The organism is Roseateles sp. GW821-FHT09H10 (assembly GCF_059415865.1).
Map to the genome: position 1 here is coordinate 235161 of NZ_JBWKOB010000004.1, position 108011 is coordinate 343171.

General features: G+C 67.8%; 116 protein-coding genes, 2 tRNA genes, 1 pseudogene and 1 riboswitch (2 of these 120 cut by a window edge). Of the genes and pseudogenes, 52 read left to right on the forward strand and 67 right to left on the reverse strand.

What is annotated here, in order from left to right; all coding sequences use genetic code 11:
* The 3 genes in view from AC07OY_RS19600 to AC07OY_RS19610 are tightly spaced (at most 2 nt apart) and all read right to left on the reverse strand, a layout consistent with a single transcriptional unit that may run on beyond the window.
* A protein-coding gene (locus AC07OY_RS19600) for a class I SAM-dependent methyltransferase (RefSeq protein ID WP_495044295.1) crosses the window boundary here: on the reverse strand, nt 1-688 show its 5' portion. Its footprint begins 569 nt before the window's first position; 688 of the gene's 1257 nt are visible here — the first part of the coding sequence; it begins with the start codon at nt 686-688; the stop codon falls past the left edge of the window.
* Nucleotides 689-690: 2 nt separating this feature from the next.
* Nucleotides 691-1458 carry a DUF1365 domain-containing protein gene (locus tag AC07OY_RS19605; protein ID WP_495044296.1) on the reverse strand — a complete coding sequence of 256 codons (768 nt, stop codon included), beginning with the start codon at nt 1456-1458 and terminating at the stop codon, nt 691-693.
* Nucleotides 1455-2774: an NAD(P)/FAD-dependent oxidoreductase gene (locus tag AC07OY_RS19610; protein WP_495044297.1), complete on the reverse strand. Its 1320-nt coding sequence runs from the start codon at nt 2772-2774 to the stop codon at nt 1455-1457. Before AC07OY_RS19610 ends, AC07OY_RS19605 begins: the two co-directional genes overlap by 4 nt.
* A gap of 122 nt (nt 2775-2896) precedes the next feature.
* Between AC07OY_RS19610 and AC07OY_RS19615 the strand changes: the two genes are divergently transcribed.
* The 4 genes from AC07OY_RS19615 (at nt 2897) to AC07OY_RS19630 (ending at nt 6763) form a co-directional block, all read left to right on the forward strand.
* On the forward strand, nt 2897-3508 hold the full coding sequence (locus AC07OY_RS19615; RefSeq protein ID WP_495044298.1) for a TetR/AcrR family transcriptional regulator: 612 nt from the start codon (nt 2897-2899) through the stop codon (nt 3506-3508).
* Between the two features lie 59 nt (nt 3509-3567).
* Complete coding sequence (locus AC07OY_RS19620) at nt 3568-4098, forward strand: DUF1439 domain-containing protein (RefSeq protein ID WP_495044299.1); 531 nt, start codon at nt 3568-3570, stop codon at nt 4096-4098.
* Nucleotides 4099-4221: 123 nt separating this feature from the next.
* Complete coding sequence (locus AC07OY_RS19625) at nt 4222-4620, forward strand: hypothetical protein (protein ID WP_495044300.1); 399 nt, start codon at nt 4222-4224, stop codon at nt 4618-4620.
* Between the two features lie 91 nt (nt 4621-4711).
* Nucleotides 4712-6763 carry a M13 family metallopeptidase gene (locus AC07OY_RS19630; protein WP_495044301.1) on the forward strand — a complete coding sequence of 684 codons (2052 nt, stop codon included), beginning with the start codon at nt 4712-4714 and terminating at the stop codon, nt 6761-6763.
* A gap of 212 nt (nt 6764-6975) precedes the next feature.
* On the opposite strand, the gene AC07OY_RS19635 is transcribed toward AC07OY_RS19630, so the two are convergent.
* The 3 genes from AC07OY_RS19635 to AC07OY_RS19645 all read right to left on the reverse strand — a co-directional run bounded on the left by AC07OY_RS19635 (nt 6976) and on the right by AC07OY_RS19645 (nt 8146).
* A complete protein-coding gene (locus tag AC07OY_RS19635) occupies nt 6976-7263 on the reverse strand; it encodes a hypothetical protein (protein ID WP_495044302.1) in 288 nt (95 codons plus the stop codon).
* Between the two features lie 118 nt (nt 7264-7381).
* Nucleotides 7382-7687, reverse strand: a complete 306-nt coding sequence (locus AC07OY_RS19640) for a hypothetical protein (protein WP_495044303.1) — start codon at nt 7685-7687, stop codon at nt 7382-7384.
* Between the two features lie 81 nt (nt 7688-7768).
* A complete protein-coding gene (locus AC07OY_RS19645) occupies nt 7769-8146 on the reverse strand; it encodes a DUF6896 domain-containing protein (protein ID WP_495044304.1) in 378 nt (125 codons plus the stop codon).
* A gap of 158 nt (nt 8147-8304) precedes the next feature.
* On the opposite strand from AC07OY_RS19645, the gene AC07OY_RS19650 reads away from it, so the two are divergent.
* A complete protein-coding gene (locus tag AC07OY_RS19650; protein WP_495044305.1) occupies nt 8305-9387 on the forward strand; it encodes an IS110 family RNA-guided transposase in 1083 nt (360 codons plus the stop codon).
* Between the two features lie 363 nt (nt 9388-9750).
* Here AC07OY_RS19650 and AC07OY_RS19655 read toward each other — a convergent pair whose 3' ends face one another.
* The 19 genes and pseudogenes from AC07OY_RS19655 to AC07OY_RS19745 form a co-directional block, all read right to left on the reverse strand.
* On the reverse strand, nt 9751-10125 hold the full coding sequence (locus tag AC07OY_RS19655) for a hypothetical protein (RefSeq protein WP_495044306.1): 375 nt from the start codon (nt 10123-10125) through the stop codon (nt 9751-9753).
* Nucleotides 10126-11023: 898 nt separating this feature from the next.
* Nucleotides 11024-11362, reverse strand: coding sequence for a hypothetical protein (locus AC07OY_RS19660; protein ID WP_495044307.1), 339 nt, complete (start codon nt 11360-11362; stop codon nt 11024-11026).
* A 501-nt stretch (nt 11363-11863) separates the two neighbouring features.
* Nucleotides 11864-12172, reverse strand: coding sequence for a DUF6980 family protein (locus AC07OY_RS19665; protein WP_495044308.1), 309 nt, complete (start codon nt 12170-12172; stop codon nt 11864-11866).
* Nucleotides 12173-12257: 85 nt separating this feature from the next.
* Nucleotides 12258-12494 carry a hypothetical protein gene (locus AC07OY_RS19670; RefSeq protein ID WP_495044309.1) on the reverse strand — a complete coding sequence of 79 codons (237 nt, stop codon included), beginning with the start codon at nt 12492-12494 and terminating at the stop codon, nt 12258-12260.
* A 558-nt stretch (nt 12495-13052) separates the two neighbouring features.
* Nucleotides 13053-13355 carry a hypothetical protein gene (locus AC07OY_RS19675; RefSeq protein WP_495044310.1) on the reverse strand — a complete coding sequence of 101 codons (303 nt, stop codon included), beginning with the start codon at nt 13353-13355 and terminating at the stop codon, nt 13053-13055.
* A gap of 25 nt (nt 13356-13380) precedes the next feature.
* Nucleotides 13381-13866 carry a DMP19 family protein gene (locus tag AC07OY_RS19680; protein WP_495044311.1) on the reverse strand — a complete coding sequence of 162 codons (486 nt, stop codon included), beginning with the start codon at nt 13864-13866 and terminating at the stop codon, nt 13381-13383.
* 72 nt (nt 13867-13938) lie between these two features.
* A complete protein-coding gene (locus AC07OY_RS19685; RefSeq protein ID WP_495044312.1) occupies nt 13939-14259 on the reverse strand; it encodes a hypothetical protein in 321 nt (106 codons plus the stop codon).
* Nucleotides 14260-14321: 62 nt separating this feature from the next.
* Entirely contained in the window at nt 14322-14714 is a 393-nt protein-coding gene (locus tag AC07OY_RS19690; RefSeq protein ID WP_495044313.1) for a hypothetical protein, read from the reverse strand.
* 62 nt (nt 14715-14776) lie between these two features.
* Complete coding sequence (locus AC07OY_RS19695) at nt 14777-15061, reverse strand: barstar family protein (RefSeq protein WP_495044314.1); 285 nt, start codon at nt 15059-15061, stop codon at nt 14777-14779.
* Nucleotides 15062-15079: 18 nt separating this feature from the next.
* Complete coding sequence (locus AC07OY_RS19700) at nt 15080-15430, reverse strand: hypothetical protein (protein WP_495044315.1); 351 nt, start codon at nt 15428-15430, stop codon at nt 15080-15082.
* 87 nt (nt 15431-15517) lie between these two features.
* Nucleotides 15518-15916: a hypothetical protein gene (locus AC07OY_RS19705; RefSeq protein ID WP_495044316.1), complete on the reverse strand. Its 399-nt coding sequence runs from the start codon at nt 15914-15916 to the stop codon at nt 15518-15520.
* A gap of 545 nt (nt 15917-16461) precedes the next feature.
* Nucleotides 16462-16770 (reverse strand): hypothetical protein, encoded by a 309-nt coding sequence (locus AC07OY_RS19710; RefSeq protein WP_495044317.1) that lies wholly within the window; start codon nt 16768-16770, stop codon nt 16462-16464.
* Nucleotides 16771-17417: 647 nt separating this feature from the next.
* A pseudogene (locus tag AC07OY_RS19715) lies at nt 17418-17534 on the reverse strand (type IV pilus assembly protein FimV); the annotation flags it as partial.
* A gap of 66 nt (nt 17535-17600) precedes the next feature.
* Nucleotides 17601-17909 carry a DUF6980 family protein gene (locus tag AC07OY_RS19720; RefSeq protein WP_495044318.1) on the reverse strand — a complete coding sequence of 103 codons (309 nt, stop codon included), beginning with the start codon at nt 17907-17909 and terminating at the stop codon, nt 17601-17603.
* A 67-nt stretch (nt 17910-17976) separates the two neighbouring features.
* The gene (locus AC07OY_RS19725) at nt 17977-18450 is read right to left on the reverse strand and encodes a hypothetical protein (protein WP_495044319.1); all 474 of its coding nucleotides are present in this window, start codon (nt 18448-18450) and stop codon (nt 17977-17979) included.
* A gap of 23 nt (nt 18451-18473) precedes the next feature.
* Nucleotides 18474-18788 carry a hypothetical protein gene (locus tag AC07OY_RS19730; protein ID WP_495044320.1) on the reverse strand — a complete coding sequence of 105 codons (315 nt, stop codon included), beginning with the start codon at nt 18786-18788 and terminating at the stop codon, nt 18474-18476.
* 515 nt (nt 18789-19303) lie between these two features.
* Nucleotides 19304-19660, reverse strand: coding sequence for a hypothetical protein (locus AC07OY_RS19735; RefSeq protein ID WP_495044321.1), 357 nt, complete (start codon nt 19658-19660; stop codon nt 19304-19306).
* Nucleotides 19661-19825: 165 nt separating this feature from the next.
* On the reverse strand, nt 19826-20110 hold the full coding sequence (locus AC07OY_RS19740) for a hypothetical protein (protein ID WP_495042070.1): 285 nt from the start codon (nt 20108-20110) through the stop codon (nt 19826-19828).
* Between the two features lie 757 nt (nt 20111-20867).
* Entirely contained in the window at nt 20868-21452 is a 585-nt protein-coding gene (locus tag AC07OY_RS19745) for a hypothetical protein (RefSeq protein ID WP_495044322.1), read from the reverse strand.
* 566 nt (nt 21453-22018) lie between these two features.
* Here AC07OY_RS19745 and AC07OY_RS19750 point away from each other — a divergent pair.
* Nucleotides 22019-23065, forward strand: a complete 1047-nt coding sequence (locus AC07OY_RS19750) for an integron integrase (RefSeq protein WP_495044568.1) — start codon at nt 22019-22021, stop codon at nt 23063-23065.
* 268 nt (nt 23066-23333) lie between these two features.
* Here AC07OY_RS19750 and AC07OY_RS19755 read toward each other — a convergent pair.
* Together AC07OY_RS19755 and hrcA are read right to left on the reverse strand one after the other, a co-directional pair.
* Nucleotides 23334-23410 (reverse strand) — tRNA-Ile (locus AC07OY_RS19755).
* Nucleotides 23411-23457: 47 nt separating this feature from the next.
* Entirely contained in the window at nt 23458-24465 is a 1008-nt protein-coding gene (gene hrcA / locus AC07OY_RS19760; RefSeq protein ID WP_119046847.1) for a heat-inducible transcriptional repressor HrcA, read from the reverse strand.
* A 67-nt stretch (nt 24466-24532) separates the two neighbouring features.
* Between hrcA and AC07OY_RS19765 the strand changes: the two genes are divergently transcribed.
* From AC07OY_RS19765 to ampC, 7 genes are all read left to right on the forward strand, one after another.
* Nucleotides 24533-25399, forward strand: a complete 867-nt coding sequence (locus AC07OY_RS19765; RefSeq protein WP_495044323.1) for an NAD kinase — start codon at nt 24533-24535, stop codon at nt 25397-25399.
* A complete protein-coding gene (recN, locus tag AC07OY_RS19770) occupies nt 25400-27091 on the forward strand; it encodes a DNA repair protein RecN (protein ID WP_495044324.1) in 1692 nt (563 codons plus the stop codon).
* Between the two features lie 73 nt (nt 27092-27164).
* Nucleotides 27165-28079 carry an RNase adapter RapZ gene (rapZ, locus tag AC07OY_RS19775; RefSeq protein ID WP_495044325.1) on the forward strand — a complete coding sequence of 305 codons (915 nt, stop codon included), beginning with the start codon at nt 27165-27167 and terminating at the stop codon, nt 28077-28079.
* Nucleotides 28080-28131: 52 nt separating this feature from the next.
* Nucleotides 28132-28518 (forward strand): BlaI/MecI/CopY family transcriptional regulator, encoded by a 387-nt coding sequence (locus AC07OY_RS19780; protein ID WP_495044326.1) that lies wholly within the window; start codon nt 28132-28134, stop codon nt 28516-28518.
* On the forward strand, nt 28515-30263 hold the full coding sequence (locus AC07OY_RS19785) for a M56 family metallopeptidase (protein ID WP_495044327.1): 1749 nt from the start codon (nt 28515-28517) through the stop codon (nt 30261-30263). The genes AC07OY_RS19780 and AC07OY_RS19785 overlap by 4 nt, the downstream gene beginning before the upstream one ends.
* Before the next feature lie 2 nt (nt 30264-30265).
* On the forward strand, nt 30266-31393 hold the full coding sequence (locus AC07OY_RS19790; protein ID WP_495044328.1) for an FAD-dependent oxidoreductase: 1128 nt from the start codon (nt 30266-30268) through the stop codon (nt 31391-31393).
* 9 nt (nt 31394-31402) lie between these two features.
* A complete protein-coding gene (gene ampC / locus AC07OY_RS19795) occupies nt 31403-32557 on the forward strand; it encodes a class C beta-lactamase (RefSeq protein ID WP_495044329.1) in 1155 nt (384 codons plus the stop codon).
* Nucleotides 32558-32582: 25 nt separating this feature from the next.
* Here ampC and AC07OY_RS19800 read toward each other — a convergent pair whose 3' ends face one another.
* The 5 genes from AC07OY_RS19800 to mutM all read right to left on the reverse strand — a co-directional run bounded on the left by AC07OY_RS19800 (nt 32583) and on the right by mutM (nt 37506).
* Complete coding sequence (locus AC07OY_RS19800; RefSeq protein WP_495044330.1) at nt 32583-34343, reverse strand: methyl-accepting chemotaxis protein; 1761 nt, start codon at nt 34341-34343, stop codon at nt 32583-32585.
* Between the two features lie 117 nt (nt 34344-34460).
* Nucleotides 34461-35297, reverse strand: coding sequence for a substrate-binding periplasmic protein (locus AC07OY_RS19805; protein WP_495044331.1), 837 nt, complete (start codon nt 35295-35297; stop codon nt 34461-34463).
* Nucleotides 35298-35361: 64 nt separating this feature from the next.
* Nucleotides 35362-35670, reverse strand: coding sequence for a hypothetical protein (locus AC07OY_RS19810; RefSeq protein ID WP_495044332.1), 309 nt, complete (start codon nt 35668-35670; stop codon nt 35362-35364).
* A gap of 4 nt (nt 35671-35674) precedes the next feature.
* Nucleotides 35675-36703, reverse strand: a complete 1029-nt coding sequence (mutY, locus tag AC07OY_RS19815) for an A/G-specific adenine glycosylase (protein WP_495044333.1) — start codon at nt 36701-36703, stop codon at nt 35675-35677.
* The gene (gene mutM / locus AC07OY_RS19820; RefSeq protein WP_495044334.1) at nt 36688-37506 is read right to left on the reverse strand and encodes a bifunctional DNA-formamidopyrimidine glycosylase/DNA-(apurinic or apyrimidinic site) lyase; all 819 of its coding nucleotides are present in this window, start codon (nt 37504-37506) and stop codon (nt 36688-36690) included. Before mutM ends, mutY begins: the two co-directional genes overlap by 16 nt.
* A gap of 41 nt (nt 37507-37547) precedes the next feature.
* Here mutM and AC07OY_RS19825 point away from each other — a divergent pair, with 41 nt between their 5' ends.
* The 6 genes from AC07OY_RS19825 to AC07OY_RS19850 all read left to right on the forward strand — a co-directional run bounded on the left by AC07OY_RS19825 (nt 37548) and on the right by AC07OY_RS19850 (nt 42541).
* Nucleotides 37548-39296 carry a tetratricopeptide repeat protein gene (locus AC07OY_RS19825; protein ID WP_495044335.1) on the forward strand — a complete coding sequence of 583 codons (1749 nt, stop codon included), beginning with the start codon at nt 37548-37550 and terminating at the stop codon, nt 39294-39296.
* Complete coding sequence (locus tag AC07OY_RS19830) at nt 39293-39805, forward strand: lipoprotein insertase outer membrane protein LolB (protein ID WP_495044336.1); 513 nt, start codon at nt 39293-39295, stop codon at nt 39803-39805. Before AC07OY_RS19825 ends, AC07OY_RS19830 begins: the two co-directional genes overlap by 4 nt.
* Nucleotides 39802-40704 (forward strand): 4-(cytidine 5'-diphospho)-2-C-methyl-D-erythritol kinase, encoded by a 903-nt coding sequence (ispE, locus tag AC07OY_RS19835; RefSeq protein WP_495044337.1) that lies wholly within the window; start codon nt 39802-39804, stop codon nt 40702-40704. Before AC07OY_RS19830 ends, ispE begins: the two co-directional genes overlap by 4 nt.
* A gap of 30 nt (nt 40705-40734) precedes the next feature.
* Nucleotides 40735-40811, forward strand: a tRNA-Gln gene (locus tag AC07OY_RS19840).
* Between the two features lie 62 nt (nt 40812-40873).
* Nucleotides 40874-41836, forward strand: coding sequence for a ribose-phosphate pyrophosphokinase (locus AC07OY_RS19845; protein WP_119046833.1), 963 nt, complete (start codon nt 40874-40876; stop codon nt 41834-41836).
* 78 nt (nt 41837-41914) lie between these two features.
* Nucleotides 41915-42541, forward strand: a complete 627-nt coding sequence (locus AC07OY_RS19850; RefSeq protein ID WP_495044338.1) for a 50S ribosomal protein L25/general stress protein Ctc — start codon at nt 41915-41917, stop codon at nt 42539-42541.
* A gap of 49 nt (nt 42542-42590) precedes the next feature.
* On the opposite strand, the gene AC07OY_RS19855 is transcribed toward AC07OY_RS19850, so the two are convergent.
* Genes AC07OY_RS19855 through AC07OY_RS19870 form a run of 4 tightly spaced genes read right to left on the reverse strand, consistent with a single transcriptional unit; the run spans nt 42591 to nt 51663 of the window.
* The gene (locus tag AC07OY_RS19855) at nt 42591-43997 is read right to left on the reverse strand and encodes an efflux transporter outer membrane subunit (RefSeq protein ID WP_495044339.1); all 1407 of its coding nucleotides are present in this window, start codon (nt 43995-43997) and stop codon (nt 42591-42593) included.
* A 4-nt stretch (nt 43998-44001) separates the two neighbouring features.
* Nucleotides 44002-47112, reverse strand: a complete 3111-nt coding sequence (locus AC07OY_RS19860; RefSeq protein WP_495044340.1) for a multidrug efflux RND transporter permease subunit — start codon at nt 47110-47112, stop codon at nt 44002-44004.
* Nucleotides 47109-50231 (reverse strand): MdtB/MuxB family multidrug efflux RND transporter permease subunit, encoded by a 3123-nt coding sequence (locus tag AC07OY_RS19865; protein ID WP_495044341.1) that lies wholly within the window; start codon nt 50229-50231, stop codon nt 47109-47111. Before AC07OY_RS19865 ends, AC07OY_RS19860 begins: the two co-directional genes overlap by 4 nt.
* A gap of 4 nt (nt 50232-50235) precedes the next feature.
* Nucleotides 50236-51663: an MdtA/MuxA family multidrug efflux RND transporter periplasmic adaptor subunit gene (locus AC07OY_RS19870; RefSeq protein WP_495044342.1), complete on the reverse strand. Its 1428-nt coding sequence runs from the start codon at nt 51661-51663 to the stop codon at nt 50236-50238.
* Nucleotides 51664-51745: 82 nt separating this feature from the next.
* Between AC07OY_RS19870 and pth the strand changes: the two genes are divergently transcribed.
* The 13 genes from pth to AC07OY_RS19935 all read left to right on the forward strand — a co-directional run bounded on the left by pth (nt 51746) and on the right by AC07OY_RS19935 (nt 63703).
* Complete coding sequence (pth, locus tag AC07OY_RS19875) at nt 51746-52378, forward strand: aminoacyl-tRNA hydrolase (protein WP_495044343.1); 633 nt, start codon at nt 51746-51748, stop codon at nt 52376-52378.
* Complete coding sequence (locus AC07OY_RS19880; protein ID WP_495044344.1) at nt 52375-52791, forward strand: hypothetical protein; 417 nt, start codon at nt 52375-52377, stop codon at nt 52789-52791. Before pth ends, AC07OY_RS19880 begins: the two co-directional genes overlap by 4 nt.
* A riboswitch (cobalamin riboswitch) is annotated at nt 52787-53019 on the forward strand. It overlaps the preceding gene by 5 nt.
* A 77-nt stretch (nt 53020-53096) precedes the next feature.
* Nucleotides 53097-54968 carry a TonB-dependent receptor plug domain-containing protein gene (locus AC07OY_RS19885; protein WP_495044345.1) on the forward strand — a complete coding sequence of 624 codons (1872 nt, stop codon included), beginning with the start codon at nt 53097-53099 and terminating at the stop codon, nt 54966-54968.
* Between the two features lie 8 nt (nt 54969-54976).
* Nucleotides 54977-55525, forward strand: coding sequence for a bifunctional adenosylcobinamide kinase/adenosylcobinamide-phosphate guanylyltransferase (cobU, locus tag AC07OY_RS19890; RefSeq protein ID WP_495044346.1), 549 nt, complete (start codon nt 54977-54979; stop codon nt 55523-55525).
* Nucleotides 55518-56375, forward strand: coding sequence for an ABC transporter substrate-binding protein (locus AC07OY_RS19895; protein WP_495044347.1), 858 nt, complete (start codon nt 55518-55520; stop codon nt 56373-56375). The genes cobU and AC07OY_RS19895 overlap by 8 nt, the downstream gene beginning before the upstream one ends.
* Nucleotides 56375-57355: a FecCD family ABC transporter permease gene (locus AC07OY_RS19900; protein WP_495044348.1), complete on the forward strand. Its 981-nt coding sequence runs from the start codon at nt 56375-56377 to the stop codon at nt 57353-57355. The genes AC07OY_RS19895 and AC07OY_RS19900 overlap by 1 nt, the downstream gene beginning before the upstream one ends.
* Nucleotides 57352-58110, forward strand: a complete 759-nt coding sequence (locus AC07OY_RS19905; protein WP_495044349.1) for an ABC transporter ATP-binding protein — start codon at nt 57352-57354, stop codon at nt 58108-58110. Before AC07OY_RS19900 ends, AC07OY_RS19905 begins: the two co-directional genes overlap by 4 nt.
* The gene (locus tag AC07OY_RS19910; RefSeq protein WP_495044350.1) at nt 58107-59471 is read left to right on the forward strand and encodes a cobyrinic acid a,c-diamide synthase CobB; all 1365 of its coding nucleotides are present in this window, start codon (nt 58107-58109) and stop codon (nt 59469-59471) included. The genes AC07OY_RS19905 and AC07OY_RS19910 overlap by 4 nt, the downstream gene beginning before the upstream one ends.
* A 6-nt stretch (nt 59472-59477) precedes the next feature.
* Nucleotides 59478-60047 carry a cob(I)yrinic acid a,c-diamide adenosyltransferase gene (cobO, locus tag AC07OY_RS19915; protein ID WP_495044351.1) on the forward strand — a complete coding sequence of 190 codons (570 nt, stop codon included), beginning with the start codon at nt 59478-59480 and terminating at the stop codon, nt 60045-60047.
* On the forward strand, nt 60044-60379 hold the full coding sequence (locus AC07OY_RS19920) for a DUF1636 family protein (protein ID WP_495044352.1): 336 nt from the start codon (nt 60044-60046) through the stop codon (nt 60377-60379). Before cobO ends, AC07OY_RS19920 begins: the two co-directional genes overlap by 4 nt.
* Complete coding sequence (gene cbiB, locus AC07OY_RS19925; protein ID WP_495044353.1) at nt 60376-61290, forward strand: adenosylcobinamide-phosphate synthase CbiB; 915 nt, start codon at nt 60376-60378, stop codon at nt 61288-61290. Before AC07OY_RS19920 ends, cbiB begins: the two co-directional genes overlap by 4 nt.
* Complete coding sequence (locus AC07OY_RS19930) at nt 61287-62264, forward strand: aminotransferase class I/II-fold pyridoxal phosphate-dependent enzyme (RefSeq protein ID WP_495044354.1); 978 nt, start codon at nt 61287-61289, stop codon at nt 62262-62264. Before cbiB ends, AC07OY_RS19930 begins: the two co-directional genes overlap by 4 nt.
* Nucleotides 62261-63703, forward strand: a complete 1443-nt coding sequence (locus AC07OY_RS19935) for a cobyric acid synthase (protein ID WP_495044355.1) — start codon at nt 62261-62263, stop codon at nt 63701-63703. Before AC07OY_RS19930 ends, AC07OY_RS19935 begins: the two co-directional genes overlap by 4 nt.
* Here the strand turns inward: AC07OY_RS19935 and AC07OY_RS19940 are convergent.
* Nucleotides 63700-64563, reverse strand: a complete 864-nt coding sequence (locus AC07OY_RS19940) for an OmpA family protein (protein WP_495044356.1) — start codon at nt 64561-64563, stop codon at nt 63700-63702. The two genes, AC07OY_RS19935 and AC07OY_RS19940, sit on opposite strands and share 4 nt — an antisense overlap.
* Before the next feature lie 87 nt (nt 64564-64650).
* Here AC07OY_RS19940 and AC07OY_RS19945 point away from each other — a divergent pair, with 87 nt between their 5' ends.
* Nucleotides 64651-65652: a S1/P1 nuclease gene (locus AC07OY_RS19945; RefSeq protein ID WP_495044357.1), complete on the forward strand. Its 1002-nt coding sequence runs from the start codon at nt 64651-64653 to the stop codon at nt 65650-65652.
* On the opposite strand, the gene AC07OY_RS19950 is transcribed toward AC07OY_RS19945, so the two are convergent.
* The 6 genes from AC07OY_RS19950 to hisF all read right to left on the reverse strand — a co-directional run bounded on the left by AC07OY_RS19950 (nt 65649) and on the right by hisF (nt 70960).
* On the reverse strand, nt 65649-66983 hold the full coding sequence (locus AC07OY_RS19950) for a DUF1501 domain-containing protein (protein WP_495044358.1): 1335 nt from the start codon (nt 66981-66983) through the stop codon (nt 65649-65651). The genes AC07OY_RS19945 and AC07OY_RS19950 overlap by 4 nt on opposite strands.
* Complete coding sequence (locus AC07OY_RS19955) at nt 66980-68725, reverse strand: DUF1800 domain-containing protein (RefSeq protein WP_495044359.1); 1746 nt, start codon at nt 68723-68725, stop codon at nt 66980-66982. The genes AC07OY_RS19950 and AC07OY_RS19955 overlap by 4 nt, the downstream gene beginning before the upstream one ends.
* Before the next feature lie 98 nt (nt 68726-68823).
* Entirely contained in the window at nt 68824-69072 is a 249-nt protein-coding gene (locus AC07OY_RS19960; protein WP_495044360.1) for a YfhL family 4Fe-4S dicluster ferredoxin, read from the reverse strand.
* Between the two features lies 1 nt (nt 69073).
* On the reverse strand, nt 69074-69571 hold the full coding sequence (coaD, locus tag AC07OY_RS19965) for a pantetheine-phosphate adenylyltransferase (RefSeq protein ID WP_495044361.1): 498 nt from the start codon (nt 69569-69571) through the stop codon (nt 69074-69076).
* A gap of 78 nt (nt 69572-69649) precedes the next feature.
* Nucleotides 69650-70198, reverse strand: coding sequence for a 16S rRNA (guanine(966)-N(2))-methyltransferase RsmD (gene rsmD, locus AC07OY_RS19970; RefSeq protein WP_495044362.1), 549 nt, complete (start codon nt 70196-70198; stop codon nt 69650-69652).
* A complete protein-coding gene (hisF, locus tag AC07OY_RS19975; protein ID WP_495044363.1) occupies nt 70199-70960 on the reverse strand; it encodes an imidazole glycerol phosphate synthase subunit HisF in 762 nt (253 codons plus the stop codon).
* Nucleotides 70961-71071: 111 nt separating this feature from the next.
* Here hisF and AC07OY_RS19980 point away from each other — a divergent pair, with 111 nt between their 5' ends.
* Complete coding sequence (locus AC07OY_RS19980) at nt 71072-71656, forward strand: CHRD domain-containing protein (protein ID WP_495044364.1); 585 nt, start codon at nt 71072-71074, stop codon at nt 71654-71656.
* Between the two features lie 9 nt (nt 71657-71665).
* On the opposite strand, the gene hisA is transcribed toward AC07OY_RS19980, so the two are convergent.
* The 7 genes from hisA to AC07OY_RS20015 all read right to left on the reverse strand — a co-directional run bounded on the left by hisA (nt 71666) and on the right by AC07OY_RS20015 (nt 76450).
* Nucleotides 71666-72415, reverse strand: coding sequence for a 1-(5-phosphoribosyl)-5-[(5-phosphoribosylamino)methylideneamino]imidazole-4-carboxamide isomerase (gene hisA / locus AC07OY_RS19985; protein ID WP_493165269.1), 750 nt, complete (start codon nt 72413-72415; stop codon nt 71666-71668).
* Nucleotides 72416-72471: 56 nt separating this feature from the next.
* On the reverse strand, nt 72472-73107 hold the full coding sequence (gene hisH, locus AC07OY_RS19990) for an imidazole glycerol phosphate synthase subunit HisH (protein WP_495044365.1): 636 nt from the start codon (nt 73105-73107) through the stop codon (nt 72472-72474).
* 95 nt (nt 73108-73202) lie between these two features.
* A complete protein-coding gene (gene hisB, locus AC07OY_RS19995) occupies nt 73203-73799 on the reverse strand; it encodes an imidazoleglycerol-phosphate dehydratase HisB (RefSeq protein ID WP_495044366.1) in 597 nt (198 codons plus the stop codon).
* Complete coding sequence (gene hisC, locus AC07OY_RS20000; RefSeq protein ID WP_495044367.1) at nt 73796-74875, reverse strand: histidinol-phosphate transaminase; 1080 nt, start codon at nt 74873-74875, stop codon at nt 73796-73798. Before hisC ends, hisB begins: the two co-directional genes overlap by 4 nt.
* Nucleotides 74872-75312 (reverse strand): PIN domain-containing protein, encoded by a 441-nt coding sequence (locus tag AC07OY_RS20005; RefSeq protein WP_495044368.1) that lies wholly within the window; start codon nt 75310-75312, stop codon nt 74872-74874. Before AC07OY_RS20005 ends, hisC begins: the two co-directional genes overlap by 4 nt.
* On the reverse strand, nt 75309-75530 hold the full coding sequence (locus AC07OY_RS20010; RefSeq protein ID WP_495044369.1) for a CopG family transcriptional regulator: 222 nt from the start codon (nt 75528-75530) through the stop codon (nt 75309-75311). The genes AC07OY_RS20005 and AC07OY_RS20010 overlap by 4 nt, the downstream gene beginning before the upstream one ends.
* 68 nt (nt 75531-75598) lie before the next feature.
* The gene (locus tag AC07OY_RS20015) at nt 75599-76450 is read right to left on the reverse strand and encodes a substrate-binding periplasmic protein (RefSeq protein WP_495044370.1); all 852 of its coding nucleotides are present in this window, start codon (nt 76448-76450) and stop codon (nt 75599-75601) included.
* A gap of 91 nt (nt 76451-76541) precedes the next feature.
* Between AC07OY_RS20015 and AC07OY_RS20020 the strand changes: the two genes are divergently transcribed.
* Nucleotides 76542-77843 (forward strand): GNAT family N-acetyltransferase, encoded by a 1302-nt coding sequence (locus tag AC07OY_RS20020; RefSeq protein ID WP_495044371.1) that lies wholly within the window; start codon nt 76542-76544, stop codon nt 77841-77843.
* A gap of 228 nt (nt 77844-78071) precedes the next feature.
* On the opposite strand, the gene hisD is transcribed toward AC07OY_RS20020, so the two are convergent.
* From hisD to AC07OY_RS20035, 3 genes are read right to left on the reverse strand one after another with little or no spacing between them, the layout of a single operon-like run.
* Nucleotides 78072-79379, reverse strand: a complete 1308-nt coding sequence (gene hisD / locus AC07OY_RS20025; protein WP_495044372.1) for a histidinol dehydrogenase — start codon at nt 79377-79379, stop codon at nt 78072-78074.
* Complete coding sequence (hisG, locus tag AC07OY_RS20030; RefSeq protein WP_495044373.1) at nt 79376-80035, reverse strand: ATP phosphoribosyltransferase; 660 nt, start codon at nt 80033-80035, stop codon at nt 79376-79378. The genes hisD and hisG overlap by 4 nt, the downstream gene beginning before the upstream one ends.
* Complete coding sequence (locus AC07OY_RS20035; RefSeq protein ID WP_495044374.1) at nt 80032-80274, reverse strand: BolA family protein; 243 nt, start codon at nt 80272-80274, stop codon at nt 80032-80034. Before AC07OY_RS20035 ends, hisG begins: the two co-directional genes overlap by 4 nt.
* Before the next feature lie 123 nt (nt 80275-80397).
* On the opposite strand from AC07OY_RS20035, the gene AC07OY_RS20040 reads away from it, so the two are divergent.
* Nucleotides 80398-80949: a hypothetical protein gene (locus AC07OY_RS20040; protein ID WP_495044375.1), complete on the forward strand. Its 552-nt coding sequence runs from the start codon at nt 80398-80400 to the stop codon at nt 80947-80949.
* Here the strand turns inward: AC07OY_RS20040 and AC07OY_RS20045 are convergent.
* Entirely contained in the window at nt 80939-81703 is a 765-nt protein-coding gene (locus tag AC07OY_RS20045) for an ABC transporter permease (protein WP_495044376.1), read from the reverse strand. The genes AC07OY_RS20040 and AC07OY_RS20045 overlap by 11 nt on opposite strands.
* Before the next feature lie 65 nt (nt 81704-81768).
* Nucleotides 81769-82689 (reverse strand): ABC transporter ATP-binding protein, encoded by a 921-nt coding sequence (locus tag AC07OY_RS20050; RefSeq protein WP_495044377.1) that lies wholly within the window; start codon nt 82687-82689, stop codon nt 81769-81771.
* 61 nt (nt 82690-82750) lie between these two features.
* On the opposite strand from AC07OY_RS20050, the gene AC07OY_RS20055 reads away from it, so the two are divergent.
* The 7 genes from AC07OY_RS20055 to AC07OY_RS20085 all read left to right on the forward strand — a co-directional run bounded on the left by AC07OY_RS20055 (nt 82751) and on the right by AC07OY_RS20085 (nt 87591).
* The gene (locus AC07OY_RS20055; protein WP_495044378.1) at nt 82751-83410 is read left to right on the forward strand and encodes a TetR/AcrR family transcriptional regulator; all 660 of its coding nucleotides are present in this window, start codon (nt 82751-82753) and stop codon (nt 83408-83410) included.
* Nucleotides 83411-83423: 13 nt separating this feature from the next.
* Complete coding sequence (locus AC07OY_RS20060) at nt 83424-84197, forward strand: hypothetical protein (RefSeq protein ID WP_495044379.1); 774 nt, start codon at nt 83424-83426, stop codon at nt 84195-84197.
* Between the two features lie 126 nt (nt 84198-84323).
* Nucleotides 84324-84662, forward strand: coding sequence for a hypothetical protein (locus AC07OY_RS20065; RefSeq protein WP_495044380.1), 339 nt, complete (start codon nt 84324-84326; stop codon nt 84660-84662).
* A gap of 118 nt (nt 84663-84780) precedes the next feature.
* A complete protein-coding gene (locus tag AC07OY_RS20070; RefSeq protein WP_495044381.1) occupies nt 84781-85125 on the forward strand; it encodes a hypothetical protein in 345 nt (114 codons plus the stop codon).
* A 101-nt stretch (nt 85126-85226) separates the two neighbouring features.
* Nucleotides 85227-85580 (forward strand): hypothetical protein, encoded by a 354-nt coding sequence (locus tag AC07OY_RS20075; RefSeq protein ID WP_495044382.1) that lies wholly within the window; start codon nt 85227-85229, stop codon nt 85578-85580.
* Between the two features lie 191 nt (nt 85581-85771).
* Nucleotides 85772-86806, forward strand: coding sequence for an alpha/beta hydrolase (locus tag AC07OY_RS20080; protein WP_495044383.1), 1035 nt, complete (start codon nt 85772-85774; stop codon nt 86804-86806).
* A 146-nt stretch (nt 86807-86952) separates the two neighbouring features.
* Entirely contained in the window at nt 86953-87591 is a 639-nt protein-coding gene (locus AC07OY_RS20085) for a response regulator (protein ID WP_495044384.1), read from the forward strand.
* On the opposite strand, the gene AC07OY_RS20090 is transcribed toward AC07OY_RS20085, so the two are convergent.
* Nucleotides 87566-89407, reverse strand: a complete 1842-nt coding sequence (locus AC07OY_RS20090) for a sensor histidine kinase (protein WP_495044385.1) — start codon at nt 89405-89407, stop codon at nt 87566-87568. The genes AC07OY_RS20085 and AC07OY_RS20090 overlap by 26 nt on opposite strands.
* Nucleotides 89397-90815: a wax ester/triacylglycerol synthase family O-acyltransferase gene (locus tag AC07OY_RS20095; RefSeq protein WP_495044386.1), complete on the reverse strand. Its 1419-nt coding sequence runs from the start codon at nt 90813-90815 to the stop codon at nt 89397-89399. Before AC07OY_RS20095 ends, AC07OY_RS20090 begins: the two co-directional genes overlap by 11 nt.
* Before the next feature lie 118 nt (nt 90816-90933).
* Between AC07OY_RS20095 and AC07OY_RS20100 the strand changes: the two genes are divergently transcribed.
* Complete coding sequence (locus AC07OY_RS20100; RefSeq protein ID WP_119046790.1) at nt 90934-91185, forward strand: acyl-CoA-binding protein; 252 nt, start codon at nt 90934-90936, stop codon at nt 91183-91185.
* Between the two features lie 31 nt (nt 91186-91216).
* On the opposite strand, the gene AC07OY_RS20105 is transcribed toward AC07OY_RS20100, so the two are convergent.
* Nucleotides 91217-91543, reverse strand: a complete 327-nt coding sequence (locus tag AC07OY_RS20105) for a polyhydroxyalkanoic acid system family protein (RefSeq protein WP_495044387.1) — start codon at nt 91541-91543, stop codon at nt 91217-91219.
* A 132-nt stretch (nt 91544-91675) separates the two neighbouring features.
* On the opposite strand from AC07OY_RS20105, the gene AC07OY_RS20110 reads away from it, so the two are divergent.
* Genes AC07OY_RS20110 through AC07OY_RS20120 form a run of 3 tightly spaced genes read left to right on the forward strand, consistent with a single transcriptional unit; the run spans nt 91676 to nt 93752 of the window.
* Entirely contained in the window at nt 91676-92443 is a 768-nt protein-coding gene (locus AC07OY_RS20110) for a tetratricopeptide repeat protein (protein WP_495044388.1), read from the forward strand.
* The gene (locus AC07OY_RS20115; protein ID WP_495044389.1) at nt 92440-93408 is read left to right on the forward strand and encodes an aldo/keto reductase; all 969 of its coding nucleotides are present in this window, start codon (nt 92440-92442) and stop codon (nt 93406-93408) included. The genes AC07OY_RS20110 and AC07OY_RS20115 overlap by 4 nt, the downstream gene beginning before the upstream one ends.
* An 11-nt stretch (nt 93409-93419) precedes the next feature.
* Nucleotides 93420-93752: a hypothetical protein gene (locus AC07OY_RS20120; RefSeq protein ID WP_495044390.1), complete on the forward strand. Its 333-nt coding sequence runs from the start codon at nt 93420-93422 to the stop codon at nt 93750-93752.
* Between the two features lie 3 nt (nt 93753-93755).
* Here AC07OY_RS20120 and AC07OY_RS20125 read toward each other — a convergent pair whose 3' ends face one another.
* From AC07OY_RS20125 to AC07OY_RS20140, 4 genes are read right to left on the reverse strand one after another with little or no spacing between them, the layout of a single operon-like run.
* Nucleotides 93756-94301, reverse strand: coding sequence for a GNAT family N-acetyltransferase (locus AC07OY_RS20125; protein ID WP_495044391.1), 546 nt, complete (start codon nt 94299-94301; stop codon nt 93756-93758).
* Entirely contained in the window at nt 94267-95322 is a 1056-nt protein-coding gene (locus tag AC07OY_RS20130; RefSeq protein WP_495044392.1) for an aminopeptidase, read from the reverse strand. Before AC07OY_RS20130 ends, AC07OY_RS20125 begins: the two co-directional genes overlap by 35 nt.
* Nucleotides 95319-97316, reverse strand: coding sequence for a molybdopterin-containing oxidoreductase family protein (locus AC07OY_RS20135; RefSeq protein WP_495044393.1), 1998 nt, complete (start codon nt 97314-97316; stop codon nt 95319-95321). Before AC07OY_RS20135 ends, AC07OY_RS20130 begins: the two co-directional genes overlap by 4 nt.
* Nucleotides 97317-97365: 49 nt before the next feature.
* Entirely contained in the window at nt 97366-98097 is a 732-nt protein-coding gene (locus tag AC07OY_RS20140) for an SDR family oxidoreductase (protein ID WP_495044394.1), read from the reverse strand.
* Nucleotides 98098-98217: 120 nt separating this feature from the next.
* Between AC07OY_RS20140 and AC07OY_RS20145 the strand changes: the two genes are divergently transcribed.
* On the forward strand, nt 98218-99132 hold the full coding sequence (locus tag AC07OY_RS20145) for a LysR substrate-binding domain-containing protein (protein WP_495044395.1): 915 nt from the start codon (nt 98218-98220) through the stop codon (nt 99130-99132).
* Here AC07OY_RS20145 and AC07OY_RS20150 read toward each other — a convergent pair.
* Nucleotides 99123-100502 (reverse strand): sensor histidine kinase, encoded by a 1380-nt coding sequence (locus AC07OY_RS20150; RefSeq protein ID WP_495044396.1) that lies wholly within the window; start codon nt 100500-100502, stop codon nt 99123-99125. The two genes, AC07OY_RS20145 and AC07OY_RS20150, sit on opposite strands and share 10 nt — an antisense overlap.
* Nucleotides 100499-101158 (reverse strand): response regulator transcription factor, encoded by a 660-nt coding sequence (locus AC07OY_RS20155; RefSeq protein ID WP_495044397.1) that lies wholly within the window; start codon nt 101156-101158, stop codon nt 100499-100501. Before AC07OY_RS20155 ends, AC07OY_RS20150 begins: the two co-directional genes overlap by 4 nt.
* 77 nt (nt 101159-101235) lie before the next feature.
* Here AC07OY_RS20155 and AC07OY_RS20160 point away from each other — a divergent pair, with 77 nt between their 5' ends.
* From AC07OY_RS20160 to AC07OY_RS20170, 3 genes are all read left to right on the forward strand, one after another.
* Nucleotides 101236-102468: an ABC transporter substrate-binding protein gene (locus tag AC07OY_RS20160; RefSeq protein WP_495044398.1), complete on the forward strand. Its 1233-nt coding sequence runs from the start codon at nt 101236-101238 to the stop codon at nt 102466-102468.
* Nucleotides 102465-103526, forward strand: coding sequence for an ABC transporter ATP-binding protein (locus AC07OY_RS20165; protein ID WP_495044399.1), 1062 nt, complete (start codon nt 102465-102467; stop codon nt 103524-103526). The genes AC07OY_RS20160 and AC07OY_RS20165 overlap by 4 nt, the downstream gene beginning before the upstream one ends.
* A 103-nt stretch (nt 103527-103629) precedes the next feature.
* A complete protein-coding gene (locus AC07OY_RS20170) occupies nt 103630-104526 on the forward strand; it encodes a DUF4394 domain-containing protein (RefSeq protein ID WP_495044400.1) in 897 nt (298 codons plus the stop codon).
* On the opposite strand, the gene AC07OY_RS20175 is transcribed toward AC07OY_RS20170, so the two are convergent.
* Complete coding sequence (locus AC07OY_RS20175; RefSeq protein ID WP_495044401.1) at nt 104527-106065, reverse strand: hypothetical protein; 1539 nt, start codon at nt 106063-106065, stop codon at nt 104527-104529. It lies immediately after the preceding gene.
* Between the two features lie 166 nt (nt 106066-106231).
* Here AC07OY_RS20175 and AC07OY_RS20180 point away from each other — a divergent pair, with 166 nt between their 5' ends.
* On the forward strand, nt 106232-106879 hold the full coding sequence (locus tag AC07OY_RS20180; protein WP_495044402.1) for an energy transducer TonB: 648 nt from the start codon (nt 106232-106234) through the stop codon (nt 106877-106879).
* 5 nt (nt 106880-106884) lie between these two features.
* Here AC07OY_RS20180 and AC07OY_RS20185 read toward each other — a convergent pair whose 3' ends face one another.
* Nucleotides 106885-107433 (reverse strand): hypothetical protein, encoded by a 549-nt coding sequence (locus AC07OY_RS20185; RefSeq protein ID WP_495044403.1) that lies wholly within the window; start codon nt 107431-107433, stop codon nt 106885-106887.
* Between the two features lie 83 nt (nt 107434-107516).
* On the reverse strand, nt 107517-108011 hold the 3' portion of the coding sequence (locus AC07OY_RS20190; RefSeq protein WP_495044404.1) for a glycoside hydrolase family 16 protein. 438 nt of this gene lie beyond the right edge of the window; 495 of the gene's 933 nt are visible here — the last part of the coding sequence; its start codon lies beyond the right edge, outside the window; the stop codon is at nt 107517-107519.

The following is a 108011-nucleotide window of genomic DNA, read 5'->3' on the forward strand; positions in this document are numbered from 1 at the left end:
GCTCCGCGGACAGCGTGACGCCCGTCACCTCGGCACCGAACTCGCTGGCGGCCAGCTCGGCCAGGCCGCCCCAGCCGCAGCCAATCTCCAGCACGCGGGCGCCCGGCGCCACGCCGGCCTCGCGCAGCGCGCGGCGGAACTTGGCCGCCTGGGCCGCCACCAGGTCGGCGCCACGCGCGTCCTGCCCCTCGAACCAGGCGGCGCTGTAGCTCATGCCGGGGTCCAGCCAGAGGCGGTAGAAATCGTTGCCGAGGTCGTAATGGGCGTGGATGTTCTTGGCGCTGCCGGCGCGGGAATTGCGTCGCAGCAGATGGCGCAGCCGATAGGCCAGGCGGCCCCACCAGCGGCCATAGATCAGGCCTTCGATGTGCTCGCGGTTGGCCAGGCACAGGCGCAGCAGCTGGCTGAGGTCGGGGCTGTCCCAGTCGCCGTCAATGAAGCTTTCGGCGAAGCCGATGTCGCCGGACTTCAGCGTGCGCTCGAACAGGCCCCAGTCGTGCAGCTGCAGCGTGGCGCGCATCTCGCCGGCGATGGGCGCGCGAGCAGGGAAGCGCAGCATCGAGCCGTCGGGGCAGCGCAGCTCGAGCTGGCCGACGGGCAGGCGCTCCAGCAGGCGCAGCAGGCGGGTGGCGGGGGCTGGCAAGGAAGCCGGCCGCGTCGGGCTGGCAATGAAGGGTTGTGAGTTCATGCTCATCGGCTCACGAAACGTTGGGGTGCCTGGGGTTTGCTGAAGAAGGGCACGCGCTTGATCCACAGCCGCAGCGCCTGCCAGTGGATGCGCAGCACGACGCCCAGCGTCATGAAGGGCATGCCGAAGATCGCGCGCCGCACGCTGGCGGCCGTCAGCGCCACCAGCGCGCCGCCGAGGCTGGTCTGCAGCAGCGGGCCCTGGGCGTCATGCAGGTCCACCCGCGCCATCGAATGGGCGGGCAGGCCGTCCAGCGTCGTCAGCCGCTCGAAGCGGAAGCGGTACTCGCCGTCCACGCCGCAGAAGGGCGACACATGGAAGACCTTGCGCGCCGCGCTCTCGGCGCCCCAGGCCAGCTCGGGCCCGGCCAGCAGATAGGCATGGCGCTCGCCGAAGGTGTTGTTGACCTCGGCCAGCACGGCGGCCAGCGAGCCGTCGGCACGATGGGCGTACCAGAAGCTGACGGGCTTGAAGACATAGCCCAGCACGCGCGGGAAGGCCTGCAGCCAGACCTCGCCGTCGGCATCGTCAATGCCCTCGCTGGCCAGCAGCTGCTCGAACCAGGCCAGCGCATCGCTGCCGCCAGCGCCATGGTCGCTGTCGTGAAAGCTCAACCAGCCCCAGCGGTTGCGCTTCAGCGCCGGGCTGGGCTGCTCGCGCAGGCTGCGCAGCGGCAGCAGCAGGAAATAGCTGCCGTAGCGGAACTCATGCGCCACCGGCCGCAGGCGCCGGTGCCAGATGGTGCCGAAGCCCATCCAGGGGACGTTCATGCGGCGCTCCGCTCGGCTTCAGGCACCCGGGCGTCCAGGGCCTGCAGCACGCCGTCGGCCGCGGCGAAGCCGGCGCGCAGGCCGTCCTCATGGAAGCCATAGCCGCACCAGGCCCCGCAGAACCAGGTGCGCTGGCGCCCCTGCAGCTCGCCCACGCGGGCCTGGGCCTGCAGGGCGGCCAGATCGAAGATGGGATGGCTGTACTCGATGCGCTGATGCACCAGCTCGTCGCGGATGGGCCGCACCGGGTTCAGGGACACGACGACCGGCTGCTGCCAGGGCAGAGGCTGCAGGCGGTTGATCAGATAGTGCAGGCAGACCTGGGACTGCTCGGTGGCGGCGTGGGCCGCGCGCTCGTAGTTCCAGGCCGCCCAGGCGAGCTCGCGCTGCGGCAGCACCGCCGCATCGGTATGCAGCACCGCCACATTGGGCTGGTAGCGGATGGCGCCGAGCACGGCGCGCTCGTCATCGCTGGCGCCGCCGCCCAGCAGGGCCAGGGCCTGGTCGCTGTGGCAAGCCATCACGACGGCGTCGAAGGTCTCCCAGCCCTGGGCGGTCTGCAGCCTCACCTGGCGCCCCGTGCGCTGCAGGCCCAGCACCGGCGTATTCAGCCGCGCGTCCTGCAGCTGGGACACGATGCGCCGCACATAGTTGCGCGAGCCGCCCTTCACCGTCATCCACTGCGGCCGGTCGCTGACCTGGATCAGGCCGTGGTTGTGGCAAAAGCGCAGCAGCGTGCCGATGGGGAACTTCAGCATCTGGTCGGCCGGGCAGGACCAGATGCAGCCGATCATGGGCAGCAGATAGTGCTCGCGGAAACCGGCACCGAAGCCGTGCTGGTCCAGGAAGCCCTCGACCGAGCCTTGCAGGGCCAGGTCGGCATCGCTTTCGGCCAGCTGTGTGGCCAGGCGGTTGAAGCGCAGGATCTCCTTGAGCATGTGCCAGAAGCGCGGCTTCAGCAGGTTGCGCCTCTGGGCGAACACGCTGTTCAGCGAGCTGCCGCTCCACTCCAGGCCCGGGCGGCCGTCGGCCCGGGGCAGTTGCACGGAGAAGGACATGTCGGAGTCGGCCGTCGCCACGCCGAGGTCGGCGAAGAGCTGGATCAGCAGCGGATAGGTGCGGCGGTTGAACACCAGGAAGCCGGTGTCCACGCCATGCTCGACGCCGTCCAGGCAAAGGTCCACGGTGTTGGCATGGCCGCCGAAATGCCCGCCGGCCTCGAACAGGCTGACGCGGTGCTCGCCCGGCGCGGACGTGAGGCGCCAGGCGGCTGCCAAGCCTGAAATCCCCGATCCGATGACGGCAATGCGCTGCATGATGGCCTTTTCTGAACTGGTCAGAGCAAAACGTGAACTGATGAGTTCAAACAATAACTCATAAGTTCAAAATTTGCACCAAATAGTTTTTGCAGCGATCCGTGCGGTCTAGAATCCACCCCATGGGAGCCCGTCCGTCGATCCGAGACCAGATGCAGCGCGTGCGGCAGGACGCCATCGTGGGCGCCGTCAACCGCCTGCTGGCCACCAAGGGCTATGACGCGATGACGGTGGACGAGGTGGCCGCCGAGGCGGGCCTGGCCAAGGCCAGCCTGTACAAGTTCTTCACCTCCAAGGAAGAGCTGGCCGGCGCCGCCATGGTGGGCGCGCTGGACCGGGCGCTGGGCTTCGTCGACTCGCTGCGCGAGCGCTCCGACACCCCCGCCATCTCCCAGCTCAAGGCCGTCGCGCGCTGGGCCATGCAGACCCAGCTGGAAGGCGAGATGCCTTCCCTGCCCTCCCACAACTCCAACCTGAGTGCGTCGCTGCAGTCCAACGACGCCTACATGGACCGCCTGCTGGCGCTGAGCAACCGCCTCAGCATCTGGATCACCGAAGCCCAGACCGGGGGCCAGCTCAGTCCCGACCTGCCGCCGGAAGTCGTGCTCTACACGCTGTTCGCGCGCGCCTGCGACCCCGTCGTCGCCCTGCTGAAGGACTCAGGCCAGTACACGCACGAGCAGATCCTGGACTGGGTCACCTCCACCACCTTCGACGGGCTCGCGCTGAGATAACGGCCTGTTGCGATGACCAACGTCATCGCCGCGGCCGGCGCGGCACACTGGGCCTGACCATGAGCCTGCGCCCTGCCACCCTCGTCGCCGCCCTGGCCGCCTGTGCCACCGTCGGCTGCGCCTCGAGCACCCACCTCGACATCGAGCGGGCTGAACTGCAGGCCCGCATCGAGCCGCGCTTTCCCACTCACCATTGCCGCATCGTCATCGCATGCCTGGACCTGTCCAACCCCGTGGTTGTGCTGGCCGAGGGCGAGGACCGCATCGGCCTCAACCTCGACGCCAAGGTCAAGGCCGGCAACCGCGAGCGCACGGGGCGCGTCGGCTTCTCCGGCCTGCCGCGCTATGTGCCGGCCGAAGGCCAGCTCTTCCTGGACGACCTGCAGATCACGACGCTGGAGTTTGAAGGCCTGCCCGCGGAATACGCCGAGATCGTCAAGTGGCGCGGGCCTCAGGTCATCAAGTCACAGCTGCAGGCCCATCCCGTCTACACCATCGACACCCGCACGGCCAAGGGCACGCTGGCCAGGCTGGTGGTGCAGGACGTGAAGGTCGTCAACGGCAAGCTGAGGATCAGCTTCGTCCGCTAGCGCAGGAAACAGCGCGCAACTTGTCGCAATCGGCGGTTAGCAGGCGGCCCACTTGGGCCTGCCTCGAAGCATCGCGATACATCCGTCGGCTGGGTGTCACAGGGCGTGATGCAGACTGCCTCGATGACCCTGCACATCGATGACGCCCCGACCACGCTGACCACTGAACAAACCCTGACCGGCTGGCGCCGCGAGTTCTGCGTCGAGTTGCTGGGCGACGGCCAGGCGCGCGTGTTCCTGCGCGCCAAGGAGACGGCCTCGCTGAAGGCCACCGAACTCCAGCGCGGCGTGCTCTTCCACCGCCTGGGCACCACCTTCACCGACCTGACCGGCTGCGTCGCCGCGGCGCGTGAGCCGCTGGAGCGGCTCGCCAGCACGGCGGTCCGGCAGCAGCCGAGCAAGGAAAACCTGTTTGCGGCGGTGACGTATGACCGCAATGCGTGGGAAGGGGTGGTGACGGCGGTGGAGGGTTGGCAGCGGCGGGCGCCTGCTGGCGCGAACACGCAGCGCCTGCGGTCCTGAAGTCCTGCGGGCCGGGCAAACGTTTGGCACGTGGCGTCAGGGGGGACGTCTGCAAAAATGACCGGAATCGAAAGCCCCATCGAGGAAAGTCATGAAGTCGACCTGCATCAGTCTCCTGTTCATGGCTGCGTCGGGGCTGGCCGCGCCTGCGCTCGCGGCCGATACGCCAGCGCAGGCAGGCACGCCCTTGATCTCGGGGGTCGACGTCAAGTCCTTCGATCCGGCCGTGAGGCTGCAGGACGACTTCTACGCCTATATCAACGGCCGCTGGGCGCGCAGCACGCAGATCCCCGCCAGCAAGGCACGCTGGGGCACCTACGACGAGCTGCGCGAGACGGCAGCCTTGCAGGTGCGGGCGATCCTGGAGGACGTGCTGAAGAACCCGGGCTCCGCCGGCAGCGAGACCCGCAAGATCGCCGACCTGTACACCACCTTCATCGACGACAAGGCGCGCGACGCGCGCGGCTTTGCACCGCTGGTACCCGAGTTCGAGCGCATCGCGGCCGTCACCCGCCACCAGGACCTGGCCGCCTTGATGGCCGAGCTGGAACGCCAGGGCGTGACCGTGCCCTTCGGCGTCTTCGTCGGGCAGGATGCCCAGAACGCTGACCGCTACGTCGTCTACGCCTCCCAGTCCGGGCTGGGCCTGCCCGACCGCGACTATTACCTCAATGACACGGACAAGAAGCTGACGGCCGTGCGGCAGGCCTATGTGCAGCACATCGCCAAGCTCTTCACGATGCAGGGCGACGCGCAGGCCGAGCGCCACGCGGCCAATGTGCTGGCCCTGGAGACCCGGCTGGCGCAGCTGCAATGGACCCGCGTGGAGAGCCGCGACGCCCTGAAGACCTACAACCCCCGCAGCTTCGCGCAACTGGCCGAGGAGGCGCCGGGACTGGACTGGTCGGCCTACTTGCGGGCTGCAGGCATCGCGGGCAAGGCCGATTCGGTGGTGGTGCGCCAGCCCAGCTACTTCGCGGGCCTGGCGAAGCTGGTGGCCGAGGCGCCGCTGGAGCAGTGGCGCAGCTATTTCAAGTGGCAGGTGCTGGCGGCCTACGCGCCCTACCTCGCGCGCGCCGCGGCTGATGAGCGCTTCGCATTCACCGGCACAGTGCTGCGCGGCGTGCCCGAGAACGAACCGCCCTGGCGCCAGGCTCAGGTGTTCGTCGACTCCGTCATGGGCGAGGCGGTGGGCAAGCTCTACGTGGCCCGGCACTTCCCGCCCGAGAACAAGGCGCGGGTGCTGGCCATGGTGAACACTTTTCTCGCCACCTTCCGCGAAGGCATCGCTGAACTGGAGTGGATGAGCCCGGCCACGAAGAAGGAGGCACAGGCCAAGCTGGCGCTGTTCACGCCCAAGATCGGCTACCCCGATGTCTGGCGCGACTACACGGCCCTGACCACCAGCAGCACCGACCTGATCGCCAACGTGCGCGCCGGTCGCCGTCACGCCTTCGACCGCGGCATCGGCAAGCTGGGCAAGCCGGTGGACCGTGGCGAATGGGGCTTCACGCCGCAGACAGTCAACGCCAGCTACAGCCCGCTGCAGAACGCCATCACCTTTCCGGCAGCGCTGCTTCAGCCGCCCTTCTTCGACGTGAGGGCCGAAGACGCCATCAACTACGGCACCGTCGGCACCAGCATCGGCCACGAGATCAGCCATGGCTTCGACGACCAGGGCAGCCGCTACGACGGCCGTGGCAATCTGCGCAACTGGTGGACGGCGGAGGACCGCGCCGCCTTCACCGCACGCGCCAACGGCCTGGTGCAGCAGTACAGCGCCTTCAGTCCGGTGCCGGGCTACCACGTCAACGGCCAGTTCACGCTGGGCGAGAACATCGGCGACAACTCAGGCGTGACCATCGCCTACAAGGCCTACCGCAAGTCCCTGGGCGGCAAGCCCTCGCCCGTGATCGACGGCCTGACCGGCGAGCAGCGGCTGTACATCGGCTGGGCCGTCAAGTTCCGCACGCTGCAGCGCGAAGAGGCCGCCATCGTCCAGCTCAAGAGCGACCCGCATTCGCCCGGCGAATTCCGTGTCAAGGGCACGCTGGCCAACCAGGCCGGCTTCTACGAGGCCTTCGACATCAAGCTGGGCGACAAGATGTACCGGGCGCCGGAGCAGCGTGTGAAGCTGTGGTGAGCGCCGAGAAGTACGGAGGCTCGGAAGCGCGCATCAAGAAGCTCGCGCCTGCGGCCACCCTGAATCTCACTTGCGCATGACAAGCCAGAGCACGAGGCAGCCTTCCTTGCGAGGCTGGCTTCCACGATGGTTAACGCCGTAGTTGACCGGCGCTCACGAACCAGTAGTAGTGCATAGGCGGACGCGCTTGAGCGTCCGGGTCGAACACCCTGCTAGACCCCATCGCTCCCATCTTTCTTCGCTGAACCTCGCTTGAAGATGGCACGGCTAGCTGCTGCTCCGCCCACAAGAAGCGCACCGAGCCACGGGATCGCCATTGAAGCGACGCCAAATGCGAAACCAGAGTTCTCGTCCCCCGTCTGGTATCCCGCAAAGATGCCGGCAACAGCAATTCCGAAAATAACCAGGCAGACCCACGCCAACGTTCTTGGTCGGATGAAGAGGCCGAGTAACGCGCCGAAAGCGGGAACTCCGAGCCAGACGAGGAGCTTGATCTCCATGAGGTCTAACGTCGAAGTCGATCGGCGCGCACCGGCAGTACGCCGCACGGCGCAGGCTTGTCAAGGCGCCTTGCGGCGTACTGCCGGTGCGTGTCCGTGTCGAACGACCTGTTAGACGTCATGGCCAGCTCGACGTCCACGCAGTAGCGACGCCGTTGGGCAGTACGACGAGAAAGCCACTGAAGTCGGTGTTCGATGCGTGAATACGCCCTTGGAGCACATGCTGACTGATGAATGCAGCCGCGCTATGCGCCGGAAGATCCACATAGACGTCTTCGTCCTGGAGCACTTGGACGAAGACGTCACCAGTGCCTAGATTTGCGCGCAGCATCTCGGAAATGACGTCAGTCTTCGAGCCCACGCCGTCATGGACGTTGGTCCACGTGAAGTCCTCGGGTTCGACCCAAGGGAAGTTCTGGGACATGAGGTCGGACAACCGCTCCTGGTCCATGACGTCTAACGTGGAGGTGAGCGGACGCCGAAGGCGGTCCGCTCTAATGGCAGGTTATGCAGCATTGAGCGCCTCCTTGATCGAGGCGACTAGAAGCTCCTCGTTCTCGGCTAGCTCTCGATACATGTCGTAGTTCAGCGCGCCATCGTTCAGCTGCTTCTCAAAGAAGAGCTGCAGTCGCCAGACGTCCGGATCGGGTTTGTCGAAGTCGAAATCAATCCCTCCAGTAGCCGGCGTCTTGTAGACATCAACACCAATGCCGTGGGTACATACGGTCCAGTTGGTTCCTGGAATCGGTCGCCGGCCCCGCATGCCCAGGATGTCGTCGGGTTTCTCTAGTTGAAAGGCTCGGACGATCAACTGCTTCGCCCAGGCCATCTCGGCGTACCAAAGCGGAATGAGCTGGCGGATGAGGTCGACTCTTTCAGTCATGCTGCATAACGTTTGACATGAGAGGCTCGCCCCGGCTTGCCGGGGCGAGTCCTCTCGATGGAATACGAAGGGACTTCCCACCTTCTGGCCAACGGCGTCAAAGCGCCTAGATTGATGGTGCGAATCGTCAATCTGCAGCCATGTGAAAGGGGAAGCCCATGAACGAGATTACCCGAGTCGGGATCGATCTGGCCAAGCGCGTGATCCAGGTCCACGGTGTCGATGCCAACGGCCGCGTGGTTGTCGCCAAGGCGCTGCCCACCGACAAGTTCGCCGCCTGGTGCGTGCAACTGCCCGCCGGCTGTCTAGTCGCCATGGAGGCCTGCGGCGGCGCCCACCACTGGGCGCGCAAGCTGCGCGGCTTCGGCCTGGATGCACGACTCATCGCCGGCCACTTCGTCACGCCCTATCGCATGGCTGGCAAGGGCGGCAAGAACGACGCCAACGATGCGGCGGCCATCTGCGAGGCCGCCGGCCGCTCGCACATGCGCTTCGTGCCCGCGAAGACGTCCGCGCAGCAAGCGCTGCTGGCCATCCACCGGCTGCGCGAGGGCTACAAGGAAGACCGCACCGCCTGCATCAACCGCATCCGCGGCCTGCTCACCGAGTTCGGCATCGTCTTCGCGCAGAGTCCCGACGCACTGCGCCTGGGCCTGGCCGACGTGCTGGAAGACGCCAGCAACGAGCTGCCCGGCATCGCCCGCCTGGCGCTGCAGGAGGCGCGGCTGCACTGGGTCGAGCTGGAGTGTCACATCGCCAGCTGCGACGAGCGCATCACCGCGCATGTGCGCTCGGACGAGCAGGCCAAGAGGGCCGCCCAACTCAGTGGCATCGGCCCCGTGACCGCCCCGGCACTGGTGGCGACAGTGGGCGACTTCAAGCAGTTCAAGAACGGCGCGCAGTTCGGCTCGTGGCTGGGCCTGGTGCCCCGGCAGAACTCCAGCGGCGGCAAGACGCAACTCGGGCGCATCACCAAGCGCGGTGACGACTACCTGCGCACGCTGCTGATCCAGGGCGCCAAATCGGCCGTCATGACGGCCCACAAACGCAGCGACATGATCTCGCAGTGGCTGGTGCAATTGCTGACCCGCGTGGGCTGGCAAAAAGCCGTGGTGGCGCTGGCCAACAAGAACGCGCGCATCGTCTGGGCGCTGCTGGCCAAGGGGCGACAGTTCGACGCGAACTACGTGTCGGTCAAGCCTGGTGAGGTGCCGTCAACAGCGGCTGCGACGCCGGGCTGAGCCCTATCCACCAGCAACACCTTCTTCCCCAACGACATGCGTTCGAAGATGCATCACACAGGTCAGACCGGCAGCAGGCCAGCTCGACTAACCCTGTGCCGCGCCATGCATGGCGACGGCGGCGAATGAATGGAGCCCTGCTGAGCGGTTGGTATCTGGGCCCGCACCGACCACGAGTGCAACAAGGCCGCCTGTAGATGTGCAGTCTGTTCTCTGTGGCGCTGCATCGAACCCGAATCCGGTCTTGAAGGAAGAACAGAAAGGCCCGTATCGAAGCAACCAAAGCTAACGAGATTATTTAACGGGAAGTCCCTGTAGAAGGGTTAGGCGGCAAGTCTTCGCGCACCACGGCGCGTGTGATTTTCATTTGCCGCGCAATTGGAAGCTAGTGCGCAGCGCATCAACTTGACCTGTTTGAAGTTGGCTACACATGGCTATGGCCGCTTCTAGTGAAACGTTTTCTACGGACAGTGGCTGGGCAAGCTCGTCTCCAAAGTCTTGATCTGCCCACTGCTCGAGTGTTGCCGTTTTCGAACGGCCGATATACAGAACATACATTGGCCCCGAGTCGGTGCCATACCGAACGAATGCGGATGGATGTTCCTCATAGTCTGCTTGAGTCAAGCTTGGATGGTCTTCAACGTAGACCTCTGAGAGCGCAGACCTCAGCTCTTCAGCTGATGGCTCCCGAATATCTCCGCCGTAGCGTTTACTGAGGATGAACCACGGTTCCTCCACAGATGACTCCTTGCCGCCTAACGTCAAAGATCAGCGGTCGGCGAAGCCGTCCGCTGCAGCGAAGGGTTGGGCATCGCTGAGCATCATGCTGGTCCTAGGAGTCTTGCCAAGGCTCGCCTTGGATTGACGCACGCCGCTCGAGGACTGCTCGACCGGCCTCATGGACCGATTCGAACTCCAACTCTGTGACTGTAGGTTTGTGCGCCGGCGCGGCTGGCCCAACGTCGAACATTCCTCCTTCTTCATAGGGTTCTCCATACTCGGCGAAGTCGTATTCCTCGCACTCACGAACGGTGACTGCCGCTCGTTCACGGCTTTCACCGGGCAGAAAGAAGGAAAAGGAGACCCGCTTTCGCTTAATGAGCTCAATGGCGAGGCTGCTCACAGTGACGGTCATCGGCCCTCCATTGACTCGACGCTCAACGTTGGACTTGACCGGCGCGCGCGACGGGCGTGACCGGAGAGAGCGAACGCACCCGCGCGTCCGTGTCGAAGAACCTGTTATGCCGCATGGCCACTGCTGCCCGCTGCCCTTCTTTGCGCTCTCCAGTGGGCATACCCGCCGGGCAACCAGTTGCGACGACGTACCGGCCTAAGTAAGTCGTGAGCCTTTTCAACGAAGGCGTCGATTCCAAACCGGCGGACGTATGCGTGCACATATCGCTCTAACCGACGGGCCAGGATGCGCTTTGCAGCGCCAGATGTGTTTCTAACCCGGACGGAACAGCTACGGATGACACCACGGAATCTCTCCGGCTGCATGCGAGCCAGACAGCCTGGGTAGGGCTTTAGATGTCTCGGCACCACGCGGTACTTACGTTGCGGCATAACGTGCGAGCTCAGCGGACGGCGAAGCCGTCCGCTGCAGCGAAAGGTTGGGCAGCGCACACGGAGCGCGCTATGAACGCCACGTGCCCACCCCTGAATGGAGAACAACAAACGACCGTGGATGAACGAAAAACGCATAGTGCTTTCCGCCGCCAGCCATTGGCTCCGGCTTCCGCTCCGCGGTCCAGTAGCTCACCACAAGTACCGTTTCGACGTCCTGAAGAGCTGATTGAACTTCCGCCTTCTCCTGATCCGTCAGGCGCAATCGTTCAACGAATGTCTTGGCCTCCTCGAAAACATCACTGACGCAGTACGCCCAGGACTTTGCCTCCGCATGCAAGGGGTGAGTGGCCACCGCGGCCAGTGCGCGCTGCTCGACCTTTTCCGGTACGCCACTCGCGACGTTCATGGTGATGCCCAACGTAGACGTAACCGGCGACTTGCGGCAGGGAGGCGCGCAGCGCCGGGACGCCGCAAGGCGTCCGGGTTGACGGCCTTGTTATGTCTCATGCCACATAACCCCGCGCTTCTGCTCGGTCTTTGGATCGTGCAACCCCTGCTCGCCAATCTTCGTGTGCATGCGTTCGCCTACCCAGTACCGGTCTGCGCTGAGACCGCCGAACTTCTTGCGATAGAACTGGACGGCCTCGACACGCTTTCTACGGATTCGCGTCTTAATAGCGCCTCGCGATCGCTCCTCCCATTCGGAGAGTCCATGCATCAGGAGCCGCAATTCGGCGTTCAACAGGAACGGCCAGTATGCGCGACGCCGCTTTAGCGGGTTGTACACACCGACTCTGCTGGGGGCGCTACGGCGATAGGACTTGAATGGAGGCGTTCTCACCGCTGCTGCCCTGAGACATAACGTTCGCGCTCAGCGGGCGGCGAAGCCGTCCGCTGCAGCAAAGGGTTAAGCCGCACCATACCAAGCACCAGTACGAAATGCCTCAGGAATCTCCTGCGACCACGGATCATCGAAGCCACGGGCCGCCAACTCTTCAAACCACCGAGTGCGTAGGGAGTCGGGGAGCCTGGTTCCGCACCAAGGGCAGAAGTGGATTGCCATTGAGCTCGACCCGCCGTCGTGTAGGAACAGGCCGTACTCCCGAAATCTGTCTGAGTAGCTGATGAGCGCGTCAGGGCAGTCCTCCGGCTCGGGATGGACAGGGCAAGCGAACTCCGCTTGAGCTTGCATCGCATCGCAACAGTGCTTTGGCATGCGGCTTAACGTCGGCGCTCAGCGGGCGGCGAAGCCGTCCGCTGCAGCAACAAGTTGAAGCGAATGTGGCAGAGAGGCTTGCCCATCATGTTGCTGAGCCTTCGCTCAACTGCAGCCTAGCGTCGACACGGCCGGCCTTTGCCGCCGATACAGCCTCGCTCCAATCCTGATCAAGCGCCGGATCTGCAGCGGCGCCGTCCGGCAGGAGCGACATCGAACCGAGGATCGCGCCTAGTTCTTCGCAACCCAAGTCGTATTGCTTTGACAAAAACGCATACATGGCCAAGTAGGCCTCTGCGGAAGTGAGCGAGTCGTTGTCCATGCGCTTCAACGTGAAAGCTCAGCGGACGGCTTCGCCGCCCGCTGCAGCGACTGGTTAGGCCTCGCCCCGCAACGGGCCCGGTGCAAAACGTACCCCGCAGTGCGAGCAGTTCTTGGGGAACAGTGCGACCATGGAAGAGTACGCCGCCTCACTTGAACCGAAGCTGAAGGACTTTGCCTGTGGAGTGCTGCGGCATACAGGACACCGAAACCCAGCCATTCCCCAGATGACAAATGCTGTAATGGGAAACAGGGCGATACCGATGTACAAGCCATACGGTTCAAGAGTAATGATTCTGTCAAAGAGTACAACGCCGAAACAGTAGCCGACGGCTACCAGCATACCGACGAGAAGCCTGCGACGCGATTTCGTGTAGCGGGCGTACTCATCGAGGGTAAGCACATCACCGTGGCGGGCGTTCTCGTGAATCCTCTGTGTTCGCTTTAGTCTGCTTTGCATGGTATGCAGCGATTAGCTATGGGACGTACTGCTGAGGTTGACTGTGCGGCCTAACGTTGGCGCTCAGCGGGCGGCGGAGCCGTCCGCTGCAGCAATAGGTTAGAGCCCGGCTTGCGTAAGAACATGACGAAGCTCGTACTGGTTGCAACCTTGGTCAGGGATGGCGCCATCCGCGCCGAGCGCTGAGATTTCAAAGCCATCCTCCACATCTGCGAAATAGAGCAGGCCGTTGGGCAACTCAGCGACAACGAAGACGCTTTCAACTGCCCCTAGTCTGCGGATGGGAACCGCGTAGAACGGCACGCGATATCCGGCAAAGGCTGTTTGCTGCTCCGACGTGCACGCGCCCAACTGCTCGGACACGATCGCATCCAACTCGGTGATAGTGATTGGCTGCCACATGCTTGGTGGGCTCTAACGTGCGCGCTCAGCGGGCGGCGCAGCCGTCCGCTGGAGCGAAGGGTTGAACATCAACAGCAACTGCTTCAGAAAGCAGAGGTTCATAGTGACTCTCAAGCAGAGTCAGAAGCTCCGGCCGTTCAACGTAGTACGCAGCATCTTCTGCGGCGAAAGTTCGCTGAGCCGCCAGGATCGAATAGTCATGAAGTGATCGAACAGGCTCAACGGGATCGCGCCTCACTTGGCTCCAGCACTCCGGTAGCAGCTTTGCCCGACCGAGAGCACCGACTTGATGAAGGGCTTCGAGGGTCGCAGCAACGTCGCCAGTTCCGCAGTTGTGAAAGTACTGAAGATGTCCGCCATTCAGCACCTGCGCGTCATAGCTATACGCTAGCCAGAACGAACGAAACTCCGAGCGGTGCTGATCATCGGGATGCTCTGCGAGATAGAGCACGAGTGCCCACAGTCGCGCACTCGGATCAGCGTCCAGTTCTGCTCTATCGATGATTACCACTGGTTCCATGTGATGTTCAACGTGAAAGTGAGCGGACGCCGAAGGCGGTCCGCTCCAATGGCAGGTTGAAGCTCAACATTGCCTACCTCGCGCCGCCCACCAAATGGCGATAGGCAACGCGAGCGCGACAGCGATGAAGGCAAACGGTGCCCACATAACCGGCGTATCTCGGATGCCGATATACGAGCCAAGACCTGACGGGCTGGCGAACACCATCGCCAGCGAGAAAAAGGCCGAAGCGGCAACCAAGACCAAAGCGGCCGCGACTGTCCGGCTCACGCGGCGACCCGCGCTCTTGCGATGCAGAACGAGAAGAACCGTAATCGCAAGCACGCACGGCGGAAATAGAACCCAAGCGAGGATGAGCGCGAACTCCGAACTCGTCACAGCCATGCCTCCGTGAGCTTCAACGTGCAAGCTCAGCGGACAGCGAAGCCGTCCGCTGCATCGACAGGTTAGCCCTCGGGCTCATATTTGCTCCGGAGTTCCAAGTAAGCGCGCTTGCAATGTTCGAAGTATTCGAGCTCGTCGTCTTCGCGTTGCTTGGCGGCATGCCCCGATTCAATGGGGTCTGCCGAATTGGCTTCAAGCACCTCCACGACGATTCGATCGCCAACGCGGAGTTCGCGATGCCCTACCCAGCGCAAGTGCTCGTCGGGAACTCCCGCCGCGCGGGACGTCAGTCCGCCAACCAACAGATGAATGTCAGGCGGTTCGTCAGGTCGTCCTGAACGCGCGGAATCGCCGAGTTTTCCTGCGGCAGTAACGATCGCGTTTAGGACGCCGAGATCATCAGCCCCGCCAACAACGGGCGGCTCTTCGTTCACTTGAACGCGTAAAACGAGCATGTCTATCCGATGGCTAACGCGCAAGGTCAGCGGGCGGCGAAGCCGTCCGCTGCAGCGACAGGTTAGAAGGCTCCCTCAAAGCTGACCTCCACTGCGGTAGATCGGCTGGCGATATCGCGCAACACCTCAAGAAACGTCCCTCCACGCAACGCCTGGAGAGGAGAAGTATTGATGAACCGGAGCCGGCATTCGCCAGGCCAACCTGGGCCGCCGTTCAGCCCGTCCCAGAAGGCATCAAGGTTCCGGCCAAAGTAGCCAGCGCCTTCTGGCTCGGCGGTGCGAACGTACGCGGACCAGAAGTCAGCCTCCGACTGAACTGCGCCGCAATCAATGACGATGGATCGCATGCCTTCTAACGTGAAAGCTCAGCGGGCGGCGAAGCCGTCCGATGGAGCGAAAGGTTGGGCCGCATGGGCCGCGTATGGTCTGCGCCGCAAAGCACCAAGGCCCTGACGCGTGCGCTCAGACTCCGAGAGCCACCAGAATGAATCGTGCCCGAACATGACTTCATGTGCCCAGTAGGCCGGCGCCTCACGATAAAGCTCGTACTCGCCGGTGACGGAAGGCCAGTGCGACCAGGCTTGATTGATGCGGCCGACGCACTCGTCCCGCGTGATGCCAAAGCGGCGCATCAATTCTTCGACGATGTCACGCACATAAGCCAAGGACTCTTCGTCCGTAATGAGGCAGAAGTCCGATGGAGCAACGGGAATCATGTGCGGCTCAACGCCGTTTTCAGCGGCGCCGGGCCGCGGTGGTGGGTTGAGACGTACGACGTCCCCGGCGTCCGCTGCAACACATAGTTATGCCTGACCCTTCCACTTGCCGGATTGGAAGAGCTCGATCCACGGCGCGGTCCGTTGCGTGACACGCGGCGAGTTCAAGCTTGAACGGAGCGACTCGGCACGCGACCAGTGCCGCTCAAACTCTTGCGACGAAACTTCGATGGCCTCGCCCCAGTGCTGCACCCATTTGTGCCCGTAGCGGAAGTCGGCCAGGCAGCCGAAGCCGTCTTCCCAGTGCTCGCGATCGTACGCAACGGAATTGCCGTTGAGATAAACGTCGACTTGACGGAGAGCAAAGGAGTCTTCCGCGAACTCAATATAGCGAACGAACTTGCCCCAGCCGAAGGACTCCTTGAGCTCATGGGGCTCGAGTTCCGCAGAGCGAGTGAAGCGTGATGGGATTGGCCGGTCAGGCATAACGTAGACGTAACCGGCGACTTGCGGCAGGGAGGCGCGCAGCGCCGGGACGCCGCAAGGCGTCCGGGTTGACGGCCTTGTTATGTCTCATGCCACATAACCCCGCGCTTCTGCTCGGTCTTTGGATCGTGCAACCCCTGCTCGCCAATCTTCGTGTGCATGCGTTCGCCTACCCAGTACCGGTCTGCGCTGAGACCGCCGAACTTCTTGCGATAGAACTGGACGGCCTCGACACGCTTTCTACGGATTCGCGTCTTAATAGCGCCTCGCGATCGCTCCTCCCATTCGGAGAGTCCATGCATCAGGAGCCGCAATTCGGCGATCAACAGGAACGGCCAGTATGCGCGACGCCGCTTTAGCGGGTTGTACACACCGACTCTGCTGGGGGCGCTACGGCGATAGGACTTGAATGGAGGCGTTCTCACCGCTGCTGCTCTGAGACATAACGTTCGAGCTGAGCCGACCGCGGCGGCACGACGCGGAAGGCCGAGAATGAAATGACGGCCTGCAGCGGCATGCCGTCGCGGGTCGGATCGAGCGAAGGGTTAAGAGGCATTTTTGCCACGGTGCATAGCCTTGAGAGTAGAAGCCAGCTCTGCCAACGCCGTGCCTCCAAAGTTGCCATGAACAAGCGCCCGATCTATGACTTCATGAGCTTTTCCAAGTTTGACCAGTTCTGCGAAACGCATAACCGCAAATTCGTCTGCTGCCGCCTCGGCAATCTGGACACCAGACGCGTTGGGCTTGTCCCGATAGGCCTCCATTGACTGCCAGTTGTCGAGCCCAGTCTCGGACCACAGATGGAGACTCTCCCCGTCGGACCAGATGTACGTCGAGCCTTTGATGTACGCCATGACTTCCTTCAATGCCGCTTAACGTCAAAACTCAGCGGGCGGCGAAGCCGTCCGCTGCAGTGAAGGGTTCGCCATCACCGTGACGAAGGGGTGTGCGCGGGAAGACCAATGCGATGTGATCTGCATTTCTATGTGTCCCAGACCAACGATGGACCAAGTTTCTGCTCCGCCAACGCAACGGCTCCAAAGAGGCTGAGCGCGGCACCTCCGCCTACCCATTTAGGCTGGCCCACGGGCGTGCTAAAGAGCACGTAGAAGCACTCGACGCTTCTGTCTTCCGAGATATCTGGCGGATCCTCATGGTCACCGGTGCCGTACAGCGTGTGATGTCGAACGATGCGTACCTCGCAAGGCATGCTGTCGGCGTACAGCCATGAACCCGTCTTCGCCGGCGGAGCAATCTCAAGGCTAAGCATGTGACGGCGAACGTTTGCGCTCAGCGGGCGGCGAAGCCGTCCGCTGCAGCAATTGGTTAGGCATCATTCTCGCCACGTGCGCCTTGAGCGTGTGCATCTACGATCCAGCCAGACTCAGAAGGCGGCCATGCTCACCGCCACGACGACGACGAGCACAGCGATGACTGCAAGCGCGAGAACGAACTTGTTCTGGTGTGTGGTGCCCGCGGGGGAGGCGAGTTCCAACGAGCCCAGACGTTGGCGAATGTCATCTCGCTCTGGATACGCGCGCGCCGCTTCTCTGAGCAGCTCGATAGCCTGCGCCTTGCGACCATAGGCGATGAATACTTCTGCCTCTGCAATGGGATCCGGTGTAACCATGATGCGTAACGTTCGCGCTCAGCGGGCGGCGAAGCCGTCCGCTGCAGCAAAGGGTTAAGCCGCACCATACCAAGCACCAGTACGAAATGCCTCAGGAATCTCCTGCGACCACGGATCATCGAAGCCACGGGCCGCCAACTCTTCAAACCACCGAGTGCGTAGGGAGTCGGGGAGCCTGGTTCCGCACCAAGGGCAGAAGTGGATTGCCATTGAGCTCGACCCGCCGTCCTGTAGGAAGAGGCCGTACTCCCGAAATCTGTCTGAGTAGCTGATGAGCGCGTCAGGGCAGTCCTCCGGCTCGGGATGGACAGGGCAAGCGAACTCCGCTTGAGCTTGCATCGCATCGCAACAGTGCTTTGGCATGCGGCTTAACGTCAAAGATCAGCGGGCGGCGAAGCCGTCCGCTGCAGCGAAAGGTTGTACGGCGGCTTCACCAGAACCTCCACCAGGCTTTCTTGCCGGACACAGCGGTGCCTTGCGCTAGCGCCTGACTGCTGATGCTGTGCCACACGACGGCATCGAGAACTTGCGCGCGATCTAGGAGAACCGCGCCGACCTGCGCTGGATGAGGAACCGGAGCAAATACCTGCAACGGACCGCGCTCTGTGCCGCGCTCGCGCAGCGCCAGAACCAACTCGCTCCGAAGGTTTCGTTCCTGCCACGGCTGCGAATTCATGTTTGCGGCGAACTCCGATTGGGAGGCCGCCACCGTGCGGACCTCGCCAGAGAAAGCATCGAGCACCCACACCGATTCATCGGGCTTCGCGAAGAACGCGTCTCCGAACGCCGAGAGTCCAATCGGTCGGACCTTGCCGCCGATCTGCGGCCAGCAGCTAAAGATGCGCTCGAAATCGAGGCGCGGATCTTGGAGAAAGAGGTCGTCCCAGGTGAGCTTAGTTGCCATGCGCTGCCGTACAACGTGAAAGCTCAGCGGGCGGCGAAGCTGTCCGCTGGAGCGAAAGGTTGGGCAGCAGGCTGGTACCAGACCTCAGTACCCACAGGAACATCTGATTTTGAGAGCCCGCGGAAGACACAACCCCACCGCAACTCCTTGGGCGGCGGTGTTTGCGAAATCCACTGAACCGTAAGCGTTGCTTGCACGGCGGAACCGTTGGGCATGCGCAGCTGGACTTCCAGATTGGCTGGACCGCCGTAGTCCTGGGCGAGCGGGCCGGGCACAACCACGAGGCCGCCGAAGGCCGGGATTTCGAAAGTGTCCTCGACTCTCAAAAGTAGGTTCATATGCCTGCTGCTCAACGTTGAAGCTGAGCTGCGAGCGGCGGCCTGCCGACGCGAGTCGGCTCGAGCGACTGGTTAGGCAGCTGATGGCAGTGTGGTGTCATGCTCTCTCCCTAGCAAGGTGGACAAAAGCAGATCAATGGACCTAACGTTTTCCGACCGACCCATGCTCGCCTCAGCAAGAGCCAAGAACTGCATTGCATCTATGGCCGCAATTCCGAACTCTCGCACTATTGAATTCAACCAATCTGCCGCTAAGCCGAGCTCATTGTTCTGAATGAATTCGTCGACCTGCTTCAGATCTTGCGCACATGCGACGAGCGCCTCGGACGGCAACTGCTCCCGAGCGCTTAGAAGGTACGCCTCAGTTCGAACCCACTGTCGCCGAAGATCTTCGGTTGCCCTGTCGTCTAGAGGCCTAACGTTGAAGCTCAGCGGACGGCGAAGCCGTCCGCTGCAGCGACAGGTTAGGCCTCACCGCACTCAATGTCGACGATGGAGAAGGACTGAAACCCAACTCATAGATTTTTGAGGGCGAACCAAACCAGAGATCCCAGTCCCACCAGGAAGCCGCCAAACGTCGCAAGGCTCAGCAGTGCGCCGAAGATGACTTGAGCAGCACCCATCTTGCTCTCGGGTGGATCTTCCATTCGCAATAGCGACAGAAAGTGAATTGCCAGCGCGCCAGTGATCGAAGCGACAAACGCAACCAAGGAAACCGCGACGAGCTCTTTGGCAACTGGCTTCGAGAAAAGCTTCTCTAGGAACGTGACCATCAGAAGAATCGAACCGGTGCTCAGTGAAGCCAGGTGCTTCAAAAAATCGTGCTCGAGTTTGAAGGATTCCAAGTGAGTCTGAAACTGTCGGTCGTCCATTTTTAACTCCTCCGCGTAGCCATGCTGTCTGTCTGCGCGCGAAGTGCTGCGCTGACTCACAGGGGCAAATAATTGTTGTTGACTCGTAGTTGTGTGAGGCCTAACGTTGAAGTTCAGCGGGCGGCGTAGCTGTCCGCTGCAATGGCAGGTTAGGGCGCGGCATGCTCAACGAAGCCTTCGCCCAAAAGCTCGCTTGATCCGCCAGGACAGTAGACCCCAAACAGGCAGCGCCACTGCCGCGCAAGCGATGAGCGAGCCCACCATAACGAGCCCATAGCCAAGATCTTCTTCGATAGCGGCGACGGGGTTGCGCTGAATGTAGGCGTGATCCACCAATCCCAAAACTGCCAAAACCGCCACAAGAACAATCATGGCGGACAGCGTCAGGGACGCGAGCCACTGAACAATTGGTGAGGCAAGCGCGCGTCGCAGAGAACGGTCGTCGAACATCGCGCCCTAACGTGCAAGCTCAGCGGACGGCCAAGCCGTCCGCTGGAGCGAAGGGTTGGGCATCGCTGAGGTGAACATAACTGGCCTCACGTCTCAGGCCTTGGCACCCTTGCGCTTGGCGCGCTTTCTCGCTGAGCTGGCGGCCTTGATGATGTCCGCGCATTCTTCGGGGGATGGGACCTTCCGATCAGTTTCTATCGTGTGCCAGCCACCGCAGTTCGGAGTTGTGCACCCGCAAAAGGTGAAGCTGACAGGATGCGCAGTCAGGCCTTCTCGCCGTTGGATAGCATTTGTGCGCTCGCGACTCTTGATGATGTCTGCGATGGCTGATCGACCGAGGAATTGACGTGACATGCTTGACTCTATGCGATGGACAACTGCCTCGGACGTGATGCTCAACGTGAAAGGTCAGCGGGCGGCGAAGCCGTCCGCTGCAGCGACCGGTTATGCCGAGCGCCGTTTGTCGAAGCGCCGATGACCACGACACGGAGACGCGGCCGAAGTTGAAAGGCGCCGCAGGCTGAGGCGAGCAGGCTTGGTGGACTAGCCGGAAGCGCAATGCAGGCGGGAGCCCGAACCTGGGCGCTTGCAAAGCGTGACGCCGACACGCGCTCACCCGACTTCGCGAAACCCTCGGTCGCCAGCGAGACGAGGCCGCCGCGCAAGCCCGGTACAAAGCCTCTGATGGAGTTCGACCTAGCCTGCTGCATAACGTCGGCGCTCAGCGGGCGGCAAAGCCGTCCGCTGCAGCAACCGGTTAGCCATTGGGCCAACCTTTGCACCATTCGAGAAATGACAGGCGGGGACTGTCAGATCCCCGATACGGTCGAAGCCCCTCAAGATTTGCGCGATCGTCATGCCAGATGTTTCCCCTTTCCGGACCTGTGATGATTAGCCACTCCCTTATTGCGCATCCCAATTCGGAGATTGGAATCGCCCCGTCGAGCGGCCTGAAGTAGATCTTGTCGAACGAATCCCGCCGCGCCTCGTAGGCCTCAATCCACTCCGGATCATGGGCACGCTCTTCCTCGTACTCGGGGAAACTTCGCAGGTCGTTATACACATCAGTGAAAGGGAATGGTTTGGCAAGCTCACCAATGAACCCATCATTCTGAGACCAATGGGTTCCATCCCCCATTTCGCCAAGCCCGAACAGTTCACTACAGCCATTGCCTATCTTCGTTATGAAGGCACGGTATTCAGCTGGCAGTTCAATCCTATGAACATCTTCAAATGCCGAGACGTCGGCCTCGCTTACACAAGGTGCAAGCGGGCTTCCGATGAATCCGTCCAGCAACTTCTTCTGAATTGCTCGCAGTTCACTGTCATCGACGCTTTCCATGGCTAACGTCCAAGCTCAGCGGGCGGCGAAGCCGTCCGCTGAAGCGACGGGTTATGCCGAGCCCCGCCATTCGAAGGCACAGCGGTGGCGGCAGCCCGAAGCTGCCGAAGCTGACGCCCACCGCAGGATGAGGCGAGCAGGCCTGGTGGACTAGCCGGGAGCGCAATGCGGGCGGAATACCGAACCTCGGAGCTGGCAACGCGTGACACCGCAACGCGCTCATCCGGCTTCGCGGAACGCTCAGCTTCCGGCGCGACGAGGCCGCCGCGCAAGCCCGGCACAAAGCCACTAATGGAGTTCAACCTAACCTGCTGCATAACTAGGTTGTAGGGCGACTGTTTTGCTGCATAACACCGGCACCTGTCTGCATAACATCGGACACCTCTCTGGCCCGCAGGCCGCGCCATTGCTTGATTTCAAGCTGTTTGTCTGTTAATTTATACAGCATCAACAATGCCGGCAAGCCGGCATTCCATCAGTTGCGTCGCGGAGGTCATGGTCTAGGCCTCCATCCGCAGGCTCGCGACCTTCGGGGCGGATTGGAGGCAAGGATGCTGGGTTCGTCAATGGCGCCTGAGAGAGTGCCGCCACCAGTGCCAGCCGCCGACTTGCCTCCGTTGCAGTCCAAGCGGCTCCTGGATCAGCTGAGGGAGCGTATTCGCTTCCTGCACTACAGCCTCCGGACCGAGGACGCGTACGTGTACTGGTGCCGGGCGTACATCCGCTTCCACAGGCTGCAGCACCCGAAGGACCTCGGCGCAGATGCCGTCGAGGCGTTCTTGAGCTGGCTTGCTGACGAGCGCCGGGTGGCCTCTTCGACTCACCGCCAGGCGCTGTCAGCCTTGCTGTTCTTGTACGGCAAGGTGCTGGGTGTGAACCTGCCTTGGATGCAGGAGATTGGTCGGCCGCGTAGTCAGCGCCGAATTCCCGTCGTGCTCACGCGAGAGGAGCTGGGTCGTGTGTTTGCGCTCATGCAGGGCGAACATGCACTGTTGGCGCAGTTGCTCTATGGCACGGGGCTTCGCATCACTGAGGCGCTGCAGCTCAGAGTCAAAGACCTGGACTTCGCGCATCGCGCCCTCATCGTCCGGCAAGGCAAAGGCGGCAAGGATCGAGTGCTCATGCTGCCGGAGGCTCTGCAGAGCCAGCTCAAGATGCAGCTGCAGCGTTCACACGTTCTCTGGTCGGCCGACCAGACCGCCGGCAAGAGCGGCGTCGAGATGCCCGACGCGTTGGAGCGCAAGTACCCAAGGGCTGGTGCATCCTGGGCATGGTTCTGGGTGTTTCCGCAGGATCACCATTCTGTGGATCCGCGCTCGGGCGTCGTGCGCCGCCATCACCTATACGACCAGACCTTTCAGCGGGCATTCAAGCGAGCGGTCCAAGGCGCCGGGATCCACAAACCCGCGACGCCGCACACACTGAGGCATTCGTTCGCCACGCACCTGCTTCAGGATGGCTACGAAATCCGTACGGTGCAGGATCTTCTAGGACACGCCGACGTGGCCACCACCATGATCTACACGCATGTGCTGAAGGTTGGCGGTGGGGCTGTGCGCAGTCCCATGGACACCATGGCTGCCCGGTCAGCGGGGGTATCACTTGACGCCTAGAAGAACGGCCAGGAAGCAGTCATTCTGGACTGACCACCAGTAGCCTGTCGCCGAGGGACGGCGAACTTCCGCTTTGGGCACTTTGCTGACCCCGGGACGCCGCCGGCCAAGGACAGCAGACCGCCTGCAGCCGACATCTAGCCTGCGCTTGATTGGAGCGATGAAGGGACGGCGCAACTATGGATGCCTCCGCATTCACGGGTTGACAGTTCGTTGACACCGAATGCCAACAACAGACCAGCTTTCGCAGCTAACCTGTTGATTTTGTTGGTAGGCCGTATTGGACTTGAACCAATGACCAAAGGATTATGAGTCCTCTGCTCTGACCAACTGAGCTAACGGCCCCCGGGGAGGAGGCGCGGATTCTAGTCAGGGCCGAGGCGACGCCGCCCTCAGCGCTGCGACAGCGCCTGCCCCACCATCCGCGATGTGATGTCGACGATCTGGATCATGCGGTCGTAGGCCATGCGGGTCGGGCCGATGACGCCCAGGGTGCCCACCACCTGGCCATCCACTTCATAAGGTGCCGACACGATCGACAGCTCCTCATAGGGCACAACCTGGCTTTCGCCGCCGATGTAGATGCGCACGCCCTCGGCCCGGCTGGAGGTGTCGAGCAGGCGCATCAGCTGGGTCTTCTGCTCGAAGAGGTCGAAGAGGCGGCGCAGGCTGCCCATGTCGTGGCTGAAGTCCTGCACGGTCAGCAGGTTGCGCTCGCCGGAGACGACGACCCGCTCTTCCTGCTGCTGCATGGCCTCGCTGCCCACCTGCACGGCGGCGCTCATCAGGCCGGCGATCTCGCCGCGCAGCGCGTCCACTTCATGGCGCAAGCGCTCGCGCACGGCCTCCAGCGTCAGGCCGGCATAGCCGGCATTCAGCCGGTTGCTGGCCTCCTGCAATTCACCCTGGCTGAGGTCCTGGGCCGTGAAGACGACGCGGTTCTGCACGTCGCCGTCGGGCGCGACGAGGATGACGAGGACGCGGCGCTCGCCCAGGCGCAGGAATTCGATGTGGTGGAAGACGCTGGGCTTCTTGGGCGCCGTGACGACGCCGACAAAGCTGGACAGGTTGGACAGCATCTGCGCCGCGCTGGCGATGACGCGCTGGGGCTGGTCGGGCTGAAGCTGGGCCGTCTCGACACCGATCAGGCCAGGCTGGGCCGTCAGCATCGTGTCGACGAACAGGCGGTAGCCGCGCGCCGTCGGGATGCGGCCGGCGCTGGTGTGCGGGCTGGCGATGAGGCCGAGCTCTTCGAGGTCGGCCATGACGTTGCGGATGGTCGCGGGGCTGAGTTCCAGGCCCGAGGCTTTGGACAGCGTGCGCGACCCCACGGGCTGGCCGTCGGCGATATACCGTTCGACCAGGGTTTTCAGCAGGGATTTGGATCGCTCGTCGAGCATCCGTACATTCTATGAAACCCCCGTTTCCTCCCGGGAGAGGCGATACCCCTGTGGTGTAATTTGCCGCATGGCCGAGCGCTTCAGACATGTCGCCATCGTGGGCAAGCATCAGGCGCCAGGCATCAAGCCGGTGCTGGAAGAGATTGCCCAATTTTTGTGCAGCCAGGGGCTGGATGTCTCGCTGGAAGCAGACACCGCGCTCAACACCGGCCTGACCGACTACGAAGCGCTGTCCAACGACGAGCTCGGCCGGCAATGCGACCTGGCCGTCGTCATCGGCGGCGACGGCACCATGCTGGGCTTTGCGCGCGACATGGCCCGCCACGGCATTCCGCTGGTCGGCATCAACCAGGGGCGCCTCGGCTTCATCACCGACATCCCCATCGAGCGCTGGCGCGAATCGCTGGCGCCGGTGCTGGCGGGCGACTACGAGGTCGAGCCGCGGGCCATGCTGGAAGGCGCGGTCTGGCGCGACGGCGAGTCCATCTTCTCCGGCCTGGCGCTCAACGACGTGGTCGTCAGCCGCGGCGGCACTTCCGGCATGGTGGAGCTGAAGGTCAACGTCGGCGAGCAGTTCGTCGCCAATATGCGCGCCGACGGCCTGATCGTGGCCTCGCCCACCGGCTCCACGGCCTATGCGCTGTCGGCCGGCGGGCCCATCCTGCACCCCAGCATCGCCGGCTGGCTGATCGTGCCGATCGCGCCCCACACCCTGTCCAACCGGCCCATCGTGCTGCCCGACCTGGGCGAGGTGCGCATGGAGATCGTCGCCGGCCGCGACGCCTCGGTGAACTTCGACATGCAAAGCCTCGCCAGCCTGCTGCACGGCGACACCATCACCGTGCGGCGCAGCCAGCACCAAGTCCGCTTCCTGCACCCCAAGGGCTGGAGTTATTACGCGACCTTGCGTCGCAAACTGAGGTGGTACGTTTAGATGCTGCGGCACCTGAGCCTGAAAGACTTCGTCATCGTTCCCGCGCTGGAGCTCGACTTCGAGCCCGGCTTCGCCGTGCTGACCGGCGAGACCGGCGCCGGCAAGTCCATCCTCATCGACGCCTTGCAGCTGGCCCTAGGCGGCCGCGGGGACGCCGGCGTGGTGCGCGAGGGCGCGGCCAAGGCCGAGATCTGCGCCGAGTTCGACACGCCGGCGCATCTGCGCGCCTGGCTGGACGAGGCCGGCTACGACAACGAAGCGACGCTGCTGCTGCGCCGCGTCATCGACACGACCGGCAAGAGCCGCGCCTGGATCAACGGCGGCGCGGCCACGCTGACCCAGCTGCGCGAGCTGGCCGACCACCTGCTCGACATCCACGGCCAGCATGCCTGGCAAGGCCTGACCCGCCCGGCCTCCGTGCGCGAGCTGCTCGATGGCTTCGCGGGCCTGGACACCGCGCCGCTGGCCCGTGCCCACGCGGCCTGGAAGCAGGCGTCGGAAGCCTTGGCCAAGGCCCAGGGCCTGCAGGCCGAGGCCCAGCGCGAACGCGAGCGCCTGGCCTGGCAGATCGGCGAACTCGACGGCCTGGCGCCGGCCGAGGGCGAATGGACCGAGCTGAATGCCGAGCATGAGCGCCTGTCGCACGGCCAGTCGCTGATCGACGCGGCCAAGTCGGCCCTGGATGCACTGGACGAAGCCGAGCCCAGTGCCCAATCCCTCGCCGGCGGCGCGCTGGACCAGCTGGAACGCGTGCTCGACCACGACGCCCGCCTGCTGCCCGCCGTGCAGGCCCTGCGCGATGTGCAGGCCCAGCTGCAGGACGCCTGCCACACGCTGTCGGCTTATCTGCACAAGGCCGACCTCGACCCGGCCCGCCTGGCCGAGCTCGATGAGCGCGTGTCTGCCTGGATGACGCTGTCGCGACGCTACCGCCGCCAGCCTCAGGAGCTGCCGGCCCTGCTCGCCCAGTGGCGCGCCGAGTTGGCCGCGCTCGACGCTGCCAGCGACCCGGCCCAGCTCGAGGCTGCCCTGGCCGCGGCGCGCAAGGCCTTCGACAGCGAGGCCCAGGCCGCCAGCCGGGCCCGCAAGAAGGCCGCGCCCCAGCTCGCGTCCGCCGTCACGGCGGCCATGCAGCAGCTCGGCATGGCCGGTGGCCAGTTCGATATCGCGCTGCAGCCGGCCGACGGTCCGCAGAGCTTCGGCCTCGAATCCGCCGAGTTCCTCGTCGCCGGCCACGCCGGCAGCACGCCGCGGCCGCTGGCCAAGGTGGCCTCGGGCGGCGAGCTGTCGCGCATCGCGCTGGCCATCGCCGTGACCACCAGCCAGGCCGCTACCGGCAACGCCCCCGGCACGTTGATCTTTGACGAGATCGACGTCGGCATCGGCGGCGCCGTGGCCGAGACGGTAGGCCGCCTGATGAAGCAGCTCGGCCATGCGGCCGACGGGCAGCGCCAGGTGCTGGCCGTCACCCACCTGCCCCAGGTCGCCGCCTGCGCCGACCGCCATCTCGTCGTCGCCAAGGCCCTGCAGGACGGCAGCACGGTCAGCTCCGTCAGCCCCGTGGCCGGCGAAGCCCGCGTCGCCGAAGTCGCCCGCATGCTGGGCGGCGAGCGCCTGTCGTCCACCAGCCTCGCGCATGCGCAGGAGATGCTGGACGCCTCCACGGCCAAACCGAAGAAGGCCAGGTCATGAGCGCAGCGCCGGGCAGCCCCAAGCAAGCTCGCTCCCGCTTGGCGGGACAAGCCGCAGGCCGAAGGGTGCATCAATGAACATGGACACCGACCCGCATGGCGACGTGGTGCTGCTGACCGGCATGTCCGGCGGCGGCAAGTCGGTGGCCATGCACGCGCTGGAGGACGCCGGCTATTTCTGCGTCGACAACCTGCCCGCCGAGCTGCTGCTGGACTTCCTGCGCCTGGAGCAGCAGCGCGGCGAGCGCCGCGTCGCCATCTCGGTGGACGTGCGCTCGGCGGGCTCCCTGCCGCTGCTGCTGCCGCTGCTGAAGGAGCTGCGCGCCAAGGGCGTGCCGGTGCGCTCCATCTTCCTGGACGCCAACAACGAGGCGCTGATGCGGCGCTTCTCCGAGACGCGCCGCCCCCACCCGCTGCGCGAGGACCGCGACACCGGCTTCGGCGCGCTGGAAGGCGCCGCCGAGGACAGCCACCGCCTGCTGCTGGACGCCATCCAGCTGGAGCGCGAGCTGCTCGGCGGGCTCAAGGCCGAGTCCACCGTCATCGACACCAGCCAGCTGCGCGCCGCCCAGCTGCGCGCCTGGCTGAGCGACCTCGTCGGCCCCCATGCCGGCACCAAGCTGACCCTGGTCTTCGAGAGCTTTGCCTTCAAGCACGGCGTGCCCAGCGACGCGGACTTCGTCTTCGACGTGCGCGTGCTGCCCAACCCCTATTACGACCGCGAGCTGCGCCCGCTGACCGGCCGTGACGCGCCGGTGGCGGCCTATCTGGCGGCCCAGCCCGAGGTCGGCCTGATGATGGGCCAGATCGCGGGCTTCCTGTCGCGCTGGCTGCCCAATTTCGCGGCCGACCAGCGCAGCTACCTGACCGTGGCCATCGGCTGCACCGGCGGCCAGCACCGCTCGGTCTATCTCGTCGAGATGCTGGCCAGGCAGTTCAGCCATCACGGCCATGTGCTGAAGCGCCACCGCGAACTGGATGCAAGGTAGTTTCAGAATGTTTGTTCTAGACATTGAGTTCTAGAACAGATATTCTGAATGTATGAATTCAACGCCCTCCGCCAAGCCGACGGCCGCCGAGCTGGACTTGCTGCAGGTGCTGTGGCGCCTTGGGGCCGCCGACGCCAAGGCCGTGCACGAGGCCCTGCTGGCCGAGCGCCCCGACGCCAGCTACGCCACCGTGCTGCGCCAGCTGCAGGTCATGCACGGCAAGGGCCTGCTGAGCCGCGACGAGAGCCAGCGCCCGCAGCTCTATGCGCCCGTGCAGGCCCAGGACAAGCTGCAGCAATCGCTGATGAAGGATTTCATCAGCAAGGCCTTCGCCGGCTCGGGCAAGGCCCTGGTGCTGGCCGCCCTGAAGAGCCATGTCAGCGCCAAGGAACGCGCCGAGATCCGCCAGTTGCTGGGTGAGAAGGGAGACAAGGCATGAGCCTTGAACTCGCCATGAATGCCTGGGGCTGGGCCCTCGTCAACTTCGTCTGGCAGGGTGCCGTGGTGGGCGGCGCCGTGGCCCTGCTGCTGGCGCTGATGCGTGGCGCCTCGGCGCGCTGGCGCTATGCCGTCTGCGCCGCCGGCCTGGCCCTCTGCCTGGGCCTACCGCTGGCCCAATGCCTGGACTTCGCGCCGGGCGAGGCCGACTTCATCGGCGAACTGCCGCCGCTGGCCGAGCAGCTGCCGGCCCTCGTCACCGCCTGGGCCCTGGGCACGGCACTGATGCTGGCTCGCCTGGCGCTGGGCCTGGCCTGGGTCGGCCGGGCACGCCGCCGGTCCACGCCGGCCCCGGCCGAATGGCAGGCGCGGCTGGATGCCCTCGCCCGCCGCCTGGGCCTGAAGCGCAGGGTGCCGCTGCGCCTGCTGCCCGACCTGGCCGGCCCCATCGCGCTGGGGCTGCTCAAGCCCTGCGTGCTGCTGCCGGCTGCCCTGCTCTCCCGCCTGCCGGTGGACCTGATCGAGGCCCTGCTGGCCCACGAGCTGGCCCATGTGCGGCGCTGGGACTACCTCGCCAACCTGCTGCAGAGCGCCGTCGAGGCCCTGCTCTTCTTCCATCCCGTCGTGTGGTGGCTGTCCGCCCGCATGCGCCACGAGCGCGAACTGGTGGCCGACGAGATCTCGGCCGAGCTGCTCGGCCAGAGCGATGGCCGGCGCCGCCTGGCCCTGGCCCTGCACGCACTGTCCGAACTCAATTCCTCTCCCATGACCCCAACTCCCCTCGCCATGGCCGCCCGCGGCGGCCAACTGCTGGCCCGCATCGAGCGCCTGCTCGCCCCCCGTCCCCAGGCCACCGGCTGGAAGCTGGCCCTGCCGGCCCTGCTGATCGCCGCCACCAGCTTCGTCGTGCAGGCCAAGGCCCGCGATCCCGTCGAGGTGCCGGCGGCGCCCGCCACCCAGTCCGCCCCCGCGGCCGCAGAGGTCGTGCCACCGGCCCAGCAGCTGCGCCTGCCGGTCAATGCCAAGCATGTCGTCGTCATCGACGATGCGACGGGCAGGGTGCTGATGGCCCGCGACGCCGACGCCGTCGTGCCCATCGCCTCGCTGACCAAGCTGCTGACGGCCATGGTGGTGCTGGACGCCAAGCTGGACCCCGGCGAGAAGCTGCGCATCACCAGCGACGACGTCGACACGCTGAAGCACAGCCGCTCGCGGGTGCGCGTCGGCACGCAGATGAGCCGCCAGGCGGCGCTGGAGATGTCGCTGATGGAGTCCGAGAACCGCGCCGCCGCGGCACTGGCCCGCACCTTCCCCGGCGGCGAGGCCGGCTTCGTCAAGGCCATGCAGGCCAAGATCCGCGCCCTCGGCCTCAAGCGCACGACCATCAGCGATTCGACGGGTCTGTCGCCCGCCAATATGTCCACGGCCACCGAGATGGCCACCGTCACGGCCGCCGCCGCGCGCTATGGCGAGATCGAGCGCATCACCAGCGTCAAGAAGGCCAAGGCGACCGTTGATGGCCGGCCGCGCGAGCTGCGCAACACCAACCGCCTGGTGGGCGCCAAGGGCTGGAACATCCGCGTCTCCAAGACCGGCTACACCGAGGAGGCCGGCCGCTGCCTGGCCATGCGCATCCTAAACGGCAAGCGGCCGGTCACCGTCGTGCTGCTGGATGCCGACGGCTCGGCCAACCGCCTGCGCGACGCGGCGCTGATCCGCAAGTCACTGGCCCGCCAAAGCTCCTGAACATGCAGCGCCGCCATCTGCTCGCGGCCGGCAGCGCCGCTCTGGGCCTGCCTGTCCATGCGCTCGACTTCGCGCCGCCGCGCCTGCCGGCCGCCATGCGCGCCAGCACGGACCGCATCATCGACATCGCCGTCGGCATCCGTCCCTTCCGTGCCCAGGGGCCGCGCATCGAGGCCGAGAGGCGCCACGGCAAGACCGTCGTCCACCACTACGGCCATGGTGGCAGCGGCTGGTCGCTGTCCTGGGGCTCGGCCCAGCGCGCGCTGGCGCTGATCCAGGCCAGCGGCGCGCGGCCGGGCGAGCGCATCGCCGTCATCGGCTGCGGCGCCATCGGCCTGACCACGGCGCGCACGGCCCAGCAGGCCGGCTACAAGGTGAGCCTCTACGCCAAGGACCGCCCGCCGCGCGTGCATTCCTCGGCCGCCACCGGGCTGTGGACACCGGACTCGCGCATCATCGCCAGCGAGCATGCCAGCGAGGCTTGGACGGCGGACTGGGAAGCCATGGCGCGGGCCTCGTTCAAGGTGCACCAGGGCTACCTCGGCCTGCCCTCGGGGCCCGTCGAATGGCATGACGGCTATGTCGTGGCCGACGAGGATTTCAACCAGCCCCTGCCCGGCCACATCGGCGAGCCGGACTACCCCGAGCTGGCCTCACGCGTCGCCGACCTGCGCCCGCGCGGCAAGGCGCTGGCGGCCGGCGAGCACCCCTTCCGCGCCGCGCATGCGCGCCGCTTCACCCAGCTGGTCTTCAACATCCCGGCCTATCAGCGCCTGCTGCTGGACGACTTTGCCCGCGACGGCGGCGAGCTGGTGCAGCGCGAGTTCCGCACGCCGCGCGACTTCGCCCGCCTGCCCGAGCGCGTCGTCGTCAACTGCATGGGCGACGGCGCCCGCCGGCTGTTGAACGACATCGGCATGACGCCGGTGCGCGGCCAGACGGCCCGGCTGATCCCGCAGCCCGAGGTGGACTACGCGCTGATCTACCGCGGCCACAACCTCGTCGTGCTGCCGCGCCGCGACGGCCTGCTCGTCGCGGCCATGGGCGTGGGCGATTTCGGCAATGCCGATCTCACGCCCGACCGGGCCCAGTCCGAAGACGCCGTGCAGCAACTGGCCACGCTGTTCTAGCCGGATCCCATGCAGGTTCCAGCCAGAACGCTTCTCGCCATCTGCGCTTCGCTGGCGTCCGCCGCAGCGCACGCAGCAGACGACGACAGCCGCATCCGTGGCGCCGTGGAAGCCGCCATCCTGCCGCTGATGTCGCGTCACGACATCCCCGGCATGGCCGTGGCCTTGAGCGTCGACGGCCGCTCCCACCTCTTCAACTTCGGCGTCACCGGCAGGCAGGCCCAGGCCCCCGTCACGGACGCCACGCTGTTCGAGATCGGCTCGGTGAGCAAGGTACTGACCGCCACCCTGGCGGCCTACGCGCAGAGCACCGGCAAGCTGTCGATGGGCGACCATCCCGGCAAATACCTGCCCGAGCTGAAGGGCACAGCCATCGACAAGGCCACGCTGCTGCACCTCGCAACCTACACGGCCGGCGGCCTGCCGCTGCAGTTTCCTGATGCGGTTGCGGGTGACGCGGCAGCCCTGGGCTACTTCAGGAGCTGGAAGCCGGCGCACAGCCCCGGAGCCGTGCGCAGCTACTCCAATCCAAGCCTGGGCCTGCTCGGGCTGGTCACGGCGAAGGCGCTGGACCAGGACTTCGCGACGGCCCTCGAGACCCGCCTGTTTCCCGCGTTCGGCATGGCCCGCAGCCACGTACGCCTGCCCGATCGCGCGATGCAGGACTACGCCTGGGGCCATCGTGGCGGCCAGCAGGTCAGGATGCAGCCGGGGCCACTTGCCGAGCCCACCTATGGCGTCAGGACGACGGCGGCGGACCTGCTTCGCTTCGTGCAGGCGAACATCGATCCGGGCTCGCTGGAGCCGGCGATGCGCCGTGCTGTCGAGGCCACGCAGCAGGGGCACTTCCGTTCCGGGCCGCTCGTGCAGGGGCTGGGCTGGGAGCAATACCCCTACCCCGTCTCACGCGAGTGGCTGCTGGGCGGCAACTCGGCCGAAATGATCTTCGGCGCGCAGCCGGCGCAACGGCTGACCGGCGCGACGCCAGATCAACCGCGCCTCTTCAACAAGACGGGTTCGACGGGAGGTTTCGGCGCCTATGTCGCCTTCGTTCCGTCCCGGCGGGTCGGCCTCGTGATGCTGGCGAATCGCAACTACCCCATTCCGGCCCGCGTGGAAGCGGCGTGGTCGATGCTGCAGGCGCTGGCCCCGGCCGCCGACTGAACGGCGCACGGCCGGCCCGCCAGGCCTAGAAGGTTTCCCAGTCGCCCTCGGCCGCGCTGGGCGCGGCTGCCGCAGCCTTGGGTGCCGGAGCAGCGGCAACCGGCGCAGCCGCCGCCTTGGCCATGGGGCGCGGTGCCGGCTTGGGCGCCACGGCCTGGGCTGCCGCGGCGGGCCGCGGCGCCGGCTTGGGCGCGCTGCGCGGCGCGGGGGCCGGCGCGTGGCTGGCGTCGACGCGGAAGGCCGCCACGGCCTCGGACAGCTTGGCCGTCTGCATGCGCATGCTCTCGGCCGCCGCGGCCGTCTGCTCCACCAGCGCCGCGTTCTGCTGCGTGGCCTGGTCGAGCTGGCTGACGGCGGCATTGATCTGGCCCACGCCCTCGCTCTGTTCGCGGCTGGACACGGTGATCTCGCCGACGAGGTCGGTCACCTTGCGCACCTCGTTGACCATCTGGCCTATGGTCTCGCGCGCGGCCAGCACCTGGCTGCTGCCGCTCTCGACCTTGGTGACGCTGTCGCCGATCAGGCTCTTGATCTCCTTGGCCGCCTCGGCGCTGCGCTGGGCCAGCAACCTCACCTCGCCGGCCACGACGGCAAAGCCGCGGCCCTGCTCGCCGGCCCGGGCGGCTTCCACCGCCGCGTTCAAGGCCAGGATATTGGTCTGGAAGGCGATGCCGTCGATGGTGCCGATGATGTCGCTGATCTTGCGGCTGGAGGTCGAGATGGCGTCCATCGTCGTGACGACCTCGCCCACGGCCGTGCCGCCCGCGCCGGCCACCTCGGAGGCATGATTGGCGAGCTGGTCGGCCTGGCGGGCGTTGTCGGCATTGGCCTTGATCTGCGCGGCCATCTGCTCGACGGACGCCGCCGTCTGCTCCAGGCTGGAGGCCTGGCTCTCGGTGCGGGCCGACAGGTCGGCATTGCCCTGGGCGATCTCGGCCGCCGCCACATTGAGCTGGTCGCAGCCCAGACGCACGCCCGACACCATGCGCGCGAGGTTCTGCGTCATCTCGTCCAGCATGCTCAGCAACTGGCCGAGTTCGTCGCGCGAGCTGCTCTGCAGGCGCTGGGTCAGGTCGCCCCCGGCCACGGCCCTGACGGCCTCGGAGGCTTTCTGCACCGGGCCGGTGATGGAGCGGGTGATGGACAGGGCCGCCAGCACGCCGATCACCAGGGCCACGATCGATGCGACGCCGAAGATCCACAGCACGCGCTTGTAGGCGGCTTCGGCCGCCGCCGTGGTGTCGCCGGCCAGCTTCTCGTTGTAGTCCCACCACTTGTTGATGCTTTCGCGCACCGGCGTGAAGGCCGCGCGCGCGGCGCCGAAGGTGAGCTCCTTGGCGGCCGTCGTCTGCGTCGGGTCGGAGGCGCCTTCCTCGGAGGCCTTCAGCACCTTGTCCTGCACCGCGAAATAGGCCGCGGCCCCTTCGCCGACCTGCTTGAGCAGGGCGCGGTCCTGGTCATCGGCGCTCAGCAGCTCATAGTCCTTCAGGCGTTGACGCAGGTCGTCGCGGGACTTGAGGATGCGCGCCGTCAGGGACTTCTTCTCCTTGTCGTCGTCCGTCAGCAGATGCTGCTGCTCCAGCCGCCGGGCGTCCGACAGGGCCGCATCGACCTGATGGACGACCCTCAGCGAGGGCAGGATGTTCTGGGGGTAGTACTCGGCGTAATGGTTGATGGACTTCGCCAGCAGCGTGCCGATGGCCGCCATCGCGAGCATCAGGGCCAGCAGCACCGCAAAGGCCAGGCTCAGGCGCGTGCCGACGCGCAGATTCTTCAGTCCATCCACGGCTGTCCCCTTGTCGTTGTGCAAACGACTGTGCCTCTTTCCCCGGGGCCAGGCAATGCGGGAAGAGCTGCGTTTTCCGCGACTTCTGTCAGCTTTCTGACACTCGGCAGCGCGCCTTCAGTCCGGCAGCGGCCAATGCGGGGGACAGGGCACCGCGGCACGCGTCATGCGCTGGTACTCGCCGCTGGCACGCAGCTGGGCCAGGCCACGGTTGAAGGCGCTGCGCAGCGCCTCGCTGCCCGCCTTCACGGGCGGAAACAGCACATGCGTCGTGAAGTGGTCGTTCAGCGGCCGCGGGTGGGCGCTGAGGGCCTGGGCCTCGGCCGGCGTGAACTGCTGGGCCAGCAGGTCGCAGGCCACATTGCGGTCCAGCGGCAGCACGTCGATGCGGCCCAGCAGCAGCATGCGCAGGCTGGCGATGTCGTTGCGGGGCTGCTCATAGCGCAGCCGGCCGCTGCGCGCCGCCTGCCAGAGCTCGGGCGTGTAGGTGTACTCGGGTACCAGGCCGAGCTTGTAGGGCTGCAGATCGTCGATGCTGCGCCAGGACAGGGCCATGTCACGCCGGTGCAGCAGCTGCCAGTGCTCGGTGTAGAGGTTGTCGCTGAGCAGGAAGTCGCGCCGGCGCTCGGGGGTCACGCCCCAGTGCGCGCTGGCGTCCCAGTGGCCGTCGCGCGTCTCGGCGAGAGCGCGCGGCCAGGGCAGGAAATGGAACTGCACCTGGCGCCCCGCCAGCTCGAAGGCGCGCCGCACGACTGCGAGGGCCAGGCCCTGGTCAGCACGGCTGGCGGTGGCATAAGGCGGGAACTCGCCGGTGGCGATGCGCAGCGCCGCTGCGGCCGAGGACGCAGGCGCCGAGGCCGGCTGCGCCTGGGCCATGCTGACTGCCGCACCGGCGGCCAACGCGGCCAGCAGCCACCGGCGGCGGCCTGCCTGGCGCGGCGGCAATGCGTGCATCGCGGCTTCCTCCCGTCGTGTCGGCCCACTGTGCCCGTTTCGCCGCCCCGCGGCAATGCGCGGATCAGCCCTGGGGCGCGTCCGATTCGCTCAGCAGCAGGGCCAGCAGCACCGCCGTGCCGATGGGCGGGACCAGCACGATGGCCAGGAACCACAGCACGACGGAGCGCCCCGTGCGGCGCACCAGCTGGATCATGAACACGCAATGCATCGCGCAAGCCACGGCGAGGCCCAGGCCCAGCAGGGCGAGTTTGCTGGCCGGCGGCTCGCCGTCCTGGGTGCTGCTGATGAGCTGCCACAGGCACAGGAGGCCGATCAGCAGGGTGATCACCGCGTATTCGATGCCGCTCTTGATGTGCGGTTGCATGGCCATGGGCTCAACTCTCTTCGATCAACTTCTTCAGGGGCGCTGGCAGCGCATAAGCCGCGAGTTTCTCCCGGGCCACCCAGGTGGCCGGCTCCAATCTCTGCAGGTTTCCCCCAAGCGTCTCGGCCCGCAGCGTGTGCAGCACCCAGTCGAAATGGGTCAGCGCATGCTGGATGCGCGGCAGCGTCTCGAGGGCGACATCGGGCAAGGCCGCGCGGGCGCCGGCTTCGTCGTCGAACATGGGCAGGGTCCACAGCCCGGCCCAGACGCCGGTGGCCGGGCGCTGCTGCAGCAAGACCTGGCCCTCGGGTTTCTCCACCCAGAGCCACCAGTTCTCGCGGCGGCCGCGCTTGAGCTTCTTGGTCTTGATGGGGTAGCGCGTCGGGTCGCCCTCCTGCTGGCCTCGGCACAGGGGCTGCACGGGGCAGAGCAGGCAGTCGGGCGAGCGCGCCGTGCAGACGGTCGCGCCCAGATCCATCAGGCCCTGGGTGTAGCGGTCGACGTCCTGTGAAGGCAGCAGCTCGGCGGCGCGGTCCCACAGGCGCTTCTCGGCGGCGCTGCTGGAGAGGTCGCCGTCGAAGGCCAGCACGCGGCCGAGCACGCGCTTGACGTTGCCGTCCAGGATGGCGACCCGCTCGCCAAAGCAGAAGGCCGCGATGGCCGCCGCCGTGGAGCGGCCGATGCCGGGCAGCGTCTGCAGGCCGGCCGCCGTGGGCGGGAATGCACCGCCATGCAGTTCCGCCACAGCCTTGGCACAGGCGTGGAGATTGCGCGCGCGGCTGTAGTAGCCCAGGCCGGCCCATTGCGCCAGCACCTCGTCCAGCGTCGCCGAGGCCAGGTCGGTCACCTTCGGCCAGCGCGCCAGGAAGCGCTCGTAATAGCCCAGCACGGTCGTGACCTGGGTCTGCTGCAGCATGACTTCCGACAGCCAGACCCGGTAGGGGTCGCGCGTGTTCTGCCAGGGCAGGGTGTGGCGGCCATGGCGGCGCTGCCAGGCGACGACGGTCCTGCCGAAGTCCGGGATCAACGCTTCTGGCATGACGGGCAATAGAAGGTGGAACGCTGGCCCTGCACGATGCGCCGGATGGCCGTGCCGCAGCGCCGGCAGGCCTCGCCTTCGCGGCCATAGACCTGGGCCTGCATCTGGAAGCTGCCCGCCACGCCGTGGGCGTCGCGGAAGTCGCGCAGCGTCGTGCCGCCGGCCCCCAGGGCCTGGCCGAGCACCGTGCGCACGGCGGCGGCGAGCTTGTCGGCGCGCGGGCGGCTGAGCTTGCCGGCGGGCAGGGTCGGGGCGATGCCGGCCATGAAAAGGGCTTCGCAGGCGTAGATGTTGCCGGCGCCGACGACGATGTCGCCCGCCAGCAGGGCCTGCTTGATGGACACGCGCCGACCGCTCAAGGCCGCATGCAGGTGCAGGCCATCGAAGCGCTCGTCGAAGGGCTCCAGGCCCAGGCCGCCCAGCAGCGTCGCCACCGGCTCGGCGTCCAGGGCCGAGGCCCAGACGACGGCGCCGAAGCGGCGCGGGTCGGTCAGGCGCAGCAGGCCGCGGTCGGTGTGCAGGTCGAAATGGTCATGCGCGCCCGGTGCCGGCGTTGTTTCCAGGAAGGCCAGCGAGCCCGACATGCCCAGGTGCATCAGCAGTCCACCCCTGTTTCCCAGGGGAAGCCACAAATATTTACCGCGTCTTTGCGTGCTGCCGACGCTGCTGCCGAGCAGGGTTTCGGGCTCCACGCCTATGGGCCAGCGCAGCGGTTTACCCAGGCGCAGCCCGGTCACCCGGGCTCCCTGGATGGCATCCGCAAAGCTGCGGCGCGTGACTTCGACTTCGGGCAACTCGGGCATGGGGGCGAAATCATAATCAGGCCCTGTCTGTCGGAGTTCGAATGCCCCTGCCCTCTCGCCGCGTGATCGCTGCGGCCGCCTTGCTGGCCGCCCTGCAGGCCCACGCCCAGGACACCACCCCCGCCGCGCCCCCGCCTGCCGCCGAGCCGACCAACTCGGCCATGGACGCGCCGCTGTTCTATCAGCTGCTGATCGGCGAAATCGAATTGCGCAGCGGCCAGCCCGGCGTCGCCTTCCAGGTGCTGCTGGACGCCGCCCGCCGCACCGGCGACGAGGAGCTGTTCAAGCGCGTCGTCAATATCGCCATCCAGGCGCGGGCCGGCGACCAGGCCCTGATGGCCGCGCGCGCCTGGGCCGAGACGGTGCCGACCTCGTCCGAGGCGCTGCAGAACTGCGTGCAGCTGCTCGCCGTCATGAACAAGCCGGCCGAGGTCCCTCAGCCGCTGGCCTCGCTGCTGCGCGTCGCGCCGGCGCCCCAGCGCCCCGGCTTCATCCTGGCCCTGCCGCGGCTGTTCCAGCGCTCGCCCGATTCCAAGTCCGTGCTGCTGGCCCTGCGGCCGGTGCTGCAGGCCCAGACCGGCCCGCTCAAGCCCGCCGCCCTCTTCACCGAGGCGCGCCTGTCCATCAATGCCGGCGAAAACTCGCGGGCCCTGATGCTGACCCGCGAGCTCAACCAGCTCGAGCCCGAGAACGATGACGCGATGCAGCTGGCCGTCGATCTGCTGCCCGCCAACCCTCAGGCCGAAGGGCTGATCACCGAGAGGCTGCAGCTCAAGCCCGAGCAGCACGCGCTGCGCCAGGCCTATGCACGCGCCCTCATCCTCGCCCAGCGCCCCGTCGACGCCGCGCGTGAGTTCCGCCTGCTGACCGAGACGACGCCCGACAACCCCGCACCCTGGCTGGCCCTGGGCGCCATCGAGCTGGAGCTCAAGCACCCGGCCGTTGCCGAGGCCGCCCTGCGCGAGGGGCTGAAACGCCTGGACACGCCGGCCTCGGGCACCGATGCCGAGATCAAGGCGCGCACCGACGGCCGCCAGCAGGCCTGGCTGATGCTGTCGCAGGCGGCTGAGCAACGTGGCGACCTGAAGGGCGCCGAAGCGGCGCTGCAGAAGGTCGACGGCAATGGCCTGGACCTGCGCTACCGCCGCGCCAGCCTGCTGGCGCGCCAGGGCAAGCTGGCCGAGGCCCGCCGGCTGCTGCAGCCGGCCGCCGACGCCAGCGATGCCGACACCCGCGCCACCCTGCTGGCCGAAGCCCAGCTGATGCGCGAGCAGCGCGACTACCCGGCTTCGCTGGCCGTGCTGAAGACGGCCACGCTGCGCTTCCCGGCCGACCCCGACCTGATCTACGAGCAGGCCATGATGACCGAGAAGGCCGGCAAGTTCGACGAGATGGAGACGCTGCTGCGCAAGGTCATCGAGATCAAGCCCGACTATCACCACGCCTACAACGCCCTCGGCTATTCGCTGGCCGAGCGCAATCTGCGCCTGCCCGAGGCCAAGGAACTCATCGAGAAGGCCCTGAAGCTGGCTCCGGGCGAGCCCTTCATCGTCGACAGCCTGGGCTGGGTCGAATTCCGCCTCGGCAACCTGCCCGAGGCCGCCAAGCTGCTGCGCCAGGCCCACTCGGCCCGGCCCGATGCCGAGATCGCCGCCCATCTCGGCGAGGTGCTGTGGGCCAGCGGCGCCGAAGATGAAGCCCGCCGCGTCTTTGCCGAGGCCGCCCAGCGCGAACCCGCCAACGAGGCGCTGCGCGAGACGCTGGACCGCCTGAAGGTGAAGCCGCGATGAAGTGGGCCGCCCTCCTCCTCGCGATCGCCATCACCGGCTGCGCCCAGCTGCCCCAGACGCCTCCCGTCAGCCAGGAATCACGCCTCAGCGGCCGCATCAGCGTGACCGTGGCCGGTGACGTGCACAACCGGGGCACCGGCGGGGCGGCCAGCTTCGAACTCTTCGGCGGCCCGCAGGCCGGGCGACTGGAACTGACCTCGCCCCTCGGCGCCCTGGTGGCCCGCGCCAGCTGGCAGCCAGGCCGCGTCACGCTGCAGACGCCCAATGACGAGCGCCGTTTCGACGACCTCGACGCGCTGACCCGCGAACTGCTGGGCGAGCCCGTGCCCGTGGCTGCCCTGTTCGACTGGCTGCAGGCGCGCCCCTGGCCCGCCGCGCCCCACCAGAAGACGGCGAGCGGCTTCGAGCAACTGGGCTGGCGCATCGAGCCCAAGCTGCCGGCCCTCGTCGCCACCCGCCTGGCCACGCCCACAGTCACGCTGCGCGCCAGGCTGGACGGCGGGGAATGAAGGCCCTGTACGACCTGGCCGCGCCGGCCAAGCTCAATCTCTTCCTGCATGTCGTCGGCAAGCGCGCCGACGGCTATCACCTGTTGCAGTCGGTCTTCGTGCTGGTCGACTGGGCGGACACCTTGCATGTCGAAGCGCGCGCCGATGGCCAGTTGCATCGCCATGACGTTCTGGGTGGCGACCTGCCGGCCGACGACCTCTGCCTGCGTGCCGCCCGGCTGCTGCAGGCCGAGACCGGCTGCACGCTGGGTGCGGACATCCATCTCGAGAAACGCCTGCCCGCCGGCGCCGGCATGGGTGGCGGCTCGTCGGACGCAGCGACCACGCTGCTCGCCCTGAACCGCCTCTGGGACCTGCGCCTGCCGCTGCAACGCCTGCTGGCCCTGGGGCTGAAGCTCGGTGCCGATGTGCCCTTCTTCCTCGGCGGCGGCCCGGCATTTGTCGAAGGCATAGGCGAGATCCTGCATCCGCTGGCATTGCCCGAGCAGCGCTTTGCGGTGCTCAAGGGACCGGCGGGATTGGCGACCAAGGACATCTTTTCGAGTCCAAGCTTGGCAAGGTCCGAAAACTTGGCTATAGTCGCGGGCTTTCCTGCCTCGGCAAGAACTGCGAATGACTTGGTAAATGGCTTCGGTCGCAATGACCTCCAGCCGGCAGCCGAAGGAATCAGCAGTGAAGTGCGAGACGCGTTGCATCAGTTGTCCGAGATTTTCGGCAACGCCCGGATGACGGGCTCTGGAGCAGCAGTCTTTGCCCGGCTCACCGGGGACGGAAAAGATGGCAAGGACGACCAGTCCCTGGCGACATTGCTGAAGGGCAGACCTTCAGAGTGGACCGGTCGAATCTGCCGCAGTCTGGCTCAACACCCGCTCGCGGGCTGGGTCGACCGAAAAGGTTGAGGGGTGCAGCAGCTCTGCTGTGTCCTGTGTAGGGGAGTCGCCAAGTTGGTCAAGGCATCGGATTTTGATTCCGACATGCGAGGGTTCGAGTCCTTCCTCCCCTGCCAAATTTCTGTTTTTCGCTGAACCGGGCTCTGCTTCAGCGAGCCACTGACACCAGAGGCTCCAAGTGCTGCTCAACACGGTTCTCTTCACCGGCAACGCGAACCCGGTCCTCTCCCAGGAAATCGCTACCCATCTCGGTCTCGAGTTGGGCAAGGCCGTGGTCGGCCGATTCTCCGATGGTGAAGTCGCCGTCGAGATCCAGCAGAACGTCCGCGCCCGTGACGTCTTCGTCGTCCAGCCCACCTGCGCGCCGACGAACGAGAACCTGATGGAGCTGCTGATCATGGCCGACGCCCTGAAGCGCTCCAGCGCCCGCCGCGTCACCGCCGTCATCCCCTACTTCGGCTATGCCCGCCAGGACCGCCGTCCGCGTTCCACCCGCGTGCCCATCTCGGCCAAGGTCGTCGCCAACCTGCTGGAAACCGTCGGCGTCGAGCGCGTCCTGACCATGGACCTGCACGCCGACCAGATCCAGGGCTTCTTCGACATCCCGGTCGACAACATCTACGCGTCGCCGGTGCTGCTGTCGGACCTGAAGAGCCGCAACTACCAGGACCTGGTCGTCGTTTCGCCTGACGTCGGTGGCGTCGTGCGCGCTCGCGCCCTGGCCAAGCAGCTGGGCTGCGACCTGGCCATCATCGACAAGCGCCGTCCGGCCGCCAACGTCTCCGAAGTGATGCACGTCATCGGCGAGATCGACGGCCGCAACTGCGTGATCATGGACGACATGATCGACACCGCCGGCACCCTCGTGAAGGCGGCCGAAGTGTTGAAGGCCCGCGGCGCCAAGAGCGTCTTCGCCTATTGCACCCACCCCATCCTGAGCGGCCCGGCCATCGAGCGCATCGCCGGTTCGCAGCTGGACGAAGTCGTCATCACCAACACCATTCCGCTGACCGACGCGGCCAAGGCCTGCAAGAAGATCCGCCAACTGTCGGTGGCCTTCCTGTTTGCCGAGACCATCCGCCGTATTTCCGACGGCGAGTCGGTCACCTCCCTTTTCTCGGAACAGAACAACAACTTCTGATCCGAATTCGTCGCCGTCGCAAGACGGCTTTTCAACGGCGCCTGGTCGCGGGTGCCGTTTCTCTTTTTGGAGAAAACCATGAAGTTTGTCGCTTTTGAGCGCAAGTTGCAGGGGACCGGAGCGAGCCGCCGCCTGCGAGTGGCCGGCAAGGTGCCGGGCATTGTTTTTGGCGCCGGTGAGCCCGTCATGATCGAACTCGATCACAACGCGCTGTTCCACGCCCTCAAGAAGGAAGCCTTCCACAGCTCGCTGCTGGACATGGAACTGGCTGGCGCCACCACGCAAGTGCTGCTGCGCGACTTCCAGATGCACCCGTACAAGCCGCAAGTCCTGCACTGCGACTTCCAGCGCGTGGACGGCACGACCAAGATCACCAAGAAGGTCCCGATCCACTACATCGGTGAAGAGACCTCCCCGGCCGTCAAGACCGACCACTGCACGGTCAACCACGTCGTGACCGAGCTGCTGATCACCTGCCTGGCCCAGCAACTGCCCGAGTTCATCGAAGTCGACCTGTCGGGTCTGACCAAGGGCCACTCGCTGCACGTCAATGACATCAAGCTGCCCGCTGGCGTCAAGGTCGTCACGCACGGCAAGCCGAACCCCGTCCTGGCAACGCCGGTCGAGCCCAAGGCTGAAGAAGTCATCGTCGCCGCCGCTCCGGCCGCCGACGACGGCAAGGGCAAGAAGAAGGGCAAGAAGTAATTCTTGCTGGCTTCTGCCAACGATCAAGGGCTCCCTCGGGAGCCCTTTTTCATTGCTGCACTGGCTCGGGAAGCCGTCCACCCAAGTTCTTCAACAGCAGATTCGCCGCCGCCAGCTGCCGGTTGCGCGACGACAGCAGATTGCCCTCGGCGGACAGCGCCGAGGCCTGGGCGGCGCTGACGTTGAGGAAGCTGACCGTGCCGGCGCGGTACTGTTCCAGCACGATCTGGAGGTTGCGGCCGGCGGCTTCATAAGCGTCGCGCTGCAGCGCCACCGAGGCACCCGACTCGGCGAATTGCACGAGGTTGTCCTCGACCTCCTGGAAGGCCGTCAGCACCGTCTGCCGGTAGTTGGCCGTTGCGGCATCGGCCGAGGCGCGCGCCTGGGCCGAGGCGAGCTTGCGCTGGCCACCATCGAAGATGGGCTGAGCCACGGCGGCGCCAATGCTCCACAGCAGATTGGGCGCCGACACCAGGTTGGACCAGGACGAGCCTCGGTAGCCGGCGCTGGCCGACAGGTCGATGGACGGGAAGAAAGCTGCATCAGCGATGCCGATCTGGGCGTAGGCCGCCGCCTGCCGAGCCCGCGCGGCGGCGATGTCTGGGCGCTCAGCCAGCAGTGTGGACGGCACCAGGTCGGGCACAGGCGGCAGCTCGGGCAGGCGGGAGGGATCTGAACTCGGCAGCAGCTGGAACTGGCTGGCCAGCTTGCCGATCTGCGTGGCGATGGAATGCTCCAGCTGCGCGCGCTCGGCGCGCAAGTCGCTGAGCTGGGACTGGGTGCTGCGCAACTGCGCGCGGGCCTGCAGCACATCGGTCTGGGCGACGACGCCGCTGGCGTAGCGAACCTCGGTCAGTTCCAACGCTCGTTGATTGGCGGCGACTGTGCGCTCCAGCAGGGCCTGCTGGGCCTCGGCGGTGCGCAGCGCGAAATAGCTCTGCGTCAGCGTCGCCTGAGCGGACAGGCGCAGGGCCGCCAGGTCGGCCTGGCTGGCCTGGTAGCTCGCGCCGGCGGCCTTGACGCCCTCGGCGAGGCGGCCCCACAGATCGATCTCCCAGGCCGCATTGGCGGTCAGGGAATTGTTGGTGGACACCGTGCGCTGGCCGTTGCCGTTCTCCACCGATGCCGAGCGCGTCGTGCCGCCATTGACGGAAAGCGTCGGGAAGATGGCCGAGCGGCTGGCGCCCAGCACGGCGCGCGCAGATGTGACCTGGGCGAGAGCCGCAGCGAGGTTCTGGTTGCCGACGACGAGGTCAGCCTGCAGGCTGTCCAGCACCGGGTCTTTGAACATCGTCCACCAGGCTTCGGGCACGGCGACGTCCGGCGCCACCCGACGCCATTCGGCCGAGCCCTTGAAGCTGGCCGGCGGCGCTGGCTCGGCGGGCGGGCGCTGCGCCGTGATGGCGCAGCCGCCAAGGGCCAGGACGAGAGGAAGAAGAAAGGCAGTCTTCAGCATGGCTTCAGGTCGCGGTCTGGAGGACGGGGGCCGGGCCGGGCTTGCGCTTTTTCTTGCGGCTCAGCCTGTCCATGCAGCAGAACACGACGGGCGTGGTGTAGAGGGTCAGCAGCTGGCTCAGCAGCAGGCCGCCGACGATGGAGATGCCCAGCGGCACGCGCAGCTCGGCGCCTTCGCCATGGCCCAGGGCCAGCGGCACGGCGCCGAAGACGGCGGCCACCGTCGTCATCAGGATGGGGCGCAAGCGCAGCAGGGCAGCGCGGTAGATGGCGGCGCCCGGCGACAGGCGGCTGCCGCGCTCGTCCGCCGCATGCTGGGCCGAGATGGCGAAGTCCAGCATCATGATGGCGTTCTTCTTCACGATGCCGATCAAGAGGATGACGCCGATCAGCGCAATGATGCTGAAGTCGGTCTTGAAGGCCATCAGGGCCAGCAGCGCGCCGACGCCGGCCGAGGGCAGGGTCGACAGGATGGTGATCGGGTGGATCAGGCTCTCGTAGAGCATGCCCAGCACGAGGTAGATGGTCACGATGGCCGCGAGGATGAGCAGGGGCTGGGACTTCAGCGAGGCCTGGAAGGCCTGGGCCGTGCCCTGGAAGCTGCCGCGCACCGAGACCGGCGCGCCTGTGCCGGCCACGGCATCGTTGATGGCCGAGACGGCATCCGACAAGGCCACGCCCTCGGCGAGATTGAAGCTGATGGTGCTGGCCGGCGTGCCGCTCTGATGGCTGACGGACAGCGGCGTGTTGGTCGTCTCCACGCGCGCCACGCTGGAAAGCGGCACCTGCAGGCCGCCGCCGCTGGTCAGCATCAGGCGGTCCAGGGTCTGGGGGCTCTGCAGCCAGACAGGGGCCAGCTCCATGACGACGCGGTACTGGTTGAGCGGGTTGTAGATGACGCCGACCTGGCGCTGGCCGAAGGCGTTGTTCAGCGTGCCGTCGACGGCGCTCATCGTGATGCCCAGCCGCGCCAGCGCGTCGCGGTCGACGACCAGGGATGTCTGGGTGCCCTTGTCCTGCTGGTCGGTGTTGACGTCGGTGATCTCCGGCACCTCGGTCAGCGCGCGGCGGATGCGCGGCTCCCAGGTGCGCAGGTCGGAAAGTTCGTCGGCCTGCAGCGTGTACTGCAGCGAAGCATTGGCCTGGCGGCCGCCGATGCGGATGTCCTGCACCGGCGCGAGGAAGAGGTTGGCCCCCGGCACCTTGGCGAGCTTGCCGCGCAGGCGGTTGATGACGGCGTCGATGCTCTCTTTCCTCTCGGCCTGCGGCTTCAGGCTGATGAACATATTGGCGCTGTTGCGCTGGCCGCCGCCGGTGAAGCCGGTCACATGGGCCACGGCCGGGTCGGCGCGCACGATGTCGTGGAAGGTGCGCAGCTTGAGCTGCATGGACTGGAAGGAGGAGGCCTGGTCGGCCTGCACGCCGCCCGTCATCAGGCCGGTGTCCTGCTGCGGGAAGAAGCCCTTGGGAATGGTCATGTAGAGATGCACGTTCAGCGCGACGACGCCGGCCAGCAGCAGCAGCGCGATGGGCTGGTGGCGCAGCGTCCAGCGCAGCGAGCGCCGATAGCCGCGCATCAGGCCGCGCTGCATGCGGGCCAGCAACTGGCCGAAACGGCCCGGCCTCTTCGCCGCCGCATGGGGCTTGAGCAGCGTCGCCGCCATCATGGGCGTCGTCGTCAAGGACACCACCATGGACACCAGGATGGCCACCGACAGCACGACGGCGAACTCGCGGAACAGCCGCCCGACGATGCCGCCCATGGCCAGGATGGGGATGAAGACGGCAATCAGGCTCAGCGAGATGGAGACGACGGTGAAGCCGATCTCGCGCGCGCCCTTCAGCGCCGCCTCGCGCGGTGGCACGCCGCGCTCGATGTGGCGCGAGATGTTCTCCAGCACGACGATGGCGTCATCGACGACAAAGCCGGTGGCCACCGTCATCGCCATCAGCGACAGGTTGTCGATGCTGTAGCCCAGCAGATACATGAAGCCGCAGGTGCCGGCCAGCGACACCGGCACGGCCACCGCCGGCAGCAGGGCCGCGCGAAAGCGCCGCAGGAAGATGAAGACGACGGCGATGACCAGGCCGAAGGAGATGGCCAGCGTGCGCTGCACCTCCTTGATGCTGCCGCGGATGGTGGACGTGCGGTCCATGACCACATCGACATCGATGGCCGGCGAGATCGAGGCGCGCAGCTGCGGCAGCAGCGCCCGCACCGTGTCGACGGTTTGGATGATGTTGGCGCTGGGCGCCTTGTTCAGGATCAGCAGCACGGCCGACTTGCCGTTGGCCAAGCCGTCGTTGCGCAGGTCCTGCACGCTGTCGTCGATCTGGGCCACGTCGCGCAGATGCACGGCGGCGCCGTTCCTGTAGCTCAGCACCAGCGGCGCGTAGTCGGCGGCCGTGCGGGCCTGGTCGTTGGCGGCGATCTGCCAGTAGCGGTCATCGCTCTCGAGCTGGCCCTTGGGCCGGTTGGCATTGGTCGCGACGACGGCTGCCCTCACCTGCTCCAGCGAGATGCCTTGCGAAGAAAGCTTGTTGGGGTCCAGCTCGATGCGCACCGCCGGCAAGGCGCCGCCGCCGACGCTGACCTGCCCCACGCCTTCGACCTGCGACAGCCGCTGGGCCAGCACCGTGGACGCCGCGTCGTACATCTGGCCGCGCGTCAGCGTGTCCGACGTCAGCGCCACGATCATGATGGGCGCGTCGGCCGGGTTGACCTTGCGATAGCTCGGGTTGCTGGGCATGCCCGTGGGCAGCAAGGCACGCGAAGCGTTGATGCCGGCCTGCACATCGCGGGCGGCGCTGTCGATGTCGCGGCTGAGGTCGAACTGCAGCGTCACGCGGCTGCTGCCGAGAGACGAGGACGAGGTGATCTCGGTGACGCCGGCGATGCTGCCCAGCGTCCTCTCCAGCGGCGTGGCCACGGTGGCGGCCATGGTGTCGGGGCTGGCGCCGGGCAGGGACGCGCTGACCGAGATGGTCGGGAACTCGACCTGGGGCAGCGGCGCAATGGGCAGCAGCAGATAGGCAATGGCGCCGGCCAGCGCGATGCCGCAGGTGATCAGCGCCGTACCGATGGGGCGCTCGATGAAGACGCGTGACAGGTTCACGCCGCAGCCTCCTCGGACTTGCCGCGACCGCGCTTGAGCCTTGCCGCCAGTGCCGCAAAGCCAAGATAGATGACCGGCGTTGTGAACAGCGTCAGCAGCTGGCTGACGATCAACCCGCCCACCATGACGACGCCCAGCGGATGGCGCAGCTCGCTGCCCACGCCCGTGCCCAGCATCAACGGCAAGGCACCGAGCAGGGCCGCCATCGTCGTCATCAGGATGGGCCTGAAACGCAGCAGGCAGGCTTGATAGATCGCTTCACGCGCGGGCATCTTCAGATCACGCTCCGCCTCCAGCGCGAAGTCGATCATCATGATCGCGTTCTTCTTGACGATGCCGATCAAGAGCACGATGCCGATGATGGCGATGATGTCCAGGTCGAGTCGGAAGGCCAGCAGCGCCAGCAGCGCGCCCAGGCCGGCCGACGGCAGCGTGGACAGGATGGTCAGCGGATGGATGGTGCTCTCGTAGAGCACGCCCAGCACGATGTACATGGTCACGATGGCCGCCAGGATGAGCAGCAGCGTGCTCGTGAGGGAGGCCTGGAAGGCCAGGGCCGCGCCCTCGAAGCGGGTCTCGACGCTCAGCGGCAGTTGAAGCGCATCCACCTCAGCGCGGATGGCCTTGACCGCTTCGCCCAGCGAGGCACCCGGCGCAAGGTTGAAGGAGATGGTCGACGACGGGAACTGCGCCACATGGTTGACTGCCAGTGGGGCCAGGCGCTCGCTGAATCGGGCCACCGAGCTGAGCGGCACCTGAACCCCGCCGGAACCGGGCACATACAGACCCTTCAGCCCATCCAGGCCCTGGCGGTACTCGGGCGCCACTTCCAGCACGACGCGGTACTGGTTGCTCTGCGTGAAGATGGTCGAGATCAGCCGCTGGCCGAATGCGCTGTACAACGCGCTGTCGATGGCCGCCACGCTGACGCCCAGCCGCCCGGCCGCATCGCGGTCGATGTCGACATAGGCCTGCAGCCCCTTCTCCTGCTGGTCGCTGGCGACGTCGGCGATCTGCGTGATGCCGCGAAGCCTCTCCAGCACGGCCGTCGTCGAGCGGCTCAGCTCGGCGGCATCGGGCGAGCTCAGCGTGAACTGGTACTGGGTCTTGGCGATGCGGTCTTCAATCGTCAGGTCCTGCACCGGCTGCAGATACAGCGAGATGCCGGGCTCGTCGGCAGCCGCGTCGGCAATGCGGCGCGCCACCTCGGCGGCACTGGCGCCCCGGCCCTCCTTGGGCTTGAGCGCAATCTGCAGGCGGCCCTGGTTCAGCGTCGTGTTGCCGCCGTCCACGCCGATGAAGGAAGACACGCTGTCCACCGCCGGGTCCTTCAGCACCCGCTCGGCCAGGCGCTGCTGGTGCTCGGCCATGGCGCCGAAGGAGGTGGACTGTGCCGCCTCGGTGATGCCCTGCAGCTGGCCGGTGTCCTGCACCGGGAAGAAGCCCTTGGGCACCAGCAGATAGAGCACGCCGGTCAGCACCAGCGTGGCGACGAAGACGACCAGCGTCGCCGCCGAGCGGTCCAGCACCCAGTTCAGCATGCGGCCATAGCCGGCAATGGTGTCGTCGAAGGCCTTGCCGACGCGCCGCCACAGCCAGCCGTGGTCCTCGTCATGCTCATGCTTGAGCAGGCGCGCGCACATCATCGGTGTCAGCGTCAGCGACACAAAGGCCGAGATCAGGATGGACACGGCCAGCGTGATGGCGAACTCGTGGAAGAGGCGGCCGACCACATCGCCCATGAAGAGCAGCGGGATCAGCACGGCGATCAGCGAGACCGTCAGCGAGATGATGGTGAAGCCGATCTGCTTGGAGCCGGTCAGCGCCGCGTCATAGGGCGTGACCGCTTCGCCGCCCTCCTCCATATGCCGCGCAATGTTTTCGATCATCACGATCGCGTCATCGACCACGAAACCCGTCGAGATCACCAACGCCATCAACGTCAGGTTGTTGATCGAGAAGCCCGCCATGTACATGACGCCGAAGGTGCCGACGAGCGACACCGGCACGGCGACGGCCGGGATGATGGTGGCCGGCAGGCTGCGCAGGAAGACGAAGATGACGCCGATGACCAGCACGACGGCGAACAGCAGCTCGTGCTGCACGTCGGTGACGGAGGCGCGGATGGTGGTGGTGCGGTCGCTGAGCAACTGCACGTCCAGCGACGCCGGCAGGCTGGCCTGCAGCTGAGGCAGCACGGCGCGCACGCGGTCCACCGTCTCGATGACGTTGGCGCCCGGCTGGCGCTGCACGTTCAGGATGACGGCCGACACCGACGACTTGCTGGCCTGCCCCGCCCAGGCGGCCAGGCGCAGGTTCTCGGCGTCGTCCACCAGCTGGGCCACGTCCTTGAGACGCACCGCATTGCCGTTCTTGTAGGCGATGACAAGGTTGGCGTATTCGCCGGCGCTGCGCAGCTGGTCGTTGGCATCCAGCGTGGAGGCACGCAAGGGGCCGTCGAAGCTGCCCTTGGACTGGTTGACGTTGGCGCCCGAGATGGCCGTGCGCACATCGTCGATGGACAGACCGAGCGACGCCAGCGCGCCAGGGTTGGCCTGGATGCGCACGGCCGGCCTGCGGCCGCCGGCGATGCCGACGAGGCCCACGCCTGGCACCTGAGAAATCTTCTGCGCCAGCCGGCTTTCCACCAGATCGTGCACGCGCGTGATGGGCAGCGTGGTGGACGACACCGCAATCGTCAGCACCGGCGCGTCTGCCGGGTTGACCTTGCTGTAGACCGGCGGCATGGGCAGGTCGCTGGGCAGCAGATTGCTGCCGGCGTTGATGGCGGCCTGCACCTCCTGCTCGGCCACGTCCAGGGCCAGGCTGAGCTCGAAGCGCAGCGTGATGACCGAGGCGCCGCCCGAGCTGGTGGAGGACATCTGCGCCAGGCCCGGCATCTGGCCGAACTGGCGCTCCAGCGGCGCGGTGACGGAAGACGTCATCACGTCGGGGCTGGCGCCGGGATAGAGGGTCGTGACCTGGATGGTCGGGTAGTCGACCTCGGGCAGGGCCGAGACCGGCAGCAGCCGGTAGGCCAGCGCGCCGGCCAGCACGATGGCCAGCATCAGCAGCGAGGTCGCGACCGGCCGCGCGATGAAGAGGCGTGACGGGTTCATGGGCTCAGGGATTGGGAGCCGAGGCACGGTGCTGCTGCAGCCAGGCGCGGCGGTCCTCGGGCGTCATGGCCCTGAGCTTCTCGACCATCTCGGGCGGCACGCGGGCCTCCCAGCGCGGACGCTCGCCTTCGGTGGCACTGGCCGCGCTGGCAGCAGCACTGGCGGCACTCGCCGCCGCTGCGGCACCGCGCCCACGGCCACGGCCACCTGAGCCTGCAGCGCCCGCGGCCGGCGCCTTGATGACTTCGGCCTTGCCGCCGTCGCGCAGGCGGTCGGCACCGTCGGTGACGACCTGGTCACCCTCCTTCAGATCGCCCTGCACGGCCGTCGCGTCGCCATCGGCCGCCAGGGTCTGGACCTTGCGCAGGGCCACCTGGCCGTCGGCCACGACGTAGACAAAGATGCCCTGGGAACCGCGCTGCACCGCCGCCGTCGGCACGACGAGGACGTCCTTCAAGGTGTCCAGCTGCAGCCGCACATTGACGAACTGGTTGGGAAAGAGGCTGCCGTCCTTGTTGCCGAACAGGGCCTTGACCTTGATGGTGCCGGTGGTGGCGTCGATGGCGTTGTCGGTGCTGGCCACGCGGCCCTCGGCCAGCTTGTTGCGGCGCTCGCGATCCCAGGCCTGCACGGGCAGGGCCTGCTTGTCGCCGAGCTGCTGGCGGATGCGCGGCAGGCGGGCGTCGGGCACGGCGAAGACGACGGCGGCCGGCTGGGTCTGGGCGATGGTCAGCAGGCCGTTGGCATCGCCCGGCGTGATGTTGTTGCCCAGGTCGGCCTGCTTCAAGCCCGCCTGGCCGGCGATGGGCGCGGTCACGCGGGTGTAGGACAGCTGCAGCTTGGCGTTGTCCACGGCGGCCTGGTCGGACAGCAGCGTGGCCTGCAGCTGGCGCACCAGGGCCTGCTGGGTGTCGAGCTGCTGGCGCGGCGCGGCGTCCTTGGCGACGAGGTCCTTGTAGCGGGCCAGGTCGGCGCGGGCGTTCTCGAGCTGGGCCTGGTCGCGGGCCAGCGTGGCCAGGGCCTGGTCGCGGGCGATCTCATAGGGCTTGGGGTCGATCAGGGCTAGCACCTGGCCGGCCTTCACCGGCTGGCCTTCATGGAAATAGATGGCCTTGAGCTCGCCGCTGACCTTGGCCCGCACGACGGCGGTGTTGGCCGAGGCGATGCTGCCGATGGCGTCGACGACGACGGCCATGTCGCGCTTGTGCACGGCGGCGACGGTGACGGGCTGGGGTCCGCTGCGGCCAAAACGCCCGCCCGCGGGGCGCCCCGAGCCGGCCCCCGATGCCGCCGAAGCCGCACCGGCCGGCCCCTCGGCGCCGCCTTCGCCGCCACGGCCCTTCCACCACCACAGCGCGGCCGCGATGGCGATGACGGCCACCACGACCCAGATCCAGGTCTTGTTGCTGCCCTTGGAATCCTTGTTCTGCATTCGCTCCACTCCTGGTTGCAGCCAAGTTTCCCGGCCGAATGTAGCTAAACCATTGCTGGAGGCCAAAGCTACGATCACGTTCATGATCAAGCTGATGGTGGGCCTGGGCAATCCGGGTGCCGAATACGAAGACACGCGCCACAACGCCGGTTTCTGGTGGATAGACGGCCTCGCCCGGGGCCTCAAGGTGAGCCTGCAACCCGACAAGGCCTATCACGGCCTGGTGGCCCGGGTGAACCACGCCCCCGGCGCCAGCGGCCCGGTCTGGCTGCTCGAGCCCATGACCTATATGAATCTGTCGGGCAAGTCGGTGGCGGCACTGGCGCGCTTCTTCAAGATCGCGCCGGAGGAGATCCTGGCCATCCACGACGAGCTGGACCTGCCCCCTGGCGAGATGAAGTTCAAGAAGGGCGGCGGCGACGGCGGCCACAACGGCCTGAGAGACATGCGCGCCCAGCTGGGCAGCGGCGACTTCTGGCGCCTGCGCTTGGGGATTGGCCACCCGGGCCACAAGGCCGAGGTGGCCAACTATGTGCTGCGCAAGCCACCGCTGGCCGAGCGTCAGGCCGTGGAGGACTGCATCGAGAAGAGCTATGCCGCCGTCGAGCTGATGCTGAGCGGCCAGATGGACAAGGCCTTGGCCAAGATTCACGCCAAACCGCCGCGTCCCAAGCCCCCCAAACCGCAGCCGCCGGTGGAAACTCCAGCCTCATGAAGACCCTGCCGCTGCTTCTGACCCTCGCCCTCACGCTCCCGGCGCTGGCGCTGGCGCAGACGCAGACCCGCAGCGCCCAGGTCTACCGCTGCGGCCCCGAGGGCCGCGACCTGCGCGACTCGCCCTGCCCCGGCGGCAGCGCGGCCAGCAGCGTGGAGTTCGACCAGCCCAGCGCCGCCGACAGCCAGGCGGCCCGCCACCGCCACCTGGCCGACGCCAAGCAGGCCGCCGCCATGGCCCAGGCGCGCCGCGCCAGCGAGGCCGAGGCCCGCCACCTGCGCGCCCAGGCCATCGGGCTGCAGCAGCCTCCCGCTGCCGTCCAGCCCGCCAAAAGCCCGCAGGTCACCCAGCTGAAGCCGCCCAAGACGGCCAAACCCCACAAGCCCGCCACCGCCGCCAGCGGCCATCGATAGAATGCCCGCCGTTGGTGCTCGCGACTGCCTTCAAGGCAGCCGCAGTTCAACGGGAATCAGGAGGACGAGCGGTTTCATCGCGGATCTAACCTGAGCTGTCCCCGCAACGGTAAGTGGACGAGGCTCTCACGCCTCCCCTTTCGACCACATGGCCACTGGTGCTTGCACCGGGAAGGCGTCGAACGGAAGTCCACCAGCCCGGATACCGGCCAACGACGGGGCCGCCTCGCGCATTCGCGACGCGGCCGTTTATCAGCCTTGCTGCGGGGGTCAGCACGGCTGAGTGTTCGTTCGCGTCTCATCTCATGTCTCACTCCCTCCTCGCGGCCCGTCGGTCGCTGCTCGCCCTGGCCGCGCTGGCTGCCCTGGCCTCGCCCGCCCACGCCCAGAACAAGCTCGGCACCGTCGTCGTCACGGCCGCCCGCGTGCCCCAGCGCCTGTCGGACGTGCTGGCCGACCTGACCGTCCTCACCCGTGCCGAGATCGAGCGCCAGGCCGCTGCCAGCGTGGCCGACCTGCTGCGCAACAACGGCTGCGCCGAGATGGTTCGCAACGGTGGCGCCGCCTCCACGACCTCCCTGTTCCTGCGCGGCGCCGACACCCGCCACACCCTGGTCATGGTCGACGGCGTGCGCATGGACTCGCAGTCCACCGGCGGCGCCAGCTGGCAAGGCATTCCCATCGCCCAGATCGAGCGCGTCGAAGTGCTGAAGGGCCCGGCCAGCGCCATCTACGGCTCGGACGCCGTCGGCGGCGTCGTGCAGATCTTCACTCGCAAGGGTGGCGGCAGCATCGCTGGCGACTTCGGCGTGTCGCTGGGCACCCAGGCCACGCACAAGGTCGACGGCGGCCTGTTCGGCAGCGCCGGCATCATCGACTTCGCCTTCTCCGGCGCCGTCGAGGAGAGCGACGGCTTCAACGCCACGGTCGACTACCCCGGCTCCTTCAGCTTCATCCCCGACCGCGACGGCTGGCGCAAATACCAGGGCACGGCCCGCGTGGGCGCCCAGCTGAGCGAAGGCCAGCGCGTCGAGCTCGTCGCCACGCGCAGCCACGGCAATGGCCAGTACGACGCCTCCAAGTCGCGTCCCCTGGCCGACGACCGCAACGTGCAGGACACCGACGCCACTCGTCTGCTGTGGACTTCGCAATGGACGCCCGCGCTGAACACCCAGATGAGCTACGGCGAATCGCGCGACCGCTACGAGACGACGCCCTCGCCCTATCTGACCATCACCAAGGTGCGCGTCCTGGAGCTGACCGGTTCCTACACCCTGGCCAAGGGCCATCAGCTGAACGGCATCGTCGAGCGCATCGAAGATGAGTTGCAGAACAGCGGCCTGGTGACGGCCGGCGTCGGCAAGCGCCACCGCAACGCCATGGGCGCCAGCTGGCTGTACAGCACCGGCCCGCTGAGCCTGCAGGCCCATGCCCGCCATGACAACGACAGCCAGTTCGGCAGCGCCGACACCGGCACCCTGATGGCGGGCTACGAGATCGTCACCGGCCTGCGCCTCATCGGCCAGGTCGGCAACGCCTTCCGCGCGCCGACCCTCTACCAGCAGGGTTCCGTCTACGGCCCCGATCTCAGCAAGCCCGGCGGCAACGCGCTGGATGCCGAGAAGGGCCGCAATGCCGAGATCAGCCTGAAGTACGGCGTCGGTGACACCGAGCTCAGCGCCACCGCCTACCGCAACCGCATCAGCAATCTCATCATCTTCGGCGCGGCGGGCAGCTGCAACAGCGCCTTCGGCTGCTACCAGAACGTCTCGGCCGCCCGCCTGCAGGGCCTGAGCCTGACCGGCAACACCAAGCTCGGCATCGTGAGCCTGCGCGCCACCATGGACTTCCAGAAGCCCACCGACGTCAGCACCGGCCTGCTGCTGGCCCGCCGCGCCAAGCGCCACGCCACGCTGGGCGCCGACACCGAGCTGGGCGACTGGCTGCTGGGAGCCAATGTGCAGGCTTCGGGCGCACGCTGGGACAACGCCGCCAACACGCGCAAGCTGGGTGGCTATGGCCTGGTCAACTTCAACGCGCAATACAAGATCCGCCGCGACCTGAAGCTGCAGCTGAACCTGGACAACGCCTTCGACCGCGAGACCACGACGGCCTATGGCTTCGCCTCCGCGCCGCGCACGGCCCTGGTCAGCCTGCGCTGGTCCCCGCAGCTCTAATCGGGCGCATGAGCGCACACGAACTCATCGTCGGCGGCCAGCGCAGCGGCAAGTCGCGCCGGGCCGAGAGGCTGGCCCTGGCCTGGCCGGGCCGCGTGGCGGTCATCGCCACGGCATTGGCGCTAGACGCCGAGATGCGTGAGCGCATTGCCCATCACCGCGCCTCCAGGCCGGCGAGTTTCGACACCCTCGAAGCCCCGCTGGCCTTGAGCGCGGCCCTTCAACAAGCCGACGCTGCCGACACCCTGGTCATCGTCGACTGCCTGACGCTGTGGCTGGTGAACTGGCTGATGCCCATCAGCGGTGCGCCTGACGTCGCCGGCTGGCAGGCCGAGCGCGCCGCGCTGCTGGACCTGCTGCCGCGCTTGCAGTCGCGCGTCGTCTTCGTGTCCAACGAGGTCGGCTGGGGCGTCAGCCCGCTGGGCCGCGAGGTGCGCAACTACGTGGACGAGCTTGGCCGGCTCAACCAGGACATCGCCCGCCGCTGCGGCCGATTGACACTGATGGTGGCGGGCCAGGCCTGGACCCGCCCCGTCGAGGATTCCAACGATGCTTGAACGCCTTCTCGCGCTGCTCTTGCTGGCGCTGGCCCTGCCTGCGCAGGCCCTCGACATCAAGGACGATCTCGGCCACGTCACACGGATCAGTGCACCGCCGCAGCGCATCGTCAGCCTGCTGCCCTCGCTGACCGAGACCGTCTGCGAACTCGGCGCCTGCGCCCGGCTGGTCGGCGTCGACCGCTATTCCAACTTCCCCGCCAGCGTCAACGCCCTGCCCAAGCTGGGCGGCATGGAGGACACCAATGTCGAGCTGATCGCGTCGCTGAAGCCCGATGTCGTGCTGGTGGCCGTGTCCTCGCGCGTGGCCGAGAGGCTGCGCGCCCTGGGCATGAAGGTCATCGCGCTGGAGCCGCGCTCCTACAAGGACGTGCAGCGCGTGCTCGGCATCATCGGCCAGGTGCTGGGCGTGAACGACGCGCAGCGCGTCTGGCGCCACATCGAGGCCGGCGTGGCCGCCGCCGCCAGCAGCGTGCCGCCCGCGGCGCGCGGCGTGCGCGTCTATTACGAGGTCGCCAGCGGCATCTGGGCCGCCGGCACCGTGTCCTTCATGGGCGAGACCCTGGCCAGGCTCGGCGCCGGCAACATCATCCCGCCCGAGCTGGGGCCCTTCCCCAAGATCAATCCCGAGTTCGTCGTCAAGGCCAACCCGGCCCTGATCATGATCGGCCAGCGCGGCTCCGAAGGCCTGGCGCAACGCCCGGGCTGGGATCGCATCGACGCCATCAAGCGCGGCCGCGTCTGCATCTTCAAGCCCGAGGAAGGCGACATCCTCGCCCGCCCCGGCCCGCGCATGGCCGAGGCGGCACAGATCATGGCCAGGTGCCTGCGCGAGAAGGCGGTCTCCTGATGAGTTTGCGTCCCGGCCTGCTGCTGGCCCTGCTGCTCATCGTCGGCGCCGGCGGCGTGCTGGCCGGCGTGCTCATCGGCAGCACCGGCTGGGCCGACCTCGGCAACGACAGCATGGGCATCATCCTGTGGGAGATCCGCCTGCCACGGTCCCTGGGCGCCTGGTGGGCCGGCGCCCTGCTCGGCATGGCCGGCGCGATGTCGCAAGGCCTGTTCCGCAATCCGCTGGCCGACCCCTATCTGCTGGGCAGCGCCTCGGGTGCCGGCCTGGCGGTGGCCATTGCCCTCGCGCTGACCGGCATCTCGCCGCAGACCTCCTCGCTGCTGGCCCATGTGGGCCTGACCGGTGTCGCCTTTGTCGGCACCCTGGTGGGCGTGGGCCTGACGCTGATCCTGGCGCGCGGCGTTGAGCAGACGCTGCGCCTGTTGCTGGCCGGCGTCGTCGTCGGCGTCGTGCTGAATGCGCTGACCGGCCTGGCCACGCTGTGGGCGCCCGACATCCTGCGCGCCATGCAGGCCTTCCTGCTCGGCAACACCGGCCTGCTGGGCTGGAGCAGCGTCACCGTGATGACGGCCTGCGGCATCGGCGCTGTCGTCATCGGCCTGCTGGCCAGCCCGGCCCTGGACGCGCTGACCCTGGGCGAGGCCACCGCCGCATCGCTGGGCGTGCGCATGGGCCTGATGCGGCTGCTGCTGATCTTCGCCTTCGCCCTGGCCACCGGCGCCGCCGTGGCCCAGACCGGCATCGTCGCCTTCGTCGGCCTGGTCGCGCCCCATCTGGTGCGCACCCTCTGCCCCATGCTGCATGGGCGATTGATCCTGATGTCGGCCGCGGCCGGCGGCGCCCTGCTGCTGGTCGCCGACGTGGTGGCGCGCGGCCTGATGCGGCCGCAGGAATTGCCGGTCGGCTTGGTCACTGCCCTGCTCGGCGGCGTCTATTTGCTCGTGCTGATGCATCGCCGCGGAGCGCCCAAGCGATGAGCGCCCTGCACGCCCGCATCGCCCGCGTCCGCATCGACGGCCGCGACCTCATTCACGGCATCGATCTGGCGCTGCCGCAAGGCCGCTGGACGGCCATCGTCGGCCCCAACGGCGCCGGCAAGTCGACACTGCTGCGCGCCGTCGCCGGCCTGCAGCGATTCGATGGCCAGGTGCAGCTCGCCGGCAAGCCGCTGACCGACTGGCCCAGCCGCGAACGCGCCCGCCAGCTCGCCTGGATGGGCCAACAGGAGACCGGCGCCGACGACCTGATGGCCCAGGACGTCGTGCAGCTCGGCCGCCTGCCGCATCGCCCCTGGCTGGCGCCGCCCACCGCCGCCGACCATGCGGCCGTCCGCCGTGCGATGGAGTCCACGCAGAGCTGGGACTGGCGCGAGCGCCGCCTGGGCTCGCTGTCCGGTGGCGAGCGCCAGCGCGTGCTGCTGGCCCGTGCCCTGGCCGTCGATGCGCCGCTGACGCTGATGGACGAACCCCTGGCCCACCTGGATCCGCCCCACCAGGCCGAATGGATGGCCCTGGTGCGCGAGCGCGTCGCGGCTGGCCACAGCGTCGTCAGCGTGCTGCACGAACTGCATCTGGCGCTGCAGGCCGACCATCTCGTGCTGATGGCCGATGGCCGCGTCGTGCACACCGGCGCTCCTGGCGAAGCCGGCACGCACGAGGCGCTGAAACGCGTCTTCGGCCCGCGCCTGCATATCGCCCAGATCGAGGGGCGCTGGGTCGCCCTGCCGCTATGAGCCCCGCACGGCCGCCCGAAGGGGCTCAGCTCCCGCTTGGCGGGACAGCGCGCAGCGCGAAGGGTGCGCCAAGTCGCGCCTGCGCCGCCCTCTTCATCAGCGCGCCCTCCTCGGGCTCGGGCAAGACCAGCGTCACGGCCGCCATCGCCCGCTCGCATGCCCGACGCGGCAAGCGGGTGCGCGTGTTCAAGACCGGCCCGGACTTCCTCGACCCCGGCATCCTCGAGCGCGCCAGCGGTGCGCCCGCCTACCAGCTCGACCTTTTCATGGGCGGCTTCCAGCATTGCCAGACCCTGCTGGCTTCAGCCGCGCGCGAAGCCGATCTCATCCTGGTCGAAGGCGTCATGGGCCTGTTCGACGGCGACCCCAGCAGTGCCGACCTGGCCGCGGCCTTCGGCCTGCCCGTCGTCTGCGTCATCGACGCCTCGGCCATGGCCCAGACCTTCGCCGCCCTGGCCACCGGCCTGGCGCGCTTCCGGCCGGAGCTGCACCACTGCGGCGTGGTCGCCAACCGCGTCGGCAGCCCGGCCCACGGCCGCATGGTCGGCGAAGGCCTGCCCGATGACTTGCCGCTGATTGCCGCCCTGGCCCGCGACCCGGGCTTGAGCCTGCCGGAGCGGCATCTCGGCCTGGTGCAGGCCCTGGAGCAGCCCGGGCTGGATGCCCAGCTCGACGCCTGGGCCGATGCCTGGGAGGCCGGCCTGCGGCCGGGCTTTGCCTTCAAGCCGCTGAGCTTCCAGTCCACGACCGAGCCCCCGCTGCCGCGGCTGCTGCAGGGCCGCCGCATCGCCATCGCCCGCGACGCCGCCTTCGGCTTCATCTACCCGGCCAACGTCGACCTGCTGACGGCACTGGGCGCCGAGCTGGCCTTCTTCTCGCCCATCCGCCACGAAGCCGTGCCCGACTGCGACGCGCTGTGGCTGCCGGGCGGCTACCCCGAACTGCATGCCGAGGCCCTGGGCAGCCATCCGACACTGGCGAATTCCCTAACGTCACATCTTGATGCCAACAAGCCGCTGCTGGCCGAATGCGGCGGTATGCTGGCCCTGCTGGACACGCTGGTGGACGCCAAGGGCGGCGCCCACCGCATGGCCGGCCTGATGCCTGGCAGCGCCCGCGTGCAGCAGCGGCTCGCGGCGCTGGGCCTGCAGGCCCTGGACTGGCCCGAAGGCCCGCTGCGCGGCCACAGCTATCACTACTCGACGCTGGAGACAGCGCTTGCGCCGATCGCGCGGGCGAGCAATCCCAACGGCGGCAAGACCGCCGAGGCCCTCTACCAGCAGGGCTCGCTGCGGGCAAGCTATGTGCACCACTACTTCCCGTCCAACCCGGAGGCCATTGGCGCCTTCTTCGCCGGCTGAACGCAGATGGAAATCGAGAAACCTCCCGTCGACCGCGAGCGCGTCATCCCCAGCGGCGAACGCCGCGGCCTCATCCTCGTCCACACCGGCGACGGCAAGGGCAAGAGCACGGCGGCCTTCGGCCTGGCGCTGCGGGCCCACGGCCGCGGCAAGGCGGTGCGCATCTACCAGTTCATGAAGGTGCCCAGTGCCCGCTTCGGCGAGCACCGCGTCTTCGAGCAGCTGGGCGTCCCCATCGAGGGCCTGGGCGACGGCTTCTCCTGGAAGAGCAAGGACCTGGAGCATTCAGCCGAACTGGCCCGCGAGGGCTGGGCACGCGCCGAGTCGGTGATCCGCTCGGGCGACCACTTCCTCGTCGTGCTGGACGAGATCATGTATCCGCTGCGCTACGGCTGGCTGGCGCTGGAGACGGTGCTGGCCTGCCTGCGCGAGCGCCCGCCGCATGTGCATGTGGTGCTGACCGGTCGCGGCGCCCCGGCCGAACTCATCGAGCTGGCCGACACGGTCACCGAGATGGCCCTGGTCAAGCACCACTACAAGGCCGGCGTGCCGGCCCAGCGGGGCATAGAAGATTGAGCGTTCTCACCATCTGCACCACCTGCGCCGATGGCCAGGGGCAGCGGCTGCTGGAGGCCGCCGAGAACGAAGCGCTGGCGCGGGACCTGCCGCTGGCCATACGCGGCCAAGCCTGCATGGCGGCCTGCAAGCAAAGCTGCACCGCCGCTCTGCAAGGCACTGGCAAGCACAGCTATCTGTTCGGGCAGCTGGCGCCCGACGCGGCCAGCGTCGACGCACTGCTGGACGTGGCCGCCCAGCACGCCGAGGCCGGTGACGGCCTGCTGGCCTGGAGCCGCCGGCCCGCCTGCCTGAAGACCGGCCTGCTGGCACGGCTGCCGCCGCCCGGATGATGAGCCTGCTGCTGCCACTGGCCATCGTCGTGGCCCTGCTGGTGGACCGCCTCGGCGAACCGCCGACCTGGATGCACCCGGTCGTCGGCATGGGCCGCTACCTGGGCTGGTTCAGGCTGACGAAGCTGCCGCCGGCGCTGGGCTTCGTGGCCGGCGCGCTGGCCTGGATGCTGGGGGCGGCCGGGGTCGCCTTCATCGCGCTGTGGCTGGAAGGCTGGGTGCTGCTACTGCTGCAGCCCTGGACCTCGCCGCTGCGCCTCGTCGGCGGCGCCGTGCTGATCGGGCTGCTGCTCAAGCCGCTGCTGGCCTGGCGCATGCTGGCGGATGAAGCCCTGGCCGTGGAGGCGGCCTTGAACGAGTCGCTGGAAGCCGGCCGCGTGCGCCTGTCGCGCCTGGTCAGCCGCGACACCTCGGCGCTGACCGAGACCGAAGTGCGCGAGGCCGCCATCGAGACGCTGGCCGAGAACCTCAACGACTCGGTCATCGCGCCGCTGTTCTGGTTCGCCATCCTGGGCCTGCCCGGCGCGGCCATCTACCGTTTCGCCAATACCGCCGACGCGATGTGGGGCTACCGCGACGAGCGCGAGTGGTGCGGCAAATGGGCGGCGCGGGCCGACGACCTGCTGTCTTGGCTGCCGGCGCGCCTGACGGCCCTGCTGCTGCTGCCACCGTCCCTGCCCGCGCTGCTGCGCGAGGCTCGCCGCACGCCGTCGCCCAACAGCGGCTGGCCGATGGCCGCGATGGCACTGCGGCTGGGCCTGCGCCTGGGCAAGCCGGGCGTCTACACGCTGCATGCCGACGGCCGGTCGCCAGCGTCCGACGACCTGCACGCTGCGCGCGCCGTGGCATGGCACGCTGTGGTCATGGCAACCGCGCTGACTGCACTGCTGGCCTGGACGCTGAGGTCATGACCCCACCCTTGTTGCCCGAGCATGGCGGCCCCGACGACGGGCCGGCCGCGACGTTCGATTTCTCCACCAACGCCAGCCCGCTGGGCCCGCCACCGGCCCTGATGCAGGCCGTGCAGGCGGCCGACCGCCGGGCCTACCCCGACCCGAGCTACCGCGCGCTGCGCCGCCACCTCGGCGATGCCGAGCGCGTGCTGCCCACGGCCGGCGGCGCCGAGGGCATTCGCCGCCTGACGCTGGCAGCCCAAATGAGCGGCCATCGCGAGGTCTGGGTGCCGCAGCCTGGCTTCGGCGACTACGCCATCGCCGCCCAGGCCCTGGGACTGGCCGTGAAGCCCTATGCCGCGCCCGCCGACATCCGGCCCGCGGCGCCGGCCCTGGTCTGGATCTGCGAGCCCTGCAACCCGACCGGTGGCAGCGAAGCCGCCTGGCCGGCGCTGGAAGGCCATCTCGTCGCCGTCGACCGCGCCTATGAGCCGCTGCGCCTGGACGGCGAGGCGCCCGCTCTGCCGCCCAGCGCCTGGCAGCTGATCTGCCCCAACAAGGCCCTGGGTCTGACCGGCATCCGCGCGGGCTATCTCGTCGCGCCGGCGGCTGACGAGGTCTGGGCACAGGCCCTGTCCCTCGCACCGAGCTGGGTGCTGTCGGCAGAGGGCGTTGCCCTGCTGATGCACTGGCCCAGCGAAGAGACGAACCACTGGCTGGCGGCGGCGCGCCAACAACTGCGCGACTGGACCGCGCAGCAACGCGCCCTGCTGGCCGACCTCGACTGGCAGCAGCGCCCGAGCTGCACCAACTTCTGGCTGGCCCGCCCGCCGCGGAGCGATTACGCACCGCGGCTGCGCGAACGCGGCATCCGCGTGCGCGATGCAACCTCCTTCGGCCTGCCCGGCTGGGTGCGCCTGTCGACCCAGCCGCCGGCCGCCCAACAGGCCCTGCAGCAGGCCTTGCTTGAAATCGAAAGCGAAGACTCATGAGCGGTAAAGCGGTGATGGTGCTGGGCACGACAAGCGGCGCGGGCAAGAGCTGGCTGGCCACGGCCCTGTGCCGCTGGTATGCACGCCAGGGGTTGAAGGTGGCGCCCTTCAAGGCCCAGAACATGAGCAACAACGCCCGCGTCGTGCCCGGGCTGAACGGCCTGATGGGCGAGATCGGCTCGGCCCAATATTTCCAGGCCCTGGCCGCCAACCGCGTGCCCGAGGTGCGCATGAATCCCGTGCTGCTCAAGCCCGAGGCCGACACGCAAAGCCAGGTCGTCGTGCTCGGCGAGGTCGACCCGGCGCTGTCCAGCGTTCCCTGGCGCGAACGCAGCGCCCTGCTCAAGCCCCGCGCTCGTGCTGCCCTGCACGAGTTGCTGCGCGAGAACGAGGTCGTCGTCATCGAGGGCGCGGGCTCGCCGGCCGAGATCAACCTGGCGCCGAGCGACTACGTCAACCTCGGCACGGCGCGCGATGCCAAGGCGGCCTGCCTGCTCGTCACCGACATCGACCGCGGCGGCGCTTTCGCCCATCTCTACGGCACCCACCAGCTGATGCCGGAGGACGTGCGCGCCCAGGTCAGGGGTTTCGTGCTGAACCGCTTCCGCGGCGATGCCGGCCTGCTGGCGCCGGGGCCCGAGCAGCTCGAGCATCTGACCGGCGTGCCCACCATCGCCACGCTGCCGATGTGGCGCGGCCACGGCCTGCCGGAGGAGGACGGCGTGTTCGACGATGCAGCCACAGGCAGCGGCCTGCGCATCGCCGTCATCGCCTATCCGCGCATCTCCAACCTGGACGAGTTCCAGCCCCTGCGCCAGCTGTCCGGCGTGCGCCTGTCCTGGGCGCGCGAGCCCAAGGATCTGCAAGGCGTGGACTGGATCATCCTGCCCGGCTCCAAGGCCACCGCGGCCGACCTGGCCTGGCTGCGCGCCCAGAAGCTGGACCTCGCCATCAACGCCCACCGCGGCCGCGTGCTGGGCATCTGCGGCGGGCTGCAGATGCTGGGCGAGGCCCTCATCGACACCCATGGCGTGGACGGCAACGCACCGGGCCTGGGCCTGCTGCCTCTCGTCACCGCCTTCGAGCCCGAGAAGCTGCTGCGCAGCACGGATTTCAGCTTTGCCTCGTCCATCGACGGCGGCTGGCAGGCCCTGGCCGGCGTGCATGCCAGCGGCTACGAGATCCGCCACGGCCGCACCCAGCCCCATGCCGGCTTGCCACCACCGCAAGTGGCCCTGCGCAACGCCGCCGGCGAGGCGGTGGGCTGGCAGTCGGGCCAGGTGTTGGGCGTCTATGCGCACGGCCTGTTCGAACAGCCCGCCGTGCTGAAGGCCTTGTTCGGCCAGTCGGGCCGCTCGCTGGATGCCGTCTTCGACGGCCTGGCGGATTTCGTCGACCTGCACTTCCAGCCCGGCAGGCTGGCGGGACTGATCGGCTAGGGCTTCTTGACGAGCTCGACGCGCCGGTTCTTGGCCCGGCCCTCTTCGCTGCGGTTGTCGGCGATCGGCCGCTCCGCACCAAAGCCCGCGGCGCTGAGCCGCGCGGCCGGAACGCCACCGGCCACGACGGCATTCATGACGCTCCTGGCGCGCTGGTCCGACAAGGTCTTGTTGGCTGGCGCCGCCCCGACGTTGTCGGTGTAGCCTTCGACGGCGATCTTCAGCGCCGGCGCCGCCTTCAGCATGGCGACGATCTCGCGCACCGCGGCCTGACCGTCGGGCTTGAGCTCGGCCTTGTTGGTGTCGAAGTTGATGTAGAGGGCGATGAAGCCATTCTTGTTGATCTCGTCCAGCATCTTGTTGGCGCTCACCACCCGCTGCATGGCCGCCACCTCGACCACCGTGAGCTTGTAGCTCTGCGTCGGCGCGCTGAAGATGCCCGGCTCCACCAGCACCCACACCTCCTTGCCGCCCGCGTTCACGCGCAGCGTCGTCTCGCCGCCGTCGCCGTCCTTGGGCAGGCGCTCGTAGACCACCTCGCCACCAATGCCCTTGATGGCGTTCTGGTAGTTGCGCAGCAGCTGCAGGGCGCTGGGCTGCTTGTCGACATCGTTGTGGAAATAGACGATGTCCGTCATGTCGCCCTCGACGCGCTTGCGGGTCGGGCTGCCGTCGGCACCGCGGGCGACAGCGAAGTCCGCGCCATTGAAGTTCTTGGCGTATTCGACGATGTGGGAGTTGGGGTAGCGCGTCAGCAGCGGGTGGTCCTTGCTGCGCGCCACGTCGGCCGGCGCCGCCCAGGCGAGGTTCAGGCACAAGAGGAAGAAGCCGCCGATGAGGCGGGCGAGCTGAAGTCTCATGGCGGATCTCCTGATTCGGAAGGCGAGCGGGTTGATGCTAGCGGCGGAGCGGGCAAGATGCGGGTTTGATCGACAGCCCCTCGCCCGATGCGCCGCCTGCTTGCCACCGCCCTGACCGCCCTGCCCCTGATGGCCCACGCCTGGGGCGCCGACGGCCACCAGACCGTCGCGACGATTGCCGCCGGACTCATCCAGGGCAGCCCGGCCGAGGCCCGCGTCAAGGCCCTGCTGGGCGACATGTCGCTGCCGCTGGCCTCGATCTGGGGCGACTGCGTCAAGGGCATCTCGCCCGCCCAGGGCTACACCTACCCCAACCCCGGCAAATACCCTTCGTGCGCCCCGCTGGAAACGCCGGAGCGCATCGCCGAGATGGCCGACTACGTGAAGCGCAATGACCGCCAGTGCGAGATCGGCCTGGACGAGGACAGCTGCCACAAGCAGACCCATTACGCCGACATCGCCGTGCAGCGCGGCCGCTACCAGCCGGGCACCGTCGGTGCGCGGCCCGACGATGTCGTCGGCGCGCTGCGCGCGGCCATCCGCGTGCTGCAGGGCCAGCCCTCATCCGGACAGCCCAGCTTCAAGAGCCAGCGCGAGGCGCTGATCGTGCTCGCGCATCTGGTGGGCGACATCCACCAGCCCCTGCATGTCGGCAGCATCTATCTTGATGCACAGGGGCGTCGCGTCGACCCCGACAAGCGGGGCTTCGATCGCGCCAGCTTCACCATCGGCGGCAACAGCTTGCTGCTCGACCCCGCGACCGGGTCCAAGAACTTCCATTCGTATTGGGACAACGTGTCCGAGGCCCTCAGACCCCAACGCGTCGATGCCGCGTGGCTGGCCGAGACGCGCCAGGTGCCGCGCGATGCGGGCGACGCGTTGGACTGGCCAGCGCGCTGGGGCAGCGAGTCGGTGGTCCTGGCCACCACGGCCCATGAAGGCCTGCGCTTCGCGCCCAAGCAGGGCGACAACTGGCAGATCAGCCTGCCCGAGGGCTATGAGGCCCGGGCCGATGCGATCAAGCGCCAGCAGTTGACGAGGGCCGGCGCCCGGCTGGCCTGGCTGCTGAAGACGGCCTTCCCCAACTAGGCCAAGCCGGCCAACCGGTCAAAGCCCCCGCCACGCGGCCACACGGCCGCCAGCGTCGTCGCATCCGCGCCGAACCAGCGCGCCAGCTCGGTGCCGAGCTGGTCGGTCGCCGTCGTCGGCAGCCACACGCCCTGGCCCACGTCGTCCGGCCCGTTGATCGCCAGCTCAGGCATGCGGCCCAGCAGCTTGCGGCCATTGCTTCCTCGCGCCGCGCCACCGACGGCGAAGTGGTGGCTGCCCCAGCCATGGTCGGTGCCGGCGCCGTTGCTGCTCAGGTTGCGGCCGAAGTCGCTGGCGCTGAACAGCGTCACGCTGTCGGCCAAGCCCATCGCGGCCATCGCCGTGTTGAAGGCCGTGACGGCGGCGTCGATCTCGAGGAAGTTCTCGTTCTGGCGCTGCAGTTGGTCGTCGCCATGGGTGTCGAAACCGCCGATGGAGGTGAAGAAGCATTGGCGTGACAGGCCCAATGACCCGCGCGCGGCGATCAGCTTGGCGGCCATGCCGAGCTGGCGGCCCAGGCCGGTGTCCGGGAAGACGGTCGTGACCGTGCTGCTGGTCAGAGCCGCGGCCAGGGTGCGCTGCACCTCCAGGCTGCGGCTCATCATGTTCAGCCAGGTCTGCTCGAAGGGGTGGCTGCGCGCTTCGGCCAGCGTGGCGGCGACGGCCACGGACAGCGGGTCGCTGCCGGCCCTGGCATTGGGGTTGTAGAAGTCGAAACCGAAGCGGCCGGCGGCCGACACGCGGTAGGGCGTCAGTGCCTTGTCGCCGGCCTCCCAGACATTGCCGCCGGACAGGCTGATGGCCGCATAGCCCCGGTTGGCCTGGCCCTCGGCCACGGCCCGCTCCAGCAGCCGCCCGCCCCAGCCGTTGCGCGGTGGCGCCTCGACGACGCCGCTCTGCCAGGCGCCCTGCTGGTCGCTGTGCGAGAACAGGTTGTAGGGCAAGGGCACGCTGCGGGCGTCGTACTGCGCCTTGGTGGTGGGTTGCAGCAGCGGGCCGATGTTGGCGATGACGCTGCCCTGGCCCGAATTGACCAGACCCTGCAGGCCGGCGAAGGCGGGGTGCAGGCCCAGGCCCGTCGCGTTGGAGAGCGTCAGCGGCAGCAGCGTCGCGCTGTTCAGCGCGAGATTGGGCCGGGCGCGCTGGTAGGCGGCGTAGCGCGCATCGGTCGGCACCAGCAGGTTGTTGCCGTCGTTGCCGCCCAACATGAAGACGCAGACCAGGGCGCGGTAGTCGCTCGCGGCCGGCGCGGTCTGGGCGAGCACGCGCATCTGGGCCCAGGGGTTGAGCGCAGCGGCCGCGCCCAGTTGGAGCAGGTGACGGCGCTTCATCGCTGTATGACGTGGTCAGGGCTGAGGGCGGTAACGATCAGGGCGGCCTTGACCTTGTCGGTCTTGCCCTTGATCGCGCCAATGAGGGTGGTCAGGCGCTCGCGCGTCGAGCTGCTCATGCCGAGGTTGAAGAACAGCAGATCCAGGCGGTCGATCAGCGCGGCCGTATCCAGGGCCGCCAGGCTGGCGAGGTCGAGTTTCAGCCGGTGCTCCTCGGGCCAGCCATAGCCGCCGCCATTGAAGAGGTCGGCAAAGAAGTTCAGCGAGCCGGCGACCGCCGTTTCGCCGCTGATCTGGAACTCGGGCGCCACCCAGCCCTGCGCGGCAATCGGCCCCGCGGGACGGTAGCCGGGCGAGTAGAAGTTGAAGACCGAGGGCGCCAGCAGGGGGCTCTGGCCGAGGGCGTCGTCGCTGCTGTCCAGGTACTGGATGCGGTTCAGTCCGCTGCTGCTTTTCGCGCCCAGGCCGCGCAGCATGTTGGCGAAGCGGATGACGGGTTCGCGCTGCTTGGCGACATTGGCGGCCGGGCTGTCGCCGCGGGCTTCGGTGTCCATCAGCACGGCGCGCACGACGGCCTTCAGGTTGCCGCGCACGCCGGCACCGTCGTTGACGAAGACGGCGGCCACGCGGCCGACATAGGCCGGCGTCGGGTTGCTCGTCACCAGGCGCTGGATGAGCTGCCTGCAGAAGAAGGGCGGCACATTGGGGTGCTGAAAGATGGTGTCCAGCGCGTCCGTCATGTCCTTCTCGGGCGTCTGGCCGGCGGTGAGCGTCTTGCCGTCCAGCAGGGTCTTCGCGCTACTCGAGTGGTAGCTGGCCCAGGCCTTCATCGGCACCACCCACAGGCCTTCGACGTTGTCGTCATGCTTGTGGAACTGCGCGTCCTTGCTGTTGTCCAGCGCACCGAAGCTCCAGCCGCTGAAGGCCTTGGCAAAGCCTTTGACGACGGCCTCGTCATAGGTCGGTTGCGTCTTGCTCGCCGAGTCCAGCTTGGGTGTGCCGTCGGCGTTCAGCTGGATGAGGCCGATGGAGAAGAGTTGCAGCACCTCGCGGGCGAAGTTCTCGTTGGGGTGGGTGCCCTTGCTCGCGTTTTCCTTCTCGCTCTCCAGCATGTTCAGGTAGTAGCCCATGGCCGGGTGCAGGGCCACTTCCTGCAGCAGCGTGCGCCAGTTGCCGAAGGCGTTGCGGTTGAGCATGTCCAGATAGCTGCTCATGGCCGCGGGGCGGATGTCGGGGGCGATATTGCTGATGACGAAGATCTGCAGCAGGGCCCAGGTGACTCGCGCCCGCAGTTGGTCTTCGCCCGTCAGCCATTGCTGCCAGACAGCCTCGTAGCTCATCTCCTCGCTGATGCGCGGCTTGTCGCCGGGCTTCTGGTCACGGCCACGCTGGCCGTTCAGATAGTCCATGTGCAGGGCCGCCGGCCTGGCGAACTGGGCGTTCAGCCAAGCGTCGAAGCCCTGGCTCACCAGGCTATCGACCTGGGCCGGACCGGTGGCGCCAAAGCTGGCCTGGCTCAGGAAGCGGGCCGCGTCGCGCCGGCTGGGTGGTGGAGCGGGCGGCGCGCTCGGCGTGGGCTCGGAGCCGGCCGGCGTGGCACCGCCCGGCTCCGAGCCGCCCCCACCGCCTCCTCCACAGGCAGCCAGCAGCGCCGCCGCTGCCAGGGCTGCCGAAGCCATGCCCGCGCCCAGTTCAGGCGGGGCCTGATCGAGCACCGTTGAATCGCTCTTGTCGCCGTCCACGCTGCCTCCTGCGTCGCGAGGCGACTCTAGGCAGGCACGCCGCTTGCCGGCGTGAGCAAAGGTGAACGAATGTTGCTGCGCCTGGCGTCAGGCGTGCTTCAGGCGGCGGTCAGGCGCTGGTATTTCTGCATCAGCGTCTCGCGGCTCTCGACATGGGCCGGGTTGACGGGAATGCAGGCGACGGGGCAGAGCATCACGCACTGCGGCTCGTCGAAGTGGCCGACGCATTCGGTGCACTTGCCGGGCTCGATCTTGTAGAACTCCTCGCCCATGCTGATCGCGCTGTTCGGGCAAGCGGGCTCGCAGACATCGCAGTTGATGCACTCATCAGTGATCATCAATGCCATTTCAAGCTCCTTTGAACTTGTCGTTCAGGCGCGCCAAGACGCCAGGAGAAACAAACTCCGCCACCTCGCCGCCCAGCGTCGCGATCTCGCGCACAAAGGTGCTGGACGTGTACTGGTGCTTCTCGCCCGGCGTCAGGAAGATGGTCTCGACCTCGGGCATGAGCTTGCGGTTCATGCCGGCCATCTGGAACTCGTATTCGAAGTCGCCGCCGGTGCGCAGGCCGCGCACGACGACGCGGCCGGCATGGGTGCGGACGAAATCGCGCAGCAGGCCGTCGAAGGCGATGACCTCGACATTGCCCAGCGGCGCCGCCACCTCCTGGGCCATGGCCAGGCGCTCCTCCAGCGTGAACATGGTCTTCTTGTGGTGGCCGACGGCCACGGCCAGCACCAGTCGTTCGAACATCGCGGCGGCGCGGCGCATCAGGTCCTCGTGCCCCAGGGTGATGGGGTCGAAGGTGCCCGGGTAGACGGCGGTGATGGTGGTGCGGGAGGTCATGTCAGCGCCGCCCGGCCGCCCGAAGGCGCTGATGCGTCCCCTCGGGGGGCAGCGAGCAAAGAGAGCGTGGGGGCATAGTCATCTTGCCGGATTGTCCTCGCGTCTCAGCAATTGGTAGTGCACGGCGCCGGCACGGCCCTGGCGCCAGGCGGTGAATCCAGCCGGCGGCGAGATCTCGTGCGGGGATTCGACGTAGATCAGTCCGTCCTGCGCCAGCAGCGCCATGGCGGCGGTGAGCGCGCGGTCGAACAGGTCATCCGCGAACGGCGGGTCCAGGAAGATCAGGTCGAAACGGTCCGGGCAAGCCGTCATCCAGTTCAGCGCATTGGCCCGATGGATGCTGATGGCGGTGGCTTGAAGACGCTTCTGGCTGGCCCGCAGCCCATCCACCAGTGCCGCCTCGCGCTCGACCATGACCACGGCAGCCGCGCCGCGCGAGGCGGCCTCGAAACCCAGCGCCCCGCTGCCGGCAAAGGCGTCCAGCACGCGCCAGCCGTCAAGCGTCTGGCCCAGCCAGTTGAAGAGGGTCTCGCGGACGCGGTCCGACGTGGGACGCAGGCCCGGCACGTCAGGCACGGGCAGCTTGGAACGCTTCCACTGCCCGCCAATGATGCGAACCTCACCCATTCACTGCCTGACGGGAATGCCGCGCGCGGCCATCAGCGCCTTGGCCTCGCCCACGGTGTGCTGGCCGAAGTGGAAGATGCTGGCGGCCAGCACGGCGTCGGCACCGCCCTGGGTGATGCCGTCGGCCAGGTCTTCCAGCGAGCCGACGCCGCCGGAGGCAATGACGGGCACGGGCACGGCGTCGGAGACGGCGCGGGTCAGCGCCAGGTCGAAACCGCTCTTGGTGCCGTCGCGGTCCATGCTGGTCAGCAGGATCTCGCCGGCGCCGAACTCGGCCATCTGCTTCGCCCACTCGACGGCATCCAGGCCGACGTTCTTGCGGCCGCCATGGGTGTAGACGTCCCAGCCGGAGCCATCGGCGCGGCGCTTGGCGTCGATGGCGACGACGATGCACTGGGCGCCGTATTTGTCGCTGGCGGCGCGGATGAGCTCGGGGTCGGCCACGGCCGCGGAGTTGAAGCTGACCTTGTCGGCGCCGGCATTCAGCAGCCGCCGCACGTCGGCCACGGCGCGCACGCCGCCGCCCACGGTCAGCGGGATGAAGACCTTGGCTGCCACCGCTTCGATGATGGGCAGGATGAGGTCGCGGCCGTCGCTGGTGGCGGTGATGTCGAGGAAGGTCAGTTCGTCGGCGCCCTGCTCGTTGTAGCGGGCGGCGATGTCCACCGGGTCCCCCGCGTCACGCAGGCCGACGAAGTTGACGCCCTTGACCACACGGCCGGCGGTGACGTCGAGGCAGGGAATGATGCGTTTGGCGAGCATGTGAGGGGGACGGAAAACCAGCCCGGATTATTCCTTTGCTGATTAGGTCTTCGCAGCGGGCTTGAAGCATCGCCCAATCGCGGCTGTTCAACCCACCCCACGGAGACGACGATGAGACTGACCGCCCCTGCCCTGCTTGCCGCAACCCTGGCCCTGGGCAGCACCGCCGCTTCGGCCCATTCCATCTTCTTTGCCGGCACTTTCGCGCCCGAGGCGGTCGGCGCAACGGGCAGCGGCACGCTGTCGATGGAATACGACGAGCATGGCCACACCCTGCTCATCAACGCGACCTGGGCGGGCCTGTCGGGCAACACCAGCAATGCCCATATCCATTGCTGCACCGCCAATCCCAACGCCGGAACGGCCGGTGTGGCGCTGGCCCAGGGCGGCATCCTGCCCAGCTTCCCGCTGGGCGCGACCTCCGGCTCCTACGTCAAGATCATCGACCTGACCCAGGCCAACCAGTACAGCCCCACCTTCGTGACCGCCAGCGGCGGCACGGCCGCCGCCGCCGAGGCCCGCCTGATCAGCAACCTGCTGTCGGGCAACGCCTATTTCAATATCCACTCGACGACCTTCCCGGGCGGCGAGATCCGCACCTTCGTGACGGCCGTGCCGGAGCCGGAGACCTACGGGCTGATGCTGGGCGGCCTCGGCTTGCTGGCCTTCCTGCGCCGCCGGCGCATCGGGCGCTGAAGCGAAGCTTCAGCCGGCCGCCGCCATCAACTCGTCCGCACGAGTCTGGGCGGCGGCGAAATCGAGGGCGCCGGTGTAGATGGAACGGCCGCAGATGACGCCCTCAACGCCGTCGCCGAAGACGGCGCACAGGCGCTCGATGTCGGCGATGTCGGACAGGCCGCCCGAGGCGATCACCGGGATGGTGAGGGCCTGGGCCAGCTTGACGGTGGCCTCGATGTTGATGCCGGTCAGCATGCCGTCACGGCCGATGTCGGTGTAGATGACGCCTTCGACGCCGTAGTCCTGGAACTTCTGCGCCAGGTCGATGACCTCGTGGCCCGTCAGCTTGCTCCAGCCGTCGGTGGCGACCTTGCCGTCCTTGGCATCCAGGCCCACGATGATGTGGCCGCCGAAGGCGCTGCAGGCGTCCTTCAGGAAGCCGGGGTTCTTGACCGCGGCCGTGCCGATGATGACGTAGCTGAGGCCGTCGTCCAGATAGCGCTCGATGGTGTCGAGGTCACGGATGCCGCCGCCGAGCTGGATGGGGATCTCGTCGCCCACCTCCTTGATGATGGCCTTGATGGCCGGCTCATTGACCGGCTTGCCCGCGAAGGCGCCGTTCAGGTCCACCAGGTGCAGGCGGCGCGCGCCGGCATCCAGCCAGCGGCGCGCCATGGCGGCGGGGTCTTCGCCGAAGGTGGTGGAGTCGTTCATGTCGCCTTGCTTGAGGCGGACACAGCGACCGTCTTTCAGGTCGATGGCAGGGATCAGCAGCATGGCCGAAGGCAGGGGGGCTGGAAGAGGAAGGGAGGGACGAGAAGGTGCTGACCCGGTCAGGGCTTCCAGTGCAGGAAGTTGCGATAGAGGGCGAGGCCCAGCGCGGCACTTTTCTCGGGGTGGAATTGGGTCGCAAAAATATTATCCCGGGCCACCGCGCAGGTAAAGCGAGTGCCGTAGTCGGTCTCGCCCACGCTGTGTTGCGGCAACGCGGTCGTCGCGTAGAAGCTGTGCACGAAGTAGAACCAGCTTTCGTCCGGGATGCCATCCCACACCGGATGGGCACGCGGCTGGTGCACGCGGTTCCAGCCCATCTGCGGCACCTTGAAGCGGCTGCCGTCCTGCTGCAGCCGCCCTTCCAGGCGGAAGCGCTGCACGCGGCCGGGGATCAGCCCCAGGCCCGGCGTGTCCTGCTCCTCGCTGTGGTCCAGCAGCATCTGCATGCCGACGCAGACACCGAGCAGCGGTTTGCTCGCGGCGGCTTCCAGCACGGCTTCCTTGACGCCGGAGTCGGCCAGTTCGCGCATGCAGTCGCGCATGGCGCCCTGGCCCGGCAGCACGACGCGCTCGGCGGTACGCACCACTTCAGGGTCGCAGGTGATGGCGACATCAAAGCCCTGGCCCTCGGCGGCATGGATGACGGCCTGCGACACCGAGCGCAGATTGCCCATGCCGTAGTCGACCACCGCCACAACGCGAGCCCCTCGGCGAACGGGTGCGTTCGCCGATCCCCCGAGGGGATGGGTGCCGGCCAGGGGCGGCCCGTCGCTCGGCCCGCCAGTCCGCGTCACAGCGAGCCCTTCGTCGACGGGATCACGCCGGCCGAGCGCGGGTCGGCCGTCGTGGCCATGCGCAGCGCGCGGCCGAAGGCCTTGAACATGGTCTCGGCCTGGTGATGGGCGTTGTGGCCCTTCAGGTTGTCGATATGGACGGTGGCCAGGGCCGCGTTGGCGAAGCCCTGGAAGAACTCGAAGGTCAGCTGGGTGTCGAAGGCGCCGATGCTGCCGGACGTGAACTTGCAGTCCATGTGCAGGCCCGGGCGGCCGGACAGGTCGATGACGACGCGCGACAAGGCCTCGTCCAGCGGCACATAGCTGTGGCCGTAGCGGGTCAGGCCGGCCTTGTCGCCCACGGCCTTGGCCACAGCCAGGCCCAGGGTGATGCCGACGTCTTCCACCGTGTGGTGGCCGTCGATGTGCAGGTCGCCCTCGCAGTGGATGTCCAGGTCGATCAGGCCATGGCGGGCGATCTGGTCCAGCATGTGGTCGAAGAAGCCGATGCCGGTCTGCAGCTTGGACTGACCCGTGCCGTCGAGGTTGATGCGCACGGTGATGCGCGTCTCGCGGGTGTTGCGGGTGACTTCGGCAGTGCGAGGGGCGTTCATAGGCAGCTCGGGAGTTCAGCCAGCAGGCGGGTGTTTTCGTCGGGCGTGCCGACCGTGAGGCGCACACAGTTTGCGAGCAGCGGGTGCATGGCCGAGACGTTCTTGATCAGCACGCCCCGGGCCTTCAGCGCCGCGAAGGTGGCAGCCGCGTCCTGAACCCTGGCAAGAATCATATTGCCCTGGCTGGGCCAGGGGGCGATGCCGGGCTGGGCCTGCAGCGCCTTGAACAGGCGCTCGCGCTGCTGGCGCAGCTCGGCGGCCTGGGCGGCATAGACCTCGGCATGCTCCAGTGCGAAGAAGGCAGCCTCGGCATTCAGCACGCTGATGTTGTAGGGCGGGCGCAGCTTCTCGACCTGCTCAACGAGCTCGGGCGCGCCCAGCAGATAGCCGATGCGCACGCCGGCCAGCCCGAACTTGCTCATGGTGCGCATGACCAGCACGTTCTTCTGGCGGGCCATCAGCGCGAGGCTGTCGGCACTGGCGAAGGGCTGGTAGGCCTCGTCCATGACGACGATGCCCGGCGCGGCCTGGGCGATGCGCTCGATGACGGCGGCGTCCCACAGCGTGGCGGTGGGGTTGTTCGGGTAGGCCAGGTAGACCAGCGCGGGCTTGTGCTTTTCGATGGCGGCCAGCATGGCAGCCTCGTCCAGCTCGAAGTCGTCGGCCCGCAGCGGCACGCCGACGAATTCCAGCCGCTGCTGGCGCGCCAGGGCCTCGTACATGACAAAGCCGGGCACGGGGGCCAGCACGGTGCCCCCGGGCCGGGCGACGGCCAGGGTCAGCAGGCCGATCAACTCGTCCGAACCATTGCCCAGGGTCACGCCGACGTCGTCGCCCACGCCGGCATGGCGGGCCAGGGCGCGGCCCAGCTCGGCGGTGCGCTCGGCCGGGTAGCGGTTCAGGGCCAGGGCGCCGAGGCGCTCACCCAGGGCCCGCTGCAGTTCGGGTGGCAGGCGATAGGGGTTCTCCATCGCGTCCAGCTTCAGCAGTCCGGCACTGGGCTGCACGACATAGGCATGGGCCGCGCGCACGTCGGGGCGGATCTGGGCGAGGGCTTGGTCGAGTGGAGCGGTCATGGCGCTGCAGGAACGGGAACGACGAGGGGGTTGAGGACCTGCACGCTGTCGTAGACGGCGTCATGCGGCAGGGCCAGGCTGAGCAGGCGGGTGCACCCCTGAGCCTTGGCGCTGGCGACGACGAGGGCGTCGGCAAAGGGCAGGCCGAAGCGGCTTTCCAGCGACCAGGCCGATTCCACCGTCGCCTGGTCGGCGGCCCAGGGCTGCCAGTGCTGGTAGCGGCGCACCTCGGCGCGCACATCGCCTTGCGGCATGGGCGGGCGGATCTGGCGCGTCGCCAGCAGGTAGAAGTCGTTCAGCACCTGCACCGACACCCGGCCGCGGCGCGTGGCCCAGAGCTCGCGCAGCCAGGCCAGCACCTGCTCGCGCTCGGCGGGGCGGGCGCCGTCCTCGCTGAACAGCAGCACGGAGGTGTCGACGAAGACCGGGTCTTTCATCCCAGCACCTGTCGGCCCGGATAGGGCTGGCCATCGGAGGCCCAGGAGCGCTCGCGGTGCAGCCAGTCCTGCTGGGCTCGCTCATAGGCATCGTCGTGCAGCATCTTCTCTGCCAGCAGCTCGCCGAGCAGCCGGGACACGCTGGTGTTGCGCCGCGCGGCCTCCAGCCGGGCCCACTCGGCCACGGCGTCGTCCATGGACACGGTGACGTTCTTCATGAGCCGGAGATTACACGAAGTTCGTGTTGCACGAACTTCGTGTCGAAATAACCCGCGCTTGATCCGGGCTAAGGCCGGTACCAGAGCTCCGGCCTGTCCAGCGGCGTCTGCTGGGGGACCAAGGGGTTGCGCAGCTCGATGATGCGCCGCGAACCCAGCCTGGCGCGGGCCAGGTCCTCGCCATGGTGCTTCAGGAACAGGCTGTCGAAGGCGCCGCTGGCGCGAATGCGCTTCAGGCCCAACTCGATGGCGGCGGCCAGTTCGGTGTCCTCGAAGGCCACGAAGTAGTAGATGGCGGCCGGATAGTGCAGGCAGATGTTGGGCACGACGCTCAGGCCCTGGCCATAGCGCTCCAGCTCCCACCAGATCTCCTCGACGGAGCGCGGGAAGGCGTCGGCCCGGCCCAGGCGCAGCTGCTTGAACATCGCGTCATAGCTGGGCGACACGACGACCTTGAGGCCGTTGGCCTGCAGGATGCCGGTGTCGGGCCACTCCAGGCCCTGCACCAGGGAGAACTGGCGCAGCTCGTTCAGCGCCTTCACCTCTCCCATGCGCGCCGCCACCTCGGCCGAGGCCAGCAGCAGGCGCCAGCCATAGAGGCCCTTGAAGATGGGCACGCGGATGGGATGGGCCTGCTGCTCCCGTTCGACCGAGGTCATGGTCCAGAGCACGTCCAGGCGGCGGTGCTTGCCCAGCTCCTGCAGGGCCCGGTTCTGCGGGATCAGCTCCGGGGTGGGCTCCAGCACGACCGGCATGCCGGCCGCGGCCAGGGCCTGGTCGAGCAACTGGGCCGGATAGCTGCGCTGCAGGTCGGTGCGCGCAGAGACCTGCGGGATGCGCAGGCGGCGAAGTGCGCCATGGGCGGCCGCCAGCGGCAGGGCGGCCGAAGAAAGGATGAGATCGCGTCGTCTCAGGACCATGTGCGCCAGCGTATCCGAAGCGACAGCCTCCCTTCAATCTCGGCAAGCTCGCGTGGGTTAGCCTGTGTATCCCGCCACCCGCCCCTTCCCGATGCCTTTGTCGCGCCTCGCCAAGAAACCCCTGCAGGCCACCGTCGCCAAGCTCAAGCGCACCGGCCGCGCCCTCGGCAAGCTCAAGCCTGAATCGGTGAACCCTGTCCAGGCGCTGCAGGACATCAAGGCCAGGCGCATCGCCAGGCGGACGGCCTCGGGCCTGCAACTGGTGCTGGCCGACCGCGTCGACTTTCTGAACCCGCAGCACTGGGATGCGCTGGCGGCCCAGACCGTCTTCCTGTCGCGCGACTATCTGCGCGTGCTGGAGCAGCATGCGCCGGACAACCTGGAACCGCGCTACGCCATGGCCTATGCCGACGGCGAACCGGTGGCGGCGCTGCTGCTGCAGCGCGTGGCCGTCGGTGGTGGCCAGTTGCGCAAGCCCGGCAGCAAGAAGCTGGTCGATGCGCCCATGGCCGGGCTCAAGGAGCATCTGCTGGTCTGCGGCAATCTGCTGGTCTGGGGAGCGCGCTCCATGGCCCTGGCGCCGCATGCAGACCCAGGCCAGCTCTGGCATGGCATCTGCGAAGCCATCTACCGGCTGCGCCGCGCCGACAAGCTGGACGGCCAATCCGACTTCGCGCTCATCAAGGATCTCGGCATGCCGGTCGCCGACGTGCCGCCGGCCCTGCGCCTGCTGGGCTATCGCAGCGTCGAGACCGAACCCGACATGGTGCTGACGCTGCGGCCCGAATGGCGCAGCTGGGACGACTACCTCGCCAGCATGACCTCGGGCTACCGCAGCGCGGCCAAGAAGCTGATCAAGGATTGCGGCGCCGGCGGCATCACGCTGCGCGAGATCACCGCCGAGGAGATGGCCGCGCGCGCCGACGAGCTGCATGCCCTCTACGGCCAGGTGCACCAGGCCCAGGGCCTGCGGCTGGCGACGCTGACGCCCGGCTATCTGCCGGCCATGGCGGCTGCGCTGGGGCCGCGCTTTCGCTGCCGCGTGGCAGAGCATGCCGACGGCCGCTGGCTGGGCTTCGTGACCAGCGTGCACGACGGCGCCACGGCCCTGGGCTACTACATCGGCTACGACCGCGCGGCCAATGCCGATGCGCCCATCTACCTGGCCCTGCTGCAGTCCACGGTGCAGGACGCCATCGCCTTCGGCTCGACGCGCCTGAGCCTGGGCCGCACGGCGCTGGAGCCCAAGGCCAAGATGGGCTGCAAGCCGGAGCCGCTGAGCTGCGCGGTGCGCCACCGCGTGTCGGCGCTGAACTGGATCACGACGGCCCTGACCAAGACGGCCGAGCATGACGAGCCGCCGGAGCGCAGCCCTTTCAAGGCCGTGGCCTGAGAGCCCCTCGCCCAGTGCGCCGCGCTGGACGCGGGCGCCCTGGTCGGTCCCCCGAGGGAACGACGATGCTTGCCGGATCGACCGGCAAGCACATCGTCAGCGCGGGCCGGCTAGGTGAACTGGAGTCGGACACAAGCAGTCCCTGCGGACTGCTTGCGCCTACGGAAGGCCATGGGCCTCTGGCCCATGGCAGGCCCGGCGCTCGGCCCGCGGACACGTGCGCGCCGCTCACTTCAATCGAAGTTCCGCAGCCCGTGCGTGGGCCTGCAGGCCCTCGCCGTGGGCGAGAACGCTCGCGATGCGGCCGAGTTCCTGGGCGCCGGCTTCGCTGACCTCGATGAGGCTGCTGCGCTTCTGGAAGTCGTAGACGCCCAGCGGCGACGAGAAGCGCGCCGTGCTGGCCGTGGGCAGCACATGGTTGGGGCCGGCGCAGTAGTCGCCCAGCGACTCGCTCGTGTACGCCCCCATGAAGATGGCGCCGGCATGGCGCAGCAGAGGCTCCCAGCGCTGGGGCTCGGCCGCGCTGATCTCCAGATGCTCGGGCGCGATGCTGTTGCTGATCTCGCAGGCCTCTTCCATCGAGCGCGTCAGGATCAGCGCGCCGCGGCCCTGCAGCGAGGCACGGACGATGTCGGCCCGCGGCAGCTCCGGCAGCAGGCGCTCCATGCTCGCGCGCACGGCGTCGAGGAAGGCAGCATCCGGGCTGAGCAGGATGCTCTGCGCCATCTCGTCATGCTCGGCCTGGCTGAACAGGTCCATGGCCACCCAGTCCGGCGGCGTCGTGCCGTCGGCGATGACGAGGATCTCGCTGGGACCGGCGATCATGTCGATGCCGACCTGGCCGAAGACATGCTTCTTGGCCGAGGCCACATAGGCATTGCCCGGACCGGTGATCTTGTCGACGCGCGGAACGGTGGCCGTGCCATAGGCCAGGGCCGCCACGGCCTGGGCGCCGCCGATGGTGAAGACACGATGCACGCCGGCGACCGCCGCCGCGGCCAGCACCAGCGGGTTGCGCACGCCGTCGGGCGTCGGCACGACCATGATGATTTCCTGCACGCCGGCCACATGGGCCGGGATGGCATTCATCAGCACGCTGCTCGGGTAGGCGGCCTTGCCGCCGGGCACATAGAGGCCGACACGGTCCAGCGGCGTGACCTTCTGGCCCAGCAGATTGCCGTCTTCGTCGCGGTAGCTCCAGCTGCGGCCGGACGCTTCGAGCTGGCGCTCGTGATAAGCCCTGACACGTTTCGCAGCCGCCTGCAGCGCATCGCGCTGAGCCGGCGTGATGGAGGCCAGCGCGGCCTGCAGTTCGGCCTGGGCTATCTCCAGCGCGGCCAGGCTGTCCACCTTCACGCGGTCGAAGCGGGCGGTGTAGTCCAGCACGGCGGCGTCGCCGCGCTCTTGCACATCGGCCAGGATCTCGGCGACGCGCCCTTCGATGGCGGCATCGGTCTCGGCCGACCAGTGGCGCAGGCGCTCGAATTCGGCGGCGAAATCGGCGTCGGCGGTCGAGAGTTGGCGAACTAGGCTCATGCGATGGCCTGGGCGAAGGCGTCGATCAGCGGGCGCAGTTGGTCGCGCTTGAGCTTCAAGGCGGCCTGGTTGACGACGAGGCGGGAGGAGATGTCCATGATCTGCTCCACCTCGACCAGCTTGTTGGCGCGCAGCGTGCCGCCGGTCGAGACCAGGTCGACGATGGCCTCGGCCAGGCCCGTCAGCGGCGCCAGCTCCATGGAGCCGTAGAGCTTGATGAGGTCGACGTGCACGCCCTTGTCGGCGAAGTGCTGGCGGGCGATCTCGGTGTATTTGGTGGCGACGCGGATGCGCGAGCCCTGCTTCACCGCGGCGGCGTAGTCGAAGTCCGCGCGCACCGCCACGCTCATGCGGCAGCGGGCGATCTTCAGGTCCAGCGGCTGGTACAGGCCATGCGAGCCGCCCTGGGCCAGCGCCTGCTCATGCAGCACATCCCGGCCGGCCACGCCGAGGTCGGCGCCGCCGTACTGCACATAGGTCGGCACGTCGCTGGCGCGCACCAGCACCACGCGCACGCCTTCGCGGTTGGTCGGCAGGATGAGCTTGCGCGAGGTCTCGGGGTCTTCCAGCACCTCGATGCCGGCGGCGCGCAGCAGCGGCAGCGTCTCCTCGAAGATGCGGCCCTTGGACAGGGCCAGCGTCAGGCCGGCGCTCATTGCGGATTCCATTCTTCGGGCGCCAGCGTCTTCATCGACAGCGCATGGATCTGCTCCCGCATGCGCTCGCCCAGGGCGGCGTAGACGCGCTGGTGGCGCTTGATGCGCGACAGGCCCGTGAACTCGGCCGACACGATGGTGGCGAAGAAGTGGCGGCCGTCGCCTTCAACTTGCAGATGTGCGCAGGGCAGGCCGGCGGCGATGTAGTCGTGGACGTCCTGCGGGGTGGGATCGGGCATGGCTCGTATAGGGAAAACCAGGGCGCGATTGTAGGGAGGCGTTGCAAATCCAGGCGCCGGGCCGGGAACGCCTGCGCTTCGTCAGTTACCAACGCGGGCCACGTCGTTCTACCGGAGCCAATCATGGGACTGAAGAAAATCGCCGAACTTCGCAAGCTGCTGGACACCAAGAAGAAGACCTTCGAAGAGTTCCGGAGCGCCGCCGACGAGTTCAACAAGACCTACGCCAAGATCGCGGCGGCCCACGACGGCGTCGACAAGTTGAGGTCGGAGAACCTGGCGCGCGTCCAGAGCCTCGAAACCCACAACATCAAGGAGTTTGACGACTACCGAAAGGCGCTCGTGGCCGTCTATGAAGGATGGGGCAATCGTCCGCTGCCGCTGAAGCCGCTGGAAGCCGTCATCGAGAAGCAGAAGGATGCGCTCGAGGCCGAAAAGAAGAAGCTGGTCGACAAGCTGATCGCCACCATGCCCGCCGAAGTCAAGCCCGGGATGGTCTTCAAGTTCATGGCAACAGGCGAACTCCGCGAAATCACCGGCGGCAAGAGCGAATCCACCAACGTCAACCTCAAGGGCGATGAGCGCTTCTGGTACGACTACAAGACTGAAGGCGGTCGGACCGGCAGCACGAGCCTGAAGAACCTGAAGACCGACTACAAGTTCATCAGGATCTGATCTTGTAGCCCTTCTTCAGCAGCGACAGGGCCAGCCCTGCCGTGACTGCGAAGCTCACGCCCACAACGCCGAGGCTCAGCCACGGCGACACGTCGCTGACGCCGAAGAAGCCGCGCCGGAAGCCGTCGATCATGTAGAAGAACGGGTTCAGGTGGCTGATGCCCTGCCAGAAGGCAGGCAGCGAGTGCACCGAATAGAAGACGCCCGACAGGAAGGTCATCGGCATGATGATGAAGTTCTGGAAGGCCGCCAGCTGGTCGAACTTCTCGGCCCAGAGACCGGCGATCAGGCCCAGCGTGCCCATCAGGCCGGCGCCCAGCACGGTGAAGGCCAGCACCCAGAAGAGGTTGTCCAGGCCCGGCGGCGCGAACCACGCCGTCACGGCCAGCACCCCCACGCCCACGGCCATGCCGCGCACGATGGCGGCGCCCACATAGGCGACAAACCAGGCCGACGGCGACAGCGGCGTCAGCAGCAGGAAGATCAGGTTGCCGGTGATCTTGCTCTGGATCAGGCTGGACGAACTGTTGGCGAAGGCGTTCTGCAGCACGCTCATCATCACCAGGCCGGGGATGAGGAACTGCGTGTAGCCGACCGTCTCGTAGACCTTGACGTGGTTTTCCAGCGTGTGGCCGAAGACCAGCAGATACATGCAGGCGGTCAGCACCGGCGCGCAGACCGTCTGGAAGGCGACCTTCCAGAAGCGCAGCACTTCCTTCTTGAAGAGCGTCGAAGCGCCGCTGAATGTGTGCACCCTTCGCGCTTCGCGCTGTCCCGCCGAGCGGGAGCGAGCTTGCTTGGAGCGGTCCTGCGCTGCGCTCATGCGTGCTCTCCCTGCATGATTTCGAGGAACACGTCTTCGAGGTCGGCGCGGCCGATCTCCAGGTCCTCCACCGGCACGCCGGCGGCGCGCAGCGCGGCCAGCGTGGTTTCCACCTCGGCGGCGTCGTGGGCCGTCACCTGCACGATGCGGCCCGTGACGCGGGCGCGCTCGGCAATGTCCGGCGGCAGCGGCACATCGGTCTTGAAGCGCAGCATGGTCGAGGCCGTGCCGGCCAAAAGCTGGGAGGTGCGGTCCAGGGCCACGATGCGCCCCTGCTTCAGCATGCCGATGCGCTGGCACAGGGCCTCGGCTTCCTCGAGATAGTGGGTGGTCAGCAGCACCGTGTGGCCCTCCTTGTTCAGGCGGGCGATGAACTGCCACAGCGTCTGGCGCAGCTCCACGTCGACGCCGGCCGTCGGCTCGTCCAGCACGATGACGGGCGGGCGGTGGACCAGAGCTTGGGCGACCAGCACGCGGCGCTTCATGCCGCCGGAGAGCTGGCGCATGTTGGCGTTGGCCTTGTCGGCCAGGCCCAGGTTGGCGAGCAGCTCGTCGATCCAGTCGTCGTTGCCATGCACGCCGAAATAGCCGCTCTGGATGCGCAGCGATTCGCGCACGCTGAAGAAGGGGTCGAAGACCAGTTCCTGCGGCACCACGCCCAGAGCCTTGCGGGCGGCGGCGTAGTCGTCCACGACGTCATGGCCCATGACCCGCACCCGGCCTTCGGTGGCCTTGGCCAGGCCGGCCAGCACGCTGATCAGCGTCGTCTTGCCGGCGCCATTGGGGCCGAGCAGGCCGAAGAACTCACCGCAGTGGATGTCGAAACTGACGCCGTCCAGCGCCTTCACCTGCCCTCCCCGGTATGTTTTCTTGACGTTCTCGAAGGAGATGGCGGGCGGGGAGGTCTGATTTGGCATGGGGCGCGATTCTAAAAGTTGACCCTTCTGAAGCGCCTTTCGCTGCCAGAATGACCCGCGCATGCCTACGCCCAAACGCCCCCGCCGCACCGCCGAGCGCATCCTGGAGGTCACCCTCGACCTCTTCAACAGCTTCGGCGAGCCCAATGTGTCGACGACGCTGATCTCCGCTGAACTGAAGATCAGCCCGGGCAATCTCTACTACCACTACCCGGCCAAGGACGAGCTGGTCAACGCCCTGTTCGGCCGCTACGAGGCCGAGCTCAGCGAGCTGCTGGCCGCCGCCGACAACGTACGCAATGTGGAGGACGCCTGGCTGTTCTTCCACATGCTGTTCGAGCTGATCTGGAAGCACCGCTTCCTGTACCGCGACCTGAACGACCTGCTGTTCAAGAACCGCCGCCTCGAGACCCATTTCCAGAGCCTGCTGGCCGCCAAGGAACAGGCCATGCGCCATGTGCTGTCGGGCCTGCACCTGGGCGGCGCGCTGAAGATGGAACTGCGCGAGGCCGCGCCGACGGCCAACGCCATGGTGGTGGTGGTCAGCTACTGGCTGAGCTACGAATACGTGCGCGACCCGCGCCATGCGCTGGAGCCCGATCGCGCCGGCGCGGCCCTGATGCGCGGCGCCTTCCATGCGCTGAGCCTGCTGCTACCCTACCTTGAGCCTGCGTCCAAGGATCATTTGTTCAAGCTCGCCGGCAACTACCAACAACCCTGAAGGAGACATCGCGATGGCCAAGTGGACCGCCTTTCCCTACGACAACAGCGCCTTCGTCTACACGGCGGCCACGCTGAAGAAGAACTGGGCCCGCCTGCATGCTGGCGATGCCGAACCCTTCCCCAAGGACGCCGCCGTCGTGCAGGCCTGGATCCACTTCCACGCCGGTGAATTCCAGGCCGCCTATGACGCCGGCCTGGCCGCCGGCGGCGCCGGCATCACCGTCGCCAACAAGGCCCAGGGCATCTACGCCAACTACCTCGAGAAGAAGGAGAAGGCGAAGCTGGAGATGTTCCTGGAGATCTCCGAGCGCGCCGAAGCCCAGCAGGGCGAGGAGCCCAAGAACGCCAATGCCTGGTACTGGCAGGCCTACGCTCTCGGCCGCTATGGCCAGGGCATCAGCGTCGCCAAGGCGCTGGCCCAGGGCCTGGGCACCAAGGTCAAGGGCGCGCTGGAAACCACCATCGAACTCGCCCCCAAGCATGCCGACGCCCATATCGCGCTGGGCGCCTTCCATGCCGAGGTCATCGACAAGGTCGGCAAGCTGCTGGGCCGCACCCAGGGCGCCGACACGGCCACCGGCCTGAAGATGTTCGAGCAGGCCATCAAGCTCAATCCGGCCAGCGCCATCGCCATGATCGAGCGCGCCAACGGCCTCGTCATGCTGGAGGGCGACAAGCGGATGAAGGAAGCCGAAAAGCTGTATGCCGACGCGGCCGCCTGCACGGCCATGGACGCGATGGAAATGCTCGACATCGAGCTCGCCAAAGAGGAACTTGAGGAGTAATTCACGGCTCGAGCAGCGGGTCGTGAACTCCGTCACGACCCGATCTCCCGCGCCCCGGGGGTGCAAGTCCGCGCATGGCGGCGTAAGCTTCGTCCCCATCAGCCACCCCCCACACGAGACCGCGCCATGAAGTTCCTGATCCCCGCTTTCGCTGCCGTTACCGTCTTCGCCGCCCAGGCCGCGAACAACGCCACGCCCGAGCAGGCCGAGCTGCGCGCCGAGTGCGCCAAGAGCTACACCGACACCAGCAGCATCGCCACGCCGGTCGCGTCCAACGAGTACCAGTTCGTCTACGCCAACGGCAAGTACAAGGGCGAAGCCAAGCCCGGCAAGCTGCTGGCCTGCACCGAAGGCCAATACGCCGCCTACCTGGACAAGGCCGATCCGGCCAAGGTGATGGCCGCCTACCCGACGGCCGCCGGCCGCCCGACCGCCAAGAAGAAGGCCGAGCCCTTCCGTCTGTGATTCCCTGCTGATCGTTTCCAAACGTCAGCCCGCTAAGGCGCTCTTCGGAGCGCCTTTTTGTTTTTGCGGCGCGGCCGGCCTAATGTTCAAACTCAATGGACATTGCAAGGAGCCCGCGATGAAGATCCTCCTGACCGCCCTCGCCTGCCTGGCCGGCCTGCCAGCGCTTGCCGATGACACCGATGTTCACAAGGCCCGGCAGGAACTGCGCGCCGGATGTGCCCAGAGCTACGCCAGCTTCATCGCCCACCAGCCGGCCGGCAACGCGCCCGAGTACCGCGGCGAGAAGGCACCCGGCGACAGCAGCTACTACGCCGACGCCAAGCCCTGCACCGAGGAGCAGCTGGCCGCCTATCTCGACCGCGCCGAGCCGTCGCTCGTGATGCGCGCCTACCCGTCCGCCGCCGGCCGCCCCAAGGCCAAGAAGCCGGTGACGGCACCTTCCGCGCCTGCCAGGGGTTGAGCCCGGGCAAGCGGCGGCCGCATGTTTGATGCACTGCGGCGTGCATTTGCTTGCACTTAGGCGTAGTCTTTCTCTCACCTTCAGCAGCAAGGAGGTCAGCCATGAGAACCCTCGCAGTCGTCATTGCGTCTCTGGTTACCGCGCTGCCGGCCCTGGCGGCCGACACCCCGGCCGCCCATGCCCAGGCCGTGTTGCGCGATGGATGTGCCCAGGCCTATGCCAGCCATAGCGCCTACTACGCCACCGGCGGCCCGGTCCAGGCCTTCACCGGCGAGCGCTACAAGGGCGACAACCGCTACTACAACGACGCCAAGCCCTGCGACGAAGCGCAGTACGCGACCTATCTGGAAAAGGCCGACCCGGCCACGGTGACGATGGCCTACCCCACGTCCGCCGGCAAGGCCAAGGCCAAGAAGGTCGCCAACACCGCCGTCGTGGCGCCCAAGTCGAAATAGCGGGTCGCGGCCCGGCTCACGCCGGGTGAGGACGCTCGGAACCCGGCCTGCGAAGGCCGGGCGGCCATGCATGTGCCGCAGTCGAGCGCTGCGGGCCAAGGCGTCGCTTTGCCGTCACGGCAGATGTGAGGGGGCAAAACCCGGCACCGCAGCGTAAGCTCCGGCGCCGTCGCCACCTCACAAGACTGCCCATGAAGGCTCTGATCCTGGCCCTTGCCGCATTGGCCGTCCTCGTGCCGCCTGCCGCCGAGGCCGAGGGCACGGCAGCGCTGGCGCTCACCAGGTCCCACGGCAAAGGGGGCAAATGCATTCCCCGCCAGCCGGATCCGGCCTTCAATCCGGACCAACCGTTCTACGCGCTGGTCGGCGCCTGCGACTACAGCGCCCAGAGCACCTCAGGCTATGTCGATGACATGGCCAAATGGCTGAAGGCAGGGCCTGGCGCGCTGCTGTTCGTGCATGGCCGCGGCAAAGAGCCCCTCAAGAGCGTGGTCGGCATGGGCGGTCTGGTGAAGGGGCAGGCGCTGAAGAAGCTGACGGAACGCGGCCTGCGGCCCGTCATGTTCAACTGGAATTCCAAGCCCGAAAGCCTGTCCGACCGCCAGACCCCGCTGAGCCATGTCGACAAGGCCGCCGAAGCCTTCGCCGAGTTCCTGCAGGCGTATGCCCGGTTGCGGGAGACTCAGCCCGACCTGCCGCGCCCGGTGCTGCTGGTCCACAGCATGGGCGCCATCGTGATCCAGCGCAGCGTCGAGCGCGGCGCCTGGCCCCAGCAACTGAAGCTGTTCGAGCGCATCGTGTTCTCCGAGCCCGACGCCGACCGCAAGGACCATGAGGTCTGGATGCGCCGGCTGGCGAGCACGGAGTCCGTCTGGGTGACCTGGAATCGAGATGACATCGTCCTCAATGCCGCGACCGACCAGCGTGAGGAGGGCGTGCGCGCGCTGGGCCTGGGCGTGCGCTGGTACGAACCCCTGGCCGAAGGCGTGCGCTATGTCGACCTGAGTCACATCGGCACCTGCTGCAAGAGCTGGTTCAACCACACGGTCTTCGTCCGGGACAGCTTCGGCAAGCAGCCCTTGGTGGACTGCTTCATGGATCGTCTGCTGGCGGGAGAAGCCATCGATGCCGCGACCGATACCGCCGTGCGCGATACCGATTCCCGTGGCGTGATCCGGCTGAAGAGCATTCCAGGCCCGGGGCCTGCGGCGACCTTCGTGGACTGAGGCCGGTGTCGCGGCAGATCAGCCATTTGGCCGATGGCGGTCCCGGCCGGCCGGCGGCAGACTGCAGGTACAACATCCGCTCGGGGAAGCAGAGCCTCCAACGGCCTGCCATGCTGCCCCGCCCGGACCTGCCCTCGCACTGACCCATGTCCTTCCTGCTCATCGACGACCACGCCATGCTGCGCGAAGGGCTCGCCCTGCTGCTGACCAGCGCCAACCCCGGCGCCACCTGCGTGCAGGCCGGCTCCCTGGGCGCGGGAATGAAGCTGGCCGGCGAGCGGCAGGACCTCGATGTCATCCTGCTCGACCTGGACCTGCCCGACAGCCAGGGGCCGGGCGGCATCCCCGCGCTGATGGAGCGCTGCCCGGCGGCCCGTGTCGTCATGCTGTCGGCCCACGAGGACAACGCCACCGTGGAGTCCTGCATCGACGCCGGCGCCTCCGGTTTCGTGCACAAGAGCGCCGGCTTCGAGGAGCTGAGCAAGGCCCTGGCCATGGTGGCGGGCGGCGGCATCCCGCTGCCGCCTCGGCTGCTGCAAAAGAGCGCCCGCCCCGAGGCCACGGCCCTGGATCAGCTCAGCGCCCGCCAGCACGAGGTGCTGCAGCAGCTGCTGCGCGGCGCCAGCAACAAGGTCATCGAACGCCGCCTGGGGCTGTCGACCTCCACGGTGAAGACGCACCTGGCCGAGATCTTCCGGCGCCTGGGCGCCAGCAACCGCACCCAGGCCGTCGTCGCGGCGGCCGGGATGGGCCTGCGCATCACGCCCGAGGCAGCTTCACCCTGAAACGCGAGCCGGCACCGATCCGGCTGTCCAGTTCCAGCGGATGGCGCAGCAGCGCCAGGCTCTGCTTCACGATGGCCAGGCCCAGGCCCCAGCCCGGCGTTCCCGCGGCGCGCTGGTCCAGCCTCACGAACTCGTCAAAGATGGATTCACGCTGCTCGGCTGGAATGCCGGGCCCCGTGTCCCAGACCTCCAGCCAGACCTGGCCCTTGCGCGCCCGGGCCAGCACCAACACGCCGCCGCTTTCGGTGTGGTGCACGGCGTTGCCGGCCAGGTTGCGCAGCACCTGGGCGATCAGCGTGGGGTCGGTGCGCACGGCCAGCGCCGTCGGGCGCACCCGCAACTCCAGCCCCTTGGCGTCGGCCTCTGTGCGCAGGTGCAGGGCCAGTTCGTCCAGCAGCGGCTGCAGCGCCACCTCGGCCACGGTGGCCTTCACGGCACCCGTGCTCAGGCGCGACAGGTCGAGCAGTTCGCTCATGAACCGCTGCAGACCGTCCAGGCCCTGCTGGGCGCGGTCCAGCAAGCCTTCCTGCGTCGCATCGACCGCGCGCTGGCGTGCCATGCCCACCATCAGGCTGACGGCCAGGATGGGCTGGCGCAGGTCGTGGCTGGCCGCCGCGAGGAAGGCCGACTTCACGCCGTTGGCCCGGTTCAGCGCACGCGTGCGCTGCTGGATGCGCGATTCCAGCAGCCGGTTCAGGCGCTCGCCGCGCGCCAGCGCCAGCATGAGGCCGCGCAGGCGCCAGGCGCCAAACAGCATCAGGAAGATGGGCGCCGCCTCCGGCATCCACAGCGTGCCGGTGACGGGCAGCATGCCCAGGCCGTAGAAGTAGTCGTGCACGCCGGCACCCACCACCATCGCCGCACCGGACGCCACCAGGGCCACCGGCCAGCCGCGCTGCCGCCAGGCATGGGCCAGCAGCAGGCCGATGGCCGGCACGATGATCAGCAGCAGGGCCGGATAGAGCCAGCGCCGCGCCATCACGATGGACTCGGTCGCCGCCGCCACGCAGCCCAGCACCAGCAGGACGGGCACCAGGATGTCGGCCAGGCGCCGCAGCGCGCGCGGCTTGACCTCGCTGGCCGCCAGGGCCAGCCGGGTCAGCAGATAGGCCGACAGCACCTGGGCGATGAAGAACAGCAGGTCGGGCCAGGGTGCCGGCGGGCTGAAGCCCTGGTCGAAATAGGCCAGGTTGCGCGCGCAGGCCATCGAGGCCAGCAGCGAGAAACTGCCCAGCACGCCGTCCTCGCGGCGCTGCAGCCACAGCAGCAGCATGGTCAGGGCCAGGGTCAGCGCCACCAGATTGAGCGCCTGCGGCAGCCGCGACTCCCACTGCAGGTCGCGCGACGCCCGCGCCCGCACGAGCTCGGACGCTCCCACCCAGACAACGTCAAGCCCGCCGCGGATGCCATATTCCACCGCCACGTCCACGGTGTTGCGGCCCGGGCGCAGCAGCCCCGGCGGCAGGGCCAGCACGGAAGGCTCGGGCCGTGGCCGCGCATTGCGGCGGCGCTGGTCCTGCACGATGACGCCGTTGATGGTGATGGCGTGCCGCGTCGACACCCGCGGCAGGTACATCGCCCAGTTGCCCACGGGCGAGTCGGCAAGATCCAGCACCAGCTCGTAGCGGGCCGCGCCGCTCATGGGCAAGCCCCGCATGGCCCAGGTGTCGGGCAGGACCACCTCGGATCGCGAGCCGTCGGCCAGCACCAGCACCGCCCGCTCCAGCATCAGCTCCTCGTCGGCCCACGCCGGCGCCAGCTGTGCCAGCCATCCGATCAGCAGGGCGGCCCAGAACCGCCAGCCGCTAGGCCGCATCGCCCTCCCATGGCATCATCAGCGACAGCATCAGCAGCTTCTCGAACTCCGGCGCGAAGTTGGCGATGATGGCCTCGGGGTCGGGGCACAGGCCGGAATCGGTGATGAGGCCGAACTGCACGCGGCCGGCATAGGTCAGGATGCTGACGCCCATGCCGATGTCGCCGGACTGCGGCACCCAGAACATCACCTTCTCCACCGTCGAGCCGCAGAACTTCAGCGCCTGGGCGGGGCCGGGCACATTGGTCATGACGGCCGTCGCCTTCTTGGCGAAGAGGTTGAGCATGGCGTGCTGCACCGGCTTGATCAGCAGGCCGGCCACCGACAGCAGGCCGAAGGCCATGACGGGCTGGAAACTGCCCTTCAACTCGCTCATGCGCGCCCGCACCGCGAACAGGCGCTCGATGGGGTTGGCGATGCCGATGGGCAGCACCAGGGGCACCAGGCCGAAGCGGTTGCCCAGCTGCCAGGCCTGCTCCAGCGGACGCAGGTTGACCGGCACCATGGCGCGGATCTCCTTGCCCGCCGGGTCCTCGCCCTTGTCGGCCAGGTAGCGGCCGATGGCGCCGGCCGCGCAGGCCAGCAGCACATCGTTGATGGAGGCGCCCAGGGCCTTGCCGACGGCCTTGACCTCGTCCAGGGCCAGGCTGTCGTCCCAGGCCACCGTCTTGGTCGCGCCCGGCTTGCCCTTGAGGCGGGTCGGCGAGTCGTCGGGCATCAGCGCGAAGGCGGCCACGTCGGACACGGCCTGGTAGCCCATGCGGGCCATCTCCAGCGAGGAGTCCATGGGCGTGTCGCCGCGCATGGCCAGGTCCACCCCCTTGGCCATGCCCTTGCCCGTCATGCCGATGGCCTTGACGGTCAGGTTGCTCATGGGGCGCAGGAAGGCGTCGAGCAGCCAGTCCGCCTCATGGGCTTCCTCCGGCTCCTTGGCCGCCCGCTTGGGCGGCGCCTTGCCGCCGTCGGTGATGGACAGCATGACGGCGATCAGCGCGATGCCGTCGGCGATGCAGTGGTGGATGCGGGCGATCAGCGCGCTGGTGCCATCGCCCATGTCCTCGATGAGCTGGAACTGCCACAGCGGGTGGGCCGGGTCCAGCGGCTCGGAGCACAGCTCGCCGACGCGCTCGCGCAGCACTTCGTCGCGGCTCTGGCCGCGCAGCGGCAGCGGCACCTCGGCGACGACATGGCGGGCGATGTCGAAATCGCGGTCCGCCACCCATTGCGCGCCGAGCAGGGCGTCCTCGACGACCCTCTGCCTGAAGCGCGGATATTGCAGCAGCCTCTCGGCCACGCGCTCGCGCAGGGCGGCCAGCGTGATGCCGGGGCGGATGGACCAGACCCCGACGATCATCATCAGGTTGGCCTCGGTATCCATGCGCAGCCAGGCGGTATCCACCTTGGACATGCGTTCGCTGCTCGGGCCCATGTGCCTCCTCGGATTCGTTATGGAGCGGGCCTAAACTCGGCGGCCCGTCGACTGATTGTCACCAGATCGACGCCCCTGATTCAGCCTGGAGAACCCCGTGAGCCTGAAAGACCAATTCGAAGCCGCTGTCGCCGGCTCCAAAGACCTGCCCGAGCGGCCCGACAACCAGACCCTGCTGAAGCTGTACGCGCTGTACAAGCAAGGCAGCGCCGGCGACGTCGACGGCAAGCGCCCCGGCTTCACCGACATGGTCGGCCGCGCCAAGTGGGATGCCTGGAACGAGCTGAAGGGCACGTCGAATGACGACGCCATGCAGCAATACATCGATCTGATCGAGTCCCTGAAGTAACGCCTCTTCGGCGCCCCAAAGAAAACCGGCCTCAGGCCGGTTTTTTCTTGGCTGGCGCCTTCTTCTTGTTGGCGGCCAGCAGGGTGTCGAGCTCCTTCTGGATCTCGCCCTCGATGGTCTTCTTGAAGGCCCCGAGCAGGAAGCCGAGCTGGGCCACCAGCTCGAAATGGTCGGCCGCCACGGTCAGCTCGCCCTTGACGCCGGAGCGCGTGAACTCCACGGTGTCCTCGTCGTCGCCTTCGTGCACCGTGCATTCCATGTCGAACTTCTCTTCGACCTGCTCGGCCCACTTCCAGGCGATTTCGCGCGCCTTCTTCAGGCCCAGGTCGTGGTCTCGGTGGATGCGGATCTCGGCCATCGGGGGCTCTCCTGTGTCTCGTGCACCCCACTCTAAGCGAGAAGGCCGGCGCCAGCTCCGGCAAGCCGTTTGCACGCATACTCCGCGCCGAATAAGCCTGGCGCCAAGCCAGCTGAAGTCCAGGGAGGATCCATGCGCCTTGCCGACCCCGACCCGCTCGTCCTCGACCCGCTGATGGAAGGGTTGGTGCATTTCCGTGCTCCCGAGCCCGACCATGAGCAGGCCGTCTACTGGTTTCGCGTCGCTGCCGATGCGGGCGATGCCGAGGGTCTCGCCCTGCTGGCCCTGTGCCAGCTTGAAGGCCTGGGCCTGCCGCGCGACCCGGAGCAGGCGCGCGGCAACATGGAGCGCGCCTCAGCCGAAGGCAGCCTGACCGCCAAATTCCATCTCGGCCGCATCCTGCTGTCCGGCTGGGGCGGCGACCCCGACGCGCCGCGCGGCGTGGCCCTCTACACCGCCGCCGCGGCCATGGGCCATGCCGACGCCACATTCAACCTGGCCAGCTGCCTGGAATCGGGCTGGGGCTGCCAGCCCGACCGCCTGGCCGCCAAGGCCCTCTATATGCGGGCCCGCGCCATGGGCAGCCCGCTGAAGGCACCCGGCCTGCGCATCCGCGAGCGCGAGCTGGAAGCCGTGCGCGACCTGGCCCGGCGCTTCGAGCACGGCACGGAACTGCCCCGCCTCATCGAGGAGCGCCAGCACGAGATCATGTTGATCCACGACCTTGCCGAAAACCCCAAGCGCAAGGCCATGCTGAACGCCCGCCAGCGCCGCCGCGTGCTGCACATCGCCAGCGCCACGGCCCTCATTGCCGGCCTGGCCGCGGCCCTGGCCGGCCTGTTCGGCTGGCGTAACCACCAAGCATTGACGCATGATTCCGGCCCCACATCGATTGCATGAACATGACACGCCCGCTGCCGCTGAATGCCCACCTGATTGACGTCGGGCCCCTTGTCTACGGCTGCATGGCCCTGGGCGGCGACTGGGGCGGTGGCCCCATCACCGAGGCCGACATCGCCCAGGCCCACGCGGCCGTCGAGGCGGCCCTGGACATCGGCGTCAAGCTCTTCGACCACGCCGACATCTACCGCCGCGGCAAGGCCGAGGCCGTCTTTGGCGAACTGCTCAAGCGCGACGCCAGCCTGCGCGGCAAGGTGAGGCTGCAGAGCAAATGCGGCATCCGCTTTGCCGACGACAGCAACGTCGGCCGCTATGACTTGAGCGCGGCCTACATCGAGGACAGCGTCAACGGCATCCTGCAGCGCCTGGCCGTCGAGCGCATCGACATCCTGCTGCTGCACCGCCCCGACGCGCTGATGGAGCCGGCCGAGATCGCCCGCGCCTTCGGCCGGCTCAAGGCGGCCGGCAAGGTCGGCCACCTGGGCGTGTCGAACATGCATGCCGGCCAGATGCGCTGGCTGCAGATGGCCCTGCCCGAGCCCATTGTTGCCAACCAGCTGGAGCTGAGCCTGGCCAAGCTGGATGCCATCGACGTTGGCACCACTTTCAACGACCCGCAGGCCGCCACCCGCCCCGGCTGCGTCGCCTGGGCCGGCACGCTGGAATACGCCCAGCGCCACGGCGTGCAGCTGCAGGCCTGGGGCTCGCTGGCGCAAGGACGCTTCAACGACCCGGCCGCCTCACCCGCCGCCAAGGCCGTGCACGAGATTGCCGAGGCGCACAGCACCACAGCAAACGCCGTGCTGCTGGCCTGGCTGCTTCGGCACCCCGCCAGCATCCAGCCCGTCATCGGCAGCGGCAATGCGGAGCGGATTCGCGCCTGCGCGGATGCAACGAAGATCCAGCTGAGCCGGGATGAGTGGTACCGGCTGTATGTGACGGCGCGGGGGGAGGCCTTGCCCTGAGCACGATAGGCATGATCGAGCAAGACGGAACGCCGCATCGAGTCCTGGAACGGCCTTTCGCTTACCGCGTGGTCGAGTTCCAAGTCGACTTCAGCCTGAATCGTGTTGTCATGCGGCTTCACAGCCGCGAAGACGCAAGAGAAGTCATCCTTCAGTTCTCCGGCATTCATCAACTAAGGATTGATGAGGGATACGACGGCAACTACTCGGGAATGTCGATTTCGGACTTTTCGGCGAGCGGCATGGAGGCCGCTCGGATTCGAGTGTCAAGCTTGGAGCAAGATCCAGCGATCCATTTCTGGGCGCAGGCCGTTGAGCGCATTGACGAGCAGCCCTTGAGCTGACGCCTAGTCAGGCCGAGCAGCTTTCATTGCGCGAACCAACGGCTGCCTCGGATGCAGCCTCGCCATCGCCAGCGCATCCACATAGACGCCATCTCGCAGCGCATAGGCCTTGAGCCGCCCTTCGTGCTCAAAGCCGTGGCGCTCGTACAGCCGGATGGCGCGTTCGTTGTCGCTGAAGACCGTCAGCTCGACGCGCAGCACCTGGGCCCAGTTGTCGGCGTAGTCCAGCAGCGCCTTCATCAGCGCGCTGGCCACGCCCTGGCCGCGGACTTCCGACAGCACCGAGATGCCCATCATCATCGCGTGGCGGCGGCGCAGCTGGGTCGCGGCGGGGTGCAGCCCTGCGCTGCCGATGATGCGGCCTTCGCGCTCAGCAACGAGGAAGAGTTCGGCCGAGCCCGCCACCGGCGGCGTGTTCAGCCGCTGCTGCCACAGCTCGACGTTGGCATAGGGCACCTGTAGCAGGCCAGGAAAAATCTCGGGGTCGGCCAGTTGCTCGGCCAGGGCTTGCGCGTCACTGGGCCGTGCGCGTCTGAGGATCAGGGACATCGGGACCTCCTTGGCCCTTCAATGTAGCCCGGCGTTCCTCACGTTCCAGCGGCTTGAGCTTCTCGACGGCGGCGTGAAACTTCACCCAGTCGCGGCCTTCGCGCTCGAACAGGCGCATGAAAGCCGGTACCAGCTCGTCATAGGCCGACAGGATGGCGAAGCTGGCGTTGTTGGCGCGCTGGAACCAGGCCTCGTAGCCCGGCGCCTCCTTGGGCGCGCGCTCGCGCAGCTCGGCCAGGACGGCGGCCTTGCCGGCAGCCCGCGACTCGGCCGGGCCGGCATAGACGGCCTTGAGCTTGTCCCGCCCTTCCCTGGCCAGCGCCAGGAAGCGCGCCCGGCGCGCGCGGCCGGCCTCGAAGGCAGCCAGGGCCTCGGGCTTGGCTGCCAGCCACTGGCGCGCGCCGATCATCTCGACGGCGCTGGCATAGGCCTCGTTGAAGCCGGTGTCGTCGCTGGTGTAGACGCGCTGGTGGCTGAGCTCATGGAAGATCATGGCCGCCAGTTCGCCCTCGGGGTAGCGGATGAAGGTGTTGAGCAGCGGGTCGCCCCCCAGCCATCGGCTCCAGCCCAGCGTCGAATAGGCGGGGATGGCCTGCACCTGCACCTCCCAGCCCTCGGCCTTCAGCTCGTCGGCATGGGCCTGGGCGGCGTCGCGGTCGAACCAGCCCTGGTAGCCGGCGCAGCCCATGATGGGATAGCACCAGGTCTTGAGCTGGAAGCCGAACTCGGGCGCCGCGACGATGTTCCAGACCACGGCCGGCCGGCCCAGGTCAGCGTAGCGGCGGTAGCTGTTGTTGTCCGGCAGGGCCAGCTGCGCGCTGGCGTAGTCGCGCATCTGCTGTGACAGCCTCAGCCGCTCGGCGAGGTCGGCCGGCGTGGCCGGATCGGCCAGCCAGTCCGGCACCGGCCTGGCGGCGCGGATGATGCCCAGATGCCCTCCCGCCGCCTGGCCCCAATGGCCAACGGCGCTGCAGCCGCCGAGCAGCAGCAGCGAGGATGACAGCAGCAGGCGCCGGATCAAGCTGGTTCCACCTCGACCAGGCAGTCGTAGAAGGCCGGCGCATTGCCCATGTCGGTCAGGCGCTGATGCGTCACCTCGTTGACATTGGTGCCGGCTACACCCAGCTTGCGCCACCACACGCCCAGGCCATTGACGACGCCGGGGCGGGCACGCTTGCTGACCTTGAGCTTGGCCACATAGCGGCCACGGTCGTTGAAGGCCGAGACGAGTGCGCCATCGACCAGGCCGCGCGCCGCGGCGTCGTCGGCATGCATCTCGATCAGCGGCTCGCCCTCGATGTCGCGCAGGCTCTTCACGTTGACGAAACTGCTGTTCAGGAAGTTGCGCGCCGGCGGCGAGATCATGGCCAGCGGGTATCGCGCGGCCAGCTCGGGCGAGGTCTGCACGCTCTCGTAGTTGGGCACGAAGTCGGCACCCGCAGCCTGGGCGCGGCCATTGGGCGTGCGAAAGCCCCCTTGAGCAAACGGCGCCTCGGGAATCGGCAGGGGCTGCCAGCCCTGTTCGCGCAGCAGGGCCATGTCGATGTCGGCCGTGAAGGCCTGGGCGGCCAGGTCCTCGTCGCTGTCGGCAAAGCAGGGATCGGTCAAGCCCATCGCCGCGGCCAGCTCGCGGAAGATCTGCGTGTTGGTCTTGGCCTCGCCCAGCGGCTCAATAGCGGGATGGTTGATCAGCACGTCCGTGTGGCCGTAGGAAGTGTGCACGTCGAGATGCTCGAGCTGGGTCGTGGCCGGCAGCACGTAGTCGGCCAGGTCGGCCGTGTCGGTCATGAAGTGCTCGAGCACGACGGTGAACAGGTCCTCGCGCTGGAAGCCCTTCACCACCTTGGGCGACTCGGGCGCCACGGCGACCGGGTTGCTGTTGTAGACGACCAGAGCCTGAATCGGCGGATCGGCCTGCAGCAGCGCGTCGCCGATGGTGCTCATGTTGACCATGCGCGGGTTGCGACCCGCGAGCAGGCCGGGGCGTTCCAGGTCAGCGTTCTTGTAGGGCGCATTCCAGCCCGAGGCCGACAGCAGCGCGCCGCCGCTCTCGTGGCGCCAGGCGCCGGTCAGGCAGGGCAGCAGCGCGATCAGGCGCACCGCATTGCCACCGCCGCGCACGCGCTGCAGTCCGTAGTTCATGCGGATGGCCGCCGGCTTGATGGTGGCGTAGTCGCGGGCCAGGCCGCGCACTTCATCCGCCGTGATGCCGCAGACCTCGGCCACACGCTCGGGCGGCCAGGCCAGGGCCTTGGCGCGCAGCTCGTCCCAGCCGTCCACATAGCTGTCGATGTAGTCCTGGTCCAGCCAGTCGTTCTGGATCAGCTCATGCATCAGGCCCAGGGCCAGGGCGCCGTCGGTGCCGGGCAGCACGGCAATGTGCTGGTGGCATTTGTCGGCCGTCTCGGTCTTGCGCGGGTCGATGCAGACCAGCTTGGCGCCTTCGCGCTTGGCTTGGTTGGCATAGGTCCAGAAATGCAGATTGGACGTGATGCTGTTGCTGCCCCAGATGACGATGAGCTTGGCGCCCGCGAAGTGCCGCGTGTGCATGCCCAGCTTGTGGCCATAGGTGGCGGCCAGGCCGGCGCCGCCGGCGGAGGCGCAGATGGTGCGGTCCAGGCGCGCCGCGCCCAGCGCGTTCCACAGCCGCCCGGCCATGGCCTCGCCCTGGATCAGGCCCATGGTGCCGGCATAGCTGTAGGGCTGGATGCACTGCGGGTCCTTGATCGCCTTCAGCTTTGCCGCGATGTCGGCCATGGCCTCGGCCCATGTGACCTGCACGAACTGCGGCGCCTCGGTCTTCCTGCTGACGCGCTTGAGCGGGTGCAGCAGGCGTTCGGCGTGATAGGTGCGCTCGGGGTAGCGCGAGACCTTGGTGCACAGGGCGCCATGGGTGTTGGGGTGCTCGGCGCGGCCCTGCACCTTGATGACGCGTTCGTTCTCGACGGTGATCTGCAGGGCGCAGGTGTCAGGGCAGTCGTGGGGGCAGGCGCCGTGGACGGTACGGGTGGTCATGGCAATCGCGAGGGCTGAGCCGAACTACAACCCCGCGATTGTCGCAAGCTCAGAGTTGGCTCATGCCGCCGTCAACAATGATTTCCGTGCCGACGATGAAGGCCGATTCGGGAGCCGACAGATGCAGCACCGTGGAGGCGACTTCCTCGACCGTGCCGAAACGGCCCAGCGGCACCTGGCTCTGGATCTGGGCGGCGACTTCCTTGAGCGTCTCGGCATCGAAGCCCAGCTTGCCGTACAGCGGCGTCGCCACCGGGCCGGGGCTGATCACATTGACACGGGCACCCTGGGGCAGCAGCTCGGCCGACAGCGTCTTGGCCATGGAGATCAGCGCGGCCTTGCTGGCGGCGTAGATGGCCGAGTTCGGCATGCCGATGTGGGCGTTGATGGAGCCGTTCAGCACGATGGAGGCGCCGCGGGCCAGCACCGGGCGCAGGGCCTGGATCAGGAAGAAGGCGCCCTTGGCATTGGTGTTGAAGGTGCGGCCCCAGAGGTCTTCGCTGGCATCGGCCAGGGAGGCGAACTCGGCCATGCCGGCGTTGACGAAGACGGCGTCCAGCGTGCGGCCGGCGGCGGCCAGGTGGGCACCGAGGGCACGGGCACCGATGACGTCGGAAGCGTCCAGGGCCACCAGCTCGAAGCCTTCGGCCTCGTGGGCCTTGCCCGGGCGGGCGGTGACGATGACATGGGCACCTTCGGCCTTGAAGGCGCGGGCGGCGGCCAGGCCGATGCCGGAGGTGCCACCGGTGACGAGGACGGTCTTGTTGGAGAAGCGGGCCATGATGTTTCCTTTCGAGTGGGAGGTTGAGCGGCTTGTCTGCCGTGGACTCGATACTCGGCCGCGCATCCCTTTTTGACGTCCGGCCGTCTTGGCCCACTCGTGCAAGGTTTTCGAACATCCATGCTCAGCGACGAAGAGATCCAGTTGATGGAGGCCATCGGGGCCAGCGGCAGCCTGACGCGCGCCGCGGCCAGCCTGGGCAAGGCGCCGTCGACGGTGTCGTACACGCTGCGCCAGATCGAGACTCGCTTCGACGCCCTGCTCTTCGACCGCCGCCGCTACCGGCTGCAGCTCACGCCCGCCGGCGCCCTGCTGGTGCGCGAGGCCACCCGGCTGCGCGACGACATGCAGCGCCTGACGCGACGTGTCACGCAGGTCGCCAAGGGCTGGGAGGACCGCCTCTGGATCGTCACCGACGAGATCATCGAGTTCGACTCCCTGCTGCCCGTCATCCGGGACTTCGATGCGCTGGACTCGGGCGTCAGCCTGCGCCTCACGCATGAGGTGCTGGGCGGCACCTGGGAAGCCCTGGCCGAGGGCCGCGGCGACCTCGTCATCGGCGCCACCAACGAGCCGCCGGCCGGCATCAGCGTGCAGTGGCGCGAGCTGGGCGAGATGCACTGGGTCTATGCCGTGTCGCCGCGCCACCCGCTGGCCAAGGTCAAGGGCGCGCTGACGGCCGATCAGATGCAGGCGCATCGCGCCGTCGTCGTGGCCGACACCTCGCGGCGCGGCGACGGCCGTGCCTATGGCCATGGCGCCGGCCAGGCCCGGCTGGCCGTGCCCAGCATGGCCGCCAAGATCGAGGCCCAGCGCGCCGGCCTGGGCGTGGGCTGGCTGCCCGCGCAGCGCGTGGCCTCGTTGATCAAGCGTGGCGAGCTGGTCGCCAAGACCGTGGCCGTGCCACGTGAGCCCAATACGCTCTATGTCGGCTGGCGGGCCGGCGACGGGCGCGCTCTGGCCTGGTGGCTGGAGAAGCTGAGCGACGCACGGCTGGCGCAGCGCCTCGTTGAAGGCGTGGACCGCTACGCCTGAACGCCAGGCAGGGTCAGCCGCGCGATGCAGCCGCGCGGCGCGGCCGGCAGCAGTTCGGCACTGCCGCCATGCCGTTCGGCAATCTCGCGCACGATGGCCAGGCCCAGGCCGCAGCCCTCGCCCGTCGTCGCGCCGCGCACGAAGCGCTCGAAGGCGCGCTCGCGCAGTTCGGGCGCGAGGCCGGGGCCGTTGTCCTCGACATCCATCCACACATCGTCGCCGGCGCGGCGCAGCCTGACGGTGATGGTGGCGCCGGCGCCGGCATAGCGCAGCGCGTTGTCGATGAGATTGACCAGGGCCTCGCGCAGCAGCAGCTCGACGCCCTGCACACTCAGGTTTTCGTCCACGACCTCGACACCGAGGTCGCAACCGGCCGCCAGCGCGCGCGGCACCCATTCGGCCGTGACCTCGTGCACCAGCCGGCCGCAGTCCACCGTCGCCCAGCCCTGGGCCGCGACGGCCTCGGGTTCGGCGCGGGCCAGCACCAGCAGCTGCGACACCAGGCGCGCGCCACGCACGGCGCTCTCGTGCACGCGCTCCAGGCGCTGGCGCAAGGCCGGATCGGTGGTCGCGTCCAAGGCCAGCTCGGTCTGGCTCTTCAAGCCCGCCAGCGGTGTGCGCAGCTGGTGGGCCGCATCGCTGATGAAGCGGCGCTGCGTGGCCAGGCTGTGCTGGACCTGGCCGAGCAGTTCGTTGACGGCGCCGGCCAACGCGCTGACCTCGGGCGGCGCGGCGCGCAACTGCACGGGGTCCAGCGCATCGGCTCGCCGGCCCTCGACCTGCTGCTGCAGCTCGGCCAGCGGCTTCAATCCCTTGCGGATGCCGGCCCAGACCACCATGCTCATCAAGGCGATCAGCAGGGACAGCGGCAGGGCCGTGTCCAGCAGCATGCGCCGCGCCAGCAGATCGCGCGGCGCACTGGAGCGGGCGATCTGGACCCGCAGCGTCGAGTCCGCAGCGCCGGCGGCGCCCAGGTGCAGGTCCAGCGACACGACGCGCATGGCCTCGGGTACGGTGGTGTTGAAGTACACGGGCTCGTTCAGCACCGGCTCGCCCGGCGGCGGCGGCATGCGCGCATCGCCGAGCAGCAACTGCCCCGGCGGCGAGCTGACCATGTACATGACCCGGTCCTCGGGGTCCGCCGCCAGGATGTCCTGGGCCGAGCGCGGCAGGTCGACGAAGAGGCCGCTGGCCGTCGGCCGGATCTGGCGCGCGAGGGCTCGGGCCGCCTGCAGCAGGCTGGTGTCGACCAGCTCATCGGCATGCCGGCTGGCCAGGCGGTAGGCGCCGAAGGCCGCCACCAGCCACAGCACGATCTGCGGCAGCACCAGCCACAACAGCAATTGCCGGTGCAGCGAGCGCTTGTTCACGGCGATGCGGTGGCTTCGAGCAGATAGCCCAGGCCGCGCACGGTGCGCACGGCCAGGCCCGAACCTTCGAGCTTCTTGCGCAGCCGGTGGATGTAGACCTCGATGGAGCCGCCTTCGTCAGCGCCCCAGGCTTCGACGATCTGCGCCTTGGTGACGACGCGGTCCTTCTCGGTCAGCAGCAGGTCCAGCAGCGACCACTCGCGCGGGCTCAGCTCCAGCGGCTCGCCACCGATGCTGGCGCGGCGCGCGGCGCGGTCCACGCTGAGGCGGCGCAGCTGCTGGGTCTGGGTGGCCGGGCGGCCGCGGCGCAGCAGGGCGTGCAGGCGGGCTTCCAGCTCGGGGAAGTCGAAAGGCTTGGTCAGGTAGTCGTCGGCCCCGGCCTGCAGGCCGGCGACGCGGTGCTCCAGCGCGTCCAGGGCCGTCAGCACCAGGATGGGCAGGCTGCGGCCGGCCTCGCGCACGCGCTTGAGCACGGTCAGGCCGTCCACCAGCGGCAGGCCGAGGTCGAGGATGGCGATGTCGAAATCCTGCTTCTTCAGCAGGTACTCGGCCACGGCGCCGTTCTCGGCCCACTCGACCTTGAACGAAGCGTTCAGCAACTGCTGCTGCAGGGCGTCGGCCAGCAGGGTGTCGTCTTCGGCAAGCAGCAGGTTCATGGCTGCGGACTTTAGCGGCGGCCCGGCTTATGGTTAATACGATATTAAGTTTCTTAATTGTCGGTAATGATGCCGGGATGTTGCGCGCCCTGCTCCGTGTCGCCCCTGCCCTGCTGGCCGCCGCGGCCCAGGCCGGGACGCCGTCGGATGTCGTGCACTGGTGGACTTCGCCCGGCGAGATCGCGGCCCAGCAGGCCCTGGCCGAGGCCTATCGCGCGGCCGGCGGCCAGTGGCGCGAGCTGGGCGTCGGGGCGTCGGAGCAGGCGCGGTCCGTCGTGTTCGAGCGCATCGCGGCCGGCAACCCGCCGATGGCCGCGCAGTTCAATCCTTCCCGCGCCCTGGTGAGGCTGGCGCGTGAAGGCCGGCTCAATGCCATCGACGAGGTGGCGGCCCAGGGCCGCTGGGCCGAAGTGCTGCCGGCCGTGCTGCTGGAGGCCGTCAAGGTCGACGGCCATGTCTATGCCGCCCCCGTCAGCATCCACATGCCGGTCTGGCTGTGGAGCTCCAAGGCGGCGCTGGCCAAGGCCGGCGTCAAGGCCGAGCCACGCAGCATGGACGAGCTGTTCGCGGCCCTGGACAAGCTGCAGGCCGCCGGCCTGATCCCGCTGGCCCATGGCGGCCAGCCCTGGCAGGACCTGAACCTCTTCATCGCCCTGCTGGCCAACCAGGGCGGGCGCGACCTCTATCTGGCGGTGCTGCGCGACCGCGATGCGGCGGCCGTGCAGGGCGAGGCCCTGCGCCGGGTGCTCGTGAGCTACAAGAAGCTGCGCCGCTACGTCGACCCGGCCTCGCCCGGACGCGGCTGGGCGGACACGACGGCCCTGCTCGTCAGCGGCCGCGCCGGCCTGCAGTTCATGGGCGACTGGGCCAAGGGCGAGTTCGCCCAGTCCGGCCAGCAGGCCGGCCGCGACTACGGCTGCGCGCCGGGCCTGGGCGCGCGCTCGCCCTATATCGTCAGCGGCGACGTGCTGGTCTTTCCAAAGGACAAGGACGGCGCCGCCCGGCCCGCACAAGCCCTGCTGGCCCGCGTCGCCACCGCACCGGCCACCCAGCTCGCCTTCAGCGCCCGCAAGGGCTCGGTGCCGGTGCGCACGGACCTCGACACCCGCACGCTGGACGCCTGCGCCCAGGCCGGCGCCGCCGCCCTGCGCGATGCCGGCCGCCTGGTGGGCAATACCGAATTGCTGCTCGCGCCGCTGCAGCTGACGGCGCTGCAGAACGCCGTCAGCGACTATTGGAACCGCGACATCCCCGTGCAGACGGTGCAGCAGACCCTCATAAAAATCTTGCAGACAGGAGACAAGCCTTGACCCGCGTACACATCCAGGACCTCAGCATCCGCTTCGGCACGCACGACGTCATCAAGAACCTCGACCTCGACGTCAACAGCGGCGAGTTCCTCGTGCTGCTGGGCCCCTCGGGCTGCGGCAAGTCCACGCTGCTGCACACCATCGCCGGCCTCAACCCGGTCAGCGGCGGCAGCATCCATATCGGCGAGCAGGACATGACGCGGGCCGAGCCCAGCCAGCGCGGCGTCGGCATGGTGTTCCAGAGCTACGCCCTCTACCCGACGATGACGGTGAAGGAGAACCTCGCCTTCCCGCTGAAGATGGCCAAGACGCCCAAGGCCGAGCTCGAGAAGCGCGTAGCCGCCGCGGCCGACATGCTGCAGCTCGGCCCCTTGCTGGACCGCCGGCCGAGCCAGCTCTCCGGCGGCCAGCGCCAGCGTGTCGCCATCGGCCGCGCCGTCGTGCGCGAAGCCAAGGTGCTGCTGCTGGACGAGCCCCTGTCCAACCTCGACGCCAAGCTGCGCACCGACCTGCGCCGCGAGCTGAAGACCCTGCACCACCGCCTGGGCAACACCATGATCTACGTGACCCACGACCAGGTCGAGGCGATGACACTGGCGACGCGCATCGTCGTCATGCACCAGGGCCTCATCCAGCAGATCGGCACGCCGGCGGAGGTCTACGACAAGCCGAAGAACCTGCGCGTGGCCGGCTTCGTCGGCTCGCCGGCCATCAACCGCATCGAAGGCCAGGTCGGCGAGGGCAGCCTCTTCGTGTCGCCCGCCCTCAGCCTGCCGCTGCCACCCGCCCTGGCCTCGCGCCGGCAGGGCGAGGTGCTGACGCTGGCCGTACGGCCCGAAAACATGCACCTGGGCGCCGACCAGCCCTTCGCCGCCGAGATCCAGTTGGTCGAACCGCTGGGCAACCAGCACGTCGTCTGGCTGAGCTGCGCCGGTGTCACCGTCTCGGCCGTGCTGCCGGGGCAGCCGGAAGTGGAGGACGGGGCCCAGGTGCGCTTCGGCTTCGACGCCAGCAAGACGCTGTGGTTCGATGCCGCCGGGGACAGGCTGGAAGTTTGAGGAGGCGGCCCCCTCAGTCGGGGGGCGTTTGACGAATTAGGTGTCGACGCTGGCGCGGGGCAAACCTAACTTGGCGCACTTTCCTGCGCCAACCGGAGTGCCCATGCCCAATTTCCGCCTTGCCAGCGCCCTGCTCGCAGCCGCCCTTGCCGCCAGCCTGCCGGCGGCACAAGCCGAGACGATCTACGGCCTGACGGCCGGCGCCAACCCGACGCTGTTCACCTTCGACTCGGCCAACCCGACCAGCCTGAGCGTCGTCGGCTCGGTCAGCGGCATCCTCGGCGGCCTGGAGCTGCGCTCCATCGACTTCCGCCCGGCCGACGGCCTGCTCTACGGCCTGGCCACGTCGGGCACGAGTGGCCAGCTCTACACCATCGACATGCACAACGCCATGGCGTCCACCGTGGGCCGGGGCTTCAGCTTCGCGGCGGATCCGGGCAACTGGGTCTCCATCGACTTCAACCCCGTCGTCGACCGGCTGCGCGTGGTGTCCGGCAACGGCGCGAACTACCGGATCAATCCGAACACCGGCGGTGTCGCCGCGCAGGACACCGCCTTGTCAGGCGGTGAGGTGCGCGGCATTGCCTATGCGAACAACCACGTCGGCGCCACCCAGACCACGCTGTACGCCTACAACATCAGCTGGGGCATGCTGTCGACCATCGGCGGCGTGAACGGCGTGCCCAGCCCCAACACCGGCGCCCTCATCGATGTGGGCGACACCGGCATCAGCCCCATCCTGGCCAGCCCGGCCGGGCTGGACATCGGCGCCTCCGGCAATGCCTACTGGTCGCTCGACCGAGCCGACTCGAGCAGCTTCGACACCGAATTCCACACCATCAATCTCGCCACGGGTGCTGCGGTGAAGCTCGGCGAACTGCCGGTGGCCATGCTGGACTTCGCCGTCGCGGTGCCCGAGCCCGAGACCACCGCGCTGTGGCTGGCCGGCCTGGCCGTCATGGGCCGGGTGGCCTGGCGCCGGCGCGCCGCGCGCGGCTGACTAGCGCGTCGGGATCGCGAACCGGTAGTCCAGGCCCAGGGCGACGTTGTCGGCCTTGAACTGGCCGCCACCGGCGCTGCGGGCCTCGACGCGGCCGACGCTGAAGTTCAGCGCCAGGCGCTCGTCCAGCAGCCAGCGCAGGCCCGCGCTGGCCTTGGCCGTCTTGCCATGCACATTGGCGCCGGCCAGCAACTGGCCAAAGGCCTGGACACGGTCCCCTGGCCCCGCCAGCGTCTGCACGCCCAGGCCGCCCAGGATCTCGGCATAGCCCGGATAGCCCAGATAGGCGTTGTAGGCCGCCGAGGCCTGCAGGGGCAGATACCAGCGCTCGCTGAAAGGGATGTCGAGCTGCAGCCCCAGCATCTGCAAGGACGGCCGGTCGACGCCGCGGTAGCTCAGGTTCAGCTCGGTCTGGTGCAGCACCGACAGGCGCAGGCCTTCGTAGCGGGCCGGGCCGGTGGCGTCGGCGCTGCGGCCGGAGCGCAGATGGTGCGTCAGGCTCAGGCCGAAAGTCTGGTTGCGCGAGCTGCCCTTGGGCGCGGCCATATGGCCCACCGAGAAGGCCAGGCCGAGGTCACGCGTCAGCGCGTATTCGGCGGCCAGCTTCGGATACACCAGCAGCCCGGAGCTGGTGTCGATCACTTCCGACGAATAGCCGCCCGAGCCCAGGCCGAGCTGGCCGTAGAGGGTGATGTCGCGCGTGACGCGCCAGCGCTGGCCCACGCCGCCCAGCAGCTGGTTGTAGAGCGGCAGGCCGTGATAGCCCATGCCCAGCGAAGCGAACCAGTAGCTGTCGGCGCCGAAGAAGTGGGCGTACTGCAGGTCGGCCAGGCCGATCGTGCCCTTGCTGGAGCCCTGGGGTGAGCGCTGGCGGTAGTTGTCCAGCGACAGCGTCAGCATGTTCTCGCCCATGGCCTCGCCAGCCAAGCGGTCGTCGGCCGCCGACAAGGCCTGGCCGCGGCTGGAGAAGGGCCCGGTCAGATAGCCGAAGGGCATCTCCAGCATCAGATTGGCCTGGGTGCCGTCGATGATGGCCTGGCGGAACTTGATCCTGGAGACATTGGCGGCCACGCTGAAGCCGCCGAAGTCATAGCCCAGCCCGGCATAGCCCTTGGCGAAGCCGCCACTGCCGGACAGCAGCTTGCTGTGCTCCACGCTGCGCCCGCCCCCACCGCCGCCCGCCGACAGGCCGGCCATCGCGAACACCGGTCCGGCGATCGGGCGGCGCAGATGCACGCCCAGGTCGGCGGCGACGAAGCCGCCGTAGGCACCGCGCACCAGCGGCGCGTAGAAGCCACCGCCCAGATAGACCCCGTCCAGCACCTTCTGGTAGGCATGGAAGCCCAGCAGGTCGATGGGTCGGTCGCCCGGCACCTTGACGGTCTGGTACTCCAGGGTCAGCAGCGCGTCGTTGCGGCGCAGCTCGGTCGGCTGGGCAGCCGGCACTGACTGGGCGCGGGCGGTGCCGGAGATGGTGCACAGGCAGAGGGTGAAGCAGAGGCCGGAATAGATGGAAAGGCGGAACGGGATACGGGACATGCGAGGCTAGGCGAACGGCCGGGCATGCTCTCACGAACCGCGGCCCCGCAACGGCCACCGGCACTGCGAGCTTGGGGATGCCGGCGGCACGGCGCTTGCATGGGACAAGGTCCTGAAGCTGTCACGAAGACCTGCTGCAATCGCCGCCCCGCTGCTCGACACCACCATGCCCGACCGCCCCAGCCTTCCAAGCCTGCTGACTGCCTTGGCCTTGATCCTGCCGTCAGGGGCCATGGCCCAGGCCGACACACCTCCCCTGACGGCCGCCGAACGCGCCCAACGCGAGGCCGAGCGCGTGTTCAGCGTCATCAAGTTCCACACCATCCGCAGCAAGCCGGCGCGTGCGCCAGCGCCACCCCGCCCCGTGCAACAGGCGCGCCCCGCGCCCGACATCGTCGCGGCGGCACCGGCAGCAGAAGCCGTAGCACCCGACGCCGTCGGCGGCAAGGCATTGACGGCCGGTTTCACGCCGGCCGCCGCCGTGGTTCAGCCGGAGGAGCCGGTCGCTGCCATGCCATCGGCGCAGGTGCCTGAAGCCGAGGCCGATGAAGCGGAGGAGGAGCCCCTGCGCATGCAAAGCTTCGTGGCCCCGATCGTCACGCCGGCCGTCCACGCCACCTTGGGCGCGGGTGCGCGGCATGTGCGCGTGCGCCTCACGGTCGAAGCCGACGGCACGGTCAGCCAGGCCGAGGCCGCTGCCAACGTGCCGCGCCGCCTCGCCAAGCCCGCCACCGAAGCCATCCTGCAATGGCGCTTCGCCCCGCTCGCGCAGGCGCGCACGACCGAGGTCGAAATCGCCTTCCAGCGCGACTGAGGCGCCTAGCGAGCCGCCGAGGCCGCGTCCTGCGCCGGCAGCGCCCAGGCAAAGCCCTCGACGCCCTTGGCGAAGGCGTCCATGGTTTCCTTGTAGGGCTTGTTGTCCGGCCCCTTCAGCAGCACGATGAGTCGATAGCCGCCGTTGACGGCCACATAGCTGATGGAGCGCAGCCCATTGGGCAGCTTGCCTTCGTAGCGGCCGCCCTCCACGCCGCCCACCAGGGCCGGCTTGGCCGCTTCGCGGCTCAGCTTCTTGTCGAAGGGGTTGCCGAACTTGACGGCGCCGTCGAGCACGTCATAGGGCTTGGCCGGATCGGGTTCGGCGTAGCTCCACACGACGATGAAGACCGCCTTGGGATCGTCGGTGCGCGAGTAGACCGCCATGCCGGTTGGCCTGCCGGCCTTGTCGGGCTTTTCCTCGCGGTTTACCTCGGACACGCCGTCCGGCGCCTGAAAGCCGCCGAAGGAAGTCTTCACATCGGCAGCCTGGACGTTGGCCGTGGCGCCGAGCAGACTGAGGGTCAGGAACAGGGCTGAGATCAGGCGTTGCATGGTCAACAAGGATGTGACGTTAGATGGCAACCCAGGCTGTGCCGCACCGCCGCCATCCGCGCGGCGCGGCAGCTCCGCCGCGGTCAGTCTTCCTTGTAGATGCGCACCCAGTCGACCTTCATCTGCGACGACGCCGGCGTCGTCGCATCGGGCGCGCCGGGCCAGTCGCCACCGATGGCGAGGTTGAGGATGACGAAGAAGGGCTTCTCGAACACCCAGGTGCCGCCGGCCGTCAGCAGGGATGGCGTCAGGCGGTGGAACTCCTTGCCATCGACGTACCAGACGATCTCGTTGGGACGCTTGATGATGGTGTAGGTGTGGAAATCGTTGATCACCGGGGCGCCGAGGTCGACCGGCTTGCCGATGCCCTGCGCGCCCGAGTAGCCGGGACCATGCAGGGTGCCGTAGGTCGTGTTGGGCGTCTGCGGGACGAACTCCATGATGTCGATCTCGCCCGACTTCGGCCACGGGTTGGTGGCGATGTCGGTACCCAGGGCCCAGAAGGCCGGCCAGACGCCCTTGCCCGTGGGCAGCTTCATGCGCGCCTCGACCTTGCCGTAGGTGAAGCTGACCTTGTT

Bases quoted from the DNA above. Each gene is read 5' to 3' on its own strand.
- AC07OY_RS20170 (WP_495044400.1), top strand. From the start codon at position 103,630: ATGCCCAATTTCCGCCTTGCCAGCGCCCTGCTCGCAGCCGCCCTTGCC.
- hrcA (WP_119046847.1), bottom strand. From the start codon at position 24,465: ATGCTCGACGAGCGATCCAAATCCCTGCTGAAAACCCTGGTCGAACGG.
- AC07OY_RS19605 (WP_495044296.1), bottom strand. From the start codon at position 1,458: ATGAACGTCCCCTGGATGGGCTTCGGCACCATCTGGCACCGGCGCCTG.
- AC07OY_RS19745 (WP_495044322.1), bottom strand. From the start codon at position 21,452: ATGGAAAGCGTCGATGACAGTGAACTGCGAGCAATTCAGAAGAAGTTG.
- AC07OY_RS19810 (WP_495044332.1), bottom strand. From the start codon at position 35,670: ATGGCCATGCAACCGCACATCAAGAGCGGCATCGAATACGCGGTGATC.
- recN (WP_495044324.1), top strand. From the start codon at position 25,400: ATGCTGCGGCACCTGAGCCTGAAAGACTTCGTCATCGTTCCCGCGCTG.
- AC07OY_RS19635 (WP_495044302.1), bottom strand. From the start codon at position 7,263: ATGGAGATCAAGCTCCTCGTCTGGCTCGGAGTTCCCGCTTTCGGCGCG.
- AC07OY_RS20040 (WP_495044375.1), top strand. From the start codon at position 80,398: ATGGGACTGAAGAAAATCGCCGAACTTCGCAAGCTGCTGGACACCAAG.
- AC07OY_RS20055 (WP_495044378.1), top strand. From the start codon at position 82,751: ATGCCTACGCCCAAACGCCCCCGCCGCACCGCCGAGCGCATCCTGGAG.
- AC07OY_RS19675 (WP_495044310.1), bottom strand. From the start codon at position 13,355: ATGTGGCAGCCAATCACTATCACCGAGTTGGATGCGATCGTGTCCGAG.
- AC07OY_RS19610 (WP_495044297.1), bottom strand. From the start codon at position 2,774: ATGCAGCGCATTGCCGTCATCGGATCGGGGATTTCAGGCTTGGCAGCC.
- AC07OY_RS20085 (WP_495044384.1), top strand. From the start codon at position 86,953: ATGTCCTTCCTGCTCATCGACGACCACGCCATGCTGCGCGAAGGGCTC.
- AC07OY_RS19640 (WP_495044303.1), bottom strand. From the start codon at position 7,687: ATGTCCCAGAACTTCCCTTGGGTCGAACCCGAGGACTTCACGTGGACC.
- hisD (WP_495044372.1), bottom strand. From the start codon at position 79,379: ATGAGCCTAGTTCGCCAACTCTCGACCGCCGACGCCGATTTCGCCGCC.
- AC07OY_RS20105 (WP_495044387.1), bottom strand. From the start codon at position 91,543: ATGGCCGAGATCCGCATCCACCGAGACCACGACCTGGGCCTGAAGAAG.
- AC07OY_RS19950 (WP_495044358.1), bottom strand. From the start codon at position 66,983: ATGAAGCGCCGTCACCTGCTCCAACTGGGCGCGGCCGCTGCGCTCAAC.
- AC07OY_RS20125 (WP_495044391.1), bottom strand. From the start codon at position 94,301: ATGTCCCTGATCCTCAGACGCGCACGGCCCAGTGACGCGCAAGCCCTG.
- AC07OY_RS20110 (WP_495044388.1), top strand. From the start codon at position 91,676: ATGCGCCTTGCCGACCCCGACCCGCTCGTCCTCGACCCGCTGATGGAA.
- AC07OY_RS20015 (WP_495044370.1), bottom strand. From the start codon at position 76,450: ATGGTCCTGAGACGACGCGATCTCATCCTTTCTTCGGCCGCCCTGCCG.
- AC07OY_RS19705 (WP_495044316.1), bottom strand. From the start codon at position 15,916: ATGCCTGACCGGCCAATCCCATCACGCTTCACTCGCTCTGCGGAACTC.
- AC07OY_RS19695 (WP_495044314.1), bottom strand. From the start codon at position 15,061: ATGCGATCCATCGTCATTGATTGCGGCGCAGTTCAGTCGGAGGCTGAC.
- coaD (WP_495044361.1), bottom strand. From the start codon at position 69,571: ATGACCTCCCGCACCACCATCACCGCCGTCTACCCGGGCACCTTCGAC.
- hisG (WP_495044373.1), bottom strand. From the start codon at position 80,035: ATGAGCGCCGGCCTGACGCTGGCCCTGTCCAAGGGCCGCATCTTCGAG.
- AC07OY_RS19700 (WP_495044315.1), bottom strand. From the start codon at position 15,430: ATGATTCCCGTTGCTCCATCGGACTTCTGCCTCATTACGGACGAAGAG.
- AC07OY_RS19930 (WP_495044354.1), top strand. From the start codon at position 61,287: ATGACCCCACCCTTGTTGCCCGAGCATGGCGGCCCCGACGACGGGCCG.
- AC07OY_RS20005 (WP_495044368.1), bottom strand. From the start codon at position 75,312: ATGAAAGACCCGGTCTTCGTCGACACCTCCGTGCTGCTGTTCAGCGAG.
- AC07OY_RS20080 (WP_495044383.1), top strand. From the start codon at position 85,772: ATGAAGGCTCTGATCCTGGCCCTTGCCGCATTGGCCGTCCTCGTGCCG.
- hisF (WP_495044363.1), bottom strand. From the start codon at position 70,960: ATGCTCGCCAAACGCATCATTCCCTGCCTCGACGTCACCGCCGGCCGT.
- AC07OY_RS20060 (WP_495044379.1), top strand. From the start codon at position 83,424: ATGGCCAAGTGGACCGCCTTTCCCTACGACAACAGCGCCTTCGTCTAC.
- AC07OY_RS19750 (WP_495044568.1), top strand. From the start codon at position 22,019: ATGGCGCCTGAGAGAGTGCCGCCACCAGTGCCAGCCGCCGACTTGCCT.
- AC07OY_RS19735 (WP_495044321.1), bottom strand. From the start codon at position 19,660: ATGGACGACCGACAGTTTCAGACTCACTTGGAATCCTTCAAACTCGAG.
- AC07OY_RS19690 (WP_495044313.1), bottom strand. From the start codon at position 14,714: ATGCTCGTTTTACGCGTTCAAGTGAACGAAGAGCCGCCCGTTGTTGGC.
- AC07OY_RS20155 (WP_495044397.1), bottom strand. From the start codon at position 101,158: ATGAACCTGCTGCTTGCCGAAGACGACACCCTGCTGGCCGACGCCCTG.
- AC07OY_RS19945 (WP_495044357.1), top strand. From the start codon at position 64,651: ATGCGCCGCCTGCTTGCCACCGCCCTGACCGCCCTGCCCCTGATGGCC.
- AC07OY_RS20090 (WP_495044385.1), bottom strand. From the start codon at position 89,407: ATGCGGCCTAGCGGCTGGCGGTTCTGGGCCGCCCTGCTGATCGGATGG.
- AC07OY_RS19830 (WP_495044336.1), top strand. From the start codon at position 39,293: ATGAAGTGGGCCGCCCTCCTCCTCGCGATCGCCATCACCGGCTGCGCC.
- AC07OY_RS19725 (WP_495044319.1), bottom strand. From the start codon at position 18,450: ATGGCAACTAAGCTCACCTGGGACGACCTCTTTCTCCAAGATCCGCGC.
- AC07OY_RS19670 (WP_495044309.1), bottom strand. From the start codon at position 12,494: ATGGACAACGACTCGCTCACTTCCGCAGAGGCCTACTTGGCCATGTAT.
- hisB (WP_495044366.1), bottom strand. From the start codon at position 73,799: ATGAACGCCCCTCGCACTGCCGAAGTCACCCGCAACACCCGCGAGACG.
- rapZ (WP_495044325.1), top strand. From the start codon at position 27,165: ATGAACATGGACACCGACCCGCATGGCGACGTGGTGCTGCTGACCGGC.
- AC07OY_RS19870 (WP_495044342.1), bottom strand. From the start codon at position 51,663: ATGCAGAACAAGGATTCCAAGGGCAGCAACAAGACCTGGATCTGGGTC.
- pth (WP_495044343.1), top strand. From the start codon at position 51,746: ATGATCAAGCTGATGGTGGGCCTGGGCAATCCGGGTGCCGAATACGAA.
- hisC (WP_495044367.1), bottom strand. From the start codon at position 74,875: ATGACCGCTCCACTCGACCAAGCCCTCGCCCAGATCCGCCCCGACGTG.
- AC07OY_RS19940 (WP_495044356.1), bottom strand. From the start codon at position 64,563: ATGAGACTTCAGCTCGCCCGCCTCATCGGCGGCTTCTTCCTCTTGTGC.
- AC07OY_RS20135 (WP_495044393.1), bottom strand. From the start codon at position 97,316: ATGACCACCCGTACCGTCCACGGCGCCTGCCCCCACGACTGCCCTGAC.
- AC07OY_RS19645 (WP_495044304.1), bottom strand. From the start codon at position 8,146: ATGACTGAAAGAGTCGACCTCATCCGCCAGCTCATTCCGCTTTGGTAC.
- AC07OY_RS19620 (WP_495044299.1), top strand. From the start codon at position 3,568: ATGAGCCTGCGCCCTGCCACCCTCGTCGCCGCCCTGGCCGCCTGTGCC.
- AC07OY_RS19960 (WP_495044360.1), bottom strand. From the start codon at position 69,072: ATGGCATTGATGATCACTGATGAGTGCATCAACTGCGATGTCTGCGAG.
- AC07OY_RS19685 (WP_495044312.1), bottom strand. From the start codon at position 14,259: ATGGCTGTGACGAGTTCGGAGTTCGCGCTCATCCTCGCTTGGGTTCTA.
- AC07OY_RS20120 (WP_495044390.1), top strand. From the start codon at position 93,420: ATGATCGAGCAAGACGGAACGCCGCATCGAGTCCTGGAACGGCCTTTC.
- AC07OY_RS19780 (WP_495044326.1), top strand. From the start codon at position 28,132: ATGAATTCAACGCCCTCCGCCAAGCCGACGGCCGCCGAGCTGGACTTG.
- AC07OY_RS19765 (WP_495044323.1), top strand. From the start codon at position 24,533: ATGGCCGAGCGCTTCAGACATGTCGCCATCGTGGGCAAGCATCAGGCG.
- AC07OY_RS19805 (WP_495044331.1), bottom strand. From the start codon at position 35,297: ATGCACGCATTGCCGCCGCGCCAGGCAGGCCGCCGCCGGTGGCTGCTG.
- AC07OY_RS19665 (WP_495044308.1), bottom strand. From the start codon at position 12,172: ATGCCAAAGCACTGTTGCGATGCGATGCAAGCTCAAGCGGAGTTCGCT.
- cobO (WP_495044351.1), top strand. From the start codon at position 59,478: ATGGAAATCGAGAAACCTCCCGTCGACCGCGAGCGCGTCATCCCCAGC.
- AC07OY_RS19885 (WP_495044345.1), top strand. From the start codon at position 53,097: ATGTCTCACTCCCTCCTCGCGGCCCGTCGGTCGCTGCTCGCCCTGGCC.
- AC07OY_RS19785 (WP_495044327.1), top strand. From the start codon at position 28,515: ATGAGCCTTGAACTCGCCATGAATGCCTGGGGCTGGGCCCTCGTCAAC.
- AC07OY_RS20035 (WP_495044374.1), bottom strand. From the start codon at position 80,274: ATGCCCGATCCCACCCCGCAGGACGTCCACGACTACATCGCCGCCGGC.
- rsmD (WP_495044362.1), bottom strand. From the start codon at position 70,198: ATGGGTGAGGTTCGCATCATTGGCGGGCAGTGGAAGCGTTCCAAGCTG.
- mutM (WP_495044334.1), bottom strand. From the start codon at position 37,506: ATGCCCGAGTTGCCCGAAGTCGAAGTCACGCGCCGCAGCTTTGCGGAT.
- AC07OY_RS19900 (WP_495044348.1), top strand. From the start codon at position 56,375: ATGAGTTTGCGTCCCGGCCTGCTGCTGGCCCTGCTGCTCATCGTCGGC.
- AC07OY_RS20050 (WP_495044377.1), bottom strand. From the start codon at position 82,689: ATGCCAAATCAGACCTCCCCGCCCGCCATCTCCTTCGAGAACGTCAAG.
- ispE (WP_495044337.1), top strand. From the start codon at position 39,802: ATGAAGGCCCTGTACGACCTGGCCGCGCCGGCCAAGCTCAATCTCTTC.
- ampC (WP_495044329.1), top strand. From the start codon at position 31,403: ATGCAGGTTCCAGCCAGAACGCTTCTCGCCATCTGCGCTTCGCTGGCG.
- AC07OY_RS19980 (WP_495044364.1), top strand. From the start codon at position 71,072: ATGAGACTGACCGCCCCTGCCCTGCTTGCCGCAACCCTGGCCCTGGGC.
- AC07OY_RS20140 (WP_495044394.1), bottom strand. From the start codon at position 98,097: ATGGCCCGCTTCTCCAACAAGACCGTCCTCGTCACCGGTGGCACCTCC.
- AC07OY_RS20070 (WP_495044381.1), top strand. From the start codon at position 84,781: ATGAAGATCCTCCTGACCGCCCTCGCCTGCCTGGCCGGCCTGCCAGCG.
- AC07OY_RS19895 (WP_495044347.1), top strand. From the start codon at position 55,518: ATGCTTGAACGCCTTCTCGCGCTGCTCTTGCTGGCGCTGGCCCTGCCT.
- AC07OY_RS20095 (WP_495044386.1), bottom strand. From the start codon at position 90,815: ATGTCCAAGGTGGATACCGCCTGGCTGCGCATGGATACCGAGGCCAAC.
- cobU (WP_495044346.1), top strand. From the start codon at position 54,977: ATGAGCGCACACGAACTCATCGTCGGCGGCCAGCGCAGCGGCAAGTCG.
- mutY (WP_495044333.1), bottom strand. From the start codon at position 36,703: ATGCCAGAAGCGTTGATCCCGGACTTCGGCAGGACCGTCGTCGCCTGG.
- AC07OY_RS19630 (WP_495044301.1), top strand. From the start codon at position 4,712: ATGAAGTCGACCTGCATCAGTCTCCTGTTCATGGCTGCGTCGGGGCTG.
- AC07OY_RS20115 (WP_495044389.1), top strand. From the start codon at position 92,440: ATGAACATGACACGCCCGCTGCCGCTGAATGCCCACCTGATTGACGTC.
- AC07OY_RS19855 (WP_495044339.1), bottom strand. From the start codon at position 43,997: ATGCTGAAGACTGCCTTTCTTCTTCCTCTCGTCCTGGCCCTTGGCGGC.
- AC07OY_RS19625 (WP_495044300.1), top strand. From the start codon at position 4,222: ATGACCCTGCACATCGATGACGCCCCGACCACGCTGACCACTGAACAA.
- AC07OY_RS19710 (WP_495044317.1), bottom strand. From the start codon at position 16,770: ATGGCGTACATCAAAGGCTCGACGTACATCTGGTCCGACGGGGAGAGT.
- AC07OY_RS19850 (WP_495044338.1), top strand. From the start codon at position 41,915: ATGAAGTTTGTCGCTTTTGAGCGCAAGTTGCAGGGGACCGGAGCGAGC.
- AC07OY_RS19790 (WP_495044328.1), top strand. From the start codon at position 30,266: ATGCAGCGCCGCCATCTGCTCGCGGCCGGCAGCGCCGCTCTGGGCCTG.
- cbiB (WP_495044353.1), top strand. From the start codon at position 60,376: ATGATGAGCCTGCTGCTGCCACTGGCCATCGTCGTGGCCCTGCTGGTG.
- AC07OY_RS19825 (WP_495044335.1), top strand. From the start codon at position 37,548: ATGCCCCTGCCCTCTCGCCGCGTGATCGCTGCGGCCGCCTTGCTGGCC.
- AC07OY_RS20180 (WP_495044402.1), top strand. From the start codon at position 106,232: ATGCCCGACCGCCCCAGCCTTCCAAGCCTGCTGACTGCCTTGGCCTTG.
- hisA (WP_493165269.1), bottom strand. From the start codon at position 72,415: ATGCTGCTGATCCCTGCCATCGACCTGAAAGACGGTCGCTGTGTCCGC.
- AC07OY_RS20010 (WP_495044369.1), bottom strand. From the start codon at position 75,530: ATGAAGAACGTCACCGTGTCCATGGACGACGCCGTGGCCGAGTGGGCC.
- AC07OY_RS20075 (WP_495044382.1), top strand. From the start codon at position 85,227: ATGAGAACCCTCGCAGTCGTCATTGCGTCTCTGGTTACCGCGCTGCCG.
- AC07OY_RS19660 (WP_495044307.1), bottom strand. From the start codon at position 11,362: ATGAACGTCGCGAGTGGCGTACCGGAAAAGGTCGAGCAGCGCGCACTG.
- AC07OY_RS20020 (WP_495044371.1), top strand. From the start codon at position 76,542: ATGCCTTTGTCGCGCCTCGCCAAGAAACCCCTGCAGGCCACCGTCGCC.
- AC07OY_RS19720 (WP_495044318.1), bottom strand. From the start codon at position 17,909: ATGCCAAAGCACTGTTGCGATGCGATGCAAGCTCAAGCGGAGTTCGCT.
- AC07OY_RS19880 (WP_495044344.1), top strand. From the start codon at position 52,375: ATGAAGACCCTGCCGCTGCTTCTGACCCTCGCCCTCACGCTCCCGGCG.
- AC07OY_RS20185 (WP_495044403.1), bottom strand. From the start codon at position 107,433: ATGCAACGCCTGATCTCAGCCCTGTTCCTGACCCTCAGTCTGCTCGGC.
- AC07OY_RS19905 (WP_495044349.1), top strand. From the start codon at position 57,352: ATGAGCGCCCTGCACGCCCGCATCGCCCGCGTCCGCATCGACGGCCGC.
- AC07OY_RS19865 (WP_495044341.1), bottom strand. From the start codon at position 50,231: ATGAACCCGTCACGCCTCTTCATCGCGCGGCCGGTCGCGACCTCGCTG.
- AC07OY_RS20175 (WP_495044401.1), bottom strand. From the start codon at position 106,065: ATGTCCCGTATCCCGTTCCGCCTTTCCATCTATTCCGGCCTCTGCTTC.
- AC07OY_RS19650 (WP_495044305.1), top strand. From the start codon at position 8,305: ATGAACGAGATTACCCGAGTCGGGATCGATCTGGCCAAGCGCGTGATC.
- AC07OY_RS19935 (WP_495044355.1), top strand. From the start codon at position 62,261: ATGAGCGGTAAAGCGGTGATGGTGCTGGGCACGACAAGCGGCGCGGGC.
- AC07OY_RS20145 (WP_495044395.1), top strand. From the start codon at position 98,218: ATGCTCAGCGACGAAGAGATCCAGTTGATGGAGGCCATCGGGGCCAGC.
- AC07OY_RS19740 (WP_495042070.1), bottom strand. From the start codon at position 20,110: ATGTTCGACGACCGTTCTCTGCGACGCGCGCTTGCCTCACCAATTGTT.
- AC07OY_RS19910 (WP_495044350.1), top strand. From the start codon at position 58,107: ATGAGCCCCGCACGGCCGCCCGAAGGGGCTCAGCTCCCGCTTGGCGGG.
- AC07OY_RS20160 (WP_495044398.1), top strand. From the start codon at position 101,236: ATGTTGCGCGCCCTGCTCCGTGTCGCCCCTGCCCTGCTGGCCGCCGCG.
- AC07OY_RS19730 (WP_495044320.1), bottom strand. From the start codon at position 18,788: ATGAACCTACTTTTGAGAGTCGAGGACACTTTCGAAATCCCGGCCTTC.
- AC07OY_RS20065 (WP_495044380.1), top strand. From the start codon at position 84,324: ATGAAGTTCCTGATCCCCGCTTTCGCTGCCGTTACCGTCTTCGCCGCC.
- AC07OY_RS19615 (WP_495044298.1), top strand. From the start codon at position 2,897: ATGGGAGCCCGTCCGTCGATCCGAGACCAGATGCAGCGCGTGCGGCAG.